This window comes from Bradyrhizobium sp. USDA 3240 (genome assembly GCF_054063295.1).
On the sequence record NZ_JBSSGD010000002.1, the window covers coordinates 4076078 to 4190771 of the forward strand.

The window sequence follows — 114694 nt, forward strand, 5'->3', positions numbered from 1 at the left end:
GCAATCCGTGCTGCGGGTCTTTGCCGCCGAAGACCATCAGGCGGTGCAGCGCAACGTCGCGGCGTGCCTCGACAACATCGGCCAGACCCACAATTGGGAGATCCGGAAGGTCCGCAAGGACGGCTCAGGACTTTGGGTTCGTGAAAATGCCAAGGCCGTGCGGCGGCAGGACGATCTATTGATCGTGCTGATCGCATGCGAGGATATCACCGAGCGCAAACAGGCCGAGAACGCGCTGCTGCAGAGCGAAATGTACCTGAGCGAAGCCCAGCGATTGAGCCACACCGGCAGCTTTGGCTGGCACGTCGCCAGCGGTGAGGTGATCTGGTCGGAAGAGACGTTCAGGATCTTCGGATTCGACAGGGCTCCTTCCATCAAGCATGCCACGGTCCTTCAACGCATCCATCCGGATGATCGCACCCGCGTGCAACGGACCATCGACCGCGTCTCGCTCGACGGCAAGGACTTCGAGCACGGCTACCGGCTGCTGATGCCGGACGGCGCGATCAAATATGTTCACGCCAGGGCGCACGCGGTGACCACCCCTTCGGGCGACACCGAATTCATCGGAGCGGTTACCGACGTGACCGCCCGCAAACGCGCCGAGGCGGAATTGCATGAAGCGCAGACCAACCTCGCGCACGTCACGCGCGTGACCGCACTCGGCGAGCTCGCCGCATCGATCGCCCATGAAGTGAACCAGCCGCTTGCCGCGGTGGTCGCCAACGCCGCGGCATGCCTGCGCTGGCTCAACCGCGCGGCTCCCGATCTGAATGAAGCGCGCGGAGCGGTCAGGTCGATCATCAGCGACGGCAACCGGGCGGGCGAGGTCATCCAGCGCGTCCGCGCGCTGGTGAACAAGACAACCGGTCAGATGGCGCCGCTCGACATCAATGAAGCCATCAACCAGGTGATCGGCCTGGTGCAGCACGAACTGCAGAGCCACCTTGTATCCCTGCAGCTCGACCTCGCTCCCGCGCTCCCGCCGGTCGTCGCCGACCGCGTCCAGCTGCAGCAGGTCATCCTCAACCTCGTCGTCAACGGCATCGAAGCCATGCAGCCGGTCACGGACAGGCCACGGGAACTCGTGATCCGGACCCGCCAGGACGATGCCGGGCAGATCCTGGTCACGGTCACCGACTGTGGTGTCGGGGTTGCGACAGAGCATGCCGAGCGGCTGTTTGACGCCTTCTACACCACCAAAGCCAGCGGCATGGGAATGGGGCTGTCGATCTGTCGCTCGATCGTCGAAGCCCACCGAGGGCGCCTGTCCATGTCCGGAAATATCGGCCCCGGCACGACGTTCCAGTTCACCCTGCCGCTGCGTCAGGAGGATCATGCATGGTGATTGGACACGCGGCATCGTCTCCCGCTCTCGCGAACGCCGAGCCGATCGTGTTCGTCGTCGACGACGACGCGTCCGTGCGAGACTCGCTGGGCAATCTTTTCCGGTCGGTCGGCCTGCGCACCGCCGCGTTCGGGTCGGCCCATGAATTTCTCCAGCACAAGCTCCCCGATGTTCCGAGCTGCCTGATCCTGGACATCAGGCTGCCCCGGCTGAGCGGCCTGGACTTCCAGGCCGAGCTGGCCAAGGCCGACATTCATATTCCGATCATCTTCATGACCGGCCATGGCGATATCCCGATGACGGTCAGAGCCATGAAGGCCGGAGCCGTCGACTTCCTGACCAAGCCGTTCCGCGATCAGGACATGCTGGATGCCGTCACGACCGCGATCGAACGCGACAGAACGCGCCGCAATGAGGCCAGGGCGCTCGCGAACCTGCGCGCAGCCTTCGCGACCCTGACCCCGCGTGAGCGCCAGATCATGAGCCTCGTCACCGCGGGACTGATGAACAAGCAGGTCGCCGCCGAAATCGGCGTCGCCGAGATCACGGTCAAGATACACCGCGGGCACATCATGCGGAAAATGGCGGCGAAGTCGTTGCCTGACCTGGTCAGGATGGCGCAGATCCTCGGGGTCAAGCAGGCAGCCGGCGGCGCGCAAACCTAAGTATGATTCTCCGGCCACGGCCGACGACGCACTGTGGCGCCGTGAGAGCAGACACCAGAGGCCCCTCTGGCCGTTCCAGGAAACCCTTCTTGTCCAACCCGGTGATCTCAATCGTCGACGATGACATGTCGGTCCGCACCGCGACCGACAATCTGGTCAGGTCGCTGGGCTACGCGGTCCAGACCTATGCGTCGGCTGAAGAATTCCTGCATTCGCCGCAGCTGGACGACACCTCCTGCGTGATCGCCGATGTCAGGATGCCGGCCATGAGCGGGCTCGACCTGCAGGCCCGTCTGATTGCCGACGGACGGCGCGTTCCGTTCATTTTCATCACGGCCTTCTCCGTCGAAACCGATCGGGCCCGCGCCATGGAGGCGGGAGCGATCTGCTTTCTGATCAAGCCGTTTGACGGAGATGCGCTGGTCAAATGCCTCGATGCCGCGCTCGCACGGCATGACACAACGACGAGCGCGTGAGTTCAAATCGAGTATACGCAAGGATGATGCCGGGAAACATTTGGACAAGTTGCGCATCGACGGTGGCAGCGCAAGATTTCGCGGCGCCGCCCCTCAGGAAGACCGGCGGCAACGACAGCATCAGACATTCTTGATTGGCCAATGGCAGTTCCTTGGAGGGAAGTCGCCATGCGTAAGGAACCGCGCTGCGCCGAGTGTGACAGTGAAGATGCCAAGATCATCTGCCTGCGAAATCCGGCGGGTGAACGCTACTGCGGACGGCTCTGTCTTCACAAGGGTCAAGAAGACTTCATTCGCTGGCTTTGGCGAGCGAATGCGGAGGCAGCATCATGACGGGCCGTTGCGGGAATCCAGGTTGCCGGCGGCCGTTCGGGCTGGTCCGGCACAGCTGGTACTTGGAGCAATTCTGCTCGACGAAGTGCCGCGAGATCTACAAGCGGCAGTTGGAGCGCAACAAGGTCTATTGGAAGTGGCTCTATTCCCTCCCGAGAACCGGCGGCCCATCGAAAAAGCTGATCTGACGCGCTCAAGGAGATCCAATGACGACGGTCGATGCGATGCTGGTAGGAGCGATCCTCGCGTGGGTGCCTTCGCTGATTGTATTCCTCTACATCGTGCGTGATCTGCGAAACATGCCGCGCGAGGATCTCGATTGATCGTCTCGCTGCGGCTGGGTTCGGCCGCTACACCTCAACGCCCTCGTGGCGCAGCAGCCAGCGCTTGCGCTCCAGTCCACCGCCATATTTGACCAGCGAGCCGTTGGCGCCGATCAGGCGGTGACAGGGCACGACGACGCTGATCGGGTTGGAGCCGTTGGCGTGGCCGACCGCGCGCATCGCGTTCGGCACTTTCAGTCTTGCCGCCAGCGCGCCGTAGCTCATCGTGGTGCCCGGCGGGATCTTCGGCAACGCGTGCCAGACCTTCTGCTGGAACGGCGTGCCGGCGACGCGCCATTCGACATCCGCAAGCCGATCGAGATCGCCGTTGAAGTAATCGCCAAGCGCCTTGCGCATCGCAGCCAGTGCGCGGCCGTCCCGCAGCGTCACGGCGCCATGGTGCAGCCGCAGCAGATCGAGCATGCGCCCTTCATAGTCGTCCCAATCGAGCGCGCGCAGCACGCCGTCGTCATCGGTCACCAGCAGCGCGGTGCCGATCGGCGTCTTGAGGCGGTCGAGGTTGAAGGTCTGTGCGGTCTTGCGGTCGGCCATATCAGTACTCTGGAAAGTCATCGCCTGGAAACAGGTCGCTCGGCATACAATTCACCGTGCGCGTGCTAGCGTCCACCCGAATTCCGGCTGGAGCGTTTTCGAGCGAAAGCCTGTCCCGGACCTGATCCGGGATGGACACCGGTTCGCGTGAAGAAAACGCGTCAAAACAAGAATCTTGAGCTTTGGTTCTGATTCAATCAGAACCAAAGCTCTTGGGGGGACCGAGCATGCTTTGGATAGCCAATTTTCTGGTCGCGGTGGTGGCTGCGCTGCACATCTATTTCCTTGTGCTCGAGATGTTCCTCTGGACCAAGCCGCTCGGGCTGAAGACCTTTCGCAACTCGATCGAGAAGGCCAATGATTCGGCCGTGCTTGCCGCCAATCAGGGGCTCTATAACGGCTTCCTTGCCGCCGGACTGATCTGGGGCCTGATGCACGGCAATGCCGCCTTCGCATTCCAGATCAAGACATTCTTCCTGCTCTGTGTGATCGTCGCCGGCGCTTACGGTGCCGCCACCGTCAGCCGCCGCATTCTTTATGTGCAGGCGGCGCCCGCGGCGCTCGCACTGATCCTGCTCTGGCTCGCTTAAAGCGCGGGCTCCGCTTCACCTCGCCCCGCTTGCGGGGAGAGGTCGGATCGCATCGTTAGATGCGATCCGGGTGAGGGGGTACAGGTACGTCCACTGGCATCGCAGGTGGAGAGAGCCCCTCACCCCAACCCTCTCCCCGTAAGAACGGGGAGAGGGAGAAGACGTACGCTGACGCGACATCGCGCGCAGGGCCATCGCCTTGCAATGCCCTCACCGTTCCTCCATCATCCCGTTCAACGGTGACATCCGCCGGCTTGACGCTTGCGGACAAGATCACCGGCAACATGGGAGGTCACGGACATGAGGAGCGTGCAATTGCTCGCTGCGACAGCGCTTGCCATCGCGTTGTCGGTTACATCGGCCACCGCGCAGAAGAAATACGACGTCGGCGCGACCGACACCGAGATCAAGATCGGCCAGACCGTGCCGTTCTCGGGCCCCGCATCCGCCTATGCCGGCATCGGCAAGACCCAGGCGGCCTACCTCAAGATGATCAACGATCAGGGCGGCATCAACGGCCGCAAGCTGAACCTGATCCAGTATGACGACGCCTATTCGCCACCGAAAGCGGTCGAGCAGGTGCGCAAGCTGGTCGAGGGCGACGAGGTGCTGTTCACCTTCCAGATCATCGGCACGCCATCAAATGCCGCCGTGCAGAAATATCTGAATGCCAGGAAGGTGCCGCAGCTGCTCGCCTCCACCGGCGCCTCGCGCTTCTCCGATCCGCAGAACGCGCCCTGGACGATCGCCTTCAACCCGAACTACCAGTCCGAGGGCCGCATCTACGCCAAATACATCCTGGCCAATCACCCGAACGCCAAGATCGGCATCTTCTACCAGAACGACGATCTCGGCCGCGACTACATCACCGGCCTGAAGAGCGGGCTCGGCGACAAGGCCGCGAGCATGATCGTCGCCGAGGTGTCCTATGAACTGACCGACCCGACCGTCGATTCCCAGATCGTCAAGCTGAAGGCTGCCGGCGTCGACCTGCTCTATAACGCGTCGACGCCGAAATTCGCAGCTCAGGCGATCCGCAAGGTAGCGGACCTCGACTGGCACCCGGTGCACATCCTCGACATCAATGCGAGCCCGGTGTCGGCGACGCTGAAGCCGGCCGGCCTCGACATCTCCAAGGGCATCATCTCGACCAATTACGGCAAGGATCCCGCCGATCCGCAGTGGAAGGACGATCCCGGCGTGAAGGCCTATTTCACCTTCATGGACAAATATTACCCGGAGGGCGACAAGCTCAACACCGTCAACACCTACGGCTATTCGACGGCCGAACTTTTGATCCAGGTGCTCAAGCAGTGCGGCGACGACCTCACCCGCGAGAACCTGATGAAGCAGGTGACCAGCCTGAAGAAGTTCGTGCCGAGCCTCGCGCTGCCGGGCATGTCGATCACGACCGGACCGAACGACTATCGCATCAACAAGCAGATGCAGATGATGAAGTTCAACGGCGAGCGCTGGGAGCTGTTCGGCCCGATCATCGAGGACACCGGACCGGCGGGCTAGCGGCTCGCAGCCATCTCCGGCCACGAAAGCCGGCGCAGCGCATCCCCGCTGCGCCGTTCCTTTTTGCGCCGCCCCCTACTTTGGTTGACTGAAATCGCTCACCTTTTCGGCATCCGTCGCCTTGCATCGCAGCAACGGTTCCTCCAGTATCCCGGCCCAGCGATGGCGACCGCGGGACCTTGAACCCGCGGACAAGATCATCGGCCAACCATCAGTCACGTGAGGGAAACAGCATTATGAGGAATGGGATTTTCCACCTGGTCACGGCAACGGCGCTCGCGATCGCGCTGTCTGCAACGTCGGCCTCCGCGCAGAAGAAGTACGATCCCGGCGCGAGCGACACCGAGATCAAGATCGGCCAGACCGTCCCCTTCTCCGGACCGGCTTCCGCCTATGCCTCGATCGGCAAGACCCAGGCGGCCTATTTCAAGATGATCAACGATCAGGGCGGCATCAACGGCCGCAAGATCAACCTGATCCAGTATGACGACGCCTATTCGCCGCCCAAGGCCGTCGAGCAGGTGCGCAAGCTCGTCGAGAGCGACGAGGTGCTGTTGACCTTCCAGATCGTCGGCACGCCGTCGAACGCCGCCGTGCAGAAATATCTCAACGCCAAGAAGGTGCCGCAGCTCTTCGCGGCCACCGGCGCCTCGAAGTTCACCGATCCGAAGAACTTCCCGTGGACGCTCGGCTTCAATCCGAACTACTTCGTCGAAGGCCGCATCTACGGCCAGTACATCCTGAAGGAGCATCCGAACGCCAAGATCGGCGTGCTCTATCAGAACGACGACCTCGGCAAGGATTATCTGAACGGCCTCAAGGCCGGCCTCGGCGACAAGGCGGCCAAGATGATCGTGGCCGAAGCCTCCTACGAGGTCTCCGACCCGACCATCGATTCCCAGGTGATCAAGATCAAGGACGCCGGCGCCGACCTGTTCTTCTCGGCCTCGACGCCGAAGCAGGCAGCCCAGGCGATCAAGAAGATCGCCGAGCTCGGCTGGCATCCGGTCCACATCGTCGACATCAACGCCACCTCGGTCGGCGCCGTGCTGCAGCCGGCGGGCCTGGAGGCCTCCAAGGGCCTGATCTCGACCAACTACGGCAAGGATCCGGCCGATCCGCAGTGGAAGGACGATCCGGGCATGAAGCGCTATTTCGACTTCATGGCCAAGTACTATCCCGACGGCGACAAGAACTCGAACTTCAACACCTACGGCTACTCCACCGCCCAGCTGATGGTGCATGTGCTGAAGCAGTGCGGCGACGAGCTGACGCGCGAGAACGTGCTGAAGCAGGCCACCAACCTGAAGAACGTCGACCTCGACATGGCGCTGCCCGGCATCAAGGGCAACACCACGCCGAACGACTATCGCGTCAACAAGCAGCTGCAGATGATGAAGTTCAACGGCGAACGCTGGGAGCTGTTCGGCCCGATCCTCGAGGATGCCGGCCCGGCGGGCTAGTCGTTCGCGCAGAGTTGAGATGCAATCGGCGGCCTGCGGGCCGCCGATTTTGTTTTGGGGCTTCGCCCTGTCACCGTCATTGCGAGGAGCGATAGCGACGAAGCGATCCATCGCTCCGCAAGCCGAGACATGGATTACTTCGCTTCGCTCGCAATGACGTCGATGGAACGGTGCACTCCGTCACCCTGAGGAGGCCGCAACGCGGCCGTCTCGAAGGGTCGACGGCCACCAGCCGGGCCGTGCATCCTTCGAGACGCGCTGCGCGCTCCTCAGGGTGACGGTGATAGAGATTCGTCTCGCGCTAACGCGACCTCACTTCGGTATCTCACCAAAATTCTTCCCGACCGGCAGCACCGCGTGCCGGATCAGCCGCGAATCTTCCATGCCGGCCTGGCGGTGCTTCACCGCCTCGCGATAGACGGGATCGCGGATCATTTCGACGAAGGCAGCGACGCTTGGATACTCGGCGATGAAACAATGATCCCAGCGCTCCTCTTGCGGACCGATCAGCATCAGCTCGAAGCGGCCCTGCCACACGATGCGTCCACCAAGCCGTTCGAACACCGGGCCGCTCTCGCGGCCATAGGCGGCATAGGCCTCCGCGCCGGTCGCCTTGCGGCCGTCGGGATAGGCGGCCCACTCACGCAGGCGCACCAGATTGAGCATGTGGATTGGGCCCGGCCGGTTGTTGTCCCGGAATTGCGCGAAGACGTCTTTCGTCGGATCGATATGGCCCATGCGGTGCTCCTTTGTTTTATTTGTTCCATCGTTATGTAGCACGCGCCGCCTCACCTCCTAATCCCCCGTTAAGCTTTGCGTAACCGCCCCTTAAACCGGGAACGCTAGCGTGCGCCCCTGTCAGGGTGTGAGCGTTGCGGATGGCGTGGGGACGTAAAAAAGGCGGTGCGCGCAAGGAGCCGCTGTTCGGGCTTCCGGCCGCGCTTGCCGACCTCCGACTGTCGCCCTCCGATCGCGTGCCCGGCGGCGGCGACGACAAGCCCGCCAAATCCAAACCCAAAAGCAGCGACAAGAGCAACGATTCCGGCAGCGAAAAAACGCGCCCGTCGCGCAGCGGCAGCAAGCGGCGCGGCAAGTCGCGCGGCTTCGGCATCGGCCGCCTGTTCTATTGGACCGCGGTGCTCGGCCTGTGGGCGGGCATTGCGGTGATCGGTGTCGTGGTGTGGGTCGGCGCGCATCTGCCGCCGATCCAGTCCCTGGAAATTCCCAAGCGTCCGCCGACGATCCAGATCGTCGGCATGGACGGCAGCGTGCTGGCGCAGCGCGGCGAAATGGCCGGCGCCAACATCGCGTTGAAGGACCTGCCGCCCTATCTGCCGAAGGCGTTCATCGCCATCGAAGACCGCCGCTTCTATTCGCATTTCGGCGTCGACCCGGTCGGCATTCTGCGCGCAGCCGTCACCAACGTGCTGCATCGGGGTGTGTCGCAGGGCGGCTCGACCTTGACCCAGCAGCTCGCCAAGAACCTGTTCCTGACCCAGGAACGCACCATGCAGCGCAAGCTGCAGGAGGCCGAGCTCGCGCTGTGGCTGGAACGCAAGCATTCCAAGGACGAGATCCTCGAGCTCTATCTCAACCGCGTCTATTTCGGTTCCGGCGCCTACGGCGTCGAGGCCGCAGCGCAACGTTATTTCGGCAAGTCGGCGAAGAACGTGACCTTGCCGGAAGCCGCGATGCTCGCGGGCCTCGTCAAGTCGCCGTCGCGGCTGGCGCCGAACCGGAACCCCGAGGGCGCCGAGCAGCGCGCGCAGGTCGTGCTCGCGGCGATGGCCGATGCCAAGTTCATCACCGAAGCGCAGGCAAAGGCCTCGATCGGGCAGCCTTCGATTGCCGTGAAGCCGGCCGGCGCCGGCACCGTGAACTATGTCGCCGATTGGATCGGCGAAGTGCTCGACGATCTGGTCGGCCAGATCGACCAGGACATCGTGGTGCAGACCACGATCGATCCGAAGCTGCAGAACGTCGCCGAAGCCGCCGTCATCGACGAGCTCGCCGCCAAGAGCGTGAAGTTCAATGTCAGCCAGGGCGCGCTGGTGGCGATGACGCCCGACGGCGCGGTGCGCGCCATGGTCGGCGGCCGGAACTATGCCGAGAGCCAGTACAATCGCGCCGTCACCGCGAAGCGGCAGCCGGGCTCGTCGTTCAAGCCGTTCGTCTATCTCACCGCAGTCGAATCCGGGCTGACGCCGGACACCATCCGCACCGACGCGCCACTCGATATCAAGGGCTGGAAGCCGGAGAACTACACCCACGAATATTTCGGCTCGGTGACATTGACCCAGGCACTGGCGATGTCGCTGAACACGGTGGCGGTGCGGCTCGGCGTCGAGGTCGGCGCCAAGAACGTGGTGCGCACCGCGCACCGGCTCGGTATCTCCTCCAAGTTGGAGCCCAACGTCTCGATCGCGCTCGGCACCTCGGAAGTGTCCGTGCTCGAGCTGGTCGGCGCGTATGCGCCGTTCGCCAATGGCGGCTACGCCGTGTCGCCGCATGTGGTGACCAGGATCAAGACCAGCTCCGGCAAGCTGCTGTATGACCGCCCGACAGACCCACCCAACCAGGTGATCGAGCCGCGCTATGATGCGATGATGAACGCCATGATGCGCGAGACGCTGATCTCGGGCACCGCGCGCAAGGCGGAAATCCCCGGCTGGACCGCCGCCGGCAAGACCGGCACCAGCCAGGATTATCGCGACGCCTGGTTCATCGGCTACACCGCCAAGCTCGTCACCGGCGTCTGGCTCGGCAATGACGACAATTCGCCGACCAAGAAGGCGACCGGCGGCGGCCTGCCGGTGGAAGTGTGGACCCGCTTCATGAAGGCCGCGCATCAGGGCGTGCCGGTCGCAGCGATCCCGAACTCGCAAGGCAGTTGGGCCCCGGCGAACCTGATGCAGATCTCGTCGCAGATATCAGCGCCGGCGGCACCGATGCAGATTCAGCCGCCGATGCAGGCACCGGCGCCGGCCCCGTCCGGCGGCGGCTATTATCGCCAGCCACCGCCGACGCCGGCCCGCGCCTCGGCGCCACCGAACCCGAACGCGCGGCCAGAGGCTGCGGCGGGGCTGGATGGATGGTTGGCCGATCGGTTGTTTCGGTAGGCGTTAGGCCGAAGGTCGCACCGCAACCCCAACTGTCATCCCCCGCGAATGCGGGGATCCAGTGCGCCGCGGCTTATCAGTTGAACACGAATGCCTCTGGAATACTGGATCGCCCGCTTTCGCGGGCGATGACAGCAATAATTGGGGCGAAGGGCTCGCCTACTCCTGAATCCCGTAACGATGCAGGTCGTTGCCGTAGGTGTCGAGCCAGTTCTTGGCGCGCGTGACCGACGCGCACACCTTGTCGACAACCCGCCAGAACCGTGCCGAGTGGTTCATCTCGACGAGATGCGCGACCTCATGGGCGGCGAGGTAATCGAGCACGAAGGGCGGCGCCAGGATCAGCCGCCACGAGAACGACAGCGATCCCGCCGAGGTGCACGAGCCCCAGCGGCTGGACTGGTCGCGGATCGAGATTCGCCGCACCCGTACGCCGAGTTCCGCGGCGTGCAGCTGCGCCGCCTTCTGCAGATCCTTGCGCGCCTCGCGCTTGAGGAAGTCATGCACCCGGCGATCCATATGCTCGACGCCGCCGGCGACGCAAATGATCTTCTCGCCGCTGTCGCGCGTCTCGGTCCAGACCGTGCCGCGTTCGCCCGAGCGGTGCACCAGCCGGTGCGGCATGCCGCGCAACGGCACCACGGTGCCGGGCTGGAACGGCGCGGCCTTCGGCAGACGGCCAAGACGGGCTGCGATCCAGCCGCCATGGATATTGGCGAACTCCTTCGCCTCCACGATCGTGCCGCGCGGCGGCATGGTCAGGATCGCTTCGCGATCGGTTGGATGAATCCTGAGCGTATAGCGGCGCGCGCGCCGGTGCCGGCGCAGCCTGACGGTGAAGAACTGGGAGCCGTGTCTGACCAATACGGTCGCGGGTTCGGCAGGCCGCCGATAGAGGAGCGCGCGAGTAGCCATTTCTGAGAGTCCGGGGAGCAGGAGTTCGCCCGAACTTTGCCATATCCGCCGCCAGGGAAAGCGCTCGGCGCAAAAACAAATCATTTGCCCAATATACAGGGGTTGGCCGTTAATTGACCTCTACCGGCAGGGGGCGGAACCGGATTTTTTCTGATGAATCGGAGTCACGAAAAAGGCCCAAGCGATGAAATTAAATTCATCACTTGAGCCTTGGCTGATTTGAGATTCTTTTAGTTAAATCAGTGACTTGCGCGACTGCGATAATCGCGGCCGGGATGATACCTATTCGGCCGCAGCGACCAGGGATAGCCGCGTATTGGCCGCCGAAACCATGAAATCGGAGATCCGCGGCACGATTTCGGAGCGGAACCGCGAGCCGTTGAACACGCCGTAGTGGCCGACGCCCTTCTGCACGTAGTGCACGCGGCGATGGTTCGGAATCGCGGTGCAGAGCGCGTGCGTTGCCTCGGTCTGGCCGAGGCCGGAGATATCGTCCTTCTCGCCTTCGACGGTCATCAGCGCGACGCGGCGGATCTTCGACGGATCGACCGGATTGCCGCGATGGGTCATCTCGCCCTTCGGCAGCGCGTGCTTGACGAAGACGAGGTCGACGGTCTGCAGGTAATACTCGGCGGTGAGGTCCATCACCGCGAGATATTCGTCGTAGAACTCACGGTGCTTGTCGACGAGATCGCCGTCACCCTTCACCAGATTGGCAAACAGCGCCTTGTGCGCGTCCATGTGCCGATCCAGGTTCATGCTGATGAAGCCGTTGAGCTGCAGGAAGCCCGGATAGACGTCGCGCATCACGCCCGGATGCGGGAACGGCACCTTGGTGATGACATTGTTGCGGAACCACTCGATGCCGCGCTCTTCCGCGAGGTTGTTGACCGCGGTCGGATTGCGCCTTGTGTCGATCGGACCGCCCATCAGCGTCATCGACAGCGGCACGAACGGGTCGTTGCTGGCTTCCATCACCGAAACAGCTGCCACGACAGGTACAGAAGGCTGGCACACCGCGACGATGTGCATGTTGCCGCCGAGCGCGTGCAGCATCTCGATCAGGTAATCGACGTAATCCTCGAGATCGAACCGGCCGGCCGCGAGCGGCACCATGCGCGCATCGGCCCAGTCGGTGATGTAGACTTCATGGGTCGGCAGGAACGCTTCGACCGTGCCACGCAGCAGCGTCGCATAATGGCCCGACATCGGCGCCACGATCAGCACGCGCGGCTGCGGCGAGCGCAACGGGCGCGTCAGCTTGCGATCGAAATGCAGCAGGCGGCAGAACGGCTTTTCCCAGACCGTGCGAACCTCGACCGCCGTGCGGATACCGTTGACCTCGGTCGTCGGCAAGTTCCATTCGGGCTTGCCGTAGCGGCGCGTGGTGCGCTCGAACAATTCGCAGCCGGCGGCGATCGACTTGCCGAACTCGGTGTGCGTCCACGGATTGAGCGGGTTCTGAAACAGGATCTTGGTGGCGTCGGTCACGGCGCGTACCGGATTGAGCGACGCATGCGCCATCTCGTACATCCAGTACATCGGCGTCGTGAGTGCCGGGCTGCCTTCCGCCGCTAGTGGCGGGGCACCGCCAAATTCACCGATGGGCATAGTATTTTCAGACCCCTGTTTTGCGCCGCAGCATACTGACCAATGCGTAACAATGCGTCAATGCGCCGCGAGCCGAATCTGGGGGCGATATCGGGCTAAAACACCGAGAATCCACGGGAAAGTGACATTTATTCACCACCCCCGAGCAGCGATCCGTTGCGTTTGGCGCTCTGCAAAAGGGCAAGGAAGACCGCAAAAGAGGCAGTGAACAGAATGGCGTTGATGACCAGCGCCCAGGCCATCAGGTCGGCGCGGAAGACGTGATCGATCAGCAGCGACCGCATGCCTTCGAACACGTAGGTCGGCGGCAACGTCCAGGCGACGTATTGCAGCCAGCTCGGCAGCACCTCGACCGGATAGTAGATGCAGGCGAGCGGCATCACCGCGAACATCAGCGTCCAGACGATGCTTTCCGCCCCTAACCCGTTGCGCAGCACAAGGCCCGAGGCGAACACGCCGACCGACCAGCTCGTGAAGATCAGATTGCAGAAGAACGCGATCAGCGGCAGCCCGATGGCGTAGAAATTGAAGCCGAAGAAGAACAGCGCCAGCAGCGTCATCGGGATCACGCCGATGGCGAGCCGGATCAGGCTCATGATCATCAGCGAGAGCAGGAATTCGATCGGCTTCAGCGGGCTCATCATCAGGTTGCCGAGATTGCGCGCCCACATCTCTTCCAGGAACGAGATGGAGAAGCCGAGCTGGCCGCGAAACAGGATGTCCCACAGGATCACGGCGCCGATCAGCGTACCGCCCGCCTTGGCGAAGAAGCCGGACGCCTGCGAGATGTAATTCTGCAGGAAGCCCCAGGTGATGATCTGCAAGGCCGGCCAGTAGACCAGCTCCAGCAGCCTCGGCCATGACGACATCAGCAGATACCAATAGCGCAGCACCATCGCATTGATGCGTTGCAGTGAAATGCCGCGCGGCTGATGGCTGACGATCTCGCTCATGATGTGCCCTCCGGCGCGCCCTCCCGAAGGCGGCCGCGCGCCACGTCGAGGAACACCTCTTCCAGCGTGTCGCGGTTGTAGCGCGCCATGATCCCCTCGGGGCTGTCATCGTCCTCGATCTTGCCGCGCTTCATGATGATGACGCGGCCGCAGAGGCGCTCGACCTCCAGCATGTTGTGCGAGGCCAGCAGGATGGTCGCGTTATGGGTCTTGCGGTAGGTCTCGAGATGCTGCCGCACCCAGTCGGCGGTATCCGGGTCGAGCGAGGCGGTCGGCTCGTCGAGCAGCAGAAGGTCCGGCTCGTTGATCAGCGCCTTCGCCAACGCGACGCGGGTCTTCTGCCCGGCGGACAGCTTGCCGTTGGAACGGTCCAAAAATTCCTTCAGATCGAGATCGGCCGCGAGCTGGTCGATCCGCTCGCGCAGATGCTTCACGGCATAGAGGCGGCCGAAAATGGTCAGGTTCTGCCGCACCGTGAGCCGCATCGGCATGTCGACATAGGGGCTCTCGAAATTCATCCGGCCAAGCACGTCGTAGCGCTGTTCGGGAATTTTCGCGCCGAGCACCGCGACGCTGCCCGAGGTCGGCAGCACCAGCCCCATGATCATCGCGATCGTCGTGGTCTTGCCGGCGCCGTTGCCGCCGAGCAGGCCAGTGATGCTGCCGCGCGCGATACGGAAGGAGATGTCGTCGACCGCACGGGTGGTCTTGTAGACCTTGACCAGATGCGCAGCGTCGATCGCGGCCGATCCGTCCTGATCGGCCGCGGGCGGCTGATTGGCCGCAGGCGCTTGCCCCTGACCTGTCCCGCGCTGTTGCATATGGCCGTCATTGGGGCATTGCGACAATAAGCGCAAGGCTTGCCCCGCGTGCTTGCGCTAAGTCGCGAATTTGTGCGCCGCCCACGGCACAGCTAAAGTCCAGAGATGACCGACTTCGCTTCCGATTTCCGCCAACCCCGCCGCTATGTCCGCCTGGATACGATCCTGCGGCTGCGCTGGCTCGCCGCGCTCGGCCAGCTCGTCGCGATCTTCATCGTGGCCCAGGGACTGGAATTCGACGTTTCCGATCGTCCCCTGCGTCATCATCGTGACGTTCTCGGCTCTGCTCAATCTGGCGCTGCAGATCGCGTTCAACCCGATGCAGCGGCTGGAGCCGGTCTATGCCGCGGCCCTGCTCGCGTTCAACATCGTCGAGCTCGGCGGCCTGCTGTACTTCACCGGGGGCTTGCAGAACCCGTTCTCGTTCCTGTTCCTGGCGCCGGTGCTGATCTCGGCCACGGTGCTGCCGATCCGTCTGACGATCGCGCTCGGCTGCCTTGCGGTCGCCTGCGCCTCGGCGCTGTTCTTCTACCATCTGCCGCTGCCTTGGGACGGCGACGATCCGCTGGTGCTGCCGCCGATCTATCTGATCGGCGTCTGGCTTTCGATCCTGCTCGCGATCGGCGTCACCAGCCTTTACGCATTCCAAGTGACCGAGGAGGCGCGCCAGCTCTCCGATGCGCTTGCCGCAACCGAGTTGATCTTGACGCGCGAGCAGCATCTGACCCAGCTCGACGGCCTCGCCGCCGCCGCCGCGCATGAACTCGGCACGCCGCTGTCAACGATCTTCCTGATCTCGCGCGAGCTCGAGAAGACGGTGCACGACCCGGCGATTACCGACGACCTCAAGACGCTGCGCGAGCAGGCGCAGCGCTGCCGCGACATCCTGAGCAAGATTGCGCAACTGTCATCGAGCGGCGCGCCGTTCGACACCATGAAGCTGTCGACCCTGATCGAGGAGGCGGTGGCGCCGCATCGCGATTTCGGCATCAACATCAAGGTGCGGCTTGCTGTCGCAGCAACGCGTGAACCGGTCGCCGCCCGCAATCCCGCGATCCTTTATGGCGTCGGAAACATTTTGGAAAATGCGGTCGATTTCGCGCACCAGACGGTCGAGGTGAATGCGTGGTGGAACGCCGAAACCATCGAGATCGTCGTCTCCGACGACGGTCCCGGCATCGCGCCTGACATGCTGAAACGGATCGGCGAGCCGTATTTGTCCCGCCGCCGGGGCGCAGATGAGGCCCAAAACGCGCGTGGCGGCCTGGGCTTGGGCGTTTTCATCGCAAGAACGCTGCTGGAACGCACCGGAGCCAAGGTGTCGTTTACCAATCGCACCTTCCCCGATCACGGCGCCGTGGTGCAGATCGTCTGGCCCCGCGAGCGCTTCGAGGAAGCCGCGCCGATCGATGAAACCGAAGCCTGAGAACGATTCTTAATCGTAACTCTGGCATACCGGATGCAGCGCTCTTTCCGGAATGGCACGCGACTTTCGGCTGCCTTGGCAGCGCCGCAGTAGGACCCCATATAATAGGTGTCTGCCACAGGGAAAAATGGACCGTGAACGCCATCACTGAACTGAATGACCATGCCGACCGCTCGCTCCTCATCGTCGAGGACGACAAGCCGTTCCTGGAACGCCTGTCGCGCGCGATGGAGACGCGCGGTTTCGCAGTGAAGTCATGCGACACGGTGTCTGATGGTCTCGCCGAGATCGGCCGTTCCGCACCCGCTTTCGCGGTCGTCGACCTCAGGCTCGGCGACGGCAACGGCCTCGACGTCGTCTCGGCGTTGAAGCGCAAGCGCCCCGAGGCGCGCGCCATCGTGCTGACCGGCTACGGCAACATCGCCACCGCCGTGACCGCGGTGAAGATGGGCGCCGTCGACTATCTGTCGAAGCCCGCCGATGCCGATGACGTCGTTGCTGCGTTGCTCGCGACCGGCACCGAGAAGTCCGAGCTGCCGGCCAATCCGATGTCGGCGGACCGCGTGCGCTGGGAACACATCCAGCGCATCTACGAGATGTGCAACCGCAACGTCTCGGAAACCGCGCGTCGCCTCAACATGCACCGCCGAACGCTGCAGCGCATCCTCGCCAAGCGCGCGCCGCGCTAAGCGATCGCATCACTTTTGTTTTGGCGATGGCCGGGCTCGTCCCGGCCATTTGCTTTTGTCGTTTCGTGGGAATGGGTAGAGCGCTATCACCGTCACCCTGAGGAGCGCGCTCTTGCGCGCGTCTCGAAGGGTCGACGGCCACTAGCCGGGCCGTGCATCCTTCGAGACGCCGCTTCGCGGCTCCTCAGGATGACGGGTCAACATCGCGCCCTTGCCTAGAGTTCCTCATGCCCTTGCGGATCGATCAGCCGGTTGATCCGCTGCGCTGCCGCCATCGCAAAGCGCACCGTCATCGCCTTGCGGGTTGCCGCCGGCAGGCGGTGCTCCGGCGCCTCGCAATGCAGATGCGCGCCGTAGGCGTCGGCGATGATCAGGCCGGTGTCGGTGGGAAAAATCTCACACGGAAGATCCTGCGTGAAGGCGAAGAACAGCCGGTCGCAATGCATCCGGTAGTCCTGCCATTTCTGGTCGGCACGCAGATCCTCGAGCGATGACTTGATCTCGACAATCCAGATCTCGCCGCGCTCGTTCAGCGCCACCAGATCGGCGCGGCGGCCGGACGGCAGCGGCAATTCGCTGATGCAGGAAAATCCCAGCGACCTCAGAAGTCTCGCCGTGCCGCGCGCGATCGCAAGCGCAGTCTCCGACTGGCGTCGGTCGGGCGCGGGCACAAGCGCGATCTGGCGGGCGGACGATTCCATCGCTCAAGGATAGCCGATTCCGCGAGAGCATGATCCGGAAAAGTGGAGCGGCGCACCGGGCAGGAACCTGCCGCTGCCTCACCGCTTATCCCACGGCCGCCACCATGAGCGGACCGATGAGGGCTGCCCGTTGATCGACGACCTCTGGTACAAGAATGGCGTGATCTACTGCCTGTCCGTCGGCACCTACATGGATGCCAGCGGCGACGGCATCGGCGATTTCAGCGGCCTGCTGCGGCGCTTGGACTATCTGCACGGGCTCGGCATCACCGCGATCTGGCTGATGCCGTTTCAGCCTTCACCCTGCAGGGACGACGGCTACGACATTTCGGACTATTACGGCGTCGATCCGCGCTACGGCACGCTGGGCGATTTCGTCGAATTCACCCATGGCTGCCGGCAACGCGGCATCCGCGTGATCATCGATCTCGTCGTCAATCACACGTCGGACCAACACGCCTGGTTCAAATCCGCACGTAGCTCGAAGCACTCGCCCTTTCGCGACTGGTATGTCTGGTCAGACAAGAAGCCCGCCAATGCCAACACGGGCATGGTGTTTCCCGGGGTCCAGAAATCGACCTGGACGCGCGACAAGCAGGCAGGCGCCTGGTACTTCCATCGCTTCTACGATTTCCAGCCGGACCTCAACACATCGAACCCGCACGTACAGGCCGAAATCCTCAAGATCATGGGGTTCTGGATTCAGCTCGGCGTCTCGGGCTTCCGCATGGACGCCGTGCCCTTCGTGATCGCAACCAAGGGCGCCTCCGTGCGCAAGCCGGTCGAGCAATACGACATGCTGCGATCGTTCCGCGAATTCCTGCAATGGCGCCAGGGCAACGCGATCATCCTCGCCGAAGCCAATGTCTTGCCCGAGACGGACATGGAGTATTTCGGGCGCGACGGCGACCGCATGCAGATGATGTTCAATTTCCACGTCAATCAGCATCTGTTCTACGCGCTGGCGTCAGCCGATTCGAAGCCATTGGCGAAAGCCTTGACGGCGACCAAGCCACGGCCTGCGACCGCGCAATGGGGCCTGTTCCTGCGCAATCACGATGAACTCGACCTCGGCCGCCTCACCAAGGCGCAGCGTGAGGCGGTGTTCAAGGCATTCGGTCCCGACAAGAGCATGCAGCTCTACAATCGCGGCATCCGTCGGCGCCTTGCGCCGATGCTGGGCGGCGACCGACGGCGCCTGGAGCTCGCCTATAGCTTGATGTGCACGCTGCCCGGCACGCCCGTGATCCGCTACGGCGATGAGCTCGGCATGGGCGATGATCTCGACCTGCCCGAGCGCACTTGCGCGCGCACGCCGATGCAATGGTCGACCGAACCGCACGGCGGCTTTACCGAGAGCGATCGGCCATGCGTACCCGTGATCGACAAGGGACCCTACGGCTATGAGCACGTCAACGCCGCCAAGCAGCGGCGCGACCCCAATTCGATGTTGAACTGGACCGAGCGCATCATTCGTATGCGCAAGGAAGTCCCCGAGGTCGGCTGGGGGGATTTCAAGATCATTGCAACCCGAAATCCTGCCGTCCTGATCATGCGCTACGACTGGCGCAACAACTCGGTGCTGTTCGTACACAATTTCGCGGAAAAGCCGCTCGAGATATCGTTCGACGTTGGGCTGCCCGACGACGCCGGCAATCACCTCGTCAACCTTCTGACCGAGGATCACAGCCGCGCCGACGATGGCGGCCGTCACAAGCTTCTGATCGAGGCCTATGGCTATCGCTGGTACAGGGTCGGCGGGCTCGACTACCTGCTCAAGCGCAGCGATATCGATACCAACGAGCCCCGCAAGCCCCGTTAGTCGCCATGAGGCGGACCGAGAATCACGCCTTCATTGCCGCGCAGGTCGAGGACGCCTTCGACCTTCTCGCCCTGCCGGTCCATGAAGGTCGAGAGCAGAACCTCGTTGCTGAAACCAATGGCGCTGGAAGAGACCGATGCGGGGGCCGCGCCGAAATTCAGCGCGATCACGACCACGCCCTCGGCGCTGCGCCGTCTGTAGAGCAGGACGTCGCCGTGCGCCGTCGCCGGCTCATAGCTGCCATGGACCAGCTGCGGCAGCTTTCGCCGCAACGCGATCAGCGCCTTGTAGAGGTTGAGGATCGACGCCCGCTCCGCCTCCAGGCTTGCGACATTATCGCTCGCAAAATCCTGCGCGAGCGGCAGCCACGGCCTGACCGTCGAGAAGCCGGCATAACGCTCGGCACTCCATTGCATCGGCGTGCGGCAGCCATCGCGACCGACGCCGATATCAGGCACGTTCTTCTCGAAGGGATCGCGCACCTCGCCAGGGGCGATCGCAACCTGACGCATCCCGATCTCGTCGCCGTAATACAGCGTCGGCGTGCCGCGCAGCGTCAGCAGCAGCATCGCGGCGACCGGCACCTGCGCGGGCCCCACCCGGCTCGCCACCCGCGGCCGGTCGTGATTGCCGAGCACCCAGTTCGGCCACGCGCCCGGCGGCAGCGCCTTTTCGTAGTCGGCGATGATCATCTCGACCGAGCGCGCGCTCCACAAGGTCGACAGCAGCGCGAAATTGAACGGCATCTGCGCGCCGCGCAGATCGTTGCCGTAATAGGCGACCAGCCGGTGCAGCGGCAGATAGATCTCGCCGATCAGCACGCGATTGTCGAACTCCTCGGTGACGCCGCGCATCTCGGTGATGACCGCATGGACTTCGAGCTGATCGGTCGAATATTGCGTCAGCACCTTCTCGTGCGGCGGTCGTCCTTCGCGATAATGCGGGTTCGGCGGATTGTCGCGGAATTCGGCGTCCTTGATCAGGTGCCAGATCACGTCGACACGAAAGCCGTCGACGCCCTTGCGCAGCCAGAAGCGCATCGCGTCATAGATCGCGTCCCGGACCTCGCGATTGCGCCAGTTCAGATCAGGCTGCTGGGTAAGGAAGGCGTGGTAGTAGTACTGGCCGGAGGCCTCGTCATACGTCCAGGCGCTGCCGCCGAACTCCGACAGCCAGTTGTTCGGCGGACCACCTTCCGGCGCCGGGTCGCGCCAGATGTACCAGTCGCGTTTCGGGTTATCGCGCGAGCTCTTCGCCTCGATGAACCAGGGATGCTGATCCGATGTGTGGTTCGGCACCAAATCGAGGATCAGCTTGAGGCCGGAATCGTGCGCAGTCGCGACCAGCTCGTCGAAATCCTCCATCGTCCCGAACAGCGGGTCGATGCCGGTGTAGTCGGAGATGTCGTAACCGAAATCGGCCATTGGCGACGAAAAGATCGGCGACAGCCAGACCGCGTCGACGCCAAGCCGCGTCAGATAGGGCAGCCGCGCGATGATCCCTCTGAGATCGCCGACGCCATCGCCGTCGCTATCCCCGAACGAGCGCGGATAGACCTGATAGAAGATGCCGCGCCGCCACCAGTCCCTGTCGTCCCGATCCATCCCGTCCCCCCAAGCTCGCAGCCCGGTCCAGGCCGCCCCGCGCCCCGGGGCGGTCTGCCGGTTCAGGGATGACGCACAATTCGGGACGGAAAAATGGCTGCAATGCGTCAGTGGCGGGCGATCGCGAGCTGATAGATCGTGATCAGCACCTCGAACAGGATCAGGAAGACGATGATCAGCTCCAGCCGCAGCGAGCGGCTGGTGTCGATGATATCGGTCAGCACCTGCGCGGTCTCGGCCACGACGGCGAGCTTGCGGTTCAGCGATTCCGCGCGCTCCTTCAATTCGTACTCGTCCTCGAGCCGGGCATAGAGCCGCTCGAGATGCGGCTTGTCCCAGAGGATGTCGGGCTTCTCCGACACTTCGACCGGACCTGCCACGCGATGTCGCACCAACAGCGCGTTGCCGATGTGCTTGAGGATCGCGACGCGGCCGCCTCGGACCTGGCCGCCCTTGGCGAGCTCGCGCGCCAACGGCTCGGTGGTGTCGAAGACCGCCCGGACCTCACGCTCATGCCGCGCCAGCACCACGCTCTTGGCCAGCGCTTCGCCGACCAGGATCAGCCGCTCCGGCGACAGGCTTTGCAGATAGATCGGACCGCCCGGCGGAATCTGGTCTTCCCTGTCAGTCGCGACCTCGATGATCGCGATCTCCTCCTCGCGCCGTGTGAACAGACCGGTCATGCGCGACTGCAGGCTGCGCAGGAATTCATCCTCCTCCAGCGCGTTGAGACCGATCAGGACGACAACGCCGTAGCGGAACAGGATCGCCACACCATTGTCATTGACGCGAAACGCCAGCGGCGTCGTGGCCAGCACGTCGCCGCGCTCGAGGCCGGACGTGTTGATGCGGTCCGCGACGAAGAAGGCGCGGGCGGTGGTCCGGGGTCCGCCGAGCGGTGAGTTGGGGGCCTGGGTCATGAAGTTCCGGACTGCGAGGACTTAACGCATGATCGAGAGCAACGGTTTGCCGGCCTGCTCACGAAGGTGTTCTGCTGGAGGTGACCTTATCACGGTCCGTTTTGGGAGCACACGCCGGGTCAAAAGCATTTCCCGAGCGTGTTGACGGCATTTTCCGGTAGCCTATGGTGCGCCCATGAACGAGACAACCGACACCAAACCGAAGGCCGGCGCGATCATCGTGCCGGTGACGCTGTTCGAGCAGAACTGCACCATCATCTGGCACGAGCCGACCAAGAAGGCCGTGGTGATCGACCCCGGCGGCGACGTGGCGAAGATCCAGGCCGCGATCAAGCAGACCGGCGTGACGGTCGAGAAGATCTGGCTGACCCACGGCCATATCGATCATGTCGGCGGCGCCGCCGAATTGCGCGATGCGCTACAGGTCAAGATTGAGGGCCCGCATATCGCGGACAAATATCTGCTCGACAACGTGGTCTCGAGCGGCGAGCGCTTCGGCATGACCGGGGTGCGCAATTTCGGCCCCGACCGCTGGCTCGACGAGGGCGATCAGGTCTCGATCGGCGACCTCACCTTCGACATCCTGCACTGCCCCGGCCATTCACCTGGCAGCGTGGTGTTCTTCAACAAGGAGCTGCGCTTCGCTCATGTCGGCGACGTGCTGTTCGCCGGCTCGGTCGGGCGCACCGACCTGCCCGGCGGCAGCCATCCGGAACTGATCAAGTCGATCAAGGATAAGCTGCTGCCTCTCGGCGACGACGTCGGCTTCATCTGCGGCCACGGCGCCGGATCGAGCATCGGCCAGGAGCGGATGACGAACCCTTTCCTGACCGGCGAGATGTAGAGCGTTTTCGAGCGAAGTGGAAACCGGTTCGTGTGAAGAAAACGCGTCAAAACAAGAATCTAGAGGTTCGGTTCTGATTCAATCAGAACCGAACCTCTAGCTACTTCATCCGCCGTTACTTCATCAGGCCTGCGGCGGTCAGCGCCCGCGTGATGACACCGCCGACGTCGACACCCTTGCTCCGTCGCTTGCGCGGCAGGTCGCTCTTGCGGCCGGATGCGGGCATAGGCTCGGGCTCGGCCGCAGGCACCGGGATCGTCATCGAGATCGTGTCGGCGCGCTCGCGCGGGATTCCGGTCGGCGCGATATGCGGTTGACGGACCTTGTCGGTCAGGCCGAAGAAGCTCGCGATATGATACGACGAGGAGATTCCGGCCTCGATCAGGAAGGCGCCCTCCACGCCATAGCGCTCGTCATTGTCGGCCAGCCCGAGCGGCGTGCCATGCGCCATGTCGGTGATGCTGAACGATTCGACCAGCGTCTCGCCGTCGGCATTCCACCAGACCTCGCGCGGATGGCCGTCGACATCCGCCTTCGACATCGCAGCCGGCGGCAGGCCGTGAACGTCGAGCCACTGCCGGACGATCGCATCGGCATTGCCGGGATGCACGGTGCGGTCGGCGCTGCCGTGCCACACCGAAATCCTCGGCCAGGCGCCGTCATGCGTGGACACGTTGCGGACCAGACCGCCGAGCTCGGGCGCGGACAGTGCGCTCGCATGCATCATCGCATTGAGCGCCTCGCGCAGATCGGTGGCGACGCCGAACGGCAGGCCGGCAATGATGGCGCCCGCCGCGAACACATCCGGGTAGGTCGCGAGCATGACCGAGGCCATCGCGCCGCCGGCGGACAGTCCCGTCACGTAGATGCGTTGCGGATCGATCTGATGCGCGCCGACCATCTGCGCGATCATCTGCCGGATCGAACAGGCTTCACCCTGCCCGCGCGCGATGTCTTGCGGATTGAACCAGTTGAAGCAGGTGTTGCCGTTGTTGATCGCCTGCTGCTCGGGCATCAGCAGCGCAAAGCCGTAGTGCTTTGCCAATGTCGACCAGCCGGCGCCGAGATCGTAGGACGCAGCCGCCTGGCCGCAACCATGCAGCACCACGACGAGCGCGGGCGACCGCGCAAGCTGCGCGGGCACGAACGAGAACATCTTGAGATCGCCGGGGTTGACGCCGAATTCGGTCGTCTCGACGAGCGGCGTCGGCACGGCCGGCGCAAGCGCGCCGAGACCGCTGAACGCGTTCATCTTGGGCAGATGACGCAAGAATTCGACGTTGTTGACCAGGGACAACAGCAACTCCTGAGGTGATTTATTCTTCTGTGTCACCCGATCAGATAATTGCTGCACTGCAAAATGAAAAGGCCGTGCGCTGTCTTTCCCTGCGGAAATGTGAGAATCGGCGTTAACGCGTGATCGCGCTGCGGGCTGGTCGAAACAGTTGCCTTAGCACCTTGTTTGAGCACCAACTTTTCAAGAATGCGCGCCAGATCCCTGCGGATTCACGCTGTGGCGCGGCGCATCCATGACAGAAATGCGGCTGAAATAATGATCGACAGCCCAAACAATGCGCATGCCGCATACAGCGCCAGATGCGCTGACGTCGCGCTCTCGACAGCGAAGAACACTGCGCCGATCGCGGCAACGCCGGCTGCGTTGCCGATCTGCGTCGTCGTGCCATACATGCCGGAGCCGGCGCCGGCGCTCGCAGGCTTCACGCTCGACAGCACCGCGCTCGACAGCGGAGCCATCACCAGGCCCTGACCGTAGCCGAAGATCACAAGCACCAGTGCGAGCAGCAGTGCCGATGGCGCTGCGATCGCCTGAACCGTCGCGACCAGCACACCGAGTCCGACGACCTGCAGCGCGCAGCCCTCGATCAGCACCAGCGTGCCGCGATGCCTCGCACGCATGCCGCTGTGCCGCGAGGCGATCACGAAGGTCAGCGCCAGCGGCACGAACACGAGCCCTGCTTGCAACGGCGGGATCTGCAAGCCCTTCTGCATGAACATGGTCATGATCAGATAGAAGGACAGGTTCGCAAAGAAGAAGAAAAACACCGCGACCAGGCCGCGCATGAAGGCGCGATCCGACAGCAGCGACAGATCGATCAGCGGCATGCCGCCGCGGCGCGCGACGCGGCGCTCGAGCCGCACGAAGGCCGCAATGATCGCAACACCTGCGGCCATCACCAGCCACACCCACGCCGTCCAGTCGAGATCGTGACCGAACAGCAGCGGCCCGATCAGGCACAGCAGGCCCACAAACAGCACGATCGCGCCCGGGATATCGAGCCGCGTGCCGGATCGGCGCGGCACCGTCGGCATGATCTTCAGCGCGGCCGCGATGATGATGACGCCGAACGGCACGTTGACGAAGAACACCGCGCGCCAGCCGAGGCCGACGAGATCGAGCGTCACCAGCACACCGCCGAGCATGAAGCCGGCCGCGCCGGCGAGCCCCAGCACGATGCCGTAGATGCCGAAGGCCCGAGCGCGGGCGGCATCGGAGAACAGCAGATGCAGCGTCGCCAGCACCTGCGGCACCATCAGCGCCGCCGTCGCGCCCTGCGCCAGCCGGGCGATGATCAGCTCGGGTCCGGACTGCGCGAGACCGCACCACAGCGAGGTCACCGAGAAACCCGCGACGCCGGCGATGAACACGTTCCTTGTGCCATGGATGTCGCCGAGCCGGCCGCCGGTGACCACCAGCGTGGCATAGGCGATCAGATAGATGGCGATCACGGCCTCGATCTGCGCCGGCGACGCGTGCAGCTCCGCCGCGATCGTCGGGATCGCGACGTTGACGATGAAGGCATCGACGCCGAACATGAACTGCGCCGACACCACGATCGCAAGCACCCACCAGCGGCGGGAGGTCTCCCCGCGCGTCGAAACGATCTGGTGCATGCCCTGTCCTGCCCGAAATGACGTCGCGACCGACATCAGCAGATTCCCGTCATCGCTTCGATTACCTGCGAGGTAGGCTTGGGATCACGGACGCGCGAACCGGCGCCAATTTGCGTTGATGCGCTGGGAAACATTCCGGAGGGCGGCAATCGTCGCCGATTCGCGCAACAACCATGCGGGCGCCGCAACCCCGGAGCATTGCCTTGCCCCGGGCCACCCCGTAGGTTGGCGGAAAGCCCCCGATAACAATCATCCGGAGAGAACGACCAATGGCGCGCCTCAAGTTCGGAGCCTTCCTCGCCCCGCATCACCCGATCGGCGAGCATCCGATGCTGCAATTCCGCCGCGACCTCGATTTCGTCGAGCAGCTCGACGCGCTCGGTTACGACGAATTCTGGTGCGGCGAGCACCATTCCTCAGGCTGGGAGACGATCGCCTCGCCGGAAATGTTCCTGGCCGCAGCCGGCGAGCGCACCAAGCGCGTCAAGCTCGGCACCGGCGTGATCTCGCTGCCCTATCACCATCCCTTCAACGTCGCACAGCGCATGGTGCAGCTCGACCACATGACCGGCGGCCGCGCCATCTTCGGCTCCGGCCCCGGCGCGCTCGCCTCCGACGCGCATACGCTCGGCATCGACCCGATGACCCAGCGCGACCGCCAGGACGAGGCGATCGCGGTGATCCGCCGCCTGTTCAACGGCGAGCGCGTCACCGCCAAGACCGACTGGTTCGAGATGCACGACGCCGCGTTGCAGATCCTGCCGCTGCAGGAAGACATGCCGTTCGTGGTGGCCTCGCAGATCTCGCCGTCGGGCATGACGCTCGCCGGCAAGTACGGCATCGGCATCATCTCGCTCGGCTCGATGTCGACCCAGGGCCTGATGGCGCTGCCGCAGCAGTGGCAATTCGCCGAGGACGCCGCCGCGAAGGCCGGCACGACGGTGAGCCGCGCCAACTGGCGTGTGCTGCTGTCCTGGCACATCGCCGAGACCCGCGAGCAGGCACGGCGCGAGGCCGGTGCCGGGCTGCTGCGCTGGCACAACGAATATAACGTCGGCACCTTGATGCGGCCGGGACTGACCGCGTTCGCCTCGCCGGACGAAGCCGTCGACAAAACCGCCTTCGTCGAAGGTGCTGCCTCCACCATCGGCACGCCGGATGACCTGATCAAGATGATCAAGAACCTGGTCGACGTCTCCGGCGGCGTCGGTTCGATCATCGGCTTCGCCCATGACTGGGCCAACCCCGAAAACACCCGCCGCAGCTGGGACATGGTTGCGCGCTATGTCGTGCCCGAGATCAACGGCTATATCGACGGCCTGCGCAAGTCGCGCCAATTCGTGATCGACAACCGCGCGGTGTTCGAACGTGCCGGCCAAGCCGTCATGGCCAAGATCATGCAGAACGACAAGGCCGCCGCGGCGCTTCAGCAAACCGGCACCGGCCGCGTCGCGATCCCGGCCGTGAATGCGCCCGATCTCGCGAAGGAAGCGGCGAAGCAGAAGGTGTGAGCGCTGCGCCGTTCGTCGCGTTGCCCGCGTACGGCTGGTTGCCCCGTCATCCGGCGACGCTCGCGCAGCAACAACGGCGAAGCCGTTACGCGGGTATGACGGGGATGGAGTTGCGCACACACCTCCCTCCCCGCGTCGTCCTGGCGAAAGCCAGGACCCATAACCACCGCATTTGGTTGTGAACGAGATCGTGGCTCCAACGTCACGCAACGACTGATGCTCGGGGTAATGGGTCCCCTGAGTTCACAAACGAAGTGCAACACTTCCTTGAGGAGGTGTTGCCATGGGGCGGACTTACAAGCAGCTCTCTCTGGACGACCGATGCGAGATTGCCTGTCTATCGGCCAATGGCAGCTCGGTCCGGCAAATCGCGGCAGCTCTGGATCGCTCGCCATCAACAATCTCTCGGGAACTGAGCCGTAATCGGAGCGTTCAGGCTGGCTACAAGCCAAATTATGCCCAGCAACAGATGCGAGCGCGGCGCTGGACGGGCGGACGCCTCGAACGGGAGCCCGTCCTGCGCCGCGCGGTGTTGCAACGCCTTCGCCGAGGTTGGTCGCCGGAGCAGATCGCCGGCCGGCTGGCCCGCGAGTGCGGGCACAAGGTGATCTCCCACGAGACCATCTACCGCTTCATCTATGGCCAACTCAGGCGCACCTCGGACTTCAGCTGGCGACGCTACCTGCCGCGCGCCAAGAGCAAGCGCGGCCTCCGCGGCAAGCGAGGCGGCAGCCCCGCAAGCTTCATCGAAGGCCGTGTTTCCCTGGCAAATCGGCCCCTTGAGGTTGCCGACCGTAGCGTCGCCGGGCATTGGGAGGCCGATTTGATGATGTTCTCGAAGTACGGTCAGGCCGTGCTGACCGTGCATGAGCGCACCTCTCGCCTGCTGCTCGGCATCCGCCTTGCCAGCAAGGTTGCGCGCGGTGTCGCACGCCATCTCGTCCGCTTCTTCGCTGCCCTTCCACAAGAGCTGCGCCAGACCGTCACCTTCGACAACGGCACCGAGTTTGCCGGTCACCTGGCGCTACATCGCCTCTCGATCGAGACCTTCTTCTGCGATCCCCACGCGCCCTGGCAGAAGGGTGGTATCGAGAACGCCATCGGCAGGATGCGCCGCTTCATCCCTCGCAAAACGGATCTCGTAACCCTCTCGACCGCCAGATTCCGCCAGTTCATCGCCACCTACAACAACACCCCACGCAAATCCCTTGACTACCGCACGCCTGCGGAGTCCTTTGCCGATCAAGTGTTGCACTTCGAGTGTGAATCCACCTCCTGGCTTTCGCCAGGACGACATCAATTTGTGGCGCGGCCGGTGAGTCATACCTCCGCGTTCTCGCGACACGATTTGCCCGAGCTTTGCTCTTCGTTCCGCCCTCCTTTGTCGCAGCGCGCGAATCCAGACGCGTTACGCCACCGCCCCGATCCCGACGACGTCGATGCCGTCGACGCGGCCGCGGATCGGAAGCGTACCGAGATCGTTCACCGGAAACGGCGGCGGCGCGGCAAAGCGCGCCATCGCCGTGCGTGAGGCGAGAAAGCCGCCATCGACCTTGCGGCTCAGCTCCTCCAGTCGTGCCGCGGTGTTCATGACATCGCCGTTGAACACGATGGCCGGCTTGATATCGCCGATCTCGCCAACGATCACCGGGCCAAAATGCAGGCTGCCGCGGATCTGCGGGGCCGCGCCGAATTCGCGGTCGAACTGCGGCGCCGCCTTCTGCAGCGCTGCGCGCATCGCCACGAAGCAGCGCAGCGGCCGGCAGTCGATCGCTCCCACGCGTTCCTGCCAGGTCACGATGATTTCGTCGCCGACATAGTTCAGCACCTCACCGCGATAATCCACGACGGATTCCGTGAGCAGACGAAAGGTACGATCGAGAAAGCGGTGAATGCCGATGCCGCCGAGCCGCTCGGCAAGCCCGGTCGACCCCGCGATGTCGACGAACAGCACGAAGCGGTTCTCCTCGACCGGCGAGTGATAGCGGCCGGAGACGAAGTTCATGAAGACGCGCGGGCCGATCAGATTGGCGATGCTGAAGCCGAGGTTCAGCAGCACCGAGACCGCGGCGGAATAGGCGATGCTGACGCCGAAATCCGCGATCGAGGTCTGCAGCGGAAACCCGGCAACCCGTTCGCCGACCTGGAGCAATTGTATGACGATGATGATGACGGCGTAGATCGTGCTGCGTACGGCAAGAAGCCCGATAAAGGACAAGCGATTAAGCCGTTCCATCATCGGGCCCTGAAGGATGAATAGTTCGACCCCTCCGATCGCCACACAGGTGACGAAGGCATAAGCGAATCCCGCAACGAGCGGCCCAAGAGTATGACGGCCCTGCACGAGATTGATTCCGATGCTCGCCACCGCGCCCGCGACAATGACGGCGACGAGATAGCGCAGCCGGCGTTCAAGCTTCGCGTTCATGCGAACCACGGCCAACAGCAGATCGCAACTCCGTATGCCATCGTGTGCTCTCCCCGCGTCATTGCGAGGAGCGAAGCGACGAAGCAATCCACTTCCCGGCCGGCGGCACGATGGATTGCTTCGCTTCGCTCGCAATGACGGATGCGACTACCCCGCCCCCTGATCGAACGCCTTGCGCAGCGCGACGTAGCCCGCCTGCTGCTGGCTCCAGTTGCGGCCGCCGGTCATGGCGCCGTCGACGACGAGGTCGTGGCCGTTGATGAAGCTCGATTCGTCGCTCGCCAGGAACACTGCGGCATGCGCGATATCGTCGGGCAGGCCCGCGCGCGGGATCGGCTGCGCCGCCTTGTAGACCTCGCGCATCACAGCCGGGGTCTGCTCGGCGGCTTCAGTCGACAACCCTAACGCCTTGCCGAAAATGCCGGTGGCGATCGCGCCGGGCGAGATCGAGTTGACGCGAATGCCGGCCTCACCGAGCTCCATCGCCACGCATTTGGTGAAATGGATCACCGCCGCCTTCGCGGCGCCGTAGACCATCGACGAGGAGAAGCCGGCGAGCCGTCCGGCGATGCTGCCGTTGTTGATGATGCTGCCGGAACCCTGTTGGCGCATGATGGGCGCAGCATGCTTCATGCCGAGCATAACGCTGCGCACCAGCGTCGCCATCGCAGCGTCGAACCGCTCGACGTCGAGGCCCTCGATGCCGCCGGTCTGCGCCGGGCCGCCGGCGTTGTTGAATAGGCAGTCGATCCGGCCGAACTTCTCCACCGCGAGCGCGATCAGCGCCTGCATCTGCTCCTCGACCGTGACGTCGGTCTGGCGAAAGATGCAGTTGCCGCCGAGCCGGTGCGCCAGTGCCTCGCCCTCCGGCGCGCGGCGCCCGGCGATCACGATCCTCGCGCCCTCCGCGACAAAGATCTCGGCCGTGCGCAACCCGATGCCGCTGGTCGCGCCTGTGATGATCGCGACCTTGCCGTCCAGCCGTCCCATGCCGGTCCCCCTTTGACGTTTGATGTTGCGGATATTCCCCAGCCGCTCCCGCCAACGCAAGCGCAGGCGCGGTTAACGGCCGGCGAGGTCCACCTGTGGCCAGAAGGCCACAACTGCGGTTTTTCGGTCGCAGCGGCCTTATTTTGGGTCGCCTGTTCACGTGAACTGGAGCGACCGATGGCGAAGTGGATCGACGATTTCAGAGCGAGTTGGCGGGGCGATGCGCAGCCGTCGCTGCGGCTTGCGGTGGCCTTCGCCGTGCTGTGTCTCGTTTTGGCCACGGCCGCGCGGTTCGGGCTCGCCCAGATCAGGCCAGACGTGTTCTTCACGCCCTATTTCCCGGCGGTATTTTTCGCCACCGCCCTTGGCGGCTTCCGGATCGGGATCGCGACCGCGCTGGCCAGCGGCCTGCTCGGCGTCCTGCTCAATTTCAGCAGCGCCCACGCCGACCCGGCGCGCTTTGCGCTGCTGATGATCTTCTGGGTGGTGTGCGGCATCGCGATCTGGGGGGTGGAGCACTACCGTTCCCTGGTCGCGCAGCAGCGCGAGGTTTCCAAGCGTCTGATCGAGGAGGAACAGTACCGCAAGATCGTGGTCGACGAATTGCAGCACCGGCTGAAGAACAAGTCCTCGACCATTCATGCCGTGCTGCATCAGGCGCTGCAGGACCGGCCCGACGTCTGGCAGCGCATCGACCATCGCATCCGCGCGCTCGCGGCGACCGACGATCTGATCGCGCGGGTCGACGGCTATGGCTGCGATATCAAGGATTTGCTGCGCTCGGAGCTCGGCCCCTACGGCCATGTGCGGTTCAATCTCAATGGCGAGCAATTGTTCCTGCCCGCCAAGCTCGCCGTCTCGCTGGCGCTGATCTTCCATGAACTCGCAACCAATGCCGGAAAATACGGCGCCTTCTCCTCGCCGCGCGGATTTCTCCAGGTGTCATGGTCGGTGGACGATGGGCGTCTCAACGTGATCTGGGACGAAACCGAGGGACCGGTGGTCGAGGTCATCGGCGAAGCCGGCTTCGGCACCAAGCTCTTGAAGTCGGCGCTGCGGCCGTTCGACGGCAAGACCGAGATCAGCTACCTGAAGACCGGCGTTCACTGCATCATGCAGTGCAATCTTCCCAACTGTTGATAAGCCTGCTTTTCGGCACATGCGCTTTATTTGCGCGTGCCGATGCAACCGCGCGCTGCGCAATCGCTTTCACCGGCGGCCGATGCCGACATTGATACTCTGTTAATGACGATTGCCGCGACGGCTTGCGAAAGCAGCCCGGGTCTCTTTCTGTCACGGCATTTCGCAAGTCCGCTTAACCAAAACTACAACGGACTTTGCCAAGGTCGGCACATGCATAGTTTCACCAAAAACGATTTTCAGGCGGGCACGGCAGCGACCGGCCAGGACGATATTTCCAGCAATGAATTGCGCATCTTGCGCGATCTTCTCCAGCTGCTGCCGGCGGGCGTGACGGTCCAGGACGAGCAGGGCCAGTTCATCCTGGTGAACGAAGCGGCAGCGAGCCAGCTGCAGCTGGCGGCCGGTGCGAGCCAGCCGTCGCCGGTCGACGAGCGCCATGCCGCCAATCTGGACCTGTTGCGCAGCGGCCGTCCGGTGGTGATCGAGGAAGTCCTCGCCTGCGGCGCATCCAAATACGTGTTCCTGACCTCGCACCGGCCGGTGCAGATCGCCGGGCGCAATCTCCTGATTTCGACCTCGACCGACATCAGCGAGCAGAAGGCGTTCGAGGATCAGCTGTTTCGCTCGGCCTACTACGATGAACTGACCGGCCTGCCGACCCGGCGGGTGATCGAGCATCGCGTCAACGACCTGATCCGCGACTCCTCGCAGAGCCAATTCGCACTCGCCTTCCTCGACGTCGACAACTTCAAGCACATCAACGACTATTACGGCCACGCGATCGGCGACGCACTGCTGGTCGAATTGTCCAAGCGGCTCGGCCACGCGCTGCGCGAGACCGATATCCTGTCCCGGATCTCCGGCGACGAGTTTCTGCTGCTGCTGAACCCGATCAGCGGCAATGACGAAGTTGCCGAATTCATCCATGTCATGCAGGAGCGGCTGAAAGCGCCGTTCTTCATCGAGGACTCCGAGATCTTCGCCTCGACCTCGATCGGCGTCAGCCTCTACCCGGTGCACGGCCGGGGCTACGAGGCGCTGCGCCAGAACGCCGACATCGCGATGTACCGCGTCAAGAACAACGGCAAGGGCTCGATCGCGTTCTTCGACAACAGCATGGAGCGCGAGGCGCTGGCGCGGATGAAGGTCGAGCAGTCGCTGCGGCTGGCGATCCTGGAAAAGCGCTTCTGCTGCGCCTTCCAGCCCAAGGTCGATATCCGCACCCTGGAGGTCAAGGGCATCGAGGCGCTGGTGCGGCTGCGCGACGACGAGGGCGTGATCCAGGCGCCGGGCACCTTTATCGACCTCGCGGTGGAGCTCGGCCTGATCGACGAGCTGACGTTTCTGGTGCTGGCGGAGATCGTCAAGTCGATCGACCTGATCAACGACACGTTCGGCCCCACGGCGACGATCAGCATCAATGTCGCCGCCAAGCAGGCCTCCAACCTCGAGTTCATGCGCCGCTTCGCGAGCGCGATCGAGGAGACCGGCTTCCCGAAGCGATTCATGATCGAGGTGACCGAGGACGCGTTCGTGACCCGGTCGCATTTCCAGGACCAGATCCTGCCGATCCTGCGCGGCATCGGCGTCGGCATCTCGATCGACGATTTCGGCATCGGCTATTCGTCGCTGTCGGCCCTCGCCGACATCACCGCCGACGAGATCAAGATCGATCGCTCCTTCATCACCGACATCCATCAGCGGCCGCGCAGCCAGGGCATCCTGCGCGCGATCGAATCGCTGAGCGACGCCGCTCGGCATGACCGTGATCGCCGAGGGCATCGAATCCTACGAGGAGCTGACCTATCTGCAGGCGGCGACCAAGATCCGCTACGCCCAGGGCTTTTACTTCGCCAAGCCGATCTTCCTCGAGGATTTGAAGCCCGCGACGCCGGTTGCCAGCGAGACCCGCGCCAGCATGGCCGCGCGCCCGGCCCAGGAAGGCCGCCAGAGCTACTCCCGCGCCAGCGGTTTCAGGCGCTGACGCGAGTCAGAGGGCAATCGCGACGGGACTGCACTCCCTCTCCCGCAACTGACGTGTCCACGTCGTCATGGCCGGGCCATGGATCGAGGCCGAAAACCGGATGCGATGGCTTGCCCGGGGGCGCGCTGCAAAAATATCGAAAACAACCCCATGCAAAGTAGCCGGCGACTGCCGGCGTTCGACGCGGCGGACCTTGTTGAAGGGACCCGTCGTTCCAGCATCGCCACGCGGCGTCATCACCCGCGCATGCGAGGGCTTTGCGAAAGCGGAGCAAATCGACAGGGCAGGCGCTGGTTGCTTGGGCCGGTCGGTGGCTTGGACGGGTCAGCCGTGATGGCTAGATGCCTCGTTTGGTTAGGCGATGTGGGGTGGCGTCCTGGCCCATCGCTGGAGATTGATCGCGGTCGCGGCGAGCTGGAAAGCTGCGGCATTGCGCATCAGGCCGCGATAGCGGGCACGCGCAAGGCCGTAGACGCGCTTGAGCAATGCGAACAACGGCTCGATCGGCGCACGTCGATGCGAGATGACCGCGTTACGACGCACCGCCCAAGGTCCCAAGCGAAGCCAACGGTTGTGTCTACGCATGATGCCGTCGCGAATACCCATCTGCTTCAACCGCACACGTCGTGCGATGGTATCGTAGGCTTTGTCAGCGTAGACCGTTGCCTCGTCGCCGCAGATCAGCCCGTCAGCGGGCACGGTGTCGTTGACATTGGCTGGCGTAAAGGCGAGGCGCCGGATGATGCGACTGCCTTGGTCCATCGCCACGTGCATCTTGTAGCCGAAGGCATATTTGCCGTCCTTCTTGGTCCAGGCAGCGTCAGGATCGTGAGCGCTTTTGACCAGCTTGCTGGCGGGCCGCCCGTCTGCATCCGGGGGCAAATCGGGATCCGGAGGTTCGGGTGGATTAACCGCCGAGCGGATCAGCGAAGCGTCGATCAATGTGCCGCGCTTCAAGACGAAGCCGGACTTCTCGATCTGCGCCGTAATCAGGGCAAACGCGCGCTCCGCCAGCCCGCTCTTGGCCAGCTGTTCGCGGAAACGCCACAGCGTGGAATGATCCGGCACCGGCTCACTCAGCGACAGGCCCAGAAAGCGCCGGAACGACAGGCGGTCCACCAGCGCTTCCTCGAGCCCCGGATCGGACAGCCCATACCATTGCTGCAGCAACAGCGCCTTAAACAGCGCCAGCGACGGGTAAGCTGGCGCTCCCATCGACCCGCTGCGCAAGCCGCTCAGCAGCGCTTCAATCGCGCTCCAGTCGACCAGTTCCGACACTCGCTGCAATGGCGCATTGGCCCGAGCCGCGTCATTCACCAGTCCGTCTGTAAAGCTCAATTGACCAATCTGGCGTTCCGCCATCCGTTCCTCCGGCGAATCCTTCACCAAAGAGAATCATCCCGGATGACTTCTGCAAAGCCCTCGCGAAAGCGGGTGATTCAGTATTCCAGAGGCAGCAGTGCTTGAGCCGAGAGGCCGCAGCGTACTGGATCGCCCGGTCCATGTGCGCAATTGCGCACAGGCCGGGCGATGACGGCGGGGGACGAGGATATAGCCCCATAGACTGTATGCGATTGCCCTACCCGCAAGCGGACGAGGTAGGGTAGCGAGACAGCTGCGGATGCAGCTACTTCTCCAGCACCGGGAGCGGCGGCACGCTGTCATTGGCGGAGCCGGCCTGCATCGTGATCAGCGTCATCGAGACCAAATCGTAGTAGCCCATGATGCCGATGATATCCATGATGCCGCGCTCGCCGAATTTCTCCTGCGCGGCCTTGTAGACGGCGTCGCTGACCTTCCTGTCGCGATAGAGCGCGATGCCGAGATCGTAGAGCGCGGCCTCGTCGTCCTTCATGCCGTCGGGCCGCGTGCCCTTGGCGATCCCGTCTGCAATCTTGGGATCGAGCCCGCCCTTCATCGCCAGCGGGTAGTGCGCGGACCATTCATATTGCGCGGTCCAGTGCCGCGCCGTGATCAGGATCGCCATTTCGCTCAGCCGCGGCGGCAGCGAGGTGTTCCAGCGAAGATAATCCGACAGGTTCGACAGCTTCGGCGCCAGATCGGGATTGCGGATATAGGCGCGGTAAGGCGGCGCGGCGAATTTGGCGTTGCGCGGCGGTGCGCTGATCAGGTCGGCCCAGGCCTTTTGCGGCGGCGACAGCTCCTCGGCCTTGAGCGGTGCGAAACGCGCGGCGTCCTCGCTGCGCGCGGCCGCCGCGGTCAATGTCAGCACTGCCAGAACGCCCGCCCAAGTAATTTTCTCATTGTTGCTCTCCCTTTCCGATGCAGGCTTCTCGGGTCCTGCGCGGCGCGCGAGCTTAGTCGCGATCAAAAGAGATGCAACGAGGTCGGCGCGCGTTTGGGCCGCACCTACCGCCACAGCCGACATCAGCCTATATTGAGGGCGTCCGAAGCGGCGCGAAGGTGTCAGCCATGCAGCCTGTGTCTATCCTCCTCAATATCCTATGGATCCTGATCGGCGGCGCGTGGATGGCATTCGGCTGGCTGATCGCCGCCGTCATCATGGCGGTCACCATTATCGGGCTGCCCTGGGCGCGCGCGGCGTTCAACATTGCGGTCTACACGCTGCTGCCGTTCGGCTCGCGTGCGGTACGGCGCGATGAAGTCACCGGCATGTCCGATATCGGAACCGGACCGCTCGGCGTGATCGGCAATCTGATCTGGTTCATCCTGGCCGGCTGGTGGCTTGCGATCGGCCATCTGATCACCGCGATCCTGCTTGCGGTGACCATCATCGGCATCCCCTTCGCCTGGGCGCATCTCAAGCTTGCCGGCATCGCGCTGTGGCCGATCGGCAAGGTGATCGTGCCGGCGTAAGGCGCAGTCTGCAGGCGGATCGCGAGGCGCTCGTCAGCGCGCCAGCGCGTCGACCTGCGCTTCGAGCGCTTCGATCACCATCGTCAGCGAGGCTGCCTTGCCCATCGTCCGCGAAATGATCGGCGCGCCGGATTGGAAACCGGTCAGCCCGGCAATCATCATCACGGCGCGGACACGCGCCTGCGCCGTCGTCAATCGCGCGCTGGACGCTGCGACGATCAGCTGGGCCACGAGCTCGATTCCCGGCCGCCACAGCCCGGCATAGAGAACCTCGAACGCCCGCCCGGGATCCGCCAGCTCGCGCTGGACGAACAAGCGATTCTGCTCGCTCGCCGACGTCAGAAGGAAGCGCGCCAGCGTCGTGAGCAGCAGCTTCAACTGCGCGCGGGCGCCGTCCGGATCGGGCGATCCTTGCAGCGACGCGAGAGCGGCCTCGCCGACCGCTGCCATGCTCTCGCGATAGCGCGCCAGGATTTCATGCGCGCAGGCGAGATAGAGGCCTTCCTTGTTGCCGAAATAGTAGTTGAGCGCGGGCAGATTGATGCCCGCCTCCTCGGCGATCTGGCGGGTCGTCACCCGCGCAAAGCCGCTGTTGCCGAACGCTAAGAGTGCGGCGTTGAGGATGCGGTCGCGGGTCTCGTCACCCTTCTTGTAGGGGGTCGTGGCCGATCGCGTCGGCGGCGGGAGGGGGCTGTTTCGTGCGCTCATCGGAAAATCATATCACACGATATTATTTATTGCATTTCCTATCGATTGATATAAATTCGCGGCAGCCAATCAAGATCAGGGAGAGCCGCGGATGCAGGCCGGAACGCTGGAAAAGCTGCGCAGCAACGTCGCCGCGCAGAAGGAGAGGAATCCCGGGATCTACGGCAAGGTCGATTTCTCCATCGTCCCGGAACGATTTGTGCAAGATGCCGGCACGCCGAGCGTGCTTCCCGAAAAATTCGCTGCCGCCCGCGCGGCGTTGCTGGCCGACGCCGACCGCATGGCGTTCATCCGCGGTTACACGATGATGGGCGATCCGCCCGCCGACGCCTATGCGGCGCTGATGCGCGAATACGGCTTCCGCCGGCTGGTCACCATGCTGGTTCAGGCCTGCGACGGCGGCGTCGAGGCGGTGGCCGATGCGCCGCCCGAGCTGATCGCGCTGATCCGCGACATGGAGCGCACGCCCGCCTGGCTCGACATGAAGCTGGTCGAGGAAGGCGCGCGGATCGATCGCAACGCGGCCGCCAATCTCAGTCCCTTCATCATCCGCGGCGCGTTTCTCGCCACCTTCATGAACAAGTATGCGGCGCTGCCGATGGCGATCACCAACGCCTTGTCGAGCGGCTCGTCGGCACGGCGCGTCAAGGAGACCGCGACATTCTTCGCGACGTCTGTGCTGCCCGGTGCGCTCGGCCGGTTCGGCGCAGGCTTCAAGGCAGCGGCGATGGTGCGGCTAATGCATTCGATGGTGCGCGCCAACGTGATGCGCCGCGCCGACAACTGGGACATCTCGGTCTACGGCATCCCGATTCCGCAGGTCGACCAAATGCCTGCCGGACTGATCCCGATCTTCCTGCTGGCGCAGAAGGTGCTGGCTGACGGTCGCACGGAGTTCACGCCGGAGGAACGAGCCCGCGTCGAGCTTGCGCGCTACCGCTGCGTCCTGCTCGGCCTGCCGGAAGACCTGCTCGCCGATACGCCGAAGGGAATTGTCGATCTCATGCTGCTGCGTTCCGCGACGCTGCGGGCCGGCTATGACGACAAGACCTGCGGCGAACTGGTCCGGGCCACGATGGCGGCAACCTTGCGCTCCGACGAGTCCTTCGGCAGCCGCCTCTTCGAATTCTTCGAGCGCAGCTTCGCGAAGACGTTCTTCCTGAACAGCTTCATGAACGGCGACAGGGCCAGGGCCGCATCGATCGGCGTGCCGATCACGGCGAGGGATCGCACTGTGACGGCACTGGTCGGGATCTTCCTGTTCACCCGGCTTGCGCTCTATCGGCTGGCGTCGCGGATTCCCGGCCTGCGCGAGGCAGCCGACCGGCGGCTGGTCAAGCGAATCGAAAGTCTGCTGAAGGACTACGGCCACGCCGAGTTTACGACGGACGCCGCCGCCTATCGGCCGGCGCAGGCGTCGGCCGCGAAGTCCTAAGGCGCGTGGACCGGGTCGCCGCGCGACATACGCACCGGCGGCCTCGGTGCCTAGAGCCAATCCTTCGTCGTCTGGGCGCAAGCCTGGTAGTCGCGCCGCCAGATGAAGCCGCCGCCACCACAGGGGGGACGTGGGCGCGAGGTGGCGGGGCACTCGTTCCTGACCGGCGCGCTGGTGGCCCAGCCGTCGATCACGCAGGCACCTCGTGAGGTCCTGTGGCAACCGTCGCCACATCCCTCTGCGGCGTTGGCGGGGGTCAAGCTGAGGAACGCGCTGGCTGTCAGAAGCATGATCAAACCTGCTCTCATGATGTTCTCCATCGAGCTGTCGGTTCTGATACTCCATTCGCGAGACGAGCGTAGGCAATCCCACGCCGCTTGCCACCGATTTCACGCACAAATTCCGGTGTGCGGTATCAGCGCGCCGCCTCGCAGCCGGGGATGTCGAACACCGCAGTCAGGCCGCAGGGCGAGTTGAGCATCTTGCCGCCCTCGTGGCCAACGCCGGGCACATCCCACAGGCTGTGGTTCGGCGCGCCGTGGTCGCGGGCCTGCATCGCCGCGACATAGGAATGCCCGCGCGCGTAGCGATACGGCCCTTCGGCTTCCGCCATGCAGGATTTGTCGAGCGCGGGATGATTTGGGTTAGTGTCGAGCGTTCCCAATAGATAGATCACGCGGCGCGCGACATAGGCCTGCTCCAGCGCCGTTGGCGAAGGCTCGGCGAGATAGGGCGGACGGTCGTCCATGCCGAACTTCCAGCTGTTGTAGCCTTCGCACTTCGCGGCGATCGCGGGCTCCGGTCGCTCCTTGGTGAAATAGGCGTAGGAGGACGGATTGGCGACGACGTAGCGCACGCCGATGCCCTCGCGCAGCAGCACCTGGTCGCCCTTCACCGCGATCGCATAGCGCTGCACCACCTGGCCGCCGCCGGAATGGCCGAACACGACGACCTGTTTCAGGTTGGGAAACAGCTTGCGGTCGCCGAGCCTGGCCAGGATCGCGTCGAGCGCTTCGAACGAGCTGGCCGGGTTCGGCGCAAGCGCAGGCTCGCCGCCCTGCCAGCCATAGAGGCTCCAGCGCAGGGTTTCCGCCGGCAGCTTGAACGCCTCGACGTCGGGCTCGATCAAGAATTGCGGCGCGATCATCAGCGTGCCCTTGCCAACGTCGCCGGCCGCGGCCTGCGCGCTCAGCGCCGCGCGGAAATAGTCGTCGGCATTGCGCAGCACGCCGTGCAGCACCAGCACCGCGCGGGTGACGTCCGGCAGCGGATTGGACCAGTCGGCCGAGAGGCAGACGGGAAACATCGCGCCGCCGACGGCAATGCGACCGCTCGCGATCTCCTTGACCGGCTTTTTGTCACGCTCGATCTGTGCCTGCGTTGCCGACGCGACCGGTGCGTGAGCTGTCGCGATCAGCAGCGTCAACGCCGCAAGCCAGCCCCGATGATGCATGGTTCATTCTCCGTTGGTGCCGCGAGCGGCGATGCGATCCGGCGGGATCATCGCGCATTGGACGCCGGATCACGCATGAAATTTCGGAAAGGCAGGACACTTCGGAAAGGCAAGACACCTCACGCCGCGAGCCGCCCGCGGTTATTCGCGGCGAGGATCGGACGGATCAGGCGGCCGAACCGCTCGGCCTCCTCGTCGTGCAGATAGCCGGACAGGCAAAACGAGTGGCAGCCGGCGTCGATGAACTGCTGCAAGGTCGTGGCACATTGCTCGGGATTGCCGACAACCGCGATGCCGGCACCGGGCCGCACCTTGGTGATCCCGGTCCACAGATGCGGCATCAGGAGATCGCCATAGTCGCGCGCGAGCTGCTGCACGCGCTGATTGGCCTCGGAGCTGACGTAGAGCGTCTTCATCTCCTGCTTCTGCCGCTCGGTGGCGTGGCGCACCAGCTGATCGGCGGCCTCCCAGGCGTCCGCCTCGCTCTCGCGGCAGATCACCTGCAGCCGCATGCCGAAGCCGATCGCGTCCTCGCGGTCATGCGCCCGCGCCATCCGCCTGATCTCGGCGATATTGTCCGCGATGCGCTCCGGCAGATCGCCCCAGAACAGATGGACGTCGGAATGCTTCGCCGACACCTCCCAGGCCTGCCGCGAGCCGCCGCCGAGATAGAATTTTGGAAACGGCTGCTGCAGCGGACGCGGGCGGATATGCGCGCCCGAGATGGTGTGAAATTGGCCCTGGAAGTTCACCGGCCCGCGCGTCGTCCACAGCGCCTTCAGGATCGAGACCTCCTCCTCCATCAGCGCGTAGCGTTCTTCCTTGGCGTAGCGCACGCCTTCGGCCTCGACCTCGCTCTCGTTCTGGCCGGCGATCAAATTGATGCAGATCCGCCCGCCCGACATCTGGTCGAAGGTCGAGATCATCTTGGCCATCAGCACCGGGTTGATATAGCCGGGCCGTGCTGCGATCAGCGGCTTGATCCGGGCCGAGCGCGCCGCCATGAAGGCGCCGGATATCCAGGCCTCCCAGCACACCGAGCCGACCGGGATCAGGAGATATTCGAACCCGGCGTCCTCGGCTGCCTTGACCACGCGCTCGCAGAGTTCCGGCGACCCGGCGATTTGCGCTTCCATCAGCCCATAGGCCGTGGTGTCGCCATGCGTGGGCAGATACCAGCCGAATTCCAGCGGACGCATGGGCAAACTCCCTCGAAAGACGGCCGTTTCCGGCAGGCCTGTCATATTGGCGCAGGCAGTTTACAGCCGTTAACCGGCCGGACAACGCCGTTGCCGACCCGGAGCCAATCAGCTAAATGGTGGCCGGTACGCACCGCGTAGCTCAGCTGGATAGAGCGTTGCCCTCCGAAGGCAAAGGTCACACGTTCGAATCGTGTCGGGTGCGCCAGCGTTTCTCTCGATCTACCAACGCTTTAGGGCGTCAGTGGAAGCGCCTCAAAAGCTCCTCAGGCCAGCCGGTCACACGCTGGGCACAACGGAGGAGTTTTCAATGGCAACCCTACGCTTTCGCAATGGCAAGTGGCAGGTTCAAGTCCGACGCCGAGGCTATCAATCCCGAACTCAATCCTTTCTAAACAAGACAGATGCTCAGCGATGGGCGCGACATATCGAGAGTGAACTCGATCGGACATTGATACCTAATGATGTGAGGGCGCTCGCAAAGCTCACCCTGGCAGACCTCCTCATACGCTACCGCGACTCCGTAACGATCAAGAAGAGAGGACACTTGCCCGAAAGGAAACGCATCGAAGCGTTTCTTCGCCAGCATTGGTCTACCTATCCCCTCGCAAAGATCAGCGCCCGCGAGTTCAGCAAGTATCGTGATGAACGCCTAGGTATCGTTGGGCCGGGCACGGTGATCCGCGAACTGGGTCTTCTGCGCTCAGTCTTCGAGACCGCACGGCGGGACTGGGGCTACAGCTCTCTTGAAAACCCAATAGCCTCGCTCCAACGACCCAAGGCACCGAACGGGCGAGAACGCAGGTTAGAGCCCGGTGAACTAGCCGGACTGAGTGCAGCTTGCACTACGGTCCGCAATACGCTGCTCTTGCATGGCATCCATATGGCCATTGAGACCGGAATGCGCCGCGGTGAATTACTGGCTATCCAGTGGAAGCATGTGAACTTCGATACAGGGGTTCTACACATTCCGATTACAAAGACCGGCAAGCCCCGCTCTATTCCTCTCACAGACCGTGCACGAGAAATTCTGGCAGAGCGCAGGTCGCTCCCCGACGCAGATGCCAGATACGCCTTTCCAATCAGTGCCAACGCATTTCGGCTCGCTTGGGAACGCTGCAAGCGACGTGCGGCGAGAGCCGGATGTAACGGAGTGCAGGAACTACGGTTTCACGATCTGCGTCATGAAGCCGTCAGCCGTCTTTTTGAAAGGGGACTGAATACCGCAGAGGTCGCATCAATCAGCGGCCACAGGGATTTGCGGATGCTGTTTCGCTACACGCACTTGAAGCCCGAGGACCTCGTTACGAAGCTCCGCAACAACAAGGCACCAGCAGCATGACGAGCCGAGCATTGAAGATGCCAGACTACGCGGTCCAGTTGATCACCATGGCGCTCGCACGATTGGGACTACAGCCCGCCGAAGCAAAGGACGATCACATTGGCTGCCTGCTTCAGTACGAAGATGGCACTATTCTATCTCTCGTGGTGACGTGCATTGCTAGACGCGGATGGTTCAAGCAGACACCTGCGGTTGTTCTGTCGCTTGTAACTACGGCGGGAGACCTTAGAGCGATAAAGGTGCATTTCACGGACACTATGAATGCTCCAACCGGCCCGAGCGATTTGACGTTCGCCGTGCGCTTCTCAGCCAAGGTTCGCGCTATAGCTTGGACAATCGCGGCGACGGGCAAAATGGGAGAATGCGTTAGCTTACCGGGAAGGTCACCCGCCCCGCGCCCAGTACGTATGTAAAGCCATTCCCTCCCTAGTTGGAAATATAGCGCGCAATCACGCCGCGCGCTTCAACACTGCAAGGATAAGAAAGTCATGACGAAAAGTGAGCTTCGCAGCCATCTTCTAAAATACATCGAGACATCTGATACCTATCCGCCGTCAACCCGCTACCAAGAGGGCCATTTGGCCGCTATGAGAGAACTGCTCGTCGATTACTACCTGACACCAGATGAGCGCGAGCAATATTTTTCAAACCGTGCATTGCCTCAATCGTGCACGAAACGTCGAACGGTCCATTGATGGAACGCCAACTCGGCTAATTACTCATCATTTATCTTCCGCGCTCTCTTATAGAGCTAAGTGACGAATTAACCGCAATGGGCCTGCCGACGAGTTTCGGCAGGTCCTTTTCTTTCGGGGAGTATGAATGACGCATGTCGATGCCGACATCGCAGTCAAAGAGATGACAAAGCTATGGCGCAGCTTCGGTCTAGAAGCTAGCGGCCAACTTCAGAATACATGGCGGCGCATGTGCAATGCACTTAATGAAGCAAGTAGTAGCTCCGTAGGCTGGACCACACTAGCAATGCCAACGGGCATCGGGAAAACGCAATTCACTGCACTGTATTGCGCTCTGCTGGAAGTTCCCTCACTCAGCCTGCACAATATCCGATCCAAAAATCTGCATCCTGGTGTGCTTTTCGTTACACGATTGGTCTCAGAGACAGAGAAGTTCGCCGACCAAGTCAACAAGCTGGCGGGCCGCACGATCGCCGCAGCATACTACAGTGGCTCAGACACAACGCTAGCCGACACGACGAGCTTCCCCATCCTGGCCATCACACACGCCGCCTGCGAGCGTCATCAGTCACGCGGTATGACGGATAGCGTCGCCGGCAACGTTTGGGAGCGGCTTACAACGTGGCAGCTTGAAAGCAGAGGCAAGATCATCGTCGATGAGACACCGAACTTCGTATCATCCGTACGAATTGACACCAAGGAACTAGCTCAGACGTTAGGAGCACTAGCTTGGCTACGCGACGCGAACAAAGACCTCTATGTAAACATGGAGCGGATTTTGTCCGCGAGCACAAATCCAGCACTTGGGAGCGGAAATCGGCGCATTACCAATACTGAGTTCGAGCACATTCTATCGATCGACACCGCCCTGATACTGGAGCACCTGAAGTCCGTTGATGACGAAGCTATCACCCTAACTCAGAGCAACGGAAGAACCTCGCTACGGAAGGTATGCACAGACACCGTCAAGGCAATCGACACCCTGCAAAGGAACGGTTGGGGCTGGATCAGCCATAAGGGACGGACTGCACAACTACACTCTGCGGCACTCCATCCTTCCCTGCGTTCCGGCTCAGGCGTGATACTCGACGCCACTGCGGGCCTCTATCCGGGCTACTGTCTGCTCAGCCCTCCTGCGAAAATCATCACCGCCGCAAAAAACACTCGACGCTACGACGATGTCACTTTGTATCTAGCTTGGGGCCACGTTGCCGGAAAGGAACACCTAGTGAAGGCTGCTGACCATCTTTGGCCTAAATACAAAGCGGCGATACAGAGCATTCTACCGGCCGACGACCGTATCTTAGTATGCAGCCACGAGGAGTTTGAGCAAAAGGTTTGCGTCGATCCTACTAATCCCGCTCGAATGACATTCGCTCACTACGGAAGCATAGACGGCAGGAACGATTGGAATGATTACGAGGCCGTCGCAGTGATCGGCTTATTTTATCTTCCTGTCGCCGCACATATCAACGCTGCGCAAGCCTTGCTTGGACCTCAGACTGACGATTGGTTGCAAAGCTCGCAGTTTCGTACAGCCGAAGCAAACTACGACGTGGTCATCGACATGCAGCGAGCGCACTTAGCGTCAACAGTCATTCAGACTATTACCCGAGTACGGTGTCGGAGAATGATTAACGAAGAAGGGCTATGCAAGCCAACAACTGCGTTCTTGGCGCTTCCTGCGGATGCAGATGGTCACGCGGTTTACGACGCAGTTCTTCACTACATGCCAGGGATACGGATCAAGGCGTGGTCCTTGGATGCAAGTAGAAAGAAAGCTAGGGACGATCGAGGCGTTAAGAAGCTACTAGATTTCTTTGCCTGTGCGCCCAGAGGCATCCACACGAAAGCGCAGATACGCGCAAAGACGCAGATTGGGGCGGCATCACTAGATCGCGCCATCCGACAATTCAACGACCCCTCATCAAACGAGCGTACGCAGCTTTGTGCGTTTGGCACTACATATCATGCAAGACGAGGCAGAGGAGCTGAATCATTCTTTATGAAAGCGTAGTCTCGCTACATCGCTTTGCCCATCACCAACAAGCAATCACGAAAACGGAGGCCGCCGCGAGCGGCCTTTCTCGTTTCTATACGGGGGCAGCCGTGCAAGGCTGGACATTTTTCCGACCGGTTCGTAAGCAACCGGCAATGCGTCTCCTGCAATGCCATTAAGGCGCGACAACGAGAGGCCCTGAGAGGCATCAAAGACCCCTCGTTCAGAATGTACCGCAATACGCTGAGACGCACTGGCATGGCTCTCAGCGGCCGCGCCAGTCCAACTAGTGCGGTCGGCTGCGACCACCCGGAATTGCGCGATCATATCGCCGGTCAATTCCGCACCGGGATGAGCTGGGAGAAGTATCGTCAATGGGAGGTCGATCATGTCAGGCCACTATCGTCAGCGCGAACGCTGAGCGAACTGATCGCGCTATGTCACTTCAGCAACCTTCAGCCCCTATGGCGGAGCGAGAATCTACGGAAGGGCGGGGCCTAGCGCCCCGCTCTCTCCCGCGTATCTGTTTTTTGCGTCTATCGTGGCAGGAAATATCTTCGCTGCCCATCGTGCTCGCGCTTCCGTGCGAGGCCGGTAGCAACCAGCGTCTCCAAAACTTCGGAAACGCGCTCTCGGCGCTTGGCCGTATTCCTTCCGTCCAACACACTGGAGATAGCATCGGGCGGCGTCGGGGAAGGTGCCTTGGCGAGGAGATCACGCACCAGCCTGATTTGCTCCAGACCGTCTGTCGGCCACTTCGGACGCTCGGCAACGTCGGGCAATTCGATATCGAAGGTGCCGACGTGTTCGTCCGCAGGCTTTGGCGTTTTCTCCGCAAGGCGTGGTATTTGATAGTCTGGCCTCAGCCAGTGGACAGTGCCGCGTTTTTCTTCTGCCGCCCGTTCGAGATTTAGCGCAACAAGTCGGGCAAGAAGCTCTTCTTCCGCCCGTTCCTGGGTCTCAGTTCTCTGAGGCGATGGTAATGTCGCACCGGGCTTGCCTACGAGCGCCGGTATCAGGTCATCCCAGCCGTAGGCCGCTAGGGCGGCGCGATCTATGTCATCGTGGATTTCTTTCAACACTGAGATTAGGCCAGCATGATGCATATCACGCTCGGCATCGGTCAGCGGCGGCACGTCGCAGCCGTTCTCCAGATCACGCAACCGCTCTAGTGCATTGTACAGACCGGTCATAGTGAGGAAAGAATGCTCGGCCAATCGCTGCTTACGGAAACTGTCTAGACGCTCGCCAAGGTCCCTTAGCCGTTCCTGCTGCGCAAACAGTGGATCAACCGGCGAGAGTGCCGGATCAACCGCAAGCGGGAACGGGAACGGATCAAAGGTCCGCGACTTCGAGTATCGAGGATCGTTACCCACTCCAAGCCAGCCGCCCGTCGCAATGGCCCATGCCACACTCAACCGTGACGACAGAACAGCCAAGTGCTCTGCCGTGTCGAGACCGACGCAAACCAACATGTTGTCCGGTCTGATGCTGGCGTCGAGAAACTGAAACGTCCGGTGCCGCGTAGTTTCGACGGTCACGATGTATCGCGGCAGTCCTTTCAGCGCTGGACGCAAATCTCGTCGCGGTTCGCCAAAAATCCACCATAGATCGCGGTAACTAGCCCGGTTGTTGTGATCCCGCTCTGGTTTCACGTTGTCCAGTATGTGTTGATACACAGCCGGGAAGCGTGAAAGAACATCCTCGACCTCTAGCGGGAATAAATCGATCACCATTACGCCGCGCGGACGTTGCGCTATGTCCCGCCCATTGCGATAGTTGAGGATGTGAGTTTCCAAGCCGTCAACCGTCCCAAGACCTAGCCCCTTTGCCTGTGTGGGTGTTACGATAAAGCCCGCGCCATGGAGCTTCACACCCGGGCTGGACAATAGGTCGTTGGCGATCAAAGCCTTCGCAGACGCAAGGTCGGCTCCAATGGTGAGATTGGCGCGAATCCTCCCGGCCCGAGCTTCCAGCAAAACCTGCGGTGTGTCGGTATTCAATTCGGCTTCGGACACGACTTCCGCCTGTACTCCGTCTAGTTCCCCCTTCTCTGCAACAGTCATGGCGATGCGAACAGCGGCCCTATCAGATGCCTTGAGCCACGGATGGTTAGGGACCGCGAAGACCAGCGATAGCGGTGCCTTTGCCGCCATATAATGCTCAATGACGCGGCGAGAGAATGCCTGGGTGATCGAATTGGTGGTGATGAAGCCAAAACGCCGCAACGGGTTTGTCTGGCCCTTCAGTGGCTTGCGCAACAAGCGTGCCGCCGCCTCGTCCCAGAAGTGCATGACGAAATCAGCGCCACCGGGCAAGTGTGTTCGCGCCGCCCAACACGCTTCGGCATAGCCGTCGCCAAGCTCGGCCCGCATGTCTTTCCCGCCGATGAAGGGCGGGTTACCGACAATGAACTCGACCTCTGGCCAAGGCGCGCGCTTTGGGTTTACATAGTTGTAAAGTGGCACTTGCGCGTCAGGATCAGGGATTTCCTCGCCTGTGATCGGGTGGAGTTTCTTGGTTAGGCCATCCCACCGCGACAAGGGTCGCCCGTTGGCGTCACGCAACAGCTCCTGCCTATCATAGGCGATGACCGCATCCTGCTGTTTGACCGTGCCGTATGCGTTCAGGATCGGCTCAGTGATAGATGCGAGCCCGGCTGTCTTGAGCTGCCACTTCAGGTATCCAATCCACAGTACAAGATCGGCGATCGGCACAGCACGGGGATTTAACTCCAGTCCATAGAATTGGCGAGGACTGACCGTTTCGCCTTCCATTGCAAAGCGGGCCTGATTTTCTCCCAGATCATCGAGTGCCTCTAGCACCTCGCCTTCCAGCCGCTTCATCAACTCAAGACTTACATAAAGAAAATTGCCAGTGCCGCAGGCAGGGTCCAGTACGCGGGTCGTGCAGAGCTTGTGATGATACGCCTTCACGGCTGCCAGCGCCCCAACATGGCCGCCCTTGTCGCGCAATTCCTTTACCTGCACTTGAACCAATTCCCAATCGGTGCGCAATGGTTCGATGATCGTAGGGACAACGAGACGCTCTACATAGGCGCGCGGCGTATAATGTGCACCTAACTTGGACCGTTCACGCGGATCGAGTGCTCGTTCGAGCAGCGTGCCAAAGATGGCAGGCTCTACATCGGACCAATTCTTGCCCGCTGCGATCCAGAGTGTGTTTCGGCATGGAATAAGGACCCCGTTTCGGGGTGATCGGCATCCAATCGGGACCCCGGGATAAGGGTCCACAGTGGCTTCCATCGAGTCATGGAAGCCGAGGTTGGGATGCTGGTGGTGGAGACGATTGGTAAGATCCGTCGCGCCTACTTTGTTGATGGTCGTCCGATCAAGGCGATCTGCCGAGAACTTGGCGTATCGCGGAAGGTGGTTCGCAAGGTCATTCGTTCTCAAGCGACGGAGTTCCGGTACGAGCGCGAGACGCAGCCGCTCCCGAAGATGGGTGCCTGGAGTGCCGAGCTTGATCGGTTGCTGGCAGGGAATGAGAGCAAGGCGGCGCGGGAACGGCTGACGCTGATCCGGCTATTCGAGGAACTCCGCGGCCTGGGTTATGCCGGCGGCTATGATGCGGTTCGTCGATACGCCCGACGGTGGACCAAGGAACGCGGCACCTCGACAGCGTCGGCTTATGTGCCGCTGAGCTTTGCACCAGGCGAAGCCTACCAGTTCGACTGGAGCCACGAGGTGGTCCTGCTGAGCGGCACCACGGTGATGGTGAAGGCTGCTCATGTTCGGCTCTGTCACAGTCGCATGCTGTTCGTGCGGGCCTATCCGCGGGAGACGCAGGAGATGGTGTTCGACGCCCACGACCGGGCATTCGCCCTGTTCAAAGGCACCTGCACCCGCGGCATCTACGACAACATGAAGACCGCGGTGGAGACGATCTTTGTCGGTAAAGGCCGTCTCTACAATCGCCGCTTCCTGCAGATGTGCAGCCACTATCTGGTCGATCCGGTCGCCTGTACGCCAGCGTCGGGCTGGGAGAAGGGGCAGGTCGAGAACCAGGTCGGGCTGGTCCGGGAGCGCTTCTTCACGCCGCGGCTGCGGTTCAAAAACCTCGACGAGTTAAACGCCTGGCTGCTCGACAAGTGCATCGCCTACGCCAAGGCTCATCGCCATCCGGAGCTGGTCGATCAGACGATCTGGGACGTGTTCGAAGCCGAACGCCCCAAACTCGTTCCCTATGCCGGCCGCTTCGACGGCTTCCATGCGGTGACAGCATCGGTCTCGAAGACCTGCCTGGTGCGCTTCGACAACAACAAGTACTCGGTCGCAGCCAGTGCAGTCGGACGACCGGTCGAGGTTCAAGCCTATGCCGATCGCATCGTGATCCGTCAGGATGGACGTATCGTTGCCGAGCACCCGCGATCCTTTGGCCGCGGCGATACCGTCTACGACCCCTGGCATTATGTGCCGGTGCTCGCCCGCAAACCCGGCGCCTTGCGCAACGGTGCTCCCTTCAAAGACTGGGTGCTGCCGGCCGCGATCGAGCGGATCCGGCGCAAGCTGGCCAGCACCGACGATGGCAATCGGCAGATGGTCGACATCCTCACCGCGGTGCTGACTGACGGTCTGTCCGCGGTGGAAGCGGCTTGTGCCGAAGCGCTCAGTCACAGCGTCCATTCCGCCGATGTCGTTCTCAATATCCTGGCCCGTCAACGTGAACCCGCCCCACCGGCCAACATCATGACGCCGGCCGCACTGACGCTCCGTCATGCACCGATCGCCGATTGTGCCCGCTACGACAACCTCCGGAGGACCATCTGATGGAACGAACCCAAATCTTCGACCTCATGGGCGAACTTAAGCTCTACGGCATGAAGGCTGCCTTCGACGAGATCATGGCAACTGCCGTCAAGCGCCAGCACGAGCCTCAACGCATTGTCGGCGACCTGCTCAACGCCGAGATCAACGAGAAGCAAGCCAGGTCGATCAAATACCAGCTCACCATTGCAAAGCTGCCGCTCGCCAAGGACATCGCCGACTTCCAGTTCGACGGCACGCCGATCAATCAGACTCTCGTCAATGATCTCGCTGGCGGCGGCTTCATCGCCCAACAACGCAACGTCGTGCTGGTTGGCGGCACCGGTACAGGCAAAACCCACCTGGCGATTGCCATCGCCAGAAGTTGCATCCGCGATGGCGCCAGAGGACGCTTCTACAACGTCGTCGACCTCGTCAACCGGCTCGAGACCGAGACCCGCAACGGTCGGCAGGGACGGCTCGCCGAGCATCTGACCCGCATGGACTTCATCGTTCTCGACGAGCTGGGCTATCTGCCGTTCGCGCAATCCGGCGGTCAGCTCCTGTTCCATCTCATCAGCCGGCTCTACGAGCGCACCTCCATCATTGTCACCACCAATCTTGCGTTCGGCGAATGGCCCAGTGTGTTCGGTGATGCCAAAATGACCACCGCGCTACTCGACCGATTGACCCATCACTGCGACATCGTCGAGACCGGCAACGACAGCTGGCGATTCAAAAGCCGCGACGATGTTCAAACAACCCGCGCTCGCGCCGTCTCCGCAACCCCGACCAGCTCCGACGACCCGAGCGCTACCAGCAGAGCACGCCGATCAAAGGGGTCCCTTTTGGATGCCGATAGGGGGTCCCAGTCGAACGCCGATTGACAATCCAGAGTTCGTTGATGTCATCCTTGTCGAGCGGGAGCGCGGCTCGCTTCTTGAACAGGGAGCCGTTAAACTTCTTCAAGGTGGCGTTGAGGTGCGGTGCATATCCGCCGCCATCCATGACTGTCCACAAACTTTCAAGCGCCGCCACGAAATGCCCGGGCGTGTCCTTCATCTGCCCGAGCAGCCTGTGAAAGGTAAGCGCTGTTCCGAACACACAGCTTCGAGACGTTAGCTGATCTCTACGTTTTTCGTTTGTGGAGGGCTGCCAGCCGTTCCGCCTCAGCTAGTGCTGCTGCCTTGGTTTTAAATGGACCAACGTCGTGTTCTTGCGTGTCGGGTAGCCAAGCAGGCAAGAACCACCAACCACCCGGGCGGTAACTCGTGCTGTTCCTAATCGACCCGATATGATCGGCTGTAAACCAACCGGGATCGACCCCGTCCTGTTGCCACAAGATGTTCTTGTCGCTCACCGGCGCGCCTCAAGAATGTTGGTTCGTCGATTTTCTTCGCTTAGGCCGGATTCTAGCCGCTTCCGTAGTTCCATGGCAACAAACTGTCGAGCTGGCGGTTCGGGTGACCATTGACGATTCTGGTGAGGACATCGGTGATATAGGTCAGCGGGTCAATGCGATTCAGCTTACAGGTTTCGATCAACGAGGCGATGACGGCCCAGTGCTGAGCACCGCCGTCGGAGCCTGCGAACAGCGCATTTTTCCGGTTCAGCGTGATCGGGCGGATCGAGCGCTCGACGATGTTGTTGTCGAGCTCGATACGGCCATCATTGATGAAGCGCGTCAGGCCCTCCCAGCGTGAGAGCGCATAGCGGATGGCGTCGGCCAACTTGCCCTTTTGGCTGATCAACGCGAGCTTTGCGCGGAGCCACCGCTCGAAGGATTCCGCCAGCGGGCGGCCTTTCTGCCGCCGAACGAGACAGCGTTCCTCGGCGCTGCGGCCACGGATGTCCTTCTCGATGGCATAAAACTCGGCGATATGCTGAAGCGCCTCGCTCGCAATGGGCGCGGGGCCAGGAGCGGCAAGTTCGTAGAAGTTACGCCGCATATGCGACCAGCAGAATGCAAGCTGAACGTCGCCACGTTCGGCCAGCTTGCCATAGCCGGCATAGCCATCGACCTGCAGGATCCCACTGAAGCCTGCCAGATGGGCGATCGGTCGGTCGGCCTTGCGGTCGGGGGCATAGACATAGGCGACGCCCGGCGGATCGGCACCGCCCCATGGCCGGTCGTCCGCCGCATAGGCCCAGAGCTGACCGGTCTTGGTGCGCCCCCGGCCGGGATCGAGCACCGGCATCGTCGTCTCGTCAGCGAACAGCTTTGCCCGTTGCTTAAGTTTGCCAAGGAGGCGCTCATGCAACGGACGCAAATGGAAGGCTGCCTGCCCGACCCAGTCCGCCAGCGTCGAACGGTCGAGCTCAATGCCTTGGCGGGCGTAAATCTGTGCCTGCCGATAGAGCGGCAGGTGATCGGCATATTTGGACACCAGCACCTGGGCGACGGTGGCCTCGGTCGGCAATCCGCTCTCGATCAGCCGCGCTGGGGCCGGCGCCTGCATGATGCCGTCCTCGCAAGTCCGGCAGGCGTATTTGGGTCGCCGGGTTACAAGGATCCGGAACTGCGCCGGGACCAGGTCCAGCCGCTCAGTTCTATCTTCGCCGATCCGATGTAACTCACCCTGGCAGCAGGGACAGGTCCTATCCTCGATGTCGACGACGACCTCAATCCGGGGCAGGTGCGCCGGCAAGGCACCACGGTTGCCGCGGCGCTTACGAACCCGCACCTCACGGCCTTCAGGTGCGCTGACGTCCTGCGCCGTCTTGCCGTACGCGGCCACCTGCTCGACGTCTTCCAGGCCCAGCAGCATCTGATCTTCAGGCAGCGTCTCGGCTCGCGGGCCAAACCGATGCCGCTGCAATTCCTTGATGATCTGGCGCAGCCGTTCGCTCTCGCACCGCTCGGCAAGCAGCATCGCTTTCAGCATCTCGGGATCGTCAGGCAGGGCGTCGCTCACACCCAATTCAGAGCATATTCATCGCCATCTGGCGACGCGTCCGACGCTCCTGATTCACTTCGCCGCAGCGCTGCCAACAACTATCCCGCTTGCGTTGGCGCCGACGTCTCCCGTGCCTCATGCACAAGCCGCCAGTCGAGCCCTTCCAGCAGCGCCGACAACTGCGCCGCCGACAGACGCATCACGCCGTCCTCGATCTTCGGCCAGCGGAAGATCCCTTCCTCGAGCCTCTTAGCGAACAGACACAGACCCGTTCCGTCCCAGAACACCAGCTTGATGCGATCCGCTCGCTTGGCCCGGAACACATAGACCGCACCCGAGAAGGGGTCAGCCCGCATGCTCTCACGCACCAGGGTCGCAAGCCCTTCCATCCCCTTGCGGAAGTCTACCGGTTTGGTCGCCACCATCACCCGGACAGCACCCGATGGGCCGATCACCGGTTTGCCTTCAGCGACTGCACGATCGACGCAATCATAGTCGCGTCCGCGCCACGACCGGCTCGGATCGTTATGCCGTCAACTTCGATCTCGATGATCCCGGAATCCGCCTTGGGCTTACAGCGCACCACCTTGCGCTCTCGGCTAAAGTCAGGTGTCGGCACCACGGCATCCACCACCGCCGGCACAAACTGTACTTCTTCTGTCCCGGATTGACCGCCCACGGCTTCTCTCAACTGGCGTCGCCAGCCAAACAATTGCTGCGGCGACAATCCATGCCGTCGCGCTACCGAGCAGACCGAGTCGCCACTCGTCACGATCTCTGCAACAATCCGTGCCTTGTCCTCGTCGCTCCACTTCCGCCGACGACCGGCTCCGGTGAAGACCTCCAGCCGCCGCGCCGGCTCGGTGATAGCATTATGCACTGTGTCCATTCTAAGCCTAACGGTCCAAACCGACCGCAGACTCGCAGATCACCCCCTCATCTGGTAGGTGGCCCCTGAACAGCGCTTACTGTGAAAGCCCTTTTCCGGGATGAGCTTCACGTCCTCAGCGAACATCGTGAACAAGCACCGCATCAAAAACTCGGCCACGTCCGTTGCGTCATGCTTGCGCTCTAGCCGCCTCGCGATCTTCGCGAGCCGCTCGGCAATATCGCGGGTGACTTCCGCAGATATGCGGGTCGGGTCAAGAGAATGCGGGTCAGTTCAGATCGCGCGCAGCCAATCCTGAACTTTCGCATCGCGAAGATCGTCCATGACGATGCGATAGGACTGACGATCGGGAAAATGAGCGTAATTCTTGCCCTGACCGGAGAAGTCAGCATAGACCTCGATGACATTTCCGACATCGACCACGAGCAAGAACGGTGGATAGCCGTGCTCAACGGGCAGTGCGCGTGCGTAGTCCTCCGCCTGCCTACGAGCAGCAAGCATAACCTGATCCCAGCCGCGCGTGCCGCGCTTGGCTTGGCCGGACTTACGTTGCGTTGCGTCTTCCGGAATCAGTAGAAGTTGATCTGAACTGAGTTTGGTGGCCTGCCGCTTGCCAGACTGTTTGGCTTCGAGAATGAAACATCCCCGCCTGTAGCAGTCGATCCGTCCCGCGGTACGTGAGCCGTCCGGGTGTTTAAACTCCACCCGCCGCTCGAAAACGTAGTCATTGAGGCTATTTTGCTCTTGCGCCATGGCAGGGCGAGGTAACGCGAGAGCAATACATAACCGCTCAATGAAAAGTTGGTAGTTGGCCAGCTCTGACCCGCCCGAGGCTTTCGCTTCGGCGATCAGAGCTTCAAGCCTATCGTTGTCTGTACGCTGATCTTTCATGCACGTCCAAAATATCCGGCGTGAACCCACGGTGGCAATAGCATTATACTCTCCCGCACTATCACCGTAACGCGTTCGGCGCAGGAGCGGACAAACAGTTCAGCCGTTCACCCCGTTTGTTAGCCCCGCGACGTCCGGCAAAGCGAATGGAGGTCGAGGCGACCAAAGCAGGACGCCTCGATCCCGTTAAGTACGACGCTCGGCCTTCACACGTTCAATCTGTCCACCGATAACACAGGCGAGCCGAAGGTGGGCGTCCGGGTTGCAATACTAAGGTCTAACAACTACCATTGTCATGTTCACCACAATAGCAATCAAAGGAAAACGGGCCTCCAAGCGATCCTTATATCTCGACTTCTTATGTATCCTAAGGAATGAGCAATAGTTGGCTATCCCGTGCGCTATAATCGACAAGGATCGGCGGCGGCGATCTGCCGCTAACCGCGAATTTAGCGCGCTCAATCCATGCAGGTTGCAGTCTATCCTTCAATTCAATATCCGACGCCAAATCGGAAGCGAAGGTCAATGAACAAGTGGGCGGACCATGAATTACGAGGAAGACATTGCAAGGCTAGAGGCCACGGGCAATTTCCGAGTACTCCGTCGCGTTCTACCAAGGGCGCGCTTTCAGCTTCCTGACGGCACGCCAGTCAAGGCGGCCGTTATACTGGACCTAGAAACGACCGGCCTGGACCCGTCCAGCGATGAAATAATTGAAATCGGAATGGTGAAGTTTCACTATTCTGTAGACGGTAGAGTTTTTGACGTCGTCGATAAATTCTCGGGTCTCAGACAGCCGTCGATCCCAATTCCTCCCAAGATAAGCCAACTCACTGGAATTACGGCCGACGACGTAGCCGGCAAACGTTTCGACATGGATTCACTTCAGGGCTTTGTCTCCGATGCGGCAATTATTATCGCACACAATGCCAGCTTTGATCGCCCGTTCTGCGAACGCCTTTCAGAAGCCTTCATCTTCAAACCCTGGGCATGCTCCATGAGCGAAATCAATTGGACGGAAGAGGGTTTTGAGAATGCGCGCTTGAGCTCGATATTGCTCCACTATGGACTATTTCACGAAGGTCACCGAGCGATCGAGGACTGCTTAGCGCTCCTTGAAGTGCTCGCGAAGCCTCTCCCCAAGAGCCGGCAGCTTGCTCTTGACGTTTTGCTCAACGAGGCTCGCCGTCCAACGGTCCGCATTTGGGCAGAGTCGGCTCCCTACGATAGTCGAAACCTATTGAAAGCGAAGGGCTACAGATGGTCAGACGGCACCAACGACAATCGTCGATGTTGGTGGATTGACATACCCGAAACTGAGGTAGCGGCCGAACTAGAGTTCTTGAAAACAACAATCTACAAAGGCGAGAACAGTATCGAAAAGCGCACCTTAACCGCCTTTGACCGCCACTCGAACAGGGCGTCATCGAACAACATTCCGGGGGAACAGTGCTAGCCCGTCTTATTCGTCAGAGGGCGCCTGAGAGGCTGGCGAGCGTGGTGTAAAGCGCTGATGAAGCGTAGGATTCGGTTGCGAAGCCAACCCCATCACCTTCCACCGCGAACGCCACGCCCGCCATGACCGATGATACGAGTCTACCCTTCTCGTTTCCAGCCGTTCACGCCAAGAAAGTCACAGCTGCCTTCGATGGCGGTCGGCTGACCTCGAACGGGGGCGTGATGCTTCTTGCGATGGCCGAGCGACGTCTCGGTTTGGCCAACAATTTGGCCCGGGTGTTCCCGGATCGGCGCGATCCGACGCGGGTCGTGCACAGCCTTGTCGATATGTTTCGCGCTCGCATGTTCGCGATCTGCTGCGGCTACGAGGACGCCGATGACCTCGATCATCTGCGGTCCGATCCCGCATTCAAGCTGGCCTGTGGACGGCTACCAGACAGCGGTCGCGATCTGTGTTCCCAACCGACGCTGTCGCGGCTGGAGAATGCTCCCCGCCTGCGCGACGTGATCCGACTGACCTACACTTTGGTCGACGCATGGATGGATAGCTACCCGCGCGAGCCTGCATCCGTCACGCTCGACATCGATGATACCTGCGATGTCGTCCACGGCCATCAGCAGCTCTCGCTGTTCAACGCTCATTATGACGAACGCTGCTTCCTGCCGATCCACGTCTACGACACGGAGAAGAGCCGGCCCGTGGCGGTCGTGCTGCGGCCCGGCAAGACGCCGGGCGGCGTCGAGGTGCGTGCCCATCTGCGCCGCCTGGTGCGGCACATCCGCACGCGATGGCACAAGACGCGAATTACGTTCCGTGGCGACGGGCACTATGCTCGGCCGGAGGCGATGACGTGGTGCGAGAACAACGGCATCGACTACATCTTCGGTCTGTCCGGTACCAGGCCGCTCGCCAGAAAAGTCGACGAGGTCGCCGACGATATCCGCACCCGACGCGCCATCGAGAACCTAGCTGTTCTGCGCGGCTATACCGAGACGCGCCACAAGGCAAAGTCCTGGGATCGCGAACGGCGCACCGTCGCCCGTATTGAGGCGACGATGCTCGGCCTCGACATCCGCTTCGTCGTCACCAGCCTCGATGTCGGCTCGGCCGAGTGGATCTACGACAGCCTGTATTGCGCGCGCGGCCAAGCCGAGAATCTGATCAAGCTGCATAAGACACAGCTCGCCTCCGATCGCACCAGCTGCCGTTCGGCGCTCGCCAATCAAGTCCGCCTCGTTCTCCACACCGCCGCTTATTGGCTGATGCTGACCGTGCGCGACGCGATTCCCAAAGCCCGGGAATTGGCCACAGCCGAGTTCGCGACGCTGCGTCTTCGTCTCTTGAAACTCGCTGCCCGTGTCGTCGAGACCACGAGCCGCATTCGCCTTGCGTTTGCCGCGGCATGTCCCGAAGCCGACCTGATCCGCGGCTTGCCAAGCGCGCTGCTGCCGCTCGGTCCTTGACCGGCGGGGCGTCCGCCCCCCGTTCGCCCAACCTACACCTCAAGCGCGTTGCAAAGTACCGGTCGTCAGGCGGTGAAAAGCCGAAGGCAATCCCGCGCGCCTCGTCAGAGCAGATGTGCGGCCACATCAATCGGACTAAAAAAACGCACTCTCACGAATAGGACGGGCTAGAAACGACCATAGAGTCTTGGCAGAACATCCAGTTTAAGCATTTATTCTACGCTTATCGGAAGGCCAAGGCAGACTGCTTTTTCGAGCGCTCGATAGGATGCGCAACTAGCTTCGTTGGGTATGAAAACAATATCTATTCCAATTTAGGGAATCTCCTTAAGGCCCTACAATTCAATCAGATCGACTCCATACTGCCTCAAATCCTTGGCACACCTCGTCTGATCGCAAAGAAGCTCAACATAGCTAAGAACTCGAATGCTCCTAAGGAAGGACACGAGTTTTTCTCTGATCCTGATCGGGCTTTCGAGAGGTTGTGCGCCTCGCACCAGCTCTCACCAGAGTTCCGACTGGTTGGCGATTTTCCCGTTGACATGCACTTGATCTCGGCGCTGTGGATCAACCTAGTAGGACACAAATTTGATGCAGCGCTAAGCAAATCGGCTTTTGGATCGCGTCTACGTCGCTATCGTCCAGGTGCTCAGATGCCTGTGCGTAACGTTGGTGAATATCACATAGAAGCAATCGGGTCTTTTCAACCATATTTTACGCCTTACAAAAGGTGGCGCAGCGGAGGCATGCAAGCGATACGGTCTGAACTTGAGGCCGATAGACCGATTGTCGCAATGTCGATGGATCTGACTAGCTATTACCATCAGATTGATCCTGCCTTCATTGCAGACACACGCTTCCTAAAAGAAATCGGTGTTGACCTGAGTCCGTGGGAGCTCGCATTTACCAAATCGCTTGCTCATTCGCTCCTGCAGTGGGGTCAAAAGGCCAAAGAGCAAATACGGTCGCTGGGCGGCCTGACTGACGATAGTTATGTCGGCGGCCTACCAATCAGCCTCTCGGCGGCTCGCTTGATCGCCAACGTTCTTTTGTTTGGATTGGATAGAGATATTGAACAAAGCCTCGTGCCAATCTTCTACGGACGTTACGTTGATGATATTTTTCTTGTTCTTCGTGATCCCGGGAACATCGGCAATGCCACGTCACTAATTTCATACATTTCTTCTCGGACCAAATCATTCCCTCCCGCGCCTGACAGTAGCGGCAGAATTTATTTGACGCTTGACGGGGGTTATCAGGGCCAGACGAAGTTGGTGCTTCAGCAGGAAAAGCAAAAAGCGTTCTTCCTGCAGGGCCGCAGTGGGCTCGACCTGCTCGATAACATCGAATCTGAAATTCGTAGCGTGTCCAGCGAGCGCCGGCTCATGCCGTCGCCCGAACATCTAGAGTCGATGGCATCGGCCAGGATATTGACAGCGGCCGGCAGTCCCTCGGAGGAGGCTGATACACTCCGGCGCGCGGATGGGCTAGCGGTACGACGGCTCGGATGGTCCATTCAACTGAGAGCTGTTGAAACATTGGCTCGAGATATTCCGGCTCGTGAATGGAAGAAGGAACGAGCTCGCTTTTACGAGTTCGCTCACAATCACATTCTCCGTCCAGACAAGATACTCGACCACATAGATTATCTACCGAGGCTGCTTTCTTTAGCTGTTGCGTTGACAGACTGGACAGAAGCAAGGCGACTGGTAGATGCCGCAAGAAGCGCTATTCAGAAGTTGAAAGCAAGGACAGTGACGCAACCAATTCGATTGAACGGCATCGAAATTGGAGAAGCAAGGCCGGATGTCTGGCGCGCCCTTGATAGCGTGGTTTGCGAACTTGCTAGAGAAGCCATAGTCAGGTCTCTTAGATGGCGCTCAAGTGATGGGACGCCGTTTCCGCTCACGGAGACTGCGGTTGAGCTTTGCGAGATGGTGGGGCTAGGCTCCGATGAGGTCGCGATACACGGGATTGCTCTGGATTTTCGGGAAGCCGACCTAGCCAAAACACCATACAAAGACCACCTACGCAGAGATGCTTATCGAAAGCGACCAACGACACCCTACGAGACGAACCTGTACGGATTGTACGTTCACGAAGCAGACCTGCGCCAATTTTTGCAGCTCTCTAACAAGGCGGCCGAATTGAGTGCCGCGCGCGTAAACGCGCGCTGTCAGAACCAAGCGCTGGAAGGCATTACTTCGTCGCTTCTTCCCTTCCTATTTCCAACTCGGCCCTACTCGACTCAAGAGATATCCCTCTACGTGCCGACCTGCATCTTCGGAAGTGACGGCAGGCCCGCTAAACAATGGGCGCGTTATACGCGCGCTGTCCGAGGCATTTGGGTTTGGAGCTCTCTCGCCGACGATGAAGCACCCGATCGGAATGATGGAAACGACGAACCACCGTCCCGCGACGTTGTGTATCTCGGAAGCCCTAGACATCCGCAGACTGTCTTGCTCGGCATCAGTAGTTTGCTAACGACTCAAGATAGTTGGAGTGCTGGTGCATCCGGTTCGCCCGACACATCGCCGCAACGTTACGAGCGCATTAAGACATTAGTGAACCAAGCGATTAACGCAAAACCGCGACCAACCCATCTTTTGTTGCCCGAACACGCGCTACCCGAGCGATGGATAAACACAATTTCGGGTTTACTGCATGACGCCGGGATCAGCCTCATAGCTGGCTTGGACTATCACGTTCACGGCACTAGCCAGATACACAGCGCTGCTGTGCTCGTTCTCACGGACGATAGACTTGGCTATCCAGCGGCGGTTCAAATTCGGCAACCGAAGGTTCTGCCGGCCCCCAAAGAGGAAGAGGAGTTGTTGAAATTATTTGGCAGAACCTGGCCCCACGATCTGCCCAAAGAAAAGCCGGTCTACGTTCACGGAGGCTTTAGTTTTGGGGTGCTCGTGTGCTCAGAACTTCAGAATGTTTCATATCGCTCCAATTTCCAGGGCAATGTTGACTGCATGGTAGTCTTATCTTGGAATCAAGATTTAGAGACATTTGGTGCTTTGGTGGAAGCAGCTAGTTTAGACGTGCACGCTCATATCGCGCTAGTCAACAATCGGATGTTCGGCGATAGTCGCGTGCGCTCTCCCGCAAAGAAACACCATGATCGCGACCTCTGCAGAATACGCGGCGGAAAGAACGAACATATTGTGGTAGTCGAGTTGGAAATTGATGGACTGCGGGCATTCCAAAGCCGTGCGAAACGATGGCCTAACGATGCCGACCTCTACAAGCCAGTGCCAGAAGGATTTTCCCTCTCCCCGCGCCGACGCGTTATACCGAGCTGACCCTCCAGCCAAAGGAGGTAAAGGATGGCGTCTAGCGGATCGAGCCGTGCGTCATGGGCACCAAGTTCAGATGCCGATAACGACTAAATTTTTCGCGAGGGCATTACATAGGTCGGCGCGAGCGATTTCCCCCGTGCAGGGGTTGTATTGGCGAATCTTAGTCACAACGCGGTCACAGTGGTCACACCAATTCTTCTTACCTTGGCTTGACCCTATGGGGGGTATCACCCTAAGCTGTTTGCACTGATCGCCTGTGTTTCTGGGGATTTTTGAGACTGCGCGCAGAGAGACACCAAGCCTACCCGACGAGCTGAGTTGCCCTCCGAAGGCAAAGGTCACACGTTCGAATCGTGTCGGGTGCGCCACTTCATTGTCGGGTTTGTCGTCCGGCCATGGTGCCGGCCGATCTGCCGGGTTTCAGCAGACCGGCCTAGCCTCAATGATGAGCCGACACGCTCTTCATGTATTGGGACATCAGATCGGCACCGGCAAAGTGGCCTATCTCCCCCAGGCTGACCATGCCGACCATCCGTTTGCTCTTGTTGATGACAGGTAGCCTGCGGATCTTCAGCGTCTCCATGTGATGCACCGCTTTCGCAAGATCGTCGTCTTCGCGGCAGCAGTGGATTCCTTCGGTCATCACATCGCGCGCTGTGGTGCGCGTAGAGTTGAAGTCCTTGCTCGCAAGACCTTTGCAGACAAGATCGCGATCCGTCACCATCCCGATCAGACGATCGTTTTGCCCGACCGGAATGCAGCCGACGTCGTGCCCTTGCATCAATTTCGCGATTTCAGTGATCGGGGTATCGGGGCTGACCCAATCGACGCCCTTGTGCATCACATCCTTGACCTTCATGGAGGACCTCCCTTGCAAGGCAGCAGCCCCCTCGCTCGCAACTATACGACAGATCGGGCGTGACCGCATGCGTGCTGCGCCTTGGTCAGGGCGCAGCGAGCAGGGCGCCGCAATTCGATCCCTAATTTGGCCGCCGTGCCAGGTCTAGGTTCCGGGCTTTGTCCAGATTGCTGGCCTCTGCCAGGGCGGCCGCGCCCGGCAGGACGGCCGACGCAAGGTCGGTCCCGGTGAAATCGGCACCGGCGAGATTGGCGCCGGATAGATCTGCTCCCGCAAGGTCAGCCTTGTTGAGGTTGCAGTTCGCCAAATTGGCATTCTGCAACTGCGCGAATTCGAGATCGGCGCGCGAGAGATTGGCGCCGCTCAGATCCGCATTCCGGAGATCGGCGGATTTGAGCACGCCACGCATCAGGCCCATCGATTGGTTGCGCATATCGGCGCTCAAATCCGCGCCCGCGAGCTTGGCCCCGATCAGGCTGGAGCCGGATAGATCGGCGGTGATGCGAGCGCCGCTCAAATCGGCGCCGCCAAGCTTGGCGCGCTGCATCTGCGTGCCGAGCAGCGTCGCCTTGACGAGGGACGCCCCCGTCAGATCTGCGTCGATGAGCCAAGCCTGGTTCAGTATGGCCCGATCGAAGCGCGCTGCTTTCAAATTGGTTCGGTTGAGCTTTACGAGATGAAGGTTGCCGCCGGAGAAGTCGAGGCCCGCGAGATCGAGGTGCGACAGCCGCTTTCCTTCCAAATCTGCGCCGCGTCGGTCCCCCTGAGGCGCGACCTTGAGGAGCGCGTCGACTTCGGCGCGCGTCATCTCCGACGTCGTCATCTCGGGACTTTCGAGGTCGACGCCGCGCAACATGTCCTGCGACATGGCGGCAATCGGATCAACGAGCAGCGCCGCCATCGATACAAGGGCAAATGCGAGACGAAACCGCATCGCCGTCTTTCCGCTTTTGAGGTATCGCCGCTTCGCATCTTCGCATCGGCCCCGCCGTGGAGATGCAGTTCCGGCTTCAGAGTATGAAGCCGGATCACGATCCTGGCAATGCTCGTGACCGTTTCGTGCGAAGGAACGAGCCTCAGCAGGTCGTGCTTTCACGACATCGGGGATTTGCGTCAGGGGTCCGCTCCGCCGCGAAACCCACGGCTTTGGCAGCGAGACAACGGGCCGACCCGAGCCGGCCGCGCTTCTCAGCTTCGGCTCAGCAGCTGCCAGGTCGATGTGGCATGCGCGATCGGCTCGCCGGACGCGGTGGAGGCCTGAGACTGCAGGAAGAAGGTCTTCCGGCCACGCTTCAGGAAGGTCGCGTGACAGGTCACGCGTCCTTCGCGGACCGCGGCGAGATACTGCACCTTCATCTCGAGCGTGGTGCCGGCACCCGCGACGTGGTTGACGAGATGCCCCATCGAGATGTCGAGCGCGGTCGCGAGAACCCCGCCGTGCAGCGTGCCTTGCGGGTTGAACAGCGGCCTCTCGACGTCGAAGGAGACGATGCACGCCTCGCCTTGGTAGGCGATCTCGAGGCCGAAGAAGCGCGACAGGAAGAACGACCCGAATTCCTGCCGCTCGTCTTCGACGGCGCGACGCATCATCTGCTCAGCGATATCTCTCATGACGACACTCTCATGACGACTCAAATGGGCGATCGCACCAAGGTCCGTCCAAAGTCTCCGAACGCGCCTTCGAGGGCGAATCTCTCGAGCCGATCGTCGGTCCAGCCGCGCCATTCCGCAAGCACCTCGCGGGTGTGTTCGCCGAGCATCGGCGGTGGCGTGGAAGGCGCCGGCGGTTCGTCGCCGAACCGCGTCGGCCGGGCGATGAACTTGACGTCCCCTGCCGCAGGATGGCTGACGGTCTGGACCATGCCGCGCTGCGTGAGTTGCGGCGCCTCGCAGACTTCGCCGACGGACTTGATCGCGCCGCAGGGAATGCCGGCCGCGGCGAGCGCCTGCAGCCAATCGGCGCGGCTCCTGCGAGCGAAGATGGGGGCGAGGATCGCCACGAGATCGTTGCGGCTCGCCGCGCGCTTAGGGGCGGTTTCGAAACGCGTATCTTCGCGCAGGTCCGGGCGGTCGATTACGTCGCAAAAGGCCGCCCAGAACTTGTCGTTCGCGACCCCGACATTGATCCAGCCGTCACTCGCCTCGAACGGTTCGTACGGGCTGATGGTCGGATGGACGTTGCCCCGGCGTTTGGGGCTTTGTCCCGACGCGAAGTACATGCCGGCGTTGAACGTCAGCAGCGACGCCATGGCGTCGAGCATGGAGACGTCGACCCGGCCGCCCTCGCCCGTCCGGCTCTTCCGCATCAACGCGGCGAGCACCGAATGCGACGCGTACAGACCGGTGACGAGATCGGCGATCGAGGTGCCGACCTTGGTCGGCGGCCCCTTGGGATCACCGGTGATGTCCATCACGCCGGATTCGCCCTGCAGGATCAGATCATAGCCGGGGCGCAAGGCGTCCGCACCGGTACGGCCGAACCCAGAGATGCTGCACAGGATGATGTCGCCCTTGCGGGCGCGCAGCGCGTCGAAGCCGAGCCCCCATTTGTCCAGGGTACCCGGGCGGAAATTCTCGATCACGACGTCGGCGGCGGATGCAAGATCGAGCACCGCTTCGCGCCCCGCCGGCGACTTCAGATTGATGGCGCAACTGCGCTTGTTGCGGTTCACCGAGAGGAAATACGCGCTCTCGCCGCCGACGAAGGGCGGTCCGTAGCGGCGGCTTTCGTCGCCCTGCCGCGGATCCTCGATCTTGACGATGTCGGCGCCGAGATCGCCGAGCTGCATCGTGGCAAACGGACCGGAGACCACGCGGCAGAGATCGAGCACCCTGATGCCCGACAGCGGCTCGCGATCAGACGATCGCATCGGCGAGGTCCTTCATCGACGGTACCAGGATATCGGGCTGGTGCGGCGTGATGCCGAACGGGCGGCTGCGCCGGTCGATGAAGGCGGTGCGCATGCCGGCGGACTTGGCGCCGATACAGTCGAAGGCGTGGTTGGCGACGAACAGCACTTGATCGGGCTTCACACCCATGATCTCGGCCGCTTTGGTATAGGTCGCGACATGCGGCTTGAACGAATTGGCTTCCGCCACCGAGATCACGCGATCGAACGGGACCTTGTGGTACTGCTTCGCGGTCTCGAGCATGTCCGGATCGCCGTTCGACAGCACCACTAGCTTGTATTTGGCTTGCAACCGCGCCAGCGCTTCCGGCACCTCCGGAAACGGCACCAGCTTTTCGATCTCGCCGACAAGATAGCGCACGTCGTCCATCGTGTAGTCGATCTTGGCGCGGTCCATCACGTGGGACACCGCGCGGTGTCCGATCTCGCGATAGGGCGTGTGCTCGCGATGCAGCAGCGCGTCGATCATCGAATTCTCGAAATGCGTGCGCCGCCACCATGTGACGAAGGAATTCGGGTCGCCCTTCCAGCCCTTCTTCGCAAGGAACGGCGTCGCGATCCTGGTCAGGCCGCCCTGCATGTCGACGACCGTGCCGTACTGATCGAACATGCAGATCTTCACTTCGCGCTTGATGGTCTCAAAGCTCATTGATGCCTCCTGGGTTCAGGCGATTGGATACGCGCTGCGCTGCCATAGATGAAATGGATTTGTGATCTCTGACTATTCACTATATGAATGACGGCATGAACCTCCGATCCATCGACCTCAATCTGCTCGTCGCGTTGGACGCACTGCTGACCGAGCGTCATGTCACCAAGGCAGCCGACCGCGTCGGCCTCAGTCAACCTGCGATGAGCAACGCGCTCAACCGGCTGCGCGCGATGTTCGAGGACGAGCTTCTGGTGCGGACGACGAGCGGGATGAAGCCCACGCCCCGCGCCACCGAATTGGCGGAGCCGCTGCGCCAGGTGCTGCGCCAGGTCGAGCGCGTGATGGCGAGCGATGCCGGCTTCGATCCAGCCCGGACGGAACGCGCCTTCACGATCAGGATGTCGGATATCCTTGCGTGTCTGCTGCTGCCGCGACTTGCCGCGGCGCGGCCGCCGGACGCGCGGATCTCCTACAACATCATCCATCTGCCGCCTTCGCTCACGATCGATGCGCTGGAGCGGGACGAGATCGACGTCGCGGTCAGCATGGGGCTCGAGCATTCCGCATCGATCCGTTCCGAGACGCTGCTGCGCGACCGCATGGTCTGCCTGATGCGGAGCGGTCACCCGATCAAGCGCGGGCGGCTGACCTTCGAGCGCTTCATCGCGCAGGAGCACATGAAGGTCTCGATGAGCCCGACCGATCTTCGCTTCGTCGACGATGTGCTCGCCGAACGCGGCCATCGACGGCGCATCACGCTGAATGTGCCGCATTGGCTGGTCGTGCCTCATGTCTTGAAGAGCGCCGATCTGCTCGCCGTGATGCCGAGGCATCTCGCCGCCGTGCTGATGGACGACGGCCTGCGGATGGAAGAACTGCCGTTCGAGTCCGCGCCGTTCGACTGGATGTTGTACTGGCATCGCAGATACGATCAGAGCAATGCCAACGGCTGGCTCCGTGATCGGCTCAGGGCGGCGTGCTCCGATCTGGGCTAGGCCCCGATGTCCGCCGGCCTCCTCGCGATGGACGGCTCGCTTCCTGCCTCGGCGTCCGTGACGGCTGACGCATCCTCCAATGAGCGTCCCTTGGTCTCGAATCCGAACACCAGAAACACCACGGCCTGGAACACGAGGATGCCGGCCAGCGCCGTCAGCACGCCGGTCAACCCTTGCCAGGCGAAGATCGCGACCACGACGTACTGCACCAGCGCGGTCGCGATGCGTCCGGACGTGGCGCAGATCGCGGTGCCGCGAAGCCGATAGCGCGTCGGGAACAGTTCGGGGACGTGCATCGCGAACCCGGTCGCCAGCATGACGTAGATCGCGGTGACCAGCAGGAAACCAATGCCCGCGAGCGCAACGCCATCCGGCATATGCGGATAGGCGATACCGAGCACGGCTGCCGCAATCGACGAGCAGACGATCGAGAGCCGGCGTCCCAATCGATCCGCCAGCACGAGCCCGATCAGCGATCCGACCGGACCGCCCAGCGCCATCACGGTGGTGTAGCCCAGCGAGGAGACCACGCTGTGGCCGCCCTTGACCATGAAGGTCGGCAGCCAGCCGATGAACCCGTAGAGACTGAAGCCGACGACGATGTGCAGCAGGCTGCCGAGCAGCGTGCGCGCCAGATATGGCGGCTGGAACAGGCGCCACACCGCACCGGGCGATTCCTGCGCCGGCGCGCCGGCGACGACGGCAACCAGCGTTCCCTTGCGCGCGGCCTCCGCTTCGATTGCCGACAGAATCTTCTCGGCCTCATCGGCGCGGGCGTTGGCGGCAAGCCAGCGCGGCGATTCCGGCATCGACTTGCGCAAGAACCAGACGATCATCGCCAGGATGCCGACGAGGGCGAACATGTAGCGCCATCCAAGCGTCGGGATCATCCACAGGCCGATCATGGACGACGCGAAAAGCGAGAAGTTGGTGATCACGGCCAAGAGCCCGATCCAGCGTCCACGCGAAGCCGCCGGCACGAACTCCGTCAAGGTCGCATAGCCGACCACGATCTCCGCGCCGAGTCCGATGCCGATGATGAAGCGCAGGCCGATCAGGACGATCATGCTGGGTGCGAAGGCCGCCGCGATCGACGCGAGGCCGAAGATCGCGAGGTTCATCTGGTAGGAGAAGCGGCGACCGAAGCGGTCGCCAAGGATACCGGAGAACCAGGCCCCGATCGTCATTCCGACGAAGGTCGCGGAGACGAAGGCGGCGTTGAGCTCGAGCGTCGACCAGCCTTCCTTGAGCACCGCGCCCAGCACGCCGCCAGCGAGATAAATGTCGAATGCATCGAGGAACATGCCGGCGCCGATCAGGGCCAGGATACGCCAGTGGAAACCACAGATCGGCAGCCTGTCGAGGCGTGCGCCCGCGTTGATGTCGATGTCGGCGGATCGCGCCATTCCAAACCTCCCTGCCCGGCTTTATGCGAGCCGGATGTTCCGATCGTCGATTGATGACGCGCAGGGGGTCGTCGTCCAATTCAAAACGAAAATTCGACTATTTGGCGCAGTGATGAAGCCGACGCGAGCGCGCGCTCGCGTTCCATCCTGACACCGAGCTGACTTGCATCTGTCGTCGTTAACGATCCCGCTGTCGCGCGATCACGTGATCGCGTGTCAGCGCGCACATTCACAACGGGTTCATGCCGGCGCGGCTATTCGAGTCCGAAGCTGGGGGAAGCAAGATTGGAGTATCTGCCATGCGCCGCATCGCCGGACTGCCTCTCGCTCTGGCTCTTAGCCTCTGCTGTCTTTCACCACCTGCGCCAGCGCGCGCGCAGCTCGCCATCAGCATCAGCGTCGATGCGGCACCGCCGCCATTGCCGGTGTACGAGCAGCCGCCGATCCCCGGCGACGGCTATATCTGGACGCCGGGCTATTGGGCGTGGAGCGACGATATCGGTTACTACTGGGTGCCCGGCACGTGGGTGCTTCCGCCCGCACCAGAGTTGCTATGGACGCCCGGCTACTGGGGCTGGAACGATGGCGCCTACGGCTTCCACGCCGGATATTGGGGAGCGAGCGTCGGCTTCTACGGCGGCATCGCATACGGCTTCGGCTATACCGGCCTCGGCTATGACGGCGGCTATTGGCGCGGCGGCAGCTTCTTCTACAACCGCTCCGTCACCAACATCACGAATGTCTCGGTCACCAACGTCTACAACAAGACCGTCATCAACAACACGACCAACGTCAGCTACAACGGCGGCACCGGCGGCATCACAGTGAGACCGACGCCGCAACAGCTCGCCGCCGCGAACGAGCACCACGTGGCCGCGACCGGCGAGCAGACGCGGCACGCGGAAGCGGCGATGAAGGATCCGGCGCTGACGCTTGCCAACAATCACGGTCATCCGGCGATCGCCGCGACCGCGCACGCGGCACGGTTCAGCGGCGCGGGCGTGATCGCCGCGCATCCAGGCAAGCCAATCGCGGCACCTCCGCCCCGGCATACGCAGCCCGCGACCGGCCACGCTCTGCCGACGGGAAACGCCCTGCCGCCAGGACACGCTCTGCCGAGCGGAAACGCTCTGCCGGCAACACATGCATTGCCGATGGGGCACGCCCTGCCCACCGGAAACGCGCTACCGCCGACACACGCGTCGACAACGGGACACGCCTTGCCCGCGGCAAGCGCTTCGCCGGCTGCACACGCACTGCCGACGGGACACGCTCGGCCTGTTGCCGTCAACCATCCCGCTCCGGCACCGCACGTCGCAGCGCCAGCCGTGCATGCGCCGAGACCGCAATTCGCACAGCATGCACCACCGCCGCCACGTGCGGTCGTGCATCCGCCGGCCGTGCACCGTCCTCCGCCGCCGCCCCGGCGTGCGCCACCGCCGCATGTGTCACGGCCGGCACCGCGGCCGCATCCTGCGCCACGGCCGCATCCTGCTGCGAGGCCGCATCCGGCGCCACACAAGCACTGACGATCCAGTTCATCGGCGTGCCTGCAAGGGCACGCCGATTTCGTATCAAACCCATCGCTGCACAGAGGCACGCGAGGCGCGACGTCAGACCAGTTCGTCGGCCGCATCCCCGATCGCGGCGTAGATTTCCTTGAGGTCCGCCTCCGTCACACAGTAAGGCGGCATGACGTAGATCGTATTGCCGAGCGGCCGCAGCAGCAGGTTTCGGTGCGCGAAGAAGGCCTGAAGTCTGGGACCGATGCCTGCGAGATAACCGGCATCGCTTGCCTTCAGGTCAAGCGCGGTGATGGTGCCGGTGCGCCGGACATTCTCGAAGCGTGTGTCGGCGCGCAACGGTGCGATCAGACGCTCCTGCATCGCGGCGAGCGATGTGGCGCGCTCGCCCGCGCCATGTTGCCAGAGTTCGAGGTTTGCCCTTGCCGCGGCGCAGGCGACCGGGTTCGCCGTGTAGGAACTGGAATGGAAGAAGGTTCGCGAACGATCGCTGGAATAATGCGCGTCGTAGATCTCGGCACGGCAGAGCGTCACCGCGAGCGGCAACGATCCGCCGGTGAGACCTTTCGAATAGCAGGCGATATCGGGCGTGACGTCGGCCTGCTCGCACGCGAACAATGTGCCGGTTCGGCCCCATCCGGTCATCACCTCATCGGCAATGAACAAGACATCATGGGCTTCGCAGATCCGCTTCATCTCCTTCAGCACCGAGGGCGGATACATCAGCATTCCGCCCGCGCCGAGGATCAGCGGCTCGACGATGAAGGCAGCCGCGGTTTCCGTCTTGCATGCAGCTTCGAGCGCATCGAGTGTCGCCTGCTCGTAACCTGCGGTCGGAAACGGGATTGATTCGACATCGAACAGCAACCGCTCGTAGGCCTTGTTGAAGACGCCGCGCGCGCCGACCGACATCGTCCCCACGGTGTCGCCGTGGTAGGAGTGCTGCATCACGATGATCCGCGTGCGCGGCACGCCGATATTGTGCCAGTAGCCGAGCGCCATCTTCAGCGCCACTTCCACGCTGGTCGAGCCGGAGTCGGAGAAGAACACATACTCCAGGCCGCGCGGCGCAAGCTTCAGGAGTTGGGCGGCAACCTCTTCGGCCGGATCATGGGTATGGCCGGCAAAGATGATCTGGTTGAGCTGTTCCGCCTGGTTCTGGATCGCGCGCACGATATGCGGATGGCAATGGCCGTGGGTCACGACCCACCAGGATGAGATCGCATCGATGATCCGTCGACCATCCGCGGTGTAGAGATAGGCGCCCTCCCCGCGCACGATCCTGGTCATCCGGTCGTGCAGCGCGTGCTGGGTGAAGGGGTGCCAGATCGGCGATTTCCGAGTTGATGTCATAGGTCGAAATCGTCGCGCCGGAACGAGGCATTGAAAGCCGTTTGCAGCGTGTCTGCGGCGAGCGGAGACAGCCAGGGCAAGCGGCCCAGCCGGCGAACCTGCCCGAGCTCGCAAATCGCCCGCTCGCTCTCGGGATTGTTTTCGCCGATGAAGGCGATCCCGAGAATGTCGATGTTGCGCTTGCGCAGCGCCTCGACCGACAGCAGCGAGTGATTGATGGTGCCCAAGGCGGTGCGGGCGCAGAGCACGATCGGCAGACGCCACCGCTCGAATATGTCGATATAGAGCGTGTCGTCGTTCAGCGGCACCATCAGCCCGCCGGCGCCCTCGATCACCAGCGGCCGGCCGGCGATATCGGGCACGTCGAGCGCGGCAGGATCGATGCGCACGCCGTCGATCGCCGCAGATTGATGCGGCGACGCCGGCGTCCGAAGGCGATAGCGCTCCGGCACGATGCGATCGGCCGCAACACCCGCAAGCCGCGCCACCAGTTGCGCATCGGTCTCTTCCTCAAGACCGGACTGAACCGGCTTCCAGTAGCTCGCACCGAGGAAACCCGCGAGGCCCGCGGAGAAGATCGTCTTTCCGATCCCGGTATCGGTGCCGGTCACCACGATGCGGCTGGTCATTGCGACCAACCCTGCGTCTCCGCGACGAGCGCATCGAGCAGTGCACGCACGTCGTCCTCGTCGACATTAAGGGTCAGCGCAATGCGCAGCCGCGCGGTGCCCGCCGGCACGGTCGGCGGCCTGATGCCTCTGACGTCGAAGCCGCGCGCCTGCAGCGCAGAGGCAAGCCGCATCGCGCGCGCATTGTCGCCGACGATATACGGCACGATCTGCGAACGCGACGGACTGCGCCAGCCGCGCAGATCGAGCTCGCGATGCGTGAATGCGATTAGTTCTGCGAAGCGCTGCTGGCGCTCGGGCTCCTGCCGCAAGATCAAGAGGGCCTCGCGCACGGCGACGGCCACAAGCGGCGACGGCGCGGTGGCGAAGATGAACGGGCGGCAGCGATTGACCATGAAGTCGCGCAGCACGGTGGAAGCCGTGACCAGCGCGCCGGCTGCGCCCAGCGCCTTGCCACAGGTATGAACGATCACGAGATTCTCGCGCCCTTCATAGGGCGCCGTCAGCCCGCGGCCCTGTTGGCCGTAGACGCCGGTGCCGTGCGCTTCGTCCACCATCAGGAACGCGTCGTGCCGTTCGGCGATGGCTATGAGGTCGTCGAGCGGCGCGACGTCGCCGTCCATGCTGTAGACGCTTTCGACCACGATCCAGACCCGGCCCGTTCCGCCCTCGGCACGCCAGCCGCGAATGGTTTCTTCAACCGATCCGGGGTCATTATGCGCACTGAACCGGAATGCAGCCCGGCCGGCCCGCGCGCCTTCGTGGATGCTGGCGTGCACCAGCGAATCGAGCACAAGCAGATCGCCGCGCTGCGGCAGCGTCGTCAGCACGGCGAAGTTGGCGACATAGCCGCCGCCGAAGAACAGCGCGGTCTCGGCGCGGAAGAACGCGGCGGCCTCGGCCTCCAGCCGTTCGTGCTCCTCGCAATTGCCGCGCAACAGCCGCGACCCGCCGGCGCCGACCGGCGTGCCGGCCTCGATCGCGGCCGAGACGGCCCGCTTGATGCGTGGCGCGTTCGCCAGCGCCAGATAGTCGTTCGATACGAAATCGATGCCCGCGCGCGGCTTGAGGCCGCGCAGCCGATCGTCCTTGCTCAGGGCGTGCAAGGCCGCGGCGTAATCAGCGGCCTTGGCCGCCTGGATTGCGCTCATACTTCACTCTCAGGATAGTGGTTGGTCGCGTGCCGAACGACGCCACGCGCGTGCCGGAGACTACGGTCAGGCGAGGCGGGATGTGATGCCGAGCCGATCCAGCAGATCGGCGTCGCGATCCCGCTGCGGGTTCTTGGTGGTCAGCAGCACGTCGCCGATGAAAATCGAATTGGCGCCGGCGAGGAAGCACATCGCCTGCAGCTCATCGGTCATGTATTGCCGTCCGGCCGACAGCCGCACCACGCTGTTCGGCATCATGATCCGCGCCGTCGCGACCAGCCGCACCAGCGCGATCGGATCGGGCCGCTCGGCGGTGTCGTTGACCGGCACGCCCTTGACCTCGTTCCACAGATTGATCGGCACACTCTCCGGATGGCTGGGGAGATTGGCGAGCAGCATCAGCATGCCGAGCCGGTCTTCGACCTGTTCACCCATGCCGATAATACCGCCGCAGCAGACCTTGATGCCGGCGTCACGCACATGCGCAAGCGTATCGACGCGGTCCTGCAAGGTTCGGGTGGTGATGATCTTGTCGTAATACTCCGGCGAGGTATCGACGTTGTGGTTGTAGAAATCGAGCCCGGCATCGGAGAGGCGTCCGGCCTGGTCAGGCGTCAGCATGCCGAGCGTGACGCAGGTTTCCATGCCCAGCCCCTTCACAGCGCTGACCATGTCGCAGACCTGATCGAGATCGCGGTCCTTGGGGCTGCGCCAGGCCGCGGCCATGCAGAAGCGGGTTGCGCCGGCGTCCTTGGCGCGCTGCGCGACCGCGACCACCTCGTCCCGCGGCATCAGGCGGGTGGCCTTCAGGCCGGTGTCGTAATGGGCGCTCTGGGAGCAGTAGCCGCAGTCTTCCGGACAGCCGCCGGTCTTGATGCTGAGCAGGCTCGCGGTTTCGACATGGTTCGGATTGAAGTTGGCGCGGTGGATGCCCTGCGCCTGGAACATCAGGTCCGCGAACGGCAGGTTATAGAGCGCCTCGGCCTCGGCACGCCCCCAGTGCTTGCTTAGCGGTGCGCTGTTGTGGCTTTCGGTCCGTTCGATCTCAACGACATCAACCATCGGGCTTGCCTTCTTGCTTGTGCAGATCATAGATAATTCTGTATATTATCTATGATATTGGACTTAGAATGATGCTAGCCGAGGCCAGACAAGAGCGCACTCCTTTTTATGATAGATGATCTATGAGCAGCGAAGGCGAGAACATGACGACCGCCGGGCGCATTGCCGAGGCGATCGGCGAGCGCATCATCGGCGGCGCATTGCCGCCGGATGCTCCGCTGCGGCAGGACCATGTCGCGCGGGAATTCCATTCCAGCCACGTCCCGGTGCGTGAGGCCTTCAGGCAATTGGAGGCGCAGCATCTCGTCGTTGCGGTGCCCCGTCGTGGGGTGCGGGTTGCTCCGCTCGACACCAAGTCGGTGAAGGAGATCGCCGAGATGCGCGCCGCGCTCGAGGTGGTGGCGTTGCGCAATGCCGCTCCCCGGTACACATCCGCCCATCTGGCACGGATCGAGGTCGCGCTGATCGAAGGCGACAATGCCGAGACGGTTCAGGAATTCGAACTGGCCAATCGCGCCTTCCATTACGCGCTGGTGGCGCCTTGCGCGATGCCGCGGCTGCTCGCCAGCCTCGACGGATTGCAGCTCGCAAATTCACGGTTGGTGTTTGCGATGGCGCGCAACGCCGGCTGGCGACCGCGGCCGAGCCAGGATCATCGCGTGATCCTGCAGGCGCTGCGCGCGCGCAACATTGAGCAGGCCTGCAGCCTGCTCGCGCGGCATATTCAGACCATCGAGCGGCTTGCCCTGCCGGCGGCGTGATTGGAGCAGCGATCCGCTCTACGTTAGTTTTTCTCACACCATGGGCGAGTTCTTGAAGATTGTCCGGCTCGCAACCGAGAGATACGTTCACTCTGAAGGGGAGACACACGGGCAGCATGGCGGACGACATGAAGGTACGAGCGGGCCAGTGCCACTGTGGCGCGGTGCGTTTCGAGGTGATGCTCAGCGACGACTTCAATTCGATTCGCCGCTGCACCTGTTCCTATTGCCGAATGCGCGGCGCCGTCGTTGCCATGGCAGAAATGGGCGGGATCAAGTTCCTGCAAGGTGAGGACGTGTTGACGAGCTACCGCTTCCATACCGGATCAGCACAACACTTCTTCTGCTCTCGCTGCGGAATATACACGCATCATCAACGGCGATCCGACCAGAGCCTCTATGCCGTCAACGTGGCTTGCCTCGACGGAGTAAGCCCGTTCGATTTCCCGGAAGTACCTGTGATGGACGGCGTAAATCACACCAACGACACCGGCAGGCCAACGCGTCGCGCAGGCACACTGCGCTTCATCTCGACCGACTAACGATCACCGTCTGCAACGACCGCGCGACAAGATTGACTTGAACCATCATCGCGCTTGAGTCGTTGGTTGCGCTAGAGCGTCGTCGAGCGAAGTGGATACCGGTTCGCGTGAAGAAAACGCGTCAAGACAAGACTTGAGAGCTTCGGTTCTGATTCGATCAGAACCGAAAATGCTCTAGGCGATCGCGACGATCTCCAGCTCCTGGGCGCCCGAGCCTGCGACGTCGCCCACCGCTTTCCCGATCAGCGATCTCGCCACCGGCGAGACGAAGGAGATCGAGCCTGCCTTGGGATCGGCTTCGTCCTCCCCGACAATGCGGTAGGTCTGTACGCGGCCATCGGCGCGGCTGAACGTCACGGTGCTGCCGAAGGCAACGGTTTCGGTCGAGGCGGGGTCGGGGACGACCTGCGCGGTGCGGAGCCTTTCCGTGAGATAGCGTGTGTCGCGCAACGGCACCGCCGACTGCCGTCGCCGTTCGTTGACGTCGTCCAGCCGCTGCGCGGCCTCGTAGGCCTCGCGCGCCTCCAGGAGCTGGCGCTCCAGTGCTTTCCGTCCTGCCTCGGTCACCAGATTGGGATGCGGCGATATGGGGCGGTCCGGCAACAGCGTTTCGGACGCGGTTTCGGCACTTTCTTCCTTGGTAAAGGCAACGCTCAATCCGGAACTCCATCGATCAAGCGGGCAGTATAGCCCCGCCAGACCCGCGCCGCTAATGCGCGATGGGGTTACGCTGGATCGTCATCGCAGATTAGCTCGTTGTTCACGCATGATCCTTCCGGATCATGCGCTAATGCGACGTCGGCTGTTCCGTCTTGCCGCGACGACCGAAGCGGCTCTTCACACCCTCGCGCCAGCCCTGGAAGGTGACGAACAGCATCGGCACCAGGAAGATGCCGATCGAGCTCGCGGCAAGCATGCCGCCGAACACCGCGGTGCCGACCGCACGGCGGCTGATTTCCGCGGCTCCGGTCGCGACCACCAGCGGAACCAGGCCGAGGATGAAGGCGATCGAGGTCATCATGACCGCGCGGAAGCGCATTTGCGCGCCCATCGTCGCGGCCTCAGCGATCGGCCTACCGGCCTCGCGCTGCTCCTTGGCGAATTCGACGATCAGGATGCCGTTCTTGGCGGCGAGCGCGATCAGCACCACGAGGCCGATCTGCCCGTAGAGATCGAGGTTGAGACCTGCGAGCTTGATGCCGAGATAGGAGCCCAGCACGCCGACCGTGACCGACAGCAGCACCGGAATCGGGATCGTCCAGCTCTCATACAGCGCCACCAGGAACAGATAGGCAAACAGCACCGCGAGCGCGAAGATGATGCCGGTCTGGCCGGAAGCCGCCTGCTCCTGATAGGCGGTGCCGGTCCATTCATAGGAATAGCCGGAAGGCAGCGTCGTCTTGGACAGGTCGGCCATCGTCGCGATCGCGGTGCCCGAGGATACGCCGGCGGCCGGGCTGCCGTTCACCGTAACCGAGCGATAATTGTTGTAGCGGGTGATCACCTGCGGGCCGGTGACGATCCGCAGGCTTGCGATCGAGCGGATCGGCACCATCTCGCCGCCGGTGTTGCGCACATAGATCTGCCAGATGTCGGGGATGTCGCGCCGGTTGGCCGCATCGCCCTGCACGTTGACCTGCCAGGTGCGGCCAAACAGGTTGAAATTGTTGACGTAGATGCCGCCGAGCGTGGCCTGCAGCGCGGTGAACACGTCGGCCATGTTGAGGCCGAGCGCCTGCGCCTTGGTGCGGTCGATATCGAGAAAGACCGACGGGTTGGTCGCGGTGAAGGTCGAGAACACGCGGGCCAGATTTGGATTGCGGTTCGCAGCGCCGATCAACCCGCCCATCACGCTGCTGAGCGATGCCGGATCCTGCCCCTCCAGCGCCTCGAGCTGGTATTCGAAGCCGCCGGAGGTCGAGAGCCCGATGATCGGCGGCAGGTTGAACGGCAGCACCGAGGCTGAACGGATCTGCGATCCCGCGATGAAGGTCTGCCGGATCGCGGCCTGCACCGAGTCGGTGACGGCCTTGCGGTCGGCGAACGCCTTCATGCGCGCCACCATGAATGTCGAATTGGGCTCGCTGGCGCCGTCGAGCAGCGAGAAGCCGATGATCGACAGCACGTGGTCGACCGCCGGGTTCTTCTTCAGGATCGCTTCAACCTGCTTGGTGACCTCGCTGGTGCGCGCCACCGAAGCGCCGTCAGGCAATTGCACGGCGATGAAGAAGGCGCCCTGGTCCTCCTCGGGCAGGAAGCCGGTCGGCGTGATCTTCGACACCCCGAACACTGCGCCGGCAAACACCAGCACCGCAACCAGTGACAACACCGCCACGCGGACCAGCCGCTGCACGATGCCGGCATAGCCGTCGCGGACCCAGTCGATACCGTCGAGCACCCGTCCCATGATGCCGCGGCGCGGTCCGCCGTGACGCAGGAACACGGCGCAGAGCGCCGGCGACAATGTCAGCGCGTTCAGCGCCGAGATCACCATCGCGGCGCTGATCGTCACCGCGAACTGGCGGAACAGCGTACCCGAGATGCCGGGGATGAACGCGATCGGCACGAACACCGAGAGCAGCACCAGCGAGATCGCGATGATCGGCGCCGTGATCTGCGCCATCGCCTTCTTGGTGGCATCCGCCGGCGACAGCTCCGGCTCCTCCTCCATGACGCGTTCGACGTTCTCGACCACGACGATGGCATCGTCGACCACGATGCCGATCGCGAGCACCATCGCCAGCAGCGACACCGTGTTGGCGGAATAGCCGAGCGCCAGCAGCACCGCGAAGGCGCCGATCAGGCTGACCGGAACCGCGACCGCCGGGATCACCGTGGCGCGCAGATTGCCGAGGAACAGGAACACCACGATCACGACGAGCACGAAGGCCTCGCCGAGCGTCTTCATCACTTCCTTGATCGTATCGGAGACGAAGGTCGTGGAGTCGTACTGCACGAGGTAGGTCAGCCCCGGCGGGAACCGCTCCGACAACTTCGCAAGCGTGGCCTGCACGGCCTTGGCCGTGGTCACGGCGTTCGCGCCGGGGGCAAGATAGATACCCATCGGTACGCCGGGATTGCCGTCGATCCGCGACTCCGAGTCCGAGTTCTGCGCGCCGATCTCGACGGTTGCGACGTCCCTGATCCGCAGCACCGAGCCGTCGGGATTGGCCCGCAGCACGATGTCGCCGAACTGCTTGGACGTCGTCAGGCGGCCCTGCGTCTGCACGTTGAACTGGAATTGCTGGTCGTCACTGATCGGGCGCGCGCCGATGCGCCCGACCGGCGCCTGCACGCTTTGGGCGCGGATCGCGGCGATCACGTCCGAAGGCGCCAGATTGAGGCTGGTCAGACGCTGGGTGTCGAACCAGATCCGCATCGAATAATTCAGCTTGGCGAACAGCGAGGCCTGTCCGACGCCGGGCGTGCGCGAGATCGCGTCCAGCACGTTGATGATGGCGTAGTTGGTAATGAACAACGGGTCCTGCTCGCCGCTCTTGCTGTAGAGCACGATGAACTGCAGCACAGCCGAGGATTTCTTCTGCACGGTCAGGCCCTGCGCCTGCACCTCGGTCGGCAATTGCGCGAGCGCGCTCTGCACCCGGTTGTTGACGTTGACGGTGTTGATATCGGGGTCGGTGCCGAGCGCGAACGAGACCGTCAGCGTATAGCTGCCGTCATTGCCGCTGGTCGACTTCATGTAGAGCATCTTGTCGACGCCGACGACCTGCGCTTCCAGCGGCTGGGCGACGCTCGATTCGACGACTTCGGCCGAAGCGCCGGGGAACACGGCCGAGACCGTCACCTGCGGCGGCACGATGTCAGGAAACTGGGCGACCGGGATTTGCATCAGCGCCAGCGCGCCCGCGATCGTGATCACGAACGCGATGACGATCGCAAGCCGCGGACGATCGACGAAGACAGCGGAAATCATGGGTTGTTGCCCGTCGCTTTCGGCGTGCTGCCGGCGCTGCCGTCCGCCGAAACCTTCATGCTAGACTGGATCAGCGCGCTGGCGGGTCCTGGCGCAACCACCTCGCCCGGCCTGACTTTCTGCAATCCCTCGACCACGACCTTGTCGCCAAGCGCGATGCCGCTCGTCACCGCGGCGATCGTCGATGTCGATTGCCCCAGCTGGATCCGCTTTTGCTCGGCCTTGTTGTCCACGCCAACGACATAGACATATTCGCCCTGCTGGTCCGACAGCACCGCCGAGCGCGGGATCGCCAACACCTCGACCGGCTGCACGCCCTCCAGCAGCACGGTCACGAACTCATTGTCGGTCAGTTCGCGGACCGCACCGCCGGCTGCGACCGATGTGTAGGTCGACGGGTTGGGGATGGTACCGCGCAACGAGATGGTGTCGGTGTTCTGAGTGATCGTGTTGTTGACGAAGTTCAGCTCGCCGACCTGATCGTAGAGCCGGCCATCCGTCAGGCGCACCCGGATCACGACGGCCTTGAAGCCGCCGCGCGTCGCATAGCGTTCGCGCAGATCGAGCGCCTCGCGCACCGGTACGGGGAACGTGACATACATCGGGTCCTGGCTGACGATAGTCGTCAGGGTTCCCGAGCTCGGCGTCACGACATTGCCCTCGGTGACGGCGGTGCGTCCGATCCGGCCGTCGATCGGCGAGCGGATCACAGTGTAGTCGAGATTGATCTGGGACAAGTCGACCTGCGCCTGCGCGGCCTGCACCTGCGCCTCGAGGCTCTGCTGGTTGGCGACCGCCGCGTCGACGTTCGATTGCTGGCCGGCCGGTCCGCCCATCAAGGCCTTGGCCCGATCGGTGGTCAGCTTGGCGTTGACCAGCGTCGCCTGCAACTGGGCGACTTGCGCCTTCTTCGATACCAGGTCGGCCTCGAACGGACCGCGCTCGAGTTGATACAAGAGGTCGCCGGCCTTGACCTCGGCGCCCTCGACGAAGTTCCGCTTCTCAAGAAACGCCGTGACGCGCGCCACCACGTTGACACGGTTGTGGGCCTCGATGCGTCCCAGGAATTCACTGGTCTCGGTGACCGGCCGCTTCACCGCCTCGAACACGCCCACGGCAGGAGGTCCGGGCGGCCCCGCCTGAGCATGGGCCGCCGACATCCCGAGTGCCGCCAATCCCGCCGATACCAGAAGCCCTGCCAATCCACCGAGCATTCGTTCCGTACCACTCATGCTGTCCAACCCTTCGGCTACCAACAAGCTCTACGAGACGGATATGACGTCGAGTTCCCTCAGACCGGGAAGGTCAGGATGGGCAAGGTGCATGACAGGAGATCATAACGCGACCAATCCGACAATCCTGTAACCCGATCGCCCCGCTTCGCGGATCCCGGCAACAGGCGCTTCGAGCTATGTATGGTTGAAGTCAGACGTGGCGCCTGTATGACGGCGTCTTGAAAGCGGACGCAACGGCCCGTGCCGCTCACAACGCGATGGCGTTCTTCAAGCGCGACGTCTCTTGATAGGCGGGCGACGCCAGATGGCCGTATAGCCATGGCCTTGCGCGCTTGCCGCTGGCCTCGTGCACGCCGTCGAAGACATCCATGTCGATCAGATCCGGATGAGCCGATGATGCATAGACGGATCGCATCTCCGCGAACTTCTTGTCCCGCCCGAGCTCGCTCGCGTTTGCAGCATCACGGTTGCCGATCTCGACGAACAGCGGACACGGACGGAGCAGATACGCCAGCTCTGCGCCGGTGTATTTGGCGCGGCTGTTGGCGAAATGAATGTAGGCCGCAAGTTCAATGCCGAGATTCTTGCTGATGGCGGACGACATCAGAAACTTCTTCTCGTCACGCATGTATCCGGAGGCGACGGTCGGCCGCATCCGCCCCGTCGCGGCTTCCAGGTGCAGCGCGAGAAAGGCCCCCGAGGACACCCCATAGACGCCGACATTCAGACCGGACGCGCCGGTCAGCTTCCGGCAGACGGTTTCCCCGGCGTCGATCGACGCGCACGACACGTTGTGCGCGGAGACGCCATGGGATGCCAGCATCGCGGCGATGTTGTTCTGGCTCTCCTGATTTCCGATCTGCACGATGTAGGGACACCAGACGACGTAGCCGTCCTGGCAAAGCTGCTTGCCGAGCGCGTTCATGTAGTCCCTGTCGGCATCATCGAAGCACCGCTCCGGCGTGCTCGCCATGCCATGGCCGAGCAGGATCAATCCCTTGAACGCGCTGTCGGGAATCCCGAGACATCCACGCACTGGCACGCCGCATTCCAGATCGAACTCAACCTTCACGACCGAGAATCCATCCGCCGTGCCGCGCCAGAGAATCCGGATCTCGTCGCGCGATGGCCGATACAGCCGCCGCGCACGGAACAACGAATGCATCTCCCTTCGAATGTCCGGGCCGGTGGCGACTGCGCGCAGCTTTCCTCTGGTCGCGATATCGAAGAACGACCGGCAGAACGTATCGTAGCCCAGCGCCGGCAGATCGACATTCGCGCACGATCCCCGGCAATGACTAAGCGTCAGCGTGTTGCCGGTGACCGAGGAGGGGCCGACCAGCGTCATCAACAATCCGGAAAGCGCCCTGCGGCTGATCATCGGCCCTCCCCCGAGCCGGCGATGGCTCGACTGCATATCGCCGCTTAGCAGGCGCGACAAGTCGCGCGGATACAAATTAAAGGATGTTCATGGTCGAAGGATCGCGCACAGCGTTGCAAACGTGTGACGCTGGCGAGCCTCGCGCCGCAGCAATTCATGCCGGATACGTTTCGAGACACTTCGGAAATATGTCTGACTGTCTCGCAGGTTCAATTTCGCCACACACGACGATGATCGTCTGGTGCTGACCGTCGAGGCGGCGGCCGCTCGCACGGCTGCGGCTGCAACCAAGTGCTGGTGTCGGGAGGGCACCGAGGTGTCCTCCCAACAGCTCTGGGCGAGAGCTTCCTGCACGCCTCGCCATTCGACCAATCCACCCGCTCCCAAGCATCCAGGCAACATCCTTCCCAGACTCCGGATCGCGTCACAGCAGTTGTCGGACGCCGAGGTTCCGGTCATCATTCCGCAGGCCTGATTGCCCTGCGAGACCGGGAATGGTTGCCAGTCCTGCCTTCCGAATTCCTGCGCGAGCAGCTCGCGCCGCTCGGCCGCATCACGCTGCGGCGCATGTTCGGCAAGACCGGCGTGTTCTGCGACGGCGTGATGCTCGGGATGGTCACCGACAATACACTCTACGTGCGGGTCGACGATCAGAACCGCGAGACCTTCAAGGAGGCGGCGGCGAGCCCGCCGCTCAACTACGCCAAGCAGGGCGCGACCATCGATCTCGCCTTCTGGCGGGTGCCGGAACGGCTGTTTGATGAGCCCGACGAACTCGTCGTCTGGGCGCAGGCCGCGCTGGCCGCCGCGCGCCGGGTCGCAGCCAAACGAGCACGGCCCTCCGCGCCCGCGCGAAAATCCCGAACGAGCCCGGCGAAACGCCGCAATTCCCCTTGATGCGCGCTGACGCGCACCGGGAAAGCCCGGACTCGTGGCTTGGGCTGAATTGCTCTACGCAATACTTACGCGGTCGAGGGGTTAATCTGTTGGGCAGCAATATTTCCTGGAATGACCGATGGCGAACGACCTGCACGAGCATCTGATTGACCTGGCCTACGAGGCCGCGGTCGTCCCCGAGTTGTGGCCGAACGTGCTGCATCAACTCGGCGGGATCGCGCGGGCGCGCGGTATCGTGCTGCTGACGGCAGCCCCGCACGACGTCCGCTGGATCGCATCCCCCGACATGCACGACGACACGGTTGCCTATGTCGAAGGCGGCTGGCACGAGCGCAACGGGCGGTTGCCGCGCCTTTTGGCGGCCAACCATGCCGGCTTCCTGCGCGACATCGACGTGTTCGACACCCCCGAGGACGTGCAGCAGGATTTCCAGATCCGCGAGTTCTTCCGCCCGCGCGGGCTCGGATGGGGTGCCGGCACCGCGATCCCGGTGCCGAGCGGCGACGTGCTGATCTACAGCGTCGAGCGCGAATACCGGCACGGACCGATCGAGCGGGAAGCGATCGAGCAGCTCGACGCGCTGCGCCCGCATCTGGCGCGGGCGGCGCTGCTGTCGGCGCGGCTCGGGATGGAGCGCGCCAGGGCGGCAACCGAGTCGCTGGCGATGCTCGGACTGCCCGCGGCCGTGCTGCGGCGCGGCGGCCGTCTGATGGCGGCCAACCCGCTGTTCGACCGCCTGGTGCCCGATGTGATGCAGGATCGCACCGATCGCCTGACGCTGGCGGCAGCCACCGCCGACGCGCTGTTCGCACAGGCGGTGGCGGCGCTCGATCAGGGTTTGATCAGCGCCGAGGTCCGCTCGGTGCCGATCGCGGCCCAGGACGATCGCCCGCCGCTGATCGTGCATCTGGTCCCGATCCAGGGCGCAGCGCGCGACCTCTTCGACCGCGCGCTGGCGATCGTGATCGTGACGCCGGTGGTGCCGGCAGAAGTGCCGACCGCGGAAGTGCTGCAAGGCCTGTTCGACCTGACGCCGGCCGAGGCCCGCGTCGCGCGCGGCATCGGCGAAGGACGCACCGTCGAGGCCATCGCCGGTGCATTCGGCATCTCCCGCGAAACGGTGCGCAACCAGCTCAAGGCCGTGCTGGCGAAGACCGGGCTCGGCCGACAGGTTGAATTGGCCGGACTGCTCGCCGGCGCCAAGGTGCCGCCGGGTCCGTCTGCGGACTGAGACTCAGGCCACGTTCAGACGAGCCTGGAAGAAACCGGCAGCACGGTTAACTGCATCGGCGGTCATTGGATCGTTGTCCGCGAAGTCGAGGCCATGCGCCTTGCCTGGATAGAGAGCGCGCAGCCATCCGCCGGGCCGCGCCCTCGGGGGCAACGCTAAGGATCGCATGTTCAAACGGCGCGGGTTACGCTAGTGATAGCTCCCCCTCCTCCCACCGTGCGCCCACCCGGCGTACGTCCAGTCAATGAGTGTATCTGAATGGCCGAAGCCGACCTCGACGCCGTCATCCGGCAAACCGCAAGAGCGCAGACCAAGGCCGTGATGGCGGCTGCCAAGAAGCGCCAGGCCGTCTGGGTCGCGCGCGCCGCCAAGGCCAAGGACAAGGAGACCAAGGCGCGCTTCCGGTTCCTGGCCAAGAGCACGATCCTGAACGCGACCGCGACCGCCAAGCGGTTGCAGAATTCGGCGGAGAACGCCGCCGACGCCTATGCCCGCGCCATGAAGAAGGCGATGGAAGAGCCGCCGCCGGCCAAGAAGCCTGCGAAGAAGAAAGAGGACGCTTAGCTAAGGAGCACGCATGCTCACCGTTCACCATCTCGGCAAGTCGCAATCGGAGCGGATCGTCTGGCTGTGTGAGGAGCTTGCGATCCCGTACGAGCTGAAGTGCACCACGCGCGATCCGGTCACGATGCTCGCGCCGGCCGACTACAAGGCGCTGCACCCGATCGGCGCCGCGCCCGTCATCACCGACGGCGCGCTGGTGCTGGCCGAATCCGGCGCGGTCGTCGAATACATCGTCGCCAAATATGGTAATGGACGGCTGACGCTGCCATCAGACCATCCCGACTTCGCGCACTTCCTGTACTGGTTTCACTTCGCCAACGGCACGCTGCAGGCGCAGATGGGCCGCAGCATGATCCTGAACCGCCTCAACCTCGCGGCCGACAATCCGGTGCTGGTCGCGACCCGGGCGCGGGTCGACCGCTCGTTCGACCTGATCGAGGCACGGGCGCGCGACGCCACATATCTTGCGGGCGAGGTGTTCACGACGGCCGATATCATGATCGGCTTCTCGCTGACGACAATGCGCTATTTCCTGCCCTACGACCTCGGCCAGCGCCCCAACATCAGGAATTATCTCGACCGCATCGCCGCGCGGCCGGCCTATCAGCGCGCGATGCAGAAGGGCGATCCGGGCATGGCGCTGCTGCTGACGTGAGATCGTGATGCCGCGTTACGTCGCCTTGCTGCGCGCGGTCAATGTCGGCGGCACCGGTAAGCTGCCGATGACCGAGTTGACGGCGATGTGCCTCGACGCGGGATTTGCCGACGTGCAGACCTATATCGCCAGCGGCAATGTCGTGTTCTCCTCGAAGCTCGGCCCAGCGAAGGTCAAGGCCGCGCTGGAGCAGCGGCTGCACGCCTTTACCGGCAAGCCGGTCGGCGTCGCGGTCCGGAGCGCGGACGAGATTGCCGCGGTGCTGAGGGCCAATCCGTTTCCGAAAGCGCCGCCGAACACGACGGTCGCGATCTTCCTCGACGAGCCGCCGCCCAAGGATGCCCTGAAGGACGTCAAAGGCCAGCAGGACGAGCAGATGCGGCTCGGCACGCGCGAGATCTATGTCGCCTATGGCAGCGGCATGGGCCGCTCGAAGCTGAAGATCCCCGCCGCGGCCAACGGCACCGCGCGGAATATCAACACGATCGCGAAGCTCGCCGAGCTGGCGGCGGGGGATGATTAGAGAGAACTCGTCCAGACATCTCTGAACCGTCATCCTTGTAAGTCTCGAATCGCCGGATCGGATAGAGTGCCCGGTGCGGTAGCGGACGGGAGACCGCTTCATCCCAGGGCTTTGAAGCCCGTGCCTCAGCGCGGCGCCCCGTCCGTTGTTCCATTGAACCCGAACAGTCGCGAGGGCCGCCTGGCGAGCCCGGTTGCGCAAGGAGGGGTGCAGATGGACGCGATCTACGTTGGCATTGATGTGTCGAAGGACCGGCTGGACGTACATGTGCGTCCGAGCGGGGAAGCCTTTGCCGTGGCGCGTGACGGCAAAGGCTTGGAAGAGCTCGTTGCGCGCTTGCAGGTGATCTCGCCGGCGCTGATTGCGGTGGAGGCAACCGGCGGCTTCGAGACCATCGTCGCTGCTGCGCTGGCCGGCGCTCAGCTGCCGCTGGTGGTGGTCAATCCGGCCCAGATCCGGCACTTCGCGCAGGCGGTTGGTCAGCGTGCCAAGACGGACCCGATCGATGCGGCAGTGATCGCGCGGTTTGTCGAGGCCGTAAAGCCGGAGCCACGTGCCATGCCGGATCAGGAAGCCCGGCTGCTGGCTGAACTGGTCAGTCGCCGACGGCAGATCATCGAGATGATCGTTGCCGAGCGTCAGCGCGAGAAGCGGGCCGAGAATGTCCGCGTCCGCAAGAGCCTTGCCCGCCATATCAAGGTCCTCGAGAAGGAGCTGCCGGAGATCGACAACGACATCGACACGCTGGTGCGCGGCTCGCCAGTCTGGCGCGCTAAGGAGGAACTGCTGGTCAGCTTTCCTGGCGTGAGCAACACCCTCGCGCGGACCTTCCTTGCCGAGGTGCCGGAGCTCGGCGCACTCAATCGGCGCCAGATCGCGAGCCTCGCCGGTCTTGCCCCGTTCACCCGCCAGTCGGGCCGCTGGAAGGGCAAGAGCATGATCGGCGGCGGAAGAGCCAAGCTGCGCGCCGGGCTCTACATGGCCGCTCTGTCGGCCAGCCGATACCATCCGCAGCTCAAGGTCTTCTATCGGCGCCTGGTGACCGCTGGAAAGCCCAAGATGGTCGCCCTCATCGCCGTCGCGCGCAAAGTTCTCACCACCCTCAACGCCATGCTCAGGGACCAAAAACCATGGCAACCCGCTTGACGAAGAACACAGTCGCTGAGGAGCGCGGAACGCGCGTCTCGAAGGATGCACGGCCCGGCTCGTGGCCGATTCATCCTTCGAGACGCCGCTTCGCGGCTCCTCAGGATGACGGTTCAGGTACGGATCACGCTGCTACCTCTCGTGCACGACGAATCCTTCGACGCCGAGCCTCGCCAGCACCTCTTCCAGATGCGCGCGGTCGCGGGTTTCGATCACGAGTTCGAGCAGCGTCGCCTTCGCCGGCAGGTCGGAGAAGGTGCGCTGATGCGAGACCTCGATGATGTTGGCGCCGGCATCGGCAAGCAGGATCGACACCGCCGCGAGCTGGCCGGGCCGGTCGACGATGTCGAGCGCCAGTTGCGTCAGCCGCCCCTCGCGCGCCAGCTCGCGGGTCAGCACCGAAGCGATCAGCCTGGTGTCGATATTGCCGCCGGTCAGCACGAGGCCGACATTGCGGCCGGCAAAGCGCCCGGGTGCCGCGAGCACCGCGGCGAGGCCGGCGGCGCCGGCGCCCTCGACCACCGTCTTCTCGATCGAGATCAGGGTCGCGACCGCGCGCTCGATCTGGTCCTCGCTGACCAGGACGATGTCGTCGACGAGTTCGCGAACGATTTTGGTGGTGATCTGCCCGGGCGCCTTGACGGCGATGCCCTCGGCAAGCGTATCGCCGCGCATCGGCAGCTGCGCGCCTTTGACGGCATTGTACATCGACGGATAGAGCTGGGCCTGCACGCCGATCACCTGCACCGACGGCTTGATCGCCTTAGCGGCCGTGGCGATGCCCGAGATCAGCCCGCCGCCACCGATCGGCACGACCAGGATATCGAGCTCCGGCACCGCCGCGAGCATTTCGAGCCCGATCGTGCCTTGTCCGGCAATGATCAGCGGATCGTCATAGGGATGGACCAGGATCAGGCCGCGCTCTGAGGCATGCGTGCTGACGAACGCGAAGCATTCTTCCAGCGTCTGCCCGGTGATGATGACCTCGGCGCCGTGCCGCCTGGTGTTCTCGATCTTCACCATCGGCGTGCCCACCGGCATCACGATGGTGGCGGGGATACCGAGCCGCTTGGCGTGATAGGCCACGCCCTGGGCGTGATTGCCGGCCGACATCGCGATCACCCCGCGCTTGCGCTCCTCGGGGGAAAGCGCCTGCAACCGGTTCAGCGCACCTCGCTCCTTGAAGGTCGAGGTGAACTGCAGGTTCTCGAATTTGAGGAACAGGCGGCAGCCGCAAATCTCGCCCAGCGTACGGCTCTCGTTGCACGCCGTAACCATGACCGAATCCCGGATCACGTCGGCGGCACGGCGCACATCGGCAAGAGTTACGTCAGCAAGGGTAACGGCGGGTGTATTGGAAGGATGCGGCATCGGGTTTCGCTTGGGTCCGTTTCGTCAGACGGAACCTAGCGTGTTTCGGCGCCGAAAACGACCGCGCTATCGCTCGGTCAATACCTCTTCCTCCGGCTCGGCCGGCCGGGCCAGCTCGGTCTCATCGCATTTGGGGCAAACCAGCGCGGTCCGGAAATGCTTGTCGAGCACAATAGTGCGCGTCCTGCCGCATTGGCAGCGCATCGGCTTATCCATGGAAGATCGGCCCGGGTTCGAGATGCAGGGAAAGCTGCGCTTAGCTATTCCGGTCCGGTTAACCCAATATGACGTGCGGCCGGAAAAATCAGAAGAAGCCCGCGCTGAGATCGAGGCCATAGCTCGCCCTGAGCACCGCGACGAACAAGATCGCAAAGGCGAACAGCAGGACATGCCGGGCGATATTGCTCCGAAGCGAATTGGCCGGAAACACGCGTGCGATCGATTGAGCCAAAGCAGTCATTTGCGACCTCCAGAGCCACGTCCCGAAGTTAGGTCGCGCGCAGGGCCATGAGGTTCAACGCGGCTCGCGGAACGGCCGGCGGCGCACCGATGCACTCGGCTCCGGGTCACGCTGCGGCCGCGCCTTGTTCCTGAAGCGGTGGCCGACCACGATCAGCTTGCCTTCTTCGCGGATCGCAGACTCGGCCAATGGCGCAGGCGGCAGATTGTCTTGTGTGACGGCCTCCAGCGTACACAGGAACTCACGACCGGCCGCTGTGATCTCCCAGCCTTCGACGTCACGCAGCACATAGCCATTGCTAAAGATGTCGAGTTCGGGAACCCGCGACGCCAGGCGCTTGATCCGCGCATGCCAATCGTCGCCGCTCGACGAGAGGATAGCGAGGTCATGCTTGAGTGAATCGAGCGTGGCCCTGCCGCTCACGTGACTGGCCAATATTTTTAGAATCGCAACCTGTATGCTCAACTCAAAGCCTCGACCGCCACGGTTCTTTTTGTTCTGCGCAGCCGATCTGGAAATTATCGCGCTGATGACTCAGGCGTCCAGTCATCAGCGCCAGTTATCCAGAAGACGGCACGACGGTATCGATTTACGCTGCGTGTGATGTGCCGACGCGGCGCTCGGGCCGCTGCGATGACATCGATTCCTCTTCCATATCCTGCGGCGCGCCCCAAAATTCCCGCACCGTCGGCCCGTGCTTCAATCTGCGGGCGCGCAGGAAGCCGAGAATCTCGTGCGGCCAGACCCGGCGTCCCATCTGCGTGTACCAGCGCATCGCATGACGAAGCCCGGCGTCGCGATGAAACAGCACGCGGAGCAAGGCCTTCGGGCGGCATTGCAGCACCATCTCGGTGAACTTGAACCAGAGCAGTACCCGCCATGGCGGCATATGCCGCGTCGCCAGCACCTGATGCTTGTAGTCCCAGAGCCTGCGATCGGTCTGAATGACGCGCCGTTCTGCCGCGAGACGGAAATACGGCGTCCAGCGATGCGGCGTGACGTAGAGCATCTGGATCTGATCGGGATCGTAGGACAGCAACTGCCGCAGGCCGCGCAAGTGATCGCGATCGGTCTCCTCCTCGAAGCCGACCACCCAGGTCGCCATCGACAGGATGCCGTGCTGGCGCATCAGGCGGATCGCGTCGCGATCGATGGTGGTGGTCGCGCCCTTGCGGATCAGCTCCAGCGTCTTCTCGTCGGTGTTCTCCATGCCGAGCAGGAAGCGCTGCCAGCCCGCCTTCTTGTAGAGATGCAGGATGTCGGCATCGCGGACGATGTCGTCGGCGCGGGTCGAGCCGACCAGGATCAAATCGACATTCTCAGCGATCAGGGCCTCGAGGAACGTGCGCCAGGCTTTCTTCGAGACGGTCGGATTCTCGTCGGCGAAATTGATCACCTTGACGCCGTGCTCGCGATGGAGCCGTGCCAGCTCCCTGGCGAACCGCGCGGGATCGCGGTGCCGCCATCGCGTCCAGAAGCCGCGCTGGCCGCAATAATTGCACAGATGCGGACAGCCGCGTGAGAACTGCACCACGACGGCGCGCAGTCCACCCCAGTAGCTGTAGCGCGCGTGATCGATCAACTCCCAGCCGACGCGATAGGCATCGAGATCGCGGATGACAGGCGCGGGCCGCGTGGCGCGCGGTCCGTCATCGTCGCGAAATGCGATGCCGTCGATGCCGCCGAGGTCGCCGCCATATTCCAGCGCCCGCATCAGGCGGCGCGCGGTCTCCTCGCCCTCGCCGCGCACGATCGCGGTGACGTAAGGCTCCTCGCGCAGGATCTCGCGCCAGTGATAGGTCGGGAATACGCCGCCGTAGACGATCAGCGCCCCAGGCATAGCCCGGACGATCGCCTGCGCCACCTCGGCGATGACCGGATGGCCCGAGGTCGAGCCGGAATGGCCGAACAACACCGCATCCGGCGCAAACCGCGATGCCTCCGCCAGGATCGCCGCAAGCGGCATCGGCCCGAACTCGGCATCGAGAAGACGGACTTCATGTCCGTCATCGATCAGGGGACCTCCGATCGACAGTAGCCCGAGCGGCGGCAAATGGTCGTCGGGAATCCGGCTGCCGATCGCCGGATGCGGCACGTTGATGAGAAGTATGCGCATGGATGATCGCTCCCGCTTTGGTTGGCGTGATCGTTCGTCCCCGCATCTTGTGTAAGGAGAGCCCAACCCCCCGGCCGGGCTTTAGGAACCATTGGAAGCGCAACTGTGCGCTAGAAAGTCGGCACCTCCGCCGGTGCGCTCGCAGTCAGCCCGCCGAAGCGGCGCTCGCGGCGGTGGAAGGAAGCGAGCGCGTCGGCGAGATCGTCGGCCTCGAATTCGGGCCACATCCGTTCGGTGAAATGCAGCTCGGCATAGGCGCCTTCCCAGAGCAGGAAGTCCGACAGCCGCTTCTCGCCCGAGGTGCGGATGATCAGGTCGACATCGCGCAGGCCGGGCTCGCCGGTGATGAGATCGGCAAAAGCCTCGCGGTTCAGCGGGCCTGCGCCGGCGGCGCGCGCGGCGGCGTTCAGGATGGCGTCGCGCGCCGAATAGTCGATCGCGATGCGCAGATGCAGCGTGGCGCCGTCGGCGGTCTCGGCCTCGGCGCGCGTGATCGCGGCGGCGATGCCGTCGGGCAACCGGTCGCGGCGGCCGATCACGGTGAGGCGAACACCGTTGCGCACCAGGGCTGCGATCTCGTTGGCGAGGTAGAACCGCAGCAGCCCCATCAGCGCCGTGACTTCGGCCTTCGGACGGCGCCAATTGTCGCTCGAGAACGCGTAGAGCGTCAGCGTGCCGACGCCCTGGTCCGGCGCGGCCTCGACAATGCGGCGGATCGCCTCGACGCCCGCCTCATGTCCGCGCAGACGCGACAGGCCGCGCCGCGTTGCCCAGCGGCCGTTGCCGTCCATGATGATACCGACATGGAGCCGCGCGGCGGCTATCGGCTTGAGCGCAACATTACTTTGCATCACAAAGTCTCCGGGTAAAAAATGGCATAATCAAATCGTCTGAACGCCGAGCCGTCCGGGCGCACCTTCGTGCTTGCCGGCCGCTTTGGCCGCGTCGCGCACCAGCTGCTCGAGCACGGCGAGATAATCGAGGAAGCGGCGGCGACCGCTCTTGGTCAAACGGCAGGTGGTGTGCGGGCGATTGCCTTCATAGCCCTTGATGACGTCGACGAGGCCGGCCTCCTGCAGCACCTGCAGATGCCGGCTGAGATTACCGTCGGTCAGGCCGCAGAGCTGCTTGAGATCGGCGAAGGCGAGCCCCTTCGGATGCGCCATCAACGAGGTCAATAATCCAAGCCGCGCCTTCTCGTGGATGACGCGGTCGAGGCCATCATAGGCGAATGGTGCGGTGGTCACGTCAGTCTTCGACATCATTGCCTCCGGAAGCGAAATACAACAGTGCTGCGAGCAGCAACTGGCCGATCGCGAATGGCAGGCCCATGGTCCAGGGCGATAGTGCGTGGCTCTGGCTTGCGATCAGCAGCACCGTGAAGCCCGACAGGAAATACCAGGCGCCGCCGAGCGCGATCGTGCGCGGCAGCAGGCGGACCGAGGCAAACACGCCGAGGCTGACCAGCACCTGCCATAGGCCGGGCAGCATCCACAGCGTCTCGGGCGCGAATTTCCATTGCAGGATCGCGAGCAGCACGCCGGCGATAACAGCGGGAACGAACTGCTCGATCGCCTGCTGGACCATCGCGTCTGCAAGGCCCGAATGATGCCGCCGCGAGCGCGCCTGCATCTCGATCCAGATCAGCAACGCGGACAGCAACGCGGCGGCTGCCCAGCCCGCAAGGAATGCGATCGGATGACCGGTGGGATTGTCGAGCCAGAGGTATTGCGCAAGCGCCGTGACGAGCGCGATGCCGCTGGTGGCGGCGACCGTCGCCGGACCGTAGCCGCGGAATGCGGTTCCGGCCGCAATCTGGCTGCGGATCGCGAGAATATCGGCCAACGCCTTGTCGAGGTCGCGCATGATTCGTCCGCACTTTGCAATGCAAAGTATACGGGACCACCAAGCAAACGCAAGCGGCACCGCGCCGCTTGCCGCGCGGGATGTTTAACGGCCGGTTACTGCGCGGATTGCGGCGAAACCGTGCCGCCTCAGACCTTCACTAGGCTGGTAAAGCCGCCATAGATCATCCGCTTGACGTCGAATGGTGCCGTCTTCGGATCCATCGACGACGCCAGGCGCGGGTCGGCCATCACCTTGGCATTGATCCTGTCGCGCTGAGCGCGCGACTTGTAGGTGATCCAGGCGAACACGACAGTTTCACCGGCCTTCAGCTTCACACTCTGCGGAAACGACGTCAGCTTGCCCGGCTTGACGTCGTCGGCAACCCATTCGCGATAATCCAGCGCGCCGTGTTCGCGCCAGACCTTGCCGGCCATCTTCGAGAGCTGCGCATAGGCCTTGAGTTTCTTCTTCGGCACGGCGACGACGAAACCATCGACGTAAGGCATGGAGAGATTCCTGCTGTCGTTGCAATGAGCGCCGACGACTTGCCGTCGTTCCGGGATGGTCCGAAGGACCAGACCTCAGATGCGCAACTGCGCATCGGGGAACCTCGAGATTCCGGGTTCACGCTTCGCGTGCCCCGGAATGACATGCTGCATCAGCTGTGACAGCAGGATGCCTGAACCGGCACCGGTTGGTACTGGTCACGTAGCCGCACCCAATCCATCGGATAGGGCAGGCCCTCCTCGTGGCGGCCGAGCGGCGTCAGGTCGAGATAGTGATAGGCCGCGTTCATCATGTCGAGGCCGCGCGCGAAGGTCGAATAGGTGTGGAACACACTGCCCTTCTCGTCGCGGAAGAACACGCTGATGCCGGGCAGTTCGGGACCATAGAGCGGGGTCGTTCCATAATTGTATTTCGCGTCCCCGGCATCGATCTGGCCTTGTGTGAACGACACACCGTAGTCGTAGTTGAAGTCATTGGCGCCCGACGATACCCAGTCGAAGCTCCAGCCCATCCGCTGCTTGAAGGCCTCGAGCTTGGCCAACGGCGCAAGCGAGATCGCCACCATCGTGGTGTCGCGTGCCGCCAGATGCGGCGCCATGCGGTCGAAGCCGTCGACCCAGAACGAGCAGCTCTTGCAGGCTGCGTCCCACTCCGGCGCGAACATCACATGCTGCACCACGAGCTGCGGCCTACCCTTGAAGAGATCGCCGAGCGTCGCCTTGCCATGCGGTCCGTCGAACACATAGTCCTTGTCGACCTTCACCCACGGCAGTTCGCGGCGCTCTTGGCTCAGCGTCTCGCGCGCCTGGGTGAGTTCCTTCTCGCGGGCCATCAGCGCCTTGCGGGCCGCGATCCATTCGTCGCGTGAAACGATCTTGTGCTGTTGCATGAGATGCTCCCTTGCGGTTTAGGCGTCGACATATTGTACGAGATTGCCGAGGAATTCGGTCCAGCCGCGCTGGTGGTTGTCGCGCGCGGTCTCGTCGACGAACTGCGCGTGATGGAAGGTGAGCAACGTGCCGCCGGCGTCGGGCTTGATCGACACCGTCACCTCGGACTCGCGTTCCGGCGTCGAATGCCAGGCCCAACTGAACACCAGCCTCTCGTTCGGCACCACCTCACGGTAGACGCCGCCGACCTCGTGATATTCACCGTTGGTGCCGGTGAACTTGATCCGGTAGCGTCCGCCGACACGGACGTCGAGCTCGGCCTGTGTCGTGCCGGGCTTGACCTGGCCCGGGCCGAACCACTGCGCTAGGTTTTCCGGCTCGGTCCACGCGGCGTAGACTTTTTCCGGCCGGGCGCGGAGGCGCCGCGTGAGGGTGAGGCTTGGACGCGCGGCAAGGCCGGCGTCGGCTGCGGATTGGGTTGCTGACTTAATTGCCGATTCGATTGCCATGGGTCTTCCTCCACAAAAGCGGCAAGGCGGTCGAGATTGTCGGACCAGAATTGCGCATAGCGATTGAGCCAGTTCATCGCCTGCTCCATCGGCCTCGCGGTGAGCCGGCACGCCACCGTGCGGCCGGTCTTTTCGCGCGCGACGAGGCCGGCATCCGTGAGCACGTCGAGATGCTTCATGATCGCCGGCAACGACATCGCGAATGGCTGCGCCAGCTCGCTCACCGACAGGCTTTCCTGCTCGCCGAGCCGCGCCAGCAGCGCGCGGCGGGTGGGGTCGGAAAGCGCCGCAAAGGTGCGGTCCAGCGTCTCGTCTTGATACTTAACCATTTGGTTTAGTATAAGCGCAAACGGCGCGACGTCAAGCGCCCCGCTTCACGATCACGTTAATTCCGGGGCGTCACGACGCCGGATGGCTGGGACGATCGCAGGCGGAGAGCTGAAGCGCCTTCCCAGCCGGCGGCTACTGCCGGTGGTGCCGATGCCGGTGACGGTGCGGCCGAGGCTGCTCCTGCTCGAATTGCTCGCGAAACAGGAATCGCGGATTTTCACCGCAAGCAAGGAAGCGCCCCGATACGCTCGCAAGGCACTGATCGTAGGTCCGATAGGCGCATTCACCAGGATAGCCCAGGCTCGGGCCCTGTGCGCACCACGGGTAATCATAGGGATCGGCGGCAGCAGGCCTGATGCTCGCCGCACCGGCAAGCGTCATCGCTCCCAAGAAAAGCATTGCCATTTGCGATGCGCGCATGATCCGCCTCCTCAGATGCCGCAGTTAAAGCGCGGTATCTTGGGTAAGGTTCCTGAAGGTCATTTTATTCCGCGTCAAGGCCCGGCAATTGCCTCACAGGACAGGCATCGCTGCGTGGATCAGACCTGCCCAGCACGGTTCAGCGGAGCTGAACATACAAAGGCCTACTCGACCTTGAGGCCGGCGAACTCGACCACCTTCTTCCACTTGTCGGTCTCGGCCTTGATGTCGTTGCCGAAGGCGTCCGGCGTCTGGACCAGCGAGTCGCCGCCGAGCTCGACCAGGCGCTTCCTCATATCGGGTTCGGCGAGAACGGCGTTGATCTCGGTGTTGAGCTTGGCGATCAGCTCCTTCGGCGTGTTCTTCGGCGCGCCCATGCCGAACAGCGCGCTCGCCTCATAGCCCTTCACGGTCTCCGCGATCGCCGGCACGTCCGGCAGTTGCGAGGAGCGATCCGTCGTGGTCACTCCGAGCGCGCGCAGCGAGCCGGAGCGGATGTGCTGGATGATCGAAGGCATGTTGTCGAAGATCACCTGCACCTGGCCGCCGAGCATGTCGGTGATCGCGGGCGCGGCGCCGCGATACGGCACGTGCTGCATCTTGCAGCCGGTCATCGACATGAACATTTCGCCGGAGAGGTGCACCGAGGTGCCGTTGCCGGAAGAGGCCATGTTCACCTTGCCGGGATTGGCCTTCACATACTCGATGAACTCGGCGACGTTCTTCGCCGGCACGTCCTTGTTCACCGTCATCACGTTCGGCACGCGGTTGAAGGAAGCGACCGGCGCGACATCGCGTACGAAGTTGAATTTCAGGTTGGCGTAGAGCGAGGCGTTGATGTAGTTCGCCGGATTGACCAGCAGCACGGTGTAGCCGTCCGGCTCGGCATTGATCGCAGCTTCAGTGCCGATATTGTTGCCGGCGCCCGGCTTGTTCTCGATCACGAATTGCTGGCCGAGCTTCTCCGACAGCCGCTGCCCGATCAGCCGCGCAATGATGTCGGTGGCGCCGCCCGGCGGATAACCCACGATCCAGCGCACCGGTCGCGCCGGATAGTCGGCAGCCGAAGCGCGGCCGATCGCGAATGTCGAAATTCCCGACCCGATCAGGCCCAGCGCGGCGCGGCGTGAAATCATGAAGTCTCTCCCAATCCCGCAGGGTTTGACCCCCGCCCGTTTCTGTTGCGTTGCGTGCGGCGCGGTTTTAACAAACAATGTCTGAAGCGGCCAGTGCGACACGTGCGACACCGACCGCGACCAAAGACTAAGCTGCAACGCTCCGGACCGAAGAGGATCGATCATGTCCGTCAAGGTGAATGGGCTCGACCATCTCGTGATCAATGTCACCGATGTGGTGCGCTCGGTTGCCTGGTACAGCAGGATCCTCGGCATGGAGGTGAAGGTGTTCGATCCCGGCAAGGGCAAGACACCGCGCACCTCGCTGGCGTTCGGCAACCAGAAGATCAATGTGCGGCCACGCGATGCCGACAAGGTGGAATGGTTCACCGCCGATCATGAAGCGGCTGGCAGCGACGATCTCTGCTTCCTCACCTCGAGCACGCCTGACCAGGTGGTCGCGCATCTGAAGGCCCATGGCGTCAAGATCGAGGAAGGCCCCGTCGCCAAACAGGGCGCGCGCGGCACGCTGCGCTCGGTCTATTGCCGCGACCCCGACGGCAGCCTGATTGAGATCTCGTCGTATGAGAGAGATCCAAGCTAGCTGTCGTTCGTCATTGCTAGCCAACGCGTCGCGCGAGTGCGCGCCCGACGACACGCCGCGCGAACAGATCCATCCGTTCCGCGCGGCGGAACGGGATTGCGTCGTCGCTTCAGCGCAAGATCACTTTGCAAATCCCGATTTGCTCTCGGCGCACGCCGATGGCAGAACTGCTCCCAACCAAGATCAATGGCGGCCGGCAAGGCTGCGCGGGAGGACATATGACGACTTCACAGTCAGTGCCGGGCATCGTCGGACCGTTTGCGGGGCTCGACGTGCCATGGCTGCTCAGGATGCGCGCAGAGGTGCGCCGCGATCATCCGTTCCTGATCTGGGCGCCGATCGATGCGCCGGGCGCGGCGCTGGAGCTACGGCGACTTCCATGAGCGCGTCGGCGCGCTCGCGGCGGGCCTCGCCAGGCGCGGCATCAAGCAGGGCGACTATGTCCTGATCCATCTCGACAACTGCGTCGAGGCGATCATGACGTGGTTCGCCTGCGTGGAGCTCGGCGCCATCGCCGTCACCACCAACACCCGCTCAGCCGCGGCCGAGATCGAATATTTTGCCGACCATTGCGGCGCGGTCGCCGCGATCACCCAGCCGGCCTATGCCGAACTGATATCTGCCAACTGCAAGGGGCTGCGCTGGATCGCGGTGACCTCGCATGATGCGGGGCAGGCGCCGGCACAGGCGCCCGTACGCGGCGACAGTTTTGACGCGCTGTTCGCAGACAGCGCCGACCGGCCGCAGCGCCCGATCGATCCGCTCGCACCGTGCAGCGTGCAATACACCTCAGGTACCACGTCGCGGCCGAAGGCGGTGCTATGGACGCATGCCAACGCGCTGTGGGGCGGCAAGATCAACGCCGCGCATCAGGACCTGCACGCGACCGACGTGCACCAGACCTATCTGCCGCTGTTCCACACCAACGCGCTGGCCTATTCGATGCTGGCGAGCCTGTGGGTCGGCTCGACCTGCGTGATCCAGCCGCGCTTCTCGGCGAGCCGCTTCTGGCCGGTGGCGCTCGAGCACGGCTCGACGTGGACCTCGACGATTCCGTTCTGCATGAAGGCGCTGCTGGAGCACGAAGTTCCGAAGAACCACAAGTTCCGCCTCTGGGGCACTGCCGTGAACGAGCCGCCGGCATTCGCCGTGTTCGGCATCAAGATCATCGGCTGGTGGGGCATGACCGAGACCATCACCCACGGCATCATCGGCGAAGTCGACCAGCCGAACCCGCCGATGTCGATCGGCCGCGCCGCGCCGGAATACGAAATCCGCATCACCAATGATGACGGTGCGCCGACCGCCGTCGGCGAGACCGGCAACCTGCTGATCAAGGGCATTCCCGGCCTGTCGCTGTTCGCCGAATATCTGCACAACGAGAAGGCGACGCGCGAGAGTTTTGACGAGCACGGCTATTTCATCACCGGCGACCGCGTCACGATGCTGGAGCGCGGCTATCTGAGGTTCGGCGATCGCTCCAAGGACATGCTCAAGGTCGGCGGCGAAAATGTCGCGGCTTCCGAGATCGAGCAGGTGATCGCGGTGGTGCCCGGCGTGCGCGAAGCCGCCGTGGTGGCGAAGAAGCATCCGATGCTGGACGAGGTGCCGGTCGTCTTCATCATCCCGCAAACCGGCGTCGCGGCGCTGCCCGCCGATCTGCACGACAAGGTCATGACCGCCTGCCGCTCTGCGCTCGCCGACTTCAAGGTGCCGCGCGAGATCCGCTTCGTCGACGAGATGCCGCGCTCGACGCTGGAGAAGGTTGCGAAGGCGGAGTTGAGGAAGATGCTGGAGTAGCTGGAATATGTCGTTCCGGGGCGGTGCGAAGCACCGAACCCGGAACCTTCCCCGATGCGCAATTGCGCATCTGAGCTTCGATGCTCACGCATCGCCCCGGAATGACGTTCCGTCAATTCACCTCGAACCGGATCGGTAGCTTCTTCGGGCCACTGACAAAATAGGCCTGCGTCATCTTCACCTCGCCGTCGAGCGACAACGATTTCAGATGCGGCAGCAGCTCCTCGAACAGGATGCGCATCTCGAGCTTGGCGAGATATTGGCCGAGGCAGAGATGCGCGCCATAGCCGAACGCGACGTGGCGATTGGGCTTGCGGTCGCTGCGGAAGCGATCGGGGTCCTCGAACACGTCCTCGTCGCGGTTGCCCGAGGCGTAGCACAGCATCAGCCAGTCGCCCTTCGCGATCTTGCGGCCGCCGAGCTCGGTATCCGCGGTGGCCGAACGCATGAAATGCTTGACCGGCGTCATCCAGCGGATCGACTCGTCGACCAGGCCCGGGATCAATTCCGGGTTGGCCTTCACCTTGGCGAATTCGGCGGGGTCCCGAGCCAATGCCCAGATCGCGCCCGCCGTCGAGGACGAGGTGGTGTCGTGGCCCGCGGTCGCGACGATCATGTAATAGCTGGTCTGATCGTGCTCCGGCATGTAGTCGCCACCGATCTTCGCATTGGCGATCACGGTGGCGAGATCGTCGCGCGGGTTCTGGCGACGTTCCTCGGTGATCTTGCGGAAGTAGGCGGAGAAGTCGGCGACGATCGCCTGCAACATCGCCGAGACCTGTTCGGCGCTCAGCGCCTCGCGGACGCGCGCGGTGTCGGGATCCTGCGGCCCGAACAGCTCCTGCGTCAGCTTGAGCATGCGCGGCTCGTCCGCCTCGGGCACGCCGAGGATCTCCATGATGACGTGCAGGGGATAGCCGAGCGCGACGTCCTCGACGAAATCGCAGGCACCGCCGCGGTCGAGCATGCGCTGCACCGTGGCGCGCGCGATCTCGCGGACGCGGGCCTCGAACTTGCCGAGATTGGCCGGCATGAACCAGCCCTGCGTCAGCGCGCGGTATTTCGGATGGTCGGGCGCATCCATCTGGACCAGCGAGCGCACCAGATTGGGCCCGCCGGTGATCTTGCGCACCCGCTCCTCCAGCGCCTGCGTCGTCAGCGTGGTCGGCCGGTCGGCATTGTGGAACAAATCGTTCTGGCGGCTGATCGCCTGGATATGGGCGTGCTTGGTCACCACCCAGAACGGGTCGAACTTCTCGGGGCGCGCGATGCCGAGCGGATTGTTGGCGCGCAGCCAGCGATAGCTATCGTGGATGCGGTCGTCGGCATAGGCGACGGGATCGACGAGGGTTTCCGCGATATTGGCGGGGATATCAAAATCCCCGGTCGTTGCCGTGTCCATGATCGTCCTCACCTGCCCAAGCACCGGTCGCTTGCCGATGATCGCCGAAATCTAAGCGGAGGTAAGGAGGGCGACTTGCGTTGATTGGCTAGGGTCGTCGCCAAAGGCGTCATTGCGAGGAGCGAAGCGACGAAGCAATCCATCGGCCCGCACACGCGGAGCGATGGATTGCTTCGCTTCGCTCGCAATGACGGGGTTGGGGGCTCAATAATGCCCGAACGCCACCGGGCGGAACGCCTGCAGCAATTGCTGGTCGAGCTTGCCGCCCATCTCCTCCATCATGGAGAACGCCTTGGCGTGGGTGAATTGCAGCCGGTAGGCGCGCTTCTCGACCAGAGCGGCATAGACATCGACGATCGTGGTGACGCGGACGATGTCGCTGATCTGGTTGCCGCTCAGCCCGTTCGGATAGCCGGTGCCGTCGAGGAATTCGTGATGATGCAGGATCACGTCGAGCATTTCCGGCGGGAAGCCGCCCTGCGCCGACAGCGCCTCGTAGCCGCGGCGCGGATGCTCGCGCATCTCGGCCATTTCCTCCACCGTGAATGCGCCGGGCTTGTCGAGCAGCGCGACCGGGACGAAGGCCTTGCCGACATCGTGCAGCAGCGCGGCACGGGCGAGCCGGCGCTGGTCGTCGTCGCGCATGCCGAGATGCTGCGCGAACGCCACCGCAAAGCCGGTCACGAACAGACAGTGGCGATAGGTCTCCTGGTGATGGCAGCCGACCGTGGTCAGCCATTCGCGCAGCGAGTTGTGCTTGATCGCCTTCAGGATCTTGTTTTCGGCGGCGACGATGTCCTCGAACTTCAGCGGCTCGCCGGCGCGCATCCGCTCGAACATCTTGACCATCACGCCATGCGCGGCTTCGACGCCGCGGTTGAGCGCCTTGCCGCGGTCGGTCTCGTCATAGCCGCTGTTGTCGGGAAATGCGGCACGGATGCGCTGCAGGATGCCGCGCGCATCGAACGGCCGCGAGATCGTGTCTGTGGCGCCGAGCGCCCAGGCCTGCATCGAGGCGTGATGCAATGCATCCGCCAGCACGAACAGCCGCGGCATCTCACGATAGGCGTCGGTCTGCAGCTTGGCGCGAACCAGTTGCACGGCTTCGGGCGAGCGCAGGTTGATGTCGACCACAATGCCGGAGAGATCGCGGGCCGGCTGCTCGGGAATGTCCGAGGTCGGAACGGTGTCGACCTCACCCACCGAGCGCAGAATGCTGGCGAGTTCGTTGCTCTGATCGCTTCGATCTGACGCCAGCAGGAGGCGGCGCTTCGAAGTCTGGTTGTTGGCTAAGGCTGTCATGCAATCCCCGTCGCGGTAACGACCGACGCCGGGACGCTACCTGACGATGCGTTCCCTCCGGCTTAATGGGGATGCTGAACGGCGGTTAAGCGCAATGGATACAATTTGAGGAACCGCGAAATCCGCCAGCCGAATCAGGCCCACCGCAAATGCAGGCGGACGGCTGCGGCGCCGGCGAGTCGTGAATTTTTGCAGCGTCAAAGGCGTCGACGCCGCCACCACCTAGCCGGTGCCCGGAGCAAAGAAAAACGCCGGAGAGCGGTTAGGCTCTCCGGCGTTTTCATTGGTTCAGGCCGTTACGCCTTCATCGCAGCCTTGACGGCCTCCGCGGTGATCGGCAGGCCGCGGACGCGGGCGCCGACCGCGTTGAAGACGGCGTTGCCGATCGCCGGCGCCACCACCGTCACTGCGGGCTCGCCGACGCCGGTCGCCTTCTCGCCATTGGCGATGACGTTGACCGCGACTTCCGGCAGCTGGCTCATCCGAAGCGGCGTGTAGCTGTCGAAATTGGTCTGCTCGATGCCGCCGTCCTTCAACGTCGCCTTCTCGAACAGCGCCAGTGACATGCCCCACAGAGCCGCGCCCTCGACCTGGGCCCGGATGCCGTCGGGATTCACTTGCGTACCAACGTCGGTCGCAACCGTCAGCTTCTTCACCGTCACCTCGCCCGAGGGGGCGACGGCGACATGGGCGACGCAGGCGGTCCAGCTCGCCGTGGCGCGCTCCTGCGACGACACGCAGGCAACGCCCATGCCTTCGCCCTTGGGCAGCTTCCTGGTGCCGTAGCCGGCGAGACCCATCGCCGCGAGCAAGGTGTTACGGAGACGCTGCGCGCCGCCGTCGTTCTTGCCCTTGCCGTCGAGCAGCTCGACGCGAAGCTGGGCCGGATCCTTGCCGGTCGCATGCGCGATCTCGTCGACCATGCTCTCGACCGCCCAGAACGTCCAGCCCGGTGCCACCGAACGGAGCTGACCCGACGGGGTGGCGTTGTGGGCCATCTCGTTCTTGATCGCCCGCACATAGTGGTTGGGAACGGTGTAGAAGAAGTCCGAACCGTTCACCGTGAACGCATCGAGCGGTCCCTTCTTGTCGACCGAGGGCGACAGGAAGTCGGGGATGCCCCAACGCTGGGTCGGCCAGGCCGAGACGACATCGTGGCTCAATGCGACGAGCTTGCCGTCGCCGTCCACGCCGGCCTTTACTTTCTGGTAGGTCAGCGGACGCGAGAAATCCATCGTCATGTCGTTCTCGCGCGTGTAGATGACCTTGACCGGCTTGCCTACGGCCTTGGCCGCCTGCACCGCGGGCACCATCATGTCCGCGTCGAGACGCCGGCCGAAGCCGCCGCCCAGCCACATCTGATGCATCACCACGAACTTCGGATCGATCCCGGCGGCGCCGGCCGCGATCGCACCGGAGCGCGTCGCGAACTGGTTGCCGGAATAGATGTGCAGGATGTCGCCCTTGAACTCCGCGGTGGCGTTCATCGGCTCCATCGGCGCGTGGATGTTGATGTTGGTGGTGTATTCCGCCTCGAGCACCTTGGCCGCCGTGCCGAAGGCCGCGTTCGGATCGCCGTCCTTGACGAAGAACTCACCGGAATCGCTCAATCCCTGAAGCCGCTTGGCTTCGGCGAACAGCGATTCGCTCGACAGTTTGGCGTTCGGACCGCCATCGTAGTCGATCTTCAGCGCCGCCGCCGCCTTCTTGGCGTTGGCGTAGGTGTTGGCGACCGCGACGACCCAGCCGGTCGTGGTTGTGGTCTTGTCGTCCAGGGTGACGGCCTTGATGAAGCCCGGCACCTTCTTGGCCGCGCTATCGTCCACCGACTTCACGGTGGCGCCGTAGCGGACCGGCGGAGTGACCAGCGCGCCGTAGACCATGCCCGGCAGCATCACGTCGATGCCGTACTTGGCCGTGCCGTTGACCTTCAACGGAATGTCGAGCTGCGGCACCGAGACGCCGATCATGGTGTACTGGTCGGCCGACTTCAGCTTGATCGCCTTCAGATCATCCGCCGTGAAGGTCTTGGTCGCCTTGCCGCTCTTCACCACCTCGGCAAACGACATCGACTTCTTCGACTTCGGATGGCTGATCGTCGACGCGCGCACCACCAGTTCGCTGGCCGGCACGCCCATCGAGGCTGCCGCCGCCTCGGTCAATGCGATACGGCCGGCAGCGCCGGCGCGGCTCATGGCGTCGAAGTTCATCATCGTCGACCAGCTGCCGCCGGTGATCTGCGCGCCCAGCACGGGGTCGTTGAACTTCGGATCGTTGGATGCGAGCTGGACCCGCATGTCCTTCCAGTTCGCGCCGAGCTCTTCGGCCACGATCTGCGCCATCGTCGAGGCGACGTGCTGGCCCATGTCGGCCTTGCCGCAGGTCACGGTGACGAGACCATCGGGCGCGATCGAGTACCAGACGCTCGGCTCGACGTTAGCGGGCGCGGGTGCCGCGAGCGCGTAGTCGATGCCGGACGCGGCGTAGCCGAGCACGAGACCGGTTGCAGCGGTGCCGACCAGGAAGGAACGGCGGCTGAGATCGGTCGTCTCGGGGGCGAGGTCTTTCACGTGCTTGTTCATGTGGCCCTCCGCTCAGATCCGGTGGCCGATGCGGTGCGCATGTCGGACGCAGCGCGCATGATCGCCTTCTGGATTCGTGAATAGGTCATGCAACGGCAGAGATTGCCGTCCATATGCGCGACCACTTCTTCCTTCGTCGGGTTGGTGTTCTTCGACAGCAGCGCTGCCGCCTGCATGATCTGGCCGGACTGGCAGTAGCCGCATTGCGGCACCTGCTCGGCGACCCAGGCCTTCTGCAAGGGATGTTCGCCCTTAGCGGAGAGGCCTTCGATGGTGGTGATCTTCTTGCCGACGGCGTCGGCAAGCGAGGTCTGGCAGGACCGCACCGCTTCGCCGTTGAGGTGAACCGTGCAGGCGCCACAGAGACCGGCGCCGCAACCGAATTTGGTGCCCGTCATCTGCAATTGCTCGCGGATGACCCAAAGCAGCGGCGTGTCATTGGCCGCCTCGACGGACATATTCCGTCCGTTGATATTGAGATTTGGCATCTCTCTCCCCTTCCGGTGTAGGCAGCCGCTTACGGCGGCAACTCACTGTTGGGTCATGGCTGGCGCCCACCGGGTAAGCGACAGTTGCCGAAACAATGATCCGGTTCCCGGCTGGAGGCAATCCAATTTGGAATTGCTCGAAAGGAATAAATTTCGGAAACTGCCCGTTGTGCAATGCGGTAACGGCATGAAGCTTTTGAAATGCCAGTATTGATGCCGTATCGATGCCTCCTACCAAGGTCGGTAGCGCTGCCGGACCTGACATCGACAAGAGAAGGAGCCCGTCAATGGCCAAGCTCAACCGCAGCGGCGTCGATATCTACTACGAGATTCACGGCAGCGGCCCGCCCCTGATCCTCACCCACGGCTATTCGTCAACGTCTGCGATGTGGCAGGGCCAGATCGAGGCGCTGTCGAAGCGGCACAAACTGATCCTGTGGGACATGCGCGGGCACGGCCAGTCCGACTATCCCGACAATCCGGATGCTTATAGCGAGGCGGCGACGGTCGGCGACATTGCCGCCCTGCTCGACGCCGCCGGCGCCGACAAGGCGATCGTCGGCGGTCTGTCGCTCGGCGGCTACATGTCGCTTGCCTTCCACCGCGCCCATCCGGAGCGGGTGCGTGCGCTGTTGATCATCGACACCGGTCCGGGATTCAAGAAGGACGACGCCCGCGAGGTCTGGAACACGCGTGCCCGCGACACCGGCGACCGCTTCGATCGTGAGGGGCTCGAGGTGCTGAAGTCGCTGAGCGCCGAGCGCGCGTCGGTCACGCATCGCAATGCCAAGGGTCTGGCGCTCGCCGCGCGCGGCATGCTGGCGCAACGCGATGCGCGGGTGATCGAGTCATTGCCCGGGATCAAGGTGCCGTCGCTGGTTGTGGTCGGCGCCAACGACACGCCGTTCCTGCCGGCGTCCGACTACATGGCCGCGAAAATCCCGGGTGCGCAGAAGGCGGTGATTCCGAACGCCGGCCATGCCGTCAACATCGATCAGCCGCAGGCCTTCATTGCCGCCGTGCTGCCGTTCCTGGATAGCCTTGAAGCCGGCGCGCCGGGAAAGGCCGCCTCATGAAGACGATTGTCGTCGCCTTGTTGCTGACGGCGGCAGCGACCGCAGCGAACGCCCAGAAGCTACGGCCGTTCGCCGACCCGGCCACGCCGACCTTCACCGCGACGCTGTCGAACAACACACCGCTGGTGTTCGGCATGGGCGTCGCGGACGCGCAGCGCGCGCTTGGCACCCCCTTCACCCATGTCAGCGGGCGGCCCGGCAATGAGATCTTCCTGACCTTCCGCGACCTCGGCGGCAGCGGGCTGTTCCCGCACCATGACCGTCTCTATCTGCAATTCCGCAAGGGCCGGCTCGCCGGCTGGAAGGGCGACTGGGGCGAGAACTGGATGTGGCGATAGAGCATGATCCGGAAAAGTGCGAAGCGGTTTTCCCTCGCGACAAACGCGAACGCGTTTGCGCGGAGATCATGCTCAAAATATGAGGCGCCCTCATCATCGAAAGCTTCATGCAACCCCCAACATGACAAGGATGGACCATGGGACAAGACATCAAACTGAAGGCTTCGGACGGATTTGAACTCGGTGCCTATCGCGCCGATCCCGCCGGCGCGCCGAAGGGCGCGATCGTGGTGATCCAGGAGATCTTCGGCGTCAACCACCACATCCGCTCGGTTTGCGACCGGCTGGCGAAGCAAGGCTATGTCGCGGTTACGCCGTCGATCTTCGACCGCATCACGCCGAACTTCCAGAGCGGCTACTCCTCCGATGAGGTGGCCGAGGCGCGGAAATTCGTCGCCAATCCGGACTTTGCCGCGATGCTGCGCGACAGCCAGGCGGCGATCGACGCGGTGAAGGCGGTCGGGCCGGTCGGCATCATCGGCTTCTGCCTCGGCGGCAGCATCGCCTATGCGGCGGCCACCAAGCTGACCGGGCTCTCGGCCGCCATCGGCTATTACGGCGGCGCCATCATCCGCTTCGCCGACGACAAGCCGACCGTGCCGACGCAGCTGCATTTCGGCGAGAAGGATGCCGGCATTCCCTTGAGCGATGTCGAGACCATCAAATCGAAGCGGCCCGAGGTCGAGGTCTTCATCTATCCGGGCGCGCAGCACGGCTTCCATTGCGACGAGCGCGCAAGCTACGACAAGGCGAGCGCCGACATCGCCTGGCCGCGCAGCATGGAATTTTTCGGGAAGCATCTGAAGAAATAGGGCGCCGCTTTCCCAAACTCGTCATTCCGGGGCGCGCGAAGCGCGAGCCCGGAATCCATCTCTCAATAGACGCTGCGGCAAAATGGATTCCGGGCCTGCGCCTTGCGGCGCATCCCGGAATGACAGCGGAGAGATGTTGCTCAGAACCAGCGCTCGCCGACGAACACCGTATCGCCCGGGCTCATCGGCGTGCCCAGCGGCACCACGAAGCGGCCTGAACCGGATGCATCGGTATGGGTCAGCGTCACGCTGTCGCGGCGGGCGCGTGGCGCGAAGCCGCCGGCGATCGCGACCGCGCTTTCGACGGTCATGTTCGGCACGTAGGGATATTGGCCGGGAGCCTGGACTTCGCCGAGGATGAAGAACGGCCGGTAGGATTCGATCTCGACCGCGACTGAAGGATCGCGGATGAAGCCGTTGCGCAAGCGTGCCGAGATTTCACCGGCAAGCCCGGCCGGCGTGCGACCGCGTGCCGGCACCGAGCCGATCAGCGGCATGGTGATCGAGCCGGCAGCGTCGATCGCGTAGGAGTTGGTCAGGCCTTCCTGGCCGTAGACCACGACGCGGAGCTTGTCGCCCGGGCCGAGATGATAGGAGTTGTCGTAACCGCCGGGCCCACCCGGCGCGGCGGCATAAACCACCGGGGCGGCGCCGGGCGCGGCATAGCCATAACCGGGAGAAGTGCTGGCGAAGGCGGACCGCAATGCGCTGATCGCACCACCGCCGCCTGCATCGACAACCGGAGCGGGTGCGTAGGCCGGTCCATAGGTGACGGCATCGACACCTTGCGGGCCGACGGCAATGGGGCCGGACGTGCTCATGCAGCCAGACAGCGCGAGCGCAGCCACAACGGCAGTGATCGGCAATCGTAACGCGTGTGCAACCGGCACCGGACCTATCCCTCAACGGCGAGACAAGCCCAGTCTTGCACCAACTATGGTTAATAAAGGGTTTTCGAGGACCGAGCGGGGAGTCGGAAAGCCCGCCTCCCCCTCGATTTAGCGCATGACACGGCGATCAGGCGGTGACGCCGACGCCGATCGGGCAAGACACGCCGGTGCCGCCGAGCCCGCAATAGCCCGCCGGATTCTTGGCGAGGTATTGCTGATGATAGTCCTCAGCGAAGTAGAACTCGCCGGCCGGCGCCACTTCCGTCGTGATCGCGCCGAGGCCCTTGGCGGCAAGCGCCTTCTGATACATCGCCTGCGACGCATCGGCGGCTTTGTGCTGCGCATCGCTGAACGTGTAGATCGCAGAACGATATTGCGTGCCGATGTCGTTGCCCTGGCGCATGCCCTGCGTCGGGTTGTGGTTCTCCCAGAACGTCTTCAGCAGCTTCTCGTAGGAGATCTTCTTCGGGTCGAACACGACCAGCACGACTTCGGTGTGGCCGGTGCGTCCCGAGCACACCTCTTCATAGGTCGGGTTCGGCGTGTGGCCGCCTGCATAGCCGACCGCCGTGGTGTAGATCCCGTCGCCGAGTTCCCAGAACTTCCGTTCCGCGCCCCAGAAGCAGCCAAGCCCGAACACGGCCTGCTCGAGGCCTTGCGGATAGGGCGGCGTCAATTTGCTGCCATTGACGAAATGGGTGGTCGCGGTCGGGATCGGCGTCGCGCGGCCAGGCAGCGCCTCGGCGGCGCTTGGCAACGCGGTGGTCTTGCGCATGAACAACATGGATACCTCCGGGCGGGACATCGGCCGACGCGGGCTGGGGCCTGCGGGCCAGCTGTCACCTATATATGTCCTTACGCGGATGATGGCAGCCCCGTTACTGAACGGCTGCGGCCAAGAGAAGCTCAAGCGGGCTGCAGCCGGCTCAGTCGCGCGCGTAGCCGATCAGCGGCTTGCGCGGCCGGAACAGGATCATCAGCAGGATGCCAGCAATGCCGAGCACCGCGAAAACCGGCTGCTCCAGAAGCACGCGGATCACGTCGTTCCACAGCCAGGGCGCGAAACGATCCACCCAGGCATGGAACGCCTGCTGGCTCGACTGGTGGATATCGTTCCAGAACTGGCCGAATTGGGTGAACCGCAGGCTCTGGTCGGCGACGTAGCGGGCCCCGTCATAGACCATGAAGATGAAACTGCCGGCCAGCAGCAAAAGGCCGATCAGGCGGAAAAAGCCGCGGATCATGCGTCACCCTAACTCCCAGTCGCGCCCCACGCGTCGACAGGCCTTACCGGGCGCTCCCCGGAAATTCAACCTCTTCAGCGGCTTATCCGGCCCTTGCGAGGCCGATTTCCGGTCCTTTTTCGGTCCCGAAAGCGTTGACGGTTAAGGCTGCGCCATCTATAAGACCGGCCGATGGCGGCGGGTGCAATCCTGCCGCCGCTGTTCTTTGGACAGTGCCGCATGCCGGGGCAGCATTTTGCGCTCTTCGTATGGCCGCCTCAAGGACACCCAAGACAACACCTTGGACAACTACATCAGAGTTGAGATTTGAACCGGCCGGTGCGCGCCAGCCCGACCACCGAGCGATCACCGCCGAAGGACAGTTAGAGAACCATGGCCAACACCACCTCCGCCAAGAAGGCGACCCGCAAGATTGCTCGCCGCACCATCGTCAACAAGTCGCGTCGCACGCAGATGCGTGGCGCGGTGCGCACCGTCGAGGAAGCGATCAAGAGCGGCGACCGCGAGGCGGCACTCAAGGCGATGAGCAAGGCCGAGCCCGAACTGATGAAGGCAGCGCAGCGCAACATCATTCACAAGAACCTCGCGAGCCGGAAGGTGTCGCGCCTTACGCAGAGCATCGCCAAGCTCGCCAAGTGAGCTCAACACGTAAGCTCAACACGTAAGCTCAGCGAGTAGAGCTCGCCGCGCAAGCTGACTGAGGAACACGTTTGTCACGAAGCCCGGCTCGCGCCGGGCTTTTTGTTTTGGTCTCACATTTTGTCGTGGAAGTTTCATAGCGCGAGAAGAGTCGGCGTTGCCGCGCGACGAACCGCGTGTCATGTTTCGTCGCGTCCGTAGTTCTACCGGCCCAATATGCTTAACGCGCCGCACTCGTGCAGATTGTTCTGCGCTAAGCGCGATAAATGGAATAAGGCGCGGCATCGCGCGTCGGAAATTGCGGCGCGGGTTACCCTGCAAAAGTAATCGAGAAAACTCACGCTTCGCGAGTTACTTATGCACATAGCGCTGGACAGCGATTGGAAAAATGACCGGCGCGAGACCAAATGTAAATTTTCTATGAAAAATTTTTGGTATTGCACCGTCGTTTGTGACGCGCGTGAATCTGCGCGCTGATTCAAAACCTTGCTTTCGCAACTCAGCGGCGGCACCGCCGCAACAGTCGCGAAGAGTCTCGATCCCCGTCGAATCCACGGATTGTCAGAAAATACGCTTGGTGTATTTATTTCTTGTTCGCGACGCCCACGGCTCTCCAGATCAGCGCGGTTTGAGACCCAAGGGCGGACGCACAAATCGGCGGCGGTGTGTGCGTTAGCGACGCTTTCCAAGCGAAGCTAGATTGACGGCTCATAGCGATATGGGGACGGTCGACCTGTGTCAAAATATCTCCGGCGGTGTCCCCGGCAATTTGGGGGATCGAACAAGAGAGACCAGGGCGTCAGTCGGAATCTGGCAGCGGGAACGCGGCGCAAGCGAACAGGTTGACGACGACACGCGGCGGCGAAGCGCCGGGCATTTCGGTGTTCGGTAGCAGCAGTTCGATTTTGAAGACACCAGCAAGCTGACAACTTGCCGCGATACGTCGCGGTGGGAGGGGGAGGACTTATGCCTTACGGTATCATCACTGCAGTCGAACCAACGACAGCCCAAGTGCAGACTTCCTGTGGTGCCGTAATCAACCCCTCGGACGCTGGCTCTTACCCGCAGAGACCGTCGAGTACGCGCTGACCTCGCGGGACGCATCTTCTCCAAACAGCTGACCTGTCGCGTGGCGCATGGCCGCCACACGGGAGAGCTTTGTCCGGAGCAGACCGCGCCCGCTAGAGGTCGCGTCGTTGCAGGCCCCCTGCACGGCGCTTTCGCAATCATCATCTCTCAGATTTGGAAAAGTACGAAAGCAATGACGAACACGGAACAGGATCGCTGGTCGCGGGTGAAGGGACGTTTGCGGACGAGTGTTGGCGAGGACGTTTACACGAGCTGGTTCGCGCGGATGGATCTGGAGAGCGTGCACGACGAGAGCGTGCACCTGTCGGTTCCGACCCGGTTCCTCAAGAGCTGGATCCAGGCGCATTACGCCGAACGCGTGCTCACCTGCTGGCAGGCCGAGATGCCCGAAGTGCATCGCATCGACCTCACCGTGCGCTCGGCGATCCGCGCGGTGGCTCCAGTGAAGGAAGCGGCTGCGCCGATCGAAGTGCGCCGTGTCGAGCGCCATGACGGTCGTCCCGCGCCTGAACTGCGCTCGTTCGCTACTGCGCCGGTGTCCGCCAGCCATGATGCGCTCGGCGGCTCGCCGCTCGATCCGCGCCTGACCTTTGCAAGCTTCGTCGTCGGCCGTTCCAACACGCTGGCCCATGCGGCTGCGCGCCAGGTCGCGGAAGGACGCCGCGGCGATCCCGTGATGTTCAACCCGCTCTACATCCATGCCGGCGTCGGCCTCGGCAAGACGCATCTGCTGCAGGCGGTGACCTGGGCCGGCAATTCCGGCGGCGAGCGCAAGGTGCTGTATCTCACCGCTGAGAAGTTCATGTACGGCTTCGTCGCGGCGCTGAAGACGCAGACGGCGCTGGCGTTCAAGGAGGCGCTGCGCGGCATCGACGTTCTGGTCATCGACGATCTGCAGTTCCTGCAGGGCAAGTCGACGCAGGCCGAGTTCTGCCACACGCTGAATGCGCTGATCGACGCCGGACGTCAGGTCGTGATCGCGGCCGACCGTCCGCCGTCCGACCTCGAAAGCCTCGACGACCGCGTGCGCTCGCGGCTCGCCGGTGGCCTGGTGGTCGAGATGGGTTCGCTCGGCGAGGAACTGCGGCTCGGCATCCTGAAGTCGCGCGTCGCCGCGGCCCGCGCTCACCACGCGACGTTCGATGTACCGGAGGAAGTGCTCGACTATTTGGCGCGCACCATCACCCATAACGGCCGCGACCTCGAAGGCGCGATCAACCGCCTGCTGGCGCACTCCAAGCTCAACAACCAGCCGGTGACGCTGGAGATGGCCGAGCGCGAGGTGCGCGACCTGATCCGCCCGCAGGAGCCGAAGCGGATCAAGATCGAGGACATCCAGCGCGTCGTCGCCCGGCAGTACAATGTCAGCCGCTCCGACCTCCTGTCGTCGCGTCGCACCGCCAACGTGGTGCGCCCGCGCCAGGTTGCGATGTATCTGGCCAAGACGCTGACCCTGCGCTCGCTGCCGGAGATCGGCCGGCGCTTCGGCGGCCGCGACCACACCACGGTGTTGCACGCGGTGCGCAAGATCGAGGCACTGGTCGCCAAGGACACGACGCTGTCCGAGGAAGTCGAATCGCTGAAGCGTCAGCTGCAGGAATAGGACAGCAGGTATGAGGCCGCCTCATCTGGCCGGCTCGTTCCATAGCCCTCCCCTTTATCAAGAGGGGAGGGCTAAACTTTTTTCCGGCCCAAAACGTGGGGAACGGGGCCGGTTTCGCGCCCGTATCCCTTGCACCGGCCGCCCATCCGCGCCACCTTGCGGTCCCCCCGTGGGTTTGATCAAATCCGGTATTGATCCGGCTTATCGGGTTTCCAATGCCGCGGTGCTGCCCTGAACGGCCGCCCGGCTTTTCCATCTGAGGGATCTGGCGGGTATTGCAATGAAGGTCACCGTCGAGCGCGCGCAACTCCTGAAATCGCTGGGTCACGTTCACCGCGTGGTCGAGCGCCGCAACACCATCCCGATCCTCGGCAACGTGTTGATCCGCGCCGAGGGCGCCAAATTGTCGCTGAAGGCAACCGACCTCGATCTCGAGGTGACGGAGACCTTGGCCGCCGAGACCGGAACCGCCGGCTCGACCACGGTGCCGGCGCACATGTTCTATGACATCGTCCGCAAGCTGCCCGACGGTTCGCAGATCGTGCTGGAGGCCGACGGCGACCGCTCGGTGCTCGCGGTGCGCGCCGGCCGCTCGCGCTTCACGCTGCAGACGCTGCCCGAAAGCGATTTCCCGGGCCTTGCCGCCGGCGACATGACGCATTCGTTCTCGCTGCCGGCCTCCGACATCAAGCGGCTGATCGACCGCACCCAGTTTGCGATCTCGACCGAAGAGACCCGCTATTACCTCAACGGCATCTATCTGCACGCCGCCGGCAGCGCCAAGGCGGCGACCCTGCGTGGCGTCGCGACCGACGGCCATCGCCTGGCGCAGATCGACCTCGCGCTGCCCAAGGGCGCGACCGGCATGCCCGGCGTGATCGTCCCGCGCAAGACGGTCGGCGAGGTGCAGCGGCTGATCGAGGGCGACGACGCAGAGATCTCGATCGAGCTGTCGGATGGCAAGATCCGCTTCACGCTCGGCAATGTGGTGCTGACCTCGAAGCTGATCGACGGCACCTTCCCGGACTATGGCCGCGTCATTCCGCAGAACAACGACAAGGAACTGGTGGTCGACAAGAAGGATTTCGAGGCCGCCGTCGATCGCGTCTCGACCATTTCCAGCGAACGCGGCCGCGCGGTGAAGCTGGCGTTGTCCGCGGGCAAGCTGGTGCTCTCGGTCACCAACCCGGATTCCGGCAGCGCCACCGAAGAGCTCGAGGTCGAGTACGCCTCCGACGCGCTCGATATCGGCTTCAACTCGCGCTATCTGCTCGACATCGCCGCCCAGATCGAGGGCGAGGTCGCGGTGCTGAAGCTCGCCGATCCCGGCTCGCCGACCCTGGTGCAGGACCGTGACAGCAAGGGCGCGCTCTACGTGCTGATGCCGATGCGGGTGTAAGGATTTCCTCTTGTCATGGCCGGGCTTGACCCGGCCATCCATCCAATCAAATGACCTACTGGGTGTACATCCTTGCCAGCAAACCCGGTGGAACCCTTTACGTCGGCGTGACCAACAATCTGGTCCGGCGCGCCTACGAACATCGCGAAGGTCTCGCCGAGGGCTTTACCAAGAAGTACGGCATCACGCTCGTCCATTTTGAGGCCCATGAGACGATCGCTGCCGCGCTTCAGCGCGAGAAGAACTTCAAGCACTGGTCTCGTGAGTGGAAGATTGATCTGATCGTCGCCGGTAATGCCGACTGGCACAACCTATATGATGAAATTCTCCGCTAACGCGGACGATGGATTGCCGGGTCAAGCCCGGCAATGACAAGGTAACATGACCCCGTCCCGCATTCATCGCCTGTCGCTGACGCATTTCCGCAATTACCGGGCGGCGACGCTGCAGGTCGCGGGCGACATGGTGGTGCTGGTCGGGCCGAACGGCGCCGGCAAGACCAATTGCATGGAGGCGGTCTCGTTCCTGTCGCCGGGTCGCGGCCTGCGCCGCGCGACCCTGGACGACATCGCCGACAACCAAGGCGACGGCTCCTGGGCGGTCTCGGCCGAAGTCGAGGGCGCGCTCGGCCTCGCGACGCTCGGCACCGGCATCGATCCCCCGACCGGCGAGGCGAGCAACGCAAGGCGCTGCCGCATCGATCGCGAACCGGTCGGGTCCGCGACCGCGTTCGGCGACCATCTGCGCATGGTGTGGCTGACGCCGGCGATGGACGGCCTGTTCATGGGCGCAGCGTCCGAACGGCGGCGCTTCTTCGACCGCCTAGTGCTGGCGATCGATTCCGAGCATTCCAGCCGGGTCTCGGCGCTGGAGCGCTCGCTGCGCTCGCGCAACCGGCTGCTCGAGGTGCGCAACTACGACGACCATTGGTGTGATGCGATCGAGCGCGAGACCGCCGAGCTTGCGGTCGCGGTCGCCGCATCGCGCGGCCAGACCGCCGCCAAGCTCGCCGCGATGCTGCGCGAGCGCGGCGCGGCGTCGGCCTTCCCGTCCGCCGAGATCATGCTCGACGGCTGGATGGAGAGCGCGCTACTGCAGGAGCCCGCGACCGCGGTGGAGGACCGCTACCGCGAGATCCTGCGCGCCAGCCGTCCGCGCGACGCCGCCGCCGGGCGCACGCTCGACGGCCCTCATCTGACCGATCTGCAGGTGATCTACGCGCCGAAGAGCATGCCGGCGCGCGACGCCTCGACCGGCGAGCAGAAGGCGCTCTTGATCGGGCTGGTGCTGGCGCATGCCACGATGGTCGCGGAGATGACCGGCATCGTGCCGCTGCTGCTGCTCGACGAGGTCGTCGCCCATCTCGACCCCAATAGGCGCAAGGCGCTGTTCGAGGAGCTCGCCAAGCTCGGCGCTCAGGTCTGGATGACCGGCGCCGATCCTGC

The 114694-nt window shown here is 63.1% G+C and carries 99 protein-coding genes, 1 tRNA gene and 5 pseudogenes (2 of these 105 cut by a window edge); 46 read left to right on the forward strand and 59 right to left on the reverse strand.

Translation table 11 applies throughout. From position 1 onward, the window contains the following. The 3 genes from ACVIGA_RS19960 to ACVIGA_RS19970 form a co-directional block, all read left to right on the forward strand. Positions 1-1348 carry the 3' portion of a PAS domain-containing sensor histidine kinase gene (locus ACVIGA_RS19960; RefSeq protein WP_456667679.1) on the forward strand. Its footprint begins 260 nt before the window's first position, so the window shows 1348 of its 1608 coding nt (coding positions 261-1608); its start codon lies off the left edge, out of view; the stop codon is at positions 1346-1348. Further along, the gene (locus ACVIGA_RS19965) at positions 1342-2013 is read left to right on the forward strand and encodes a response regulator transcription factor (protein ID WP_456667680.1); all 672 of its coding nucleotides are present in this window, start codon (positions 1342-1344) and stop codon (positions 2011-2013) included. Before ACVIGA_RS19960 ends, ACVIGA_RS19965 begins: the two co-directional genes overlap by 7 nt. A gap of 89 nt (positions 2014-2102) precedes the next feature. Continuing rightward, positions 2103-2489, forward strand: a complete 387-nt coding sequence (locus ACVIGA_RS19970) for a response regulator transcription factor (RefSeq protein ID WP_456667681.1) — start codon at positions 2103-2105, stop codon at positions 2487-2489. A gap of 683 nt (positions 2490-3172) precedes the next feature. Here ACVIGA_RS19970 and ACVIGA_RS19975 read toward each other — a convergent pair. Next, positions 3173-3697, reverse strand: coding sequence for a methylated-DNA--[protein]-cysteine S-methyltransferase (locus ACVIGA_RS19975; RefSeq protein ID WP_456667682.1), 525 nt, complete (start codon positions 3695-3697; stop codon positions 3173-3175). Between the two features lie 227 nt (positions 3698-3924). Here ACVIGA_RS19975 and ACVIGA_RS19980 point away from each other — a divergent pair, with 227 nt between their 5' ends. The 3 genes from ACVIGA_RS19980 to ACVIGA_RS19990 all read left to right on the forward strand — a co-directional run bounded on the left by ACVIGA_RS19980 (position 3925) and on the right by ACVIGA_RS19990 (position 7271). Continuing rightward, positions 3925-4287: a DUF1304 domain-containing protein gene (locus tag ACVIGA_RS19980; RefSeq protein ID WP_456667683.1), complete on the forward strand. Its 363-nt coding sequence runs from the start codon at positions 3925-3927 to the stop codon at positions 4285-4287. Positions 4288-4587: 300 nt separating this feature from the next. Then, positions 4588-5808 carry an ABC transporter substrate-binding protein gene (locus ACVIGA_RS19985; RefSeq protein WP_456667684.1) on the forward strand — a complete coding sequence of 407 codons (1221 nt, stop codon included), beginning with the start codon at positions 4588-4590 and terminating at the stop codon, positions 5806-5808. Positions 5809-6044: 236 nt separating this feature from the next. Continuing rightward, positions 6045-7271, forward strand: a complete 1227-nt coding sequence (locus ACVIGA_RS19990) for an ABC transporter substrate-binding protein (RefSeq protein ID WP_456667685.1) — start codon at positions 6045-6047, stop codon at positions 7269-7271. Positions 7272-7583: 312 nt separating this feature from the next. On the opposite strand, the gene ACVIGA_RS19995 is transcribed toward ACVIGA_RS19990, so the two are convergent. Further along, positions 7584-8009 carry a DUF1330 domain-containing protein gene (locus ACVIGA_RS19995; protein ID WP_456667686.1) on the reverse strand — a complete coding sequence of 142 codons (426 nt, stop codon included), beginning with the start codon at positions 8007-8009 and terminating at the stop codon, positions 7584-7586. A gap of 140 nt (positions 8010-8149) precedes the next feature. Here ACVIGA_RS19995 and ACVIGA_RS20000 point away from each other — a divergent pair, with 140 nt between their 5' ends. Then, a complete protein-coding gene (locus ACVIGA_RS20000; protein ID WP_456667687.1) occupies positions 8150-10390 on the forward strand; it encodes a transglycosylase domain-containing protein in 2241 nt (746 codons plus the stop codon). Positions 10391-10549: 159 nt separating this feature from the next. Here the strand turns inward: ACVIGA_RS20000 and ACVIGA_RS20005 are convergent, their stop codons facing one another. The 4 genes from ACVIGA_RS20005 to ACVIGA_RS20020 form a co-directional block, all read right to left on the reverse strand. Beyond that, positions 10550-11389: a M48 family metallopeptidase gene (locus ACVIGA_RS20005; protein WP_456667688.1), complete on the reverse strand. Its 840-nt coding sequence runs from the start codon at positions 11387-11389 to the stop codon at positions 10550-10552. Positions 11390-11587: 198 nt separating this feature from the next. After that, positions 11588-12916, reverse strand: coding sequence for a polyhydroxyalkanoate depolymerase (locus tag ACVIGA_RS20010; RefSeq protein ID WP_223971907.1), 1329 nt, complete (start codon positions 12914-12916; stop codon positions 11588-11590). 128 nt (positions 12917-13044) lie between these two features. Continuing rightward, positions 13045-13869: an ABC transporter permease gene (locus ACVIGA_RS20015; protein WP_223971905.1), complete on the reverse strand. Its 825-nt coding sequence runs from the start codon at positions 13867-13869 to the stop codon at positions 13045-13047. Further along, positions 13866-14690, reverse strand: coding sequence for an ABC transporter ATP-binding protein (locus tag ACVIGA_RS20020; protein WP_456667689.1), 825 nt, complete (start codon positions 14688-14690; stop codon positions 13866-13868). Before ACVIGA_RS20020 ends, ACVIGA_RS20015 begins: the two co-directional genes overlap by 4 nt. Before the next feature lie 105 nt (positions 14691-14795). Here ACVIGA_RS20020 and ACVIGA_RS20025 point away from each other — a divergent pair. Further along, a pseudogene (locus tag ACVIGA_RS20025) lies at positions 14796-16116 on the forward strand (ActS/PrrB/RegB family redox-sensitive histidine kinase). Between the two features lie 134 nt (positions 16117-16250). After that, positions 16251-16805 carry an ActR/PrrA/RegA family redox response regulator transcription factor gene (locus ACVIGA_RS20030; RefSeq protein ID WP_092120369.1) on the forward strand — a complete coding sequence of 185 codons (555 nt, stop codon included), beginning with the start codon at positions 16251-16253 and terminating at the stop codon, positions 16803-16805. Between the two features lie 215 nt (positions 16806-17020). On the opposite strand, the gene ACVIGA_RS20035 is transcribed toward ACVIGA_RS20030, so the two are convergent. Continuing rightward, on the reverse strand, positions 17021-17506 hold the full coding sequence (locus tag ACVIGA_RS20035) for an MmcB family DNA repair protein (protein WP_456667690.1): 486 nt from the start codon (positions 17504-17506) through the stop codon (positions 17021-17023). A gap of 130 nt (positions 17507-17636) precedes the next feature. Here ACVIGA_RS20035 and ACVIGA_RS20040 point away from each other — a divergent pair, with 130 nt between their 5' ends. Further along, entirely contained in the window at positions 17637-19328 is a 1692-nt protein-coding gene (locus ACVIGA_RS20040) for an alpha-amylase family protein (protein WP_456667691.1), read from the forward strand. Here the strand turns inward: ACVIGA_RS20040 and ACVIGA_RS20045 are convergent. Continuing rightward, positions 19325-20932 carry an alpha-amylase family glycosyl hydrolase gene (locus ACVIGA_RS20045; protein ID WP_456667692.1) on the reverse strand — a complete coding sequence of 536 codons (1608 nt, stop codon included), beginning with the start codon at positions 20930-20932 and terminating at the stop codon, positions 19325-19327. The two genes, ACVIGA_RS20040 and ACVIGA_RS20045, sit on opposite strands and share 4 nt — an antisense overlap. A gap of 107 nt (positions 20933-21039) precedes the next feature. Then, positions 21040-21852, reverse strand: coding sequence for an RMD1 family protein (locus ACVIGA_RS20050; protein ID WP_223971890.1), 813 nt, complete (start codon positions 21850-21852; stop codon positions 21040-21042). A 175-nt stretch (positions 21853-22027) separates the two neighbouring features. Here ACVIGA_RS20050 and ACVIGA_RS20055 point away from each other — a divergent pair, with 175 nt between their 5' ends. Beyond that, positions 22028-22696: an MBL fold metallo-hydrolase gene (locus ACVIGA_RS20055; RefSeq protein ID WP_223971887.1), complete on the forward strand. Its 669-nt coding sequence runs from the start codon at positions 22028-22030 to the stop codon at positions 22694-22696. Between the two features lie 115 nt (positions 22697-22811). Here the strand turns inward: ACVIGA_RS20055 and ACVIGA_RS20060 are convergent, their stop codons facing one another. Both ACVIGA_RS20060 and ACVIGA_RS20065 read right to left on the reverse strand, forming a co-directional pair. Then, a complete protein-coding gene (locus ACVIGA_RS20060; RefSeq protein ID WP_456667693.1) occupies positions 22812-23993 on the reverse strand; it encodes an extracellular catalytic domain type 1 short-chain-length polyhydroxyalkanoate depolymerase in 1182 nt (393 codons plus the stop codon). Positions 23994-24202: 209 nt separating this feature from the next. Further along, the gene (locus ACVIGA_RS20065; protein ID WP_456667694.1) at positions 24203-25609 is read right to left on the reverse strand and encodes an MFS transporter; all 1407 of its coding nucleotides are present in this window, start codon (positions 25607-25609) and stop codon (positions 24203-24205) included. Between the two features lie 269 nt (positions 25610-25878). Between ACVIGA_RS20065 and ACVIGA_RS20070 the strand changes: the two genes are divergently transcribed. Both ACVIGA_RS20070 and ACVIGA_RS20075 read left to right on the forward strand, forming a co-directional pair. Beyond that, complete coding sequence (locus ACVIGA_RS20070) at positions 25879-27120, forward strand: LLM class flavin-dependent oxidoreductase (RefSeq protein WP_456667695.1); 1242 nt, start codon at positions 25879-25881, stop codon at positions 27118-27120. Between the two features lie 283 nt (positions 27121-27403). Continuing rightward, positions 27404-28393 (forward strand): annotated as a pseudogene (locus ACVIGA_RS20075) (IS30 family transposase); the annotation flags it as partial. 135 nt (positions 28394-28528) lie between these two features. On the opposite strand, the gene ACVIGA_RS20080 reads toward ACVIGA_RS20075, so the two are convergent. Together ACVIGA_RS20080 and ACVIGA_RS20085 are read right to left on the reverse strand one after the other, a co-directional pair. Beyond that, on the reverse strand, positions 28529-29548 hold the full coding sequence (locus tag ACVIGA_RS20080) for an adenylate/guanylate cyclase domain-containing protein (RefSeq protein WP_456667696.1): 1020 nt from the start codon (positions 29546-29548) through the stop codon (positions 28529-28531). 147 nt (positions 29549-29695) lie between these two features. Beyond that, positions 29696-30538: an SDR family NAD(P)-dependent oxidoreductase gene (locus ACVIGA_RS20085; RefSeq protein WP_456667697.1), complete on the reverse strand. Its 843-nt coding sequence runs from the start codon at positions 30536-30538 to the stop codon at positions 29696-29698. 177 nt (positions 30539-30715) lie between these two features. Between ACVIGA_RS20085 and ACVIGA_RS20090 the strand changes: the two genes are divergently transcribed. Together ACVIGA_RS20090 and ACVIGA_RS20095 are read left to right on the forward strand one after the other, a co-directional pair. After that, positions 30716-31678, forward strand: coding sequence for a sensor histidine kinase (locus ACVIGA_RS20090; protein WP_456667698.1), 963 nt, complete (start codon positions 30716-30718; stop codon positions 31676-31678). A gap of 213 nt (positions 31679-31891) precedes the next feature. Next, positions 31892-33665, forward strand: a pseudogene (locus ACVIGA_RS20095) (putative bifunctional diguanylate cyclase/phosphodiesterase). 354 nt (positions 33666-34019) lie between these two features. Here the strand turns inward: ACVIGA_RS20095 and ACVIGA_RS20100 are convergent. Both ACVIGA_RS20100 and ACVIGA_RS20105 read right to left on the reverse strand, forming a co-directional pair. Further along, positions 34020-35027, reverse strand: coding sequence for an IS5 family transposase (locus ACVIGA_RS20100; protein WP_425108649.1), 1008 nt, complete (start codon positions 35025-35027; stop codon positions 34020-34022). Between the two features lie 265 nt (positions 35028-35292). Beyond that, on the reverse strand, positions 35293-35898 hold the full coding sequence (locus ACVIGA_RS20105) for a carboxymuconolactone decarboxylase family protein (protein WP_456667699.1): 606 nt from the start codon (positions 35896-35898) through the stop codon (positions 35293-35295). 200 nt (positions 35899-36098) lie between these two features. Here ACVIGA_RS20105 and ACVIGA_RS20110 point away from each other — a divergent pair, with 200 nt between their 5' ends. Next, positions 36099-36503 (forward strand): YccF domain-containing protein, encoded by a 405-nt coding sequence (locus ACVIGA_RS20110; protein ID WP_092120423.1) that lies wholly within the window; start codon positions 36099-36101, stop codon positions 36501-36503. Between the two features lie 33 nt (positions 36504-36536). Here ACVIGA_RS20110 and ACVIGA_RS20115 read toward each other — a convergent pair whose 3' ends face one another. Continuing rightward, a complete protein-coding gene (locus tag ACVIGA_RS20115) occupies positions 36537-37211 on the reverse strand; it encodes a CerR family C-terminal domain-containing protein (protein ID WP_456667700.1) in 675 nt (224 codons plus the stop codon). Between the two features lie 91 nt (positions 37212-37302). On the opposite strand from ACVIGA_RS20115, the gene ACVIGA_RS20120 reads away from it, so the two are divergent. After that, a complete protein-coding gene (locus tag ACVIGA_RS20120) occupies positions 37303-38646 on the forward strand; it encodes an oxygenase MpaB family protein (protein ID WP_456667701.1) in 1344 nt (447 codons plus the stop codon). A 50-nt stretch (positions 38647-38696) separates the two neighbouring features. Here ACVIGA_RS20120 and ACVIGA_RS20125 read toward each other — a convergent pair whose 3' ends face one another. The 3 genes from ACVIGA_RS20125 to ACVIGA_RS20135 all read right to left on the reverse strand — a co-directional run bounded on the left by ACVIGA_RS20125 (position 38697) and on the right by ACVIGA_RS20135 (position 41298). Beyond that, the gene (locus ACVIGA_RS20125; protein ID WP_456667702.1) at positions 38697-38954 is read right to left on the reverse strand and encodes a GCG_CRPN prefix-to-repeats domain-containing protein; all 258 of its coding nucleotides are present in this window, start codon (positions 38952-38954) and stop codon (positions 38697-38699) included. A gap of 107 nt (positions 38955-39061) precedes the next feature. Then, a complete protein-coding gene (locus tag ACVIGA_RS20130) occupies positions 39062-40099 on the reverse strand; it encodes an alpha/beta fold hydrolase (protein WP_456667703.1) in 1038 nt (345 codons plus the stop codon). Positions 40100-40218: 119 nt separating this feature from the next. Next, positions 40219-41298 (reverse strand): LLM class flavin-dependent oxidoreductase, encoded by a 1080-nt coding sequence (locus ACVIGA_RS20135; RefSeq protein ID WP_456667704.1) that lies wholly within the window; start codon positions 41296-41298, stop codon positions 40219-40221. Between the two features lie 130 nt (positions 41299-41428). On the opposite strand from ACVIGA_RS20135, the gene ACVIGA_RS20140 reads away from it, so the two are divergent. The 4 genes from ACVIGA_RS20140 to ACVIGA_RS20155 all read left to right on the forward strand — a co-directional run bounded on the left by ACVIGA_RS20140 (position 41429) and on the right by ACVIGA_RS20155 (position 45352). Continuing rightward, a tRNA-Arg gene (locus ACVIGA_RS20140) sits at positions 41429-41506 on the forward strand. A gap of 102 nt (positions 41507-41608) precedes the next feature. Continuing rightward, positions 41609-42640, forward strand: a complete 1032-nt coding sequence (locus ACVIGA_RS20145; protein ID WP_456667705.1) for a site-specific integrase — start codon at positions 41609-41611, stop codon at positions 42638-42640. Between the two features lie 488 nt (positions 42641-43128). Then, a complete protein-coding gene (locus ACVIGA_RS20150) occupies positions 43129-43335 on the forward strand; it encodes a hypothetical protein (RefSeq protein ID WP_456667706.1) in 207 nt (68 codons plus the stop codon). Between the two features lie 127 nt (positions 43336-43462). Further along, positions 43463-45352: a hypothetical protein gene (locus ACVIGA_RS20155; protein ID WP_456667707.1), complete on the forward strand. Its 1890-nt coding sequence runs from the start codon at positions 43463-43465 to the stop codon at positions 45350-45352. Between the two features lie 518 nt (positions 45353-45870). On the opposite strand, the gene ACVIGA_RS20160 is transcribed toward ACVIGA_RS20155, so the two are convergent. Beyond that, positions 45871-48351: a class I SAM-dependent DNA methyltransferase gene (locus ACVIGA_RS20160; RefSeq protein WP_456667708.1), complete on the reverse strand. Its 2481-nt coding sequence runs from the start codon at positions 48349-48351 to the stop codon at positions 45871-45873. A 273-nt stretch (positions 48352-48624) separates the two neighbouring features. Here ACVIGA_RS20160 and istA point away from each other — a divergent pair, with 273 nt between their 5' ends. Both istA and istB read left to right on the forward strand, forming a co-directional pair. Continuing rightward, positions 48625-50124, forward strand: a complete 1500-nt coding sequence (gene istA, locus ACVIGA_RS20165; RefSeq protein WP_166309211.1) for an IS21 family transposase — start codon at positions 48625-48627, stop codon at positions 50122-50124. Then, positions 50124-50987 (forward strand): IS21-like element helper ATPase IstB, encoded by an 864-nt coding sequence (istB, locus tag ACVIGA_RS20170; RefSeq protein ID WP_166107168.1) that lies wholly within the window; start codon positions 50124-50126, stop codon positions 50985-50987. Before istA ends, istB begins: the two co-directional genes overlap by 1 nt. Before the next feature lie 525 nt (positions 50988-51512). Here istB and tnpC read toward each other — a convergent pair. From tnpC to ACVIGA_RS20195, 5 genes are all read right to left on the reverse strand, one after another. After that, a complete protein-coding gene (gene tnpC, locus ACVIGA_RS20175) occupies positions 51513-52985 on the reverse strand; it encodes an IS66 family transposase (RefSeq protein ID WP_224925014.1) in 1473 nt (490 codons plus the stop codon). Between the two features lie 110 nt (positions 52986-53095). Continuing rightward, entirely contained in the window at positions 53096-53452 is a 357-nt protein-coding gene (tnpB, locus tag ACVIGA_RS20180; protein ID WP_224925012.1) for an IS66 family insertion sequence element accessory protein TnpB, read from the reverse strand. After that, a complete protein-coding gene (gene tnpA / locus ACVIGA_RS20185) occupies positions 53449-53886 on the reverse strand; it encodes an IS66-like element accessory protein TnpA (protein ID WP_224925010.1) in 438 nt (145 codons plus the stop codon). Before tnpA ends, tnpB begins: the two co-directional genes overlap by 4 nt. Positions 53887-53925: 39 nt before the next feature. Beyond that, the gene (locus ACVIGA_RS20190; protein ID WP_456667709.1) at positions 53926-54045 is read right to left on the reverse strand and encodes a type IIL restriction-modification enzyme MmeI; all 120 of its coding nucleotides are present in this window, start codon (positions 54043-54045) and stop codon (positions 53926-53928) included. 114 nt (positions 54046-54159) lie between these two features. Then, positions 54160-54777, reverse strand: coding sequence for a type IIL restriction-modification enzyme MmeI (locus ACVIGA_RS20195; RefSeq protein WP_456667710.1), 618 nt, complete (start codon positions 54775-54777; stop codon positions 54160-54162). Positions 54778-55321: 544 nt separating this feature from the next. Between ACVIGA_RS20195 and ACVIGA_RS20200 the strand changes: the two genes are divergently transcribed. The 3 genes from ACVIGA_RS20200 (at position 55322) to ACVIGA_RS20210 (ending at position 61010) form a co-directional block, all read left to right on the forward strand. Then, entirely contained in the window at positions 55322-56233 is a 912-nt protein-coding gene (locus ACVIGA_RS20200; protein ID WP_456667711.1) for a 3'-5' exonuclease, read from the forward strand. Between the two features lie 122 nt (positions 56234-56355). Then, positions 56356-57699 (forward strand): IS1380 family transposase, encoded by a 1344-nt coding sequence (locus tag ACVIGA_RS20205; protein ID WP_456666119.1) that lies wholly within the window; start codon positions 56356-56358, stop codon positions 57697-57699. Positions 57700-58493: 794 nt separating this feature from the next. Next, entirely contained in the window at positions 58494-61010 is a 2517-nt protein-coding gene (locus ACVIGA_RS20210; protein ID WP_456667712.1) for an RNA-directed DNA polymerase, read from the forward strand. A 436-nt stretch (positions 61011-61446) separates the two neighbouring features. Here ACVIGA_RS20210 and ACVIGA_RS20215 read toward each other — a convergent pair whose 3' ends face one another. From ACVIGA_RS20215 to ACVIGA_RS20235, 5 genes are all read right to left on the reverse strand, one after another. Further along, positions 61447-61866, reverse strand: coding sequence for a CBS domain-containing protein (locus ACVIGA_RS20215; protein WP_456667713.1), 420 nt, complete (start codon positions 61864-61866; stop codon positions 61447-61449). 121 nt (positions 61867-61987) lie between these two features. Further along, complete coding sequence (locus ACVIGA_RS20220) at positions 61988-62800, reverse strand: pentapeptide repeat-containing protein (RefSeq protein ID WP_456667714.1); 813 nt, start codon at positions 62798-62800, stop codon at positions 61988-61990. 254 nt (positions 62801-63054) lie between these two features. Continuing rightward, positions 63055-63477: a PaaI family thioesterase gene (locus tag ACVIGA_RS20225; RefSeq protein ID WP_456667715.1), complete on the reverse strand. Its 423-nt coding sequence runs from the start codon at positions 63475-63477 to the stop codon at positions 63055-63057. Between the two features lie 20 nt (positions 63478-63497). Then, entirely contained in the window at positions 63498-64736 is a 1239-nt protein-coding gene (locus ACVIGA_RS20230) for a CaiB/BaiF CoA transferase family protein (protein WP_456667716.1), read from the reverse strand. Continuing rightward, positions 64723-65424 carry a haloacid dehalogenase type II gene (locus tag ACVIGA_RS20235; RefSeq protein ID WP_223971808.1) on the reverse strand — a complete coding sequence of 234 codons (702 nt, stop codon included), beginning with the start codon at positions 65422-65424 and terminating at the stop codon, positions 64723-64725. Before ACVIGA_RS20235 ends, ACVIGA_RS20230 begins: the two co-directional genes overlap by 14 nt. Before the next feature lie 95 nt (positions 65425-65519). On the opposite strand from ACVIGA_RS20235, the gene ACVIGA_RS20240 reads away from it, so the two are divergent. Next, positions 65520-66422 carry a LysR family transcriptional regulator gene (locus ACVIGA_RS20240; protein WP_456667717.1) on the forward strand — a complete coding sequence of 301 codons (903 nt, stop codon included), beginning with the start codon at positions 65520-65522 and terminating at the stop codon, positions 66420-66422. On the opposite strand, the gene ACVIGA_RS20245 is transcribed toward ACVIGA_RS20240, so the two are convergent. Then, entirely contained in the window at positions 66419-67828 is a 1410-nt protein-coding gene (locus ACVIGA_RS20245) for an MFS transporter (protein ID WP_456667718.1), read from the reverse strand. The genes ACVIGA_RS20240 and ACVIGA_RS20245 overlap by 4 nt on opposite strands. 299 nt (positions 67829-68127) lie before the next feature. Here ACVIGA_RS20245 and ACVIGA_RS20250 point away from each other — a divergent pair, with 299 nt between their 5' ends. Next, positions 68128-69357, forward strand: a complete 1230-nt coding sequence (locus ACVIGA_RS20250; RefSeq protein ID WP_456667719.1) for a YXWGXW repeat-containing protein — start codon at positions 68128-68130, stop codon at positions 69355-69357. 84 nt (positions 69358-69441) lie between these two features. Here the strand turns inward: ACVIGA_RS20250 and ACVIGA_RS20255 are convergent, their stop codons facing one another. The 4 genes from ACVIGA_RS20255 to bioB all read right to left on the reverse strand — a co-directional run bounded on the left by ACVIGA_RS20255 (position 69442) and on the right by bioB (position 73546). Further along, positions 69442-70704, reverse strand: coding sequence for an adenosylmethionine--8-amino-7-oxononanoate transaminase (locus ACVIGA_RS20255; RefSeq protein WP_456667720.1), 1263 nt, complete (start codon positions 70702-70704; stop codon positions 69442-69444). Then, positions 70701-71333 (reverse strand): dethiobiotin synthase, encoded by a 633-nt coding sequence (gene bioD, locus ACVIGA_RS20260; protein ID WP_456667721.1) that lies wholly within the window; start codon positions 71331-71333, stop codon positions 70701-70703. The genes ACVIGA_RS20255 and bioD overlap by 4 nt, the downstream gene beginning before the upstream one ends. Next, positions 71330-72484 (reverse strand): 8-amino-7-oxononanoate synthase, encoded by a 1155-nt coding sequence (locus ACVIGA_RS20265; protein ID WP_456667722.1) that lies wholly within the window; start codon positions 72482-72484, stop codon positions 71330-71332. The genes bioD and ACVIGA_RS20265 overlap by 4 nt, the downstream gene beginning before the upstream one ends. A 66-nt stretch (positions 72485-72550) precedes the next feature. Next, positions 72551-73546, reverse strand: coding sequence for a biotin synthase BioB (bioB, locus tag ACVIGA_RS20270; protein WP_456667723.1), 996 nt, complete (start codon positions 73544-73546; stop codon positions 72551-72553). A 122-nt stretch (positions 73547-73668) separates the two neighbouring features. Here bioB and ACVIGA_RS20275 point away from each other — a divergent pair, with 122 nt between their 5' ends. Next, positions 73669-74307: a GntR family transcriptional regulator gene (locus ACVIGA_RS20275; RefSeq protein WP_375777672.1), complete on the forward strand. Its 639-nt coding sequence runs from the start codon at positions 73669-73671 to the stop codon at positions 74305-74307. 116 nt (positions 74308-74423) lie between these two features. Continuing rightward, entirely contained in the window at positions 74424-74849 is a 426-nt protein-coding gene (locus ACVIGA_RS20280; RefSeq protein WP_456667724.1) for a GFA family protein, read from the forward strand. Positions 74850-75023: 174 nt separating this feature from the next. Here the strand turns inward: ACVIGA_RS20280 and greA are convergent, their stop codons facing one another. The 4 genes from greA to ACVIGA_RS20300 form a co-directional block, all read right to left on the reverse strand. Then, the gene (gene greA / locus ACVIGA_RS20285; protein ID WP_456667725.1) at positions 75024-75506 is read right to left on the reverse strand and encodes a transcription elongation factor GreA; all 483 of its coding nucleotides are present in this window, start codon (positions 75504-75506) and stop codon (positions 75024-75026) included. A 130-nt stretch (positions 75507-75636) separates the two neighbouring features. Further along, positions 75637-78783, reverse strand: coding sequence for an efflux RND transporter permease subunit (locus tag ACVIGA_RS20290; protein WP_456667726.1), 3147 nt, complete (start codon positions 78781-78783; stop codon positions 75637-75639). After that, entirely contained in the window at positions 78780-80015 is a 1236-nt protein-coding gene (locus tag ACVIGA_RS20295) for an efflux RND transporter periplasmic adaptor subunit (protein WP_456667727.1), read from the reverse strand. Before ACVIGA_RS20295 ends, ACVIGA_RS20290 begins: the two co-directional genes overlap by 4 nt. A gap of 250 nt (positions 80016-80265) precedes the next feature. Next, the gene (locus ACVIGA_RS20300; RefSeq protein WP_456667728.1) at positions 80266-81399 is read right to left on the reverse strand and encodes a hypothetical protein; all 1134 of its coding nucleotides are present in this window, start codon (positions 81397-81399) and stop codon (positions 80266-80268) included. 498 nt (positions 81400-81897) lie between these two features. Between ACVIGA_RS20300 and ACVIGA_RS20305 the strand changes: the two genes are divergently transcribed. From ACVIGA_RS20305 to ACVIGA_RS20330, 6 genes are all read left to right on the forward strand, one after another. Next, positions 81898-82296 (forward strand): TfoX/Sxy family protein, encoded by a 399-nt coding sequence (locus ACVIGA_RS20305; protein ID WP_456667729.1) that lies wholly within the window; start codon positions 81898-81900, stop codon positions 82294-82296. A 118-nt stretch (positions 82297-82414) separates the two neighbouring features. Continuing rightward, positions 82415-83527 (forward strand): helix-turn-helix transcriptional regulator, encoded by a 1113-nt coding sequence (locus tag ACVIGA_RS20310; RefSeq protein WP_456667730.1) that lies wholly within the window; start codon positions 82415-82417, stop codon positions 83525-83527. Positions 83528-83785: 258 nt separating this feature from the next. Continuing rightward, positions 83786-84091 (forward strand): hypothetical protein, encoded by a 306-nt coding sequence (locus ACVIGA_RS20315; protein ID WP_223971777.1) that lies wholly within the window; start codon positions 83786-83788, stop codon positions 84089-84091. A gap of 13 nt (positions 84092-84104) precedes the next feature. After that, a complete protein-coding gene (locus tag ACVIGA_RS20320; RefSeq protein ID WP_456667731.1) occupies positions 84105-84746 on the forward strand; it encodes a glutathione S-transferase family protein in 642 nt (213 codons plus the stop codon). Between the two features lie 7 nt (positions 84747-84753). Further along, a complete protein-coding gene (locus tag ACVIGA_RS20325) occupies positions 84754-85269 on the forward strand; it encodes a DUF1697 domain-containing protein (RefSeq protein WP_456667732.1) in 516 nt (171 codons plus the stop codon). 213 nt (positions 85270-85482) lie between these two features. Next, a complete protein-coding gene (locus ACVIGA_RS20330; protein WP_375777642.1) occupies positions 85483-86415 on the forward strand; it encodes an IS110 family RNA-guided transposase in 933 nt (310 codons plus the stop codon). Between the two features lie 132 nt (positions 86416-86547). Here ACVIGA_RS20330 and ACVIGA_RS20335 read toward each other — a convergent pair whose 3' ends face one another. From ACVIGA_RS20335 to ACVIGA_RS20395, 13 genes and pseudogenes are all read right to left on the reverse strand, one after another. Then, entirely contained in the window at positions 86548-87786 is a 1239-nt protein-coding gene (locus tag ACVIGA_RS20335; RefSeq protein ID WP_456667733.1) for a threonine ammonia-lyase, read from the reverse strand. A 304-nt stretch (positions 87787-88090) separates the two neighbouring features. Next, a complete protein-coding gene (locus tag ACVIGA_RS20340) occupies positions 88091-88246 on the reverse strand; it encodes a response regulator (RefSeq protein ID WP_223971763.1) in 156 nt (51 codons plus the stop codon). A 54-nt stretch (positions 88247-88300) separates the two neighbouring features. Next, positions 88301-88669: an aminoacyl-tRNA deacylase gene (locus ACVIGA_RS20345; RefSeq protein ID WP_456667734.1), complete on the reverse strand. Its 369-nt coding sequence runs from the start codon at positions 88667-88669 to the stop codon at positions 88301-88303. Between the two features lie 166 nt (positions 88670-88835). Continuing rightward, positions 88836-90362, reverse strand: a complete 1527-nt coding sequence (gene bchE, locus ACVIGA_RS20350) for a magnesium-protoporphyrin IX monomethyl ester anaerobic oxidative cyclase (protein ID WP_456667735.1) — start codon at positions 90360-90362, stop codon at positions 88836-88838. Positions 90363-90472: 110 nt separating this feature from the next. Next, a complete protein-coding gene (locus ACVIGA_RS20355) occupies positions 90473-91213 on the reverse strand; it encodes a di-trans,poly-cis-decaprenylcistransferase (RefSeq protein WP_456667736.1) in 741 nt (246 codons plus the stop codon). A gap of 30 nt (positions 91214-91243) precedes the next feature. Beyond that, positions 91244-91624 (reverse strand): transcriptional regulator, encoded by a 381-nt coding sequence (locus ACVIGA_RS20360; RefSeq protein ID WP_223971751.1) that lies wholly within the window; start codon positions 91622-91624, stop codon positions 91244-91246. Next, entirely contained in the window at positions 91611-92228 is a 618-nt protein-coding gene (locus tag ACVIGA_RS20365) for a hypothetical protein (protein ID WP_456667737.1), read from the reverse strand. Before ACVIGA_RS20365 ends, ACVIGA_RS20360 begins: the two co-directional genes overlap by 14 nt. A gap of 128 nt (positions 92229-92356) precedes the next feature. Next, positions 92357-92716 carry a DUF1428 domain-containing protein gene (locus tag ACVIGA_RS20370; RefSeq protein WP_298370426.1) on the reverse strand — a complete coding sequence of 120 codons (360 nt, stop codon included), beginning with the start codon at positions 92714-92716 and terminating at the stop codon, positions 92357-92359. Positions 92717-92868: 152 nt separating this feature from the next. Continuing rightward, a complete protein-coding gene (locus tag ACVIGA_RS20375) occupies positions 92869-93606 on the reverse strand; it encodes a DUF899 domain-containing protein (protein ID WP_456667738.1) in 738 nt (245 codons plus the stop codon). 18 nt (positions 93607-93624) lie between these two features. Next, positions 93625-93987 (reverse strand): annotated as a pseudogene (locus tag ACVIGA_RS20380) (SRPBCC family protein); the annotation flags it as partial. Next, positions 93972-94445 carry an ArsR/SmtB family transcription factor gene (locus ACVIGA_RS20385; RefSeq protein WP_456667739.1) on the reverse strand — a complete coding sequence of 158 codons (474 nt, stop codon included), beginning with the start codon at positions 94443-94445 and terminating at the stop codon, positions 93972-93974. The pseudogene ACVIGA_RS20380 and the gene ACVIGA_RS20385, both read right to left, overlap by 16 nt. 133 nt (positions 94446-94578) lie before the next feature. Next, the gene (locus ACVIGA_RS20390; RefSeq protein WP_456667740.1) at positions 94579-94866 is read right to left on the reverse strand and encodes a DUF3551 domain-containing protein; all 288 of its coding nucleotides are present in this window, start codon (positions 94864-94866) and stop codon (positions 94579-94581) included. A 164-nt stretch (positions 94867-95030) separates the two neighbouring features. After that, entirely contained in the window at positions 95031-96002 is a 972-nt protein-coding gene (locus ACVIGA_RS20395; protein ID WP_456667741.1) for a Bug family tripartite tricarboxylate transporter substrate binding protein, read from the reverse strand. A 163-nt stretch (positions 96003-96165) separates the two neighbouring features. Between ACVIGA_RS20395 and ACVIGA_RS20400 the strand changes: the two genes are divergently transcribed. Together ACVIGA_RS20400 and ACVIGA_RS20405 are read left to right on the forward strand one after the other, a co-directional pair. Next, positions 96166-96585, forward strand: coding sequence for a VOC family protein (locus tag ACVIGA_RS20400; RefSeq protein WP_456667742.1), 420 nt, complete (start codon positions 96166-96168; stop codon positions 96583-96585). 218 nt (positions 96586-96803) lie between these two features. Beyond that, positions 96804-98385: pseudogene (locus ACVIGA_RS20405) on the forward strand (AMP-binding protein). Between the two features lie 112 nt (positions 98386-98497). On the opposite strand, the gene ACVIGA_RS20410 reads toward ACVIGA_RS20405, so the two are convergent. The 4 genes from ACVIGA_RS20410 to ACVIGA_RS20425 all read right to left on the reverse strand — a co-directional run bounded on the left by ACVIGA_RS20410 (position 98498) and on the right by ACVIGA_RS20425 (position 104159). Beyond that, entirely contained in the window at positions 98498-99787 is a 1290-nt protein-coding gene (locus tag ACVIGA_RS20410; protein ID WP_456667743.1) for a cytochrome P450, read from the reverse strand. Positions 99788-99991: 204 nt separating this feature from the next. Beyond that, positions 99992-101089, reverse strand: coding sequence for an HD domain-containing protein (locus ACVIGA_RS20415; RefSeq protein ID WP_223971722.1), 1098 nt, complete (start codon positions 101087-101089; stop codon positions 99992-99994). Positions 101090-101385: 296 nt separating this feature from the next. Then, positions 101386-103671, reverse strand: coding sequence for a molybdopterin cofactor-binding domain-containing protein (locus ACVIGA_RS20420; RefSeq protein WP_456667744.1), 2286 nt, complete (start codon positions 103669-103671; stop codon positions 101386-101388). After that, the gene (locus ACVIGA_RS20425) at positions 103668-104159 is read right to left on the reverse strand and encodes a (2Fe-2S)-binding protein (protein ID WP_050425001.1); all 492 of its coding nucleotides are present in this window, start codon (positions 104157-104159) and stop codon (positions 103668-103670) included. Before ACVIGA_RS20425 ends, ACVIGA_RS20420 begins: the two co-directional genes overlap by 4 nt. A gap of 287 nt (positions 104160-104446) precedes the next feature. On the opposite strand from ACVIGA_RS20425, the gene ACVIGA_RS20430 reads away from it, so the two are divergent. From ACVIGA_RS20430 to ACVIGA_RS20440, 3 genes are all read left to right on the forward strand, one after another. Then, complete coding sequence (locus tag ACVIGA_RS20430) at positions 104447-105235, forward strand: alpha/beta fold hydrolase (RefSeq protein ID WP_456667745.1); 789 nt, start codon at positions 104447-104449, stop codon at positions 105233-105235. Further along, positions 105232-105573 (forward strand): hypothetical protein, encoded by a 342-nt coding sequence (locus ACVIGA_RS20435; protein ID WP_456667746.1) that lies wholly within the window; start codon positions 105232-105234, stop codon positions 105571-105573. Before ACVIGA_RS20430 ends, ACVIGA_RS20435 begins: the two co-directional genes overlap by 4 nt. A gap of 137 nt (positions 105574-105710) precedes the next feature. Further along, on the forward strand, positions 105711-106385 hold the full coding sequence (locus tag ACVIGA_RS20440; RefSeq protein ID WP_456667747.1) for a dienelactone hydrolase family protein: 675 nt from the start codon (positions 105711-105713) through the stop codon (positions 106383-106385). A gap of 140 nt (positions 106386-106525) precedes the next feature. Here the strand turns inward: ACVIGA_RS20440 and ACVIGA_RS20445 are convergent, their stop codons facing one another. The 3 genes from ACVIGA_RS20445 to ACVIGA_RS20455 all read right to left on the reverse strand — a co-directional run bounded on the left by ACVIGA_RS20445 (position 106526) and on the right by ACVIGA_RS20455 (position 108519). After that, positions 106526-107275, reverse strand: a complete 750-nt coding sequence (locus ACVIGA_RS20445; protein WP_456667748.1) for a polysaccharide biosynthesis/export family protein — start codon at positions 107273-107275, stop codon at positions 106526-106528. 127 nt (positions 107276-107402) lie between these two features. Further along, positions 107403-108059 (reverse strand): peptide-methionine (S)-S-oxide reductase MsrA, encoded by a 657-nt coding sequence (gene msrA, locus ACVIGA_RS20450; protein WP_092120552.1) that lies wholly within the window; start codon positions 108057-108059, stop codon positions 107403-107405. 142 nt (positions 108060-108201) lie between these two features. Beyond that, positions 108202-108519 (reverse strand): hypothetical protein, encoded by a 318-nt coding sequence (locus tag ACVIGA_RS20455; RefSeq protein WP_223971711.1) that lies wholly within the window; start codon positions 108517-108519, stop codon positions 108202-108204. Between the two features lie 372 nt (positions 108520-108891). On the opposite strand from ACVIGA_RS20455, the gene rpsT reads away from it, so the two are divergent. From rpsT to recF, 5 genes are all read left to right on the forward strand, one after another. After that, the gene (gene rpsT / locus ACVIGA_RS20460; protein WP_029079417.1) at positions 108892-109158 is read left to right on the forward strand and encodes a 30S ribosomal protein S20; all 267 of its coding nucleotides are present in this window, start codon (positions 108892-108894) and stop codon (positions 109156-109158) included. Positions 109159-110419: 1261 nt separating this feature from the next. Further along, entirely contained in the window at positions 110420-111850 is a 1431-nt protein-coding gene (gene dnaA / locus ACVIGA_RS20465; protein WP_456667749.1) for a chromosomal replication initiator protein DnaA, read from the forward strand. 280 nt (positions 111851-112130) lie between these two features. Further along, complete coding sequence (gene dnaN / locus ACVIGA_RS20470; protein ID WP_074126563.1) at positions 112131-113249, forward strand: DNA polymerase III subunit beta; 1119 nt, start codon at positions 112131-112133, stop codon at positions 113247-113249. A 50-nt stretch (positions 113250-113299) separates the two neighbouring features. Beyond that, on the forward strand, positions 113300-113584 hold the full coding sequence (locus ACVIGA_RS20475; protein ID WP_456667750.1) for a GIY-YIG nuclease family protein: 285 nt from the start codon (positions 113300-113302) through the stop codon (positions 113582-113584). A gap of 46 nt (positions 113585-113630) precedes the next feature. Further along, positions 113631-114694, forward strand: partial view of a DNA replication/repair protein RecF gene (recF, locus tag ACVIGA_RS20480; protein ID WP_456667751.1) — the 5' portion only. Its footprint extends 73 nt past the window's final position; the window shows 1064 of its 1137 coding nt (coding positions 1-1064); the start codon lies at positions 113631-113633; its stop codon lies beyond the right edge, outside the window.

Excerpts from the sequence above, each read along its gene's own strand:
- ACVIGA_RS19965 (WP_456667680.1), top strand. The coding sequence starts at position 1,342 with ATGGTGATTGGACACGCGGCATCGTCTCCCGCTCTCGCGAACGCCGAG.
- ACVIGA_RS19975 (WP_456667682.1), bottom strand. The coding sequence starts at position 3,697 with ATGGCCGACCGCAAGACCGCACAGACCTTCAACCTCGACCGCCTCAAG.
- ACVIGA_RS19980 (WP_456667683.1), top strand. The coding sequence starts at position 3,925 with ATGCTTTGGATAGCCAATTTTCTGGTCGCGGTGGTGGCTGCGCTGCAC.
- ACVIGA_RS19985 (WP_456667684.1), top strand. The coding sequence starts at position 4,588 with ATGAGGAGCGTGCAATTGCTCGCTGCGACAGCGCTTGCCATCGCGTTG.
- ACVIGA_RS19990 (WP_456667685.1), top strand. The coding sequence starts at position 6,045 with ATGAGGAATGGGATTTTCCACCTGGTCACGGCAACGGCGCTCGCGATC.
- ACVIGA_RS19995 (WP_456667686.1), bottom strand. The coding sequence starts at position 8,009 with ATGGGCCATATCGATCCGACGAAAGACGTCTTCGCGCAATTCCGGGAC.
- ACVIGA_RS20000 (WP_456667687.1), top strand. The coding sequence starts at position 8,150 with ATGGCGTGGGGACGTAAAAAAGGCGGTGCGCGCAAGGAGCCGCTGTTC.
- ACVIGA_RS20005 (WP_456667688.1), bottom strand. The coding sequence starts at position 11,389 with ATGATTTGTTTTTGCGCCGAGCGCTTTCCCTGGCGGCGGATATGGCAA.
- ACVIGA_RS20010 (WP_223971907.1), bottom strand. The coding sequence starts at position 12,916 with ATGCCCATCGGTGAATTTGGCGGTGCCCCGCCACTAGCGGCGGAAGGC.
- ACVIGA_RS20015 (WP_223971905.1), bottom strand. The coding sequence starts at position 13,869 with ATGAGCGAGATCGTCAGCCATCAGCCGCGCGGCATTTCACTGCAACGC.
- ACVIGA_RS20020 (WP_456667689.1), bottom strand. The coding sequence starts at position 14,690 with ATGCAACAGCGCGGGACAGGTCAGGGGCAAGCGCCTGCGGCCAATCAG.
- ACVIGA_RS20035 (WP_456667690.1), bottom strand. The coding sequence starts at position 17,506 with ATGGAATCGTCCGCCCGCCAGATCGCGCTTGTGCCCGCGCCCGACCGA.
- ACVIGA_RS20045 (WP_456667692.1), bottom strand. The coding sequence starts at position 20,932 with ATGGATCGGGACGACAGGGACTGGTGGCGGCGCGGCATCTTCTATCAG.
- ACVIGA_RS20050 (WP_223971890.1), bottom strand. The coding sequence starts at position 21,852 with ATGACCCAGGCCCCCAACTCACCGCTCGGCGGACCCCGGACCACCGCC.
- ACVIGA_RS20055 (WP_223971887.1), top strand. The coding sequence starts at position 22,028 with ATGAACGAGACAACCGACACCAAACCGAAGGCCGGCGCGATCATCGTG.
- ACVIGA_RS20065 (WP_456667694.1), bottom strand. The coding sequence starts at position 25,609 with ATGCACCAGATCGTTTCGACGCGCGGGGAGACCTCCCGCCGCTGGTGG.
- ACVIGA_RS20070 (WP_456667695.1), top strand. The coding sequence starts at position 25,879 with ATGGCGCGCCTCAAGTTCGGAGCCTTCCTCGCCCCGCATCACCCGATC.
- ACVIGA_RS20080 (WP_456667696.1), bottom strand. The coding sequence starts at position 29,548 with ATGAACGCGAAGCTTGAACGCCGGCTGCGCTATCTCGTCGCCGTCATT.
- ACVIGA_RS20085 (WP_456667697.1), bottom strand. The coding sequence starts at position 30,538 with ATGGGACGGCTGGACGGCAAGGTCGCGATCATCACAGGCGCGACCAGC.
- ACVIGA_RS20090 (WP_456667698.1), top strand. The coding sequence starts at position 30,716 with ATGGCGAAGTGGATCGACGATTTCAGAGCGAGTTGGCGGGGCGATGCG.
- ACVIGA_RS20100 (WP_425108649.1), bottom strand. The coding sequence starts at position 35,027 with ATGGCGGAACGCCAGATTGGTCAATTGAGCTTTACAGACGGACTGGTG.
- ACVIGA_RS20110 (WP_092120423.1), top strand. The coding sequence starts at position 36,099 with ATGCAGCCTGTGTCTATCCTCCTCAATATCCTATGGATCCTGATCGGC.
- ACVIGA_RS20115 (WP_456667700.1), bottom strand. The coding sequence starts at position 37,211 with ATGAGCGCACGAAACAGCCCCCTCCCGCCGCCGACGCGATCGGCCACG.
- ACVIGA_RS20120 (WP_456667701.1), top strand. The coding sequence starts at position 37,303 with ATGCAGGCCGGAACGCTGGAAAAGCTGCGCAGCAACGTCGCCGCGCAG.
- ACVIGA_RS20125 (WP_456667702.1), bottom strand. The coding sequence starts at position 38,954 with ATGAGAGCAGGTTTGATCATGCTTCTGACAGCCAGCGCGTTCCTCAGC.
- ACVIGA_RS20130 (WP_456667703.1), bottom strand. The coding sequence starts at position 40,099 with ATGCATCATCGGGGCTGGCTTGCGGCGTTGACGCTGCTGATCGCGACA.
- ACVIGA_RS20135 (WP_456667704.1), bottom strand. The coding sequence starts at position 41,298 with ATGCGTCCGCTGGAATTCGGCTGGTATCTGCCCACGCATGGCGACACC.
- ACVIGA_RS20145 (WP_456667705.1), top strand. The coding sequence starts at position 41,609 with ATGGCAACCCTACGCTTTCGCAATGGCAAGTGGCAGGTTCAAGTCCGA.
- ACVIGA_RS20150 (WP_456667706.1), top strand. The coding sequence starts at position 43,129 with ATGACGAAAAGTGAGCTTCGCAGCCATCTTCTAAAATACATCGAGACA.
- ACVIGA_RS20155 (WP_456667707.1), top strand. The coding sequence starts at position 43,463 with ATGACGCATGTCGATGCCGACATCGCAGTCAAAGAGATGACAAAGCTA.
- istA (WP_166309211.1), top strand. The coding sequence starts at position 48,625 with ATGCTGGTGGTGGAGACGATTGGTAAGATCCGTCGCGCCTACTTTGTT.
- istB (WP_166107168.1), top strand. The coding sequence starts at position 50,124 with ATGGAACGAACCCAAATCTTCGACCTCATGGGCGAACTTAAGCTCTAC.
- tnpC (WP_224925014.1), bottom strand. The coding sequence starts at position 52,985 with ATGCTGAAAGCGATGCTGCTTGCCGAGCGGTGCGAGAGCGAACGGCTG.
- tnpA (WP_224925010.1), bottom strand. The coding sequence starts at position 53,886 with ATGGACACAGTGCATAATGCTATCACCGAGCCGGCGCGGCGGCTGGAG.
- ACVIGA_RS20195 (WP_456667710.1), bottom strand. The coding sequence starts at position 54,777 with ATGAAAGATCAGCGTACAGACAACGATAGGCTTGAAGCTCTGATCGCC.
- ACVIGA_RS20200 (WP_456667711.1), top strand. The coding sequence starts at position 55,322 with ATGAATTACGAGGAAGACATTGCAAGGCTAGAGGCCACGGGCAATTTC.
- ACVIGA_RS20205 (WP_456666119.1), top strand. The coding sequence starts at position 56,356 with ATGACCGATGATACGAGTCTACCCTTCTCGTTTCCAGCCGTTCACGCC.
- ACVIGA_RS20210 (WP_456667712.1), top strand. The coding sequence starts at position 58,494 with ATGTCGATGGATCTGACTAGCTATTACCATCAGATTGATCCTGCCTTC.
- ACVIGA_RS20215 (WP_456667713.1), bottom strand. The coding sequence starts at position 61,866 with ATGAAGGTCAAGGATGTGATGCACAAGGGCGTCGATTGGGTCAGCCCC.
- ACVIGA_RS20220 (WP_456667714.1), bottom strand. The coding sequence starts at position 62,800 with ATGCGGTTTCGTCTCGCATTTGCCCTTGTATCGATGGCGGCGCTGCTC.
- ACVIGA_RS20225 (WP_456667715.1), bottom strand. The coding sequence starts at position 63,477 with ATGAGAGATATCGCTGAGCAGATGATGCGTCGCGCCGTCGAAGACGAG.
- ACVIGA_RS20230 (WP_456667716.1), bottom strand. The coding sequence starts at position 64,736 with ATGCGATCGTCTGATCGCGAGCCGCTGTCGGGCATCAGGGTGCTCGAT.
- ACVIGA_RS20235 (WP_223971808.1), bottom strand. The coding sequence starts at position 65,424 with ATGAGCTTTGAGACCATCAAGCGCGAAGTGAAGATCTGCATGTTCGAT.
- ACVIGA_RS20240 (WP_456667717.1), top strand. The coding sequence starts at position 65,520 with ATGAACCTCCGATCCATCGACCTCAATCTGCTCGTCGCGTTGGACGCA.
- ACVIGA_RS20245 (WP_456667718.1), bottom strand. The coding sequence starts at position 67,828 with ATGGCGCGATCCGCCGACATCGACATCAACGCGGGCGCACGCCTCGAC.
- ACVIGA_RS20250 (WP_456667719.1), top strand. The coding sequence starts at position 68,128 with ATGCGCCGCATCGCCGGACTGCCTCTCGCTCTGGCTCTTAGCCTCTGC.
- ACVIGA_RS20255 (WP_456667720.1), bottom strand. The coding sequence starts at position 70,704 with ATGACATCAACTCGGAAATCGCCGATCTGGCACCCCTTCACCCAGCAC.
- bioD (WP_456667721.1), bottom strand. The coding sequence starts at position 71,333 with ATGACCAGCCGCATCGTGGTGACCGGCACCGATACCGGGATCGGAAAG.
- ACVIGA_RS20265 (WP_456667722.1), bottom strand. The coding sequence starts at position 72,484 with ATGAGCGCAATCCAGGCGGCCAAGGCCGCTGATTACGCCGCGGCCTTG.
- bioB (WP_456667723.1), bottom strand. The coding sequence starts at position 73,546 with ATGGTTGATGTCGTTGAGATCGAACGGACCGAAAGCCACAACAGCGCA.
- ACVIGA_RS20275 (WP_375777672.1), top strand. The coding sequence starts at position 73,669 with ATGAGCAGCGAAGGCGAGAACATGACGACCGCCGGGCGCATTGCCGAG.
- ACVIGA_RS20280 (WP_456667724.1), top strand. The coding sequence starts at position 74,424 with ATGGCGGACGACATGAAGGTACGAGCGGGCCAGTGCCACTGTGGCGCG.
- ACVIGA_RS20290 (WP_456667726.1), bottom strand. The coding sequence starts at position 78,783 with ATGATTTCCGCTGTCTTCGTCGATCGTCCGCGGCTTGCGATCGTCATC.
- ACVIGA_RS20295 (WP_456667727.1), bottom strand. The coding sequence starts at position 80,015 with ATGAGTGGTACGGAACGAATGCTCGGTGGATTGGCAGGGCTTCTGGTA.
- ACVIGA_RS20300 (WP_456667728.1), bottom strand. The coding sequence starts at position 81,399 with ATGATCAGCCGCAGGGCGCTTTCCGGATTGTTGATGACGCTGGTCGGC.
- ACVIGA_RS20310 (WP_456667730.1), top strand. The coding sequence starts at position 82,415 with ATGGCGAACGACCTGCACGAGCATCTGATTGACCTGGCCTACGAGGCC.
- ACVIGA_RS20315 (WP_223971777.1), top strand. The coding sequence starts at position 83,786 with ATGGCCGAAGCCGACCTCGACGCCGTCATCCGGCAAACCGCAAGAGCG.
- ACVIGA_RS20320 (WP_456667731.1), top strand. The coding sequence starts at position 84,105 with ATGCTCACCGTTCACCATCTCGGCAAGTCGCAATCGGAGCGGATCGTC.
- ACVIGA_RS20325 (WP_456667732.1), top strand. The coding sequence starts at position 84,754 with ATGCCGCGTTACGTCGCCTTGCTGCGCGCGGTCAATGTCGGCGGCACC.
- ACVIGA_RS20330 (WP_375777642.1), top strand. The coding sequence starts at position 85,483 with ATGGACGCGATCTACGTTGGCATTGATGTGTCGAAGGACCGGCTGGAC.
- ACVIGA_RS20335 (WP_456667733.1), bottom strand. The coding sequence starts at position 87,786 with ATGCCGCATCCTTCCAATACACCCGCCGTTACCCTTGCTGACGTAACT.
- ACVIGA_RS20340 (WP_223971763.1), bottom strand. The coding sequence starts at position 88,246 with ATGACTGCTTTGGCTCAATCGATCGCACGCGTGTTTCCGGCCAATTCG.
- bchE (WP_456667735.1), bottom strand. The coding sequence starts at position 90,362 with ATGCGCATACTTCTCATCAACGTGCCGCATCCGGCGATCGGCAGCCGG.
- ACVIGA_RS20355 (WP_456667736.1), bottom strand. The coding sequence starts at position 91,213 with ATGCAAAGTAATGTTGCGCTCAAGCCGATAGCCGCCGCGCGGCTCCAT.
- ACVIGA_RS20360 (WP_223971751.1), bottom strand. The coding sequence starts at position 91,624 with ATGTCGAAGACTGACGTGACCACCGCACCATTCGCCTATGATGGCCTC.
- ACVIGA_RS20365 (WP_456667737.1), bottom strand. The coding sequence starts at position 92,228 with ATGCGCGACCTCGACAAGGCGTTGGCCGATATTCTCGCGATCCGCAGC.
- ACVIGA_RS20370 (WP_298370426.1), bottom strand. The coding sequence starts at position 92,716 with ATGCCTTACGTCGATGGTTTCGTCGTCGCCGTGCCGAAGAAGAAACTC.
- ACVIGA_RS20375 (WP_456667738.1), bottom strand. The coding sequence starts at position 93,606 with ATGCAACAGCACAAGATCGTTTCACGCGACGAATGGATCGCGGCCCGC.
- ACVIGA_RS20385 (WP_456667739.1), bottom strand. The coding sequence starts at position 94,445 with ATGGTTAAGTATCAAGACGAGACGCTGGACCGCACCTTTGCGGCGCTT.
- ACVIGA_RS20390 (WP_456667740.1), bottom strand. The coding sequence starts at position 94,866 with ATGCGCGCATCGCAAATGGCAATGCTTTTCTTGGGAGCGATGACGCTT.
- ACVIGA_RS20395 (WP_456667741.1), bottom strand. The coding sequence starts at position 96,002 with ATGATTTCACGCCGCGCCGCGCTGGGCCTGATCGGGTCGGGAATTTCG.
- ACVIGA_RS20400 (WP_456667742.1), top strand. The coding sequence starts at position 96,166 with ATGTCCGTCAAGGTGAATGGGCTCGACCATCTCGTGATCAATGTCACC.
- ACVIGA_RS20410 (WP_456667743.1), bottom strand. The coding sequence starts at position 99,787 with ATGGACACGGCAACGACCGGGGATTTTGATATCCCCGCCAATATCGCG.
- ACVIGA_RS20415 (WP_223971722.1), bottom strand. The coding sequence starts at position 101,089 with ATGACAGCCTTAGCCAACAACCAGACTTCGAAGCGCCGCCTCCTGCTG.
- ACVIGA_RS20420 (WP_456667744.1), bottom strand. The coding sequence starts at position 103,671 with ATGAACAAGCACGTGAAAGACCTCGCCCCCGAGACGACCGATCTCAGC.
- ACVIGA_RS20425 (WP_050425001.1), bottom strand. The coding sequence starts at position 104,159 with ATGCCAAATCTCAATATCAACGGACGGAATATGTCCGTCGAGGCGGCC.
- ACVIGA_RS20430 (WP_456667745.1), top strand. The coding sequence starts at position 104,447 with ATGGCCAAGCTCAACCGCAGCGGCGTCGATATCTACTACGAGATTCAC.
- ACVIGA_RS20435 (WP_456667746.1), top strand. The coding sequence starts at position 105,232 with ATGAAGACGATTGTCGTCGCCTTGTTGCTGACGGCGGCAGCGACCGCA.
- ACVIGA_RS20440 (WP_456667747.1), top strand. The coding sequence starts at position 105,711 with ATGGGACAAGACATCAAACTGAAGGCTTCGGACGGATTTGAACTCGGT.
- msrA (WP_092120552.1), bottom strand. The coding sequence starts at position 108,059 with ATGTTGTTCATGCGCAAGACCACCGCGTTGCCAAGCGCCGCCGAGGCG.
- ACVIGA_RS20455 (WP_223971711.1), bottom strand. The coding sequence starts at position 108,519 with ATGATCCGCGGCTTTTTCCGCCTGATCGGCCTTTTGCTGCTGGCCGGC.
- rpsT (WP_029079417.1), top strand. The coding sequence starts at position 108,892 with ATGGCCAACACCACCTCCGCCAAGAAGGCGACCCGCAAGATTGCTCGC.
- dnaA (WP_456667749.1), top strand. The coding sequence starts at position 110,420 with ATGACGAACACGGAACAGGATCGCTGGTCGCGGGTGAAGGGACGTTTG.
- dnaN (WP_074126563.1), top strand. The coding sequence starts at position 112,131 with ATGAAGGTCACCGTCGAGCGCGCGCAACTCCTGAAATCGCTGGGTCAC.
- ACVIGA_RS20475 (WP_456667750.1), top strand. The coding sequence starts at position 113,300 with ATGACCTACTGGGTGTACATCCTTGCCAGCAAACCCGGTGGAACCCTT.